The 115,343-nt window shown below is 70.3% G+C and carries 98 protein-coding genes, 1 tRNA gene, 1 other RNA gene and 1 pseudogene (2 of these 101 cut by a window edge); 44 read left to right on the top strand and 57 right to left on the bottom strand.

The annotated features are described in order from the left end of the window. From IDM46_RS07525 to IDM46_RS07450, 16 genes are all read right to left on the bottom strand, one after another. Positions 1–427 carry the 5' portion of an alpha/beta hydrolase gene (locus IDM46_RS07525; RefSeq protein ID WP_182820868.1) on the bottom strand. It extends 992 nt beyond the left edge of the window, so only the first 427 of its 1,419 coding nucleotides appear in the window; it begins with the start codon at positions 425–427; the stop codon falls past the left edge of the window. Further along, on the bottom strand, positions 403–1,230 hold the full coding sequence (locus IDM46_RS07520) for an NRDE family protein (protein WP_185115356.1): 828 nt from the start codon (positions 1,228–1,230) through the stop codon (positions 403–405). Before IDM46_RS07520 ends, IDM46_RS07525 begins: the two co-directional genes overlap by 25 nt. Before the next feature lie 54 nt (positions 1,231–1,284). Further along, positions 1,285–1,500 carry a hypothetical protein gene (locus IDM46_RS07515; RefSeq protein WP_182820872.1) on the bottom strand — a complete coding sequence of 72 codons (216 nt, stop codon included), beginning with the start codon at positions 1,498–1,500 and terminating at the stop codon, positions 1,285–1,287. Between the two features lie 195 nt (positions 1,501–1,695). Next, positions 1,696–1,782: transfer RNA gene (locus IDM46_RS07510), tRNA-Leu, on the bottom strand. A 57-nt stretch (positions 1,783–1,839) separates the two neighbouring features. Continuing rightward, positions 1,840–2,448, bottom strand: coding sequence for a cysteine dioxygenase family protein (locus IDM46_RS07505; RefSeq protein ID WP_182820899.1), 609 nt, complete (start codon positions 2,446–2,448; stop codon positions 1,840–1,842). A gap of 70 nt (positions 2,449–2,518) precedes the next feature. Further along, positions 2,519–3,634, bottom strand: a complete 1,116-nt coding sequence (locus IDM46_RS07500; protein ID WP_182820901.1) for a homoserine O-acetyltransferase — start codon at positions 3,632–3,634, stop codon at positions 2,519–2,521. Positions 3,635–3,685: 51 nt separating this feature from the next. Further along, on the bottom strand, positions 3,686–4,765 hold the full coding sequence (locus IDM46_RS07495) for a cytochrome C biogenesis protein (RefSeq protein ID WP_221441846.1): 1,080 nt from the start codon (positions 4,763–4,765) through the stop codon (positions 3,686–3,688). Continuing rightward, positions 4,765–5,223 (bottom strand): cytochrome c-type biogenesis protein, encoded by a 459-nt coding sequence (locus IDM46_RS07490; protein WP_185115354.1) that lies wholly within the window; start codon positions 5,221–5,223, stop codon positions 4,765–4,767. Before IDM46_RS07490 ends, IDM46_RS07495 begins: the two co-directional genes overlap by 1 nt. Next, entirely contained in the window at positions 5,223–5,798 is a 576-nt protein-coding gene (locus tag IDM46_RS07485; RefSeq protein ID WP_185115353.1) for a DsbE family thiol:disulfide interchange protein, read from the bottom strand. Before IDM46_RS07485 ends, IDM46_RS07490 begins: the two co-directional genes overlap by 1 nt. Beyond that, a complete protein-coding gene (locus tag IDM46_RS07480) occupies positions 5,795–7,717 on the bottom strand; it encodes a heme lyase CcmF/NrfE family subunit (protein WP_182820909.1) in 1,923 nt (640 codons plus the stop codon). Before IDM46_RS07480 ends, IDM46_RS07485 begins: the two co-directional genes overlap by 4 nt. Then, the gene (gene ccmE, locus IDM46_RS07475) at positions 7,718–8,206 is read right to left on the bottom strand and encodes a cytochrome c maturation protein CcmE (RefSeq protein ID WP_182820911.1); all 489 of its coding nucleotides are present in this window, start codon (positions 8,204–8,206) and stop codon (positions 7,718–7,720) included. After that, positions 8,203–8,373 carry a heme exporter protein CcmD gene (locus tag IDM46_RS07470; RefSeq protein ID WP_185115352.1) on the bottom strand — a complete coding sequence of 57 codons (171 nt, stop codon included), beginning with the start codon at positions 8,371–8,373 and terminating at the stop codon, positions 8,203–8,205. The genes ccmE and IDM46_RS07470 overlap by 4 nt, the downstream gene beginning before the upstream one ends. Continuing rightward, positions 8,370–9,119 carry a heme ABC transporter permease gene (locus tag IDM46_RS07465; protein ID WP_182823668.1) on the bottom strand — a complete coding sequence of 250 codons (750 nt, stop codon included), beginning with the start codon at positions 9,117–9,119 and terminating at the stop codon, positions 8,370–8,372. The genes IDM46_RS07470 and IDM46_RS07465 overlap by 4 nt, the downstream gene beginning before the upstream one ends. Before the next feature lie 141 nt (positions 9,120–9,260). Then, on the bottom strand, positions 9,261–9,929 hold the full coding sequence (ccmB, locus tag IDM46_RS07460; RefSeq protein ID WP_185115351.1) for a heme exporter protein CcmB: 669 nt from the start codon (positions 9,927–9,929) through the stop codon (positions 9,261–9,263). Beyond that, the gene (gene ccmA, locus IDM46_RS07455; RefSeq protein WP_185115350.1) at positions 9,929–10,576 is read right to left on the bottom strand and encodes a heme ABC exporter ATP-binding protein CcmA; all 648 of its coding nucleotides are present in this window, start codon (positions 10,574–10,576) and stop codon (positions 9,929–9,931) included. The genes ccmB and ccmA overlap by 1 nt, the downstream gene beginning before the upstream one ends. 36 nt (positions 10,577–10,612) lie before the next feature. After that, complete coding sequence (locus IDM46_RS07450; protein WP_182820920.1) at positions 10,613–11,095, bottom strand: DUF3293 domain-containing protein; 483 nt, start codon at positions 11,093–11,095, stop codon at positions 10,613–10,615. A gap of 78 nt (positions 11,096–11,173) precedes the next feature. Between IDM46_RS07450 and IDM46_RS07445 the strand changes: the two genes are divergently transcribed. Genes IDM46_RS07445 through IDM46_RS07435 form a run of 3 tightly spaced genes read left to right on the top strand, consistent with a single transcriptional unit; the run spans position 11,174 to position 13,516 of the window. Beyond that, entirely contained in the window at positions 11,174–12,319 is a 1,146-nt protein-coding gene (locus IDM46_RS07445) for a pyridoxal phosphate-dependent aminotransferase (RefSeq protein WP_182820922.1), read from the top strand. A gap of 52 nt (positions 12,320–12,371) precedes the next feature. Next, complete coding sequence (locus IDM46_RS07440; RefSeq protein WP_182820925.1) at positions 12,372–13,169, top strand: amidohydrolase; 798 nt, start codon at positions 12,372–12,374, stop codon at positions 13,167–13,169. A gap of 59 nt (positions 13,170–13,228) precedes the next feature. Then, positions 13,229–13,516, top strand: a complete 288-nt coding sequence (locus tag IDM46_RS07435) for a DUF3247 family protein (protein ID WP_182820927.1) — start codon at positions 13,229–13,231, stop codon at positions 13,514–13,516. 45 nt (positions 13,517–13,561) lie between these two features. Here IDM46_RS07435 and IDM46_RS07430 read toward each other — a convergent pair whose 3' ends face one another. The 3 genes and pseudogenes from IDM46_RS07430 to IDM46_RS07420 all read right to left on the bottom strand — a co-directional run bounded on the left by IDM46_RS07430 (position 13,562) and on the right by IDM46_RS07420 (position 16,933). Continuing rightward, entirely contained in the window at positions 13,562–15,178 is a 1,617-nt protein-coding gene (locus IDM46_RS07430; RefSeq protein WP_185115349.1) for a pseudouridine synthase, read from the bottom strand. A gap of 193 nt (positions 15,179–15,371) precedes the next feature. Further along, positions 15,372–15,953, bottom strand: a pseudogene (gene scpB, locus IDM46_RS07425) (SMC-Scp complex subunit ScpB); the annotation flags it as partial. A 26-nt stretch (positions 15,954–15,979) separates the two neighbouring features. After that, entirely contained in the window at positions 15,980–16,933 is a 954-nt protein-coding gene (locus tag IDM46_RS07420; RefSeq protein ID WP_182820935.1) for a ScpA family protein, read from the bottom strand. A 348-nt stretch (positions 16,934–17,281) separates the two neighbouring features. Between IDM46_RS07420 and IDM46_RS07415 the strand changes: the two genes are divergently transcribed. From IDM46_RS07415 to IDM46_RS07370, 10 genes are all read left to right on the top strand, one after another. Continuing rightward, the gene (locus tag IDM46_RS07415) at positions 17,282–17,581 is read left to right on the top strand and encodes a YciI family protein (protein WP_185115348.1); all 300 of its coding nucleotides are present in this window, start codon (positions 17,282–17,284) and stop codon (positions 17,579–17,581) included. A gap of 126 nt (positions 17,582–17,707) precedes the next feature. Beyond that, positions 17,708–18,718, top strand: coding sequence for a LacI family DNA-binding transcriptional regulator (locus tag IDM46_RS07410; RefSeq protein ID WP_185115347.1), 1,011 nt, complete (start codon positions 17,708–17,710; stop codon positions 18,716–18,718). Between the two features lie 184 nt (positions 18,719–18,902). Further along, on the top strand, positions 18,903–20,414 hold the full coding sequence (locus IDM46_RS07405; RefSeq protein WP_223878063.1) for a glucoamylase family protein: 1,512 nt from the start codon (positions 18,903–18,905) through the stop codon (positions 20,412–20,414). Between the two features lie 57 nt (positions 20,415–20,471). Next, entirely contained in the window at positions 20,472–21,719 is a 1,248-nt protein-coding gene (locus IDM46_RS07400) for a sugar ABC transporter substrate-binding protein (RefSeq protein ID WP_223877929.1), read from the top strand. Continuing rightward, positions 21,716–22,597: a sugar ABC transporter permease gene (locus IDM46_RS07395; protein ID WP_185115345.1), complete on the top strand. Its 882-nt coding sequence runs from the start codon at positions 21,716–21,718 to the stop codon at positions 22,595–22,597. Before IDM46_RS07400 ends, IDM46_RS07395 begins: the two co-directional genes overlap by 4 nt. Then, entirely contained in the window at positions 22,594–23,430 is an 837-nt protein-coding gene (locus IDM46_RS07390; protein WP_182820948.1) for a carbohydrate ABC transporter permease, read from the top strand. The genes IDM46_RS07395 and IDM46_RS07390 overlap by 4 nt, the downstream gene beginning before the upstream one ends. A 50-nt stretch (positions 23,431–23,480) precedes the next feature. Continuing rightward, positions 23,481–26,585 carry a discoidin domain-containing protein gene (locus tag IDM46_RS07385; RefSeq protein WP_185115576.1) on the top strand — a complete coding sequence of 1,035 codons (3,105 nt, stop codon included), beginning with the start codon at positions 23,481–23,483 and terminating at the stop codon, positions 26,583–26,585. A gap of 162 nt (positions 26,586–26,747) precedes the next feature. Further along, positions 26,748–27,491, top strand: coding sequence for an N-formylglutamate amidohydrolase (locus tag IDM46_RS07380; protein ID WP_221441845.1), 744 nt, complete (start codon positions 26,748–26,750; stop codon positions 27,489–27,491). Then, the gene (locus IDM46_RS07375) at positions 27,484–29,361 is read left to right on the top strand and encodes a flavohemoglobin expression-modulating QEGLA motif protein (RefSeq protein WP_185115344.1); all 1,878 of its coding nucleotides are present in this window, start codon (positions 27,484–27,486) and stop codon (positions 29,359–29,361) included. Before IDM46_RS07380 ends, IDM46_RS07375 begins: the two co-directional genes overlap by 8 nt. 4 nt (positions 29,362–29,365) lie before the next feature. After that, the gene (locus tag IDM46_RS07370; RefSeq protein ID WP_185115343.1) at positions 29,366–30,415 is read left to right on the top strand and encodes a glutathione synthetase; all 1,050 of its coding nucleotides are present in this window, start codon (positions 29,366–29,368) and stop codon (positions 30,413–30,415) included. A gap of 27 nt (positions 30,416–30,442) precedes the next feature. Here IDM46_RS07370 and pgl read toward each other — a convergent pair whose 3' ends face one another. Further along, positions 30,443–31,168 carry a 6-phosphogluconolactonase gene (pgl, locus tag IDM46_RS07365; protein ID WP_223877928.1) on the bottom strand — a complete coding sequence of 242 codons (726 nt, stop codon included), beginning with the start codon at positions 31,166–31,168 and terminating at the stop codon, positions 30,443–30,445. Between the two features lie 127 nt (positions 31,169–31,295). Next, complete coding sequence (locus IDM46_RS07360) at positions 31,296–32,675, bottom strand: GH1 family beta-glucosidase (protein ID WP_185115342.1); 1,380 nt, start codon at positions 32,673–32,675, stop codon at positions 31,296–31,298. A 136-nt stretch (positions 32,676–32,811) separates the two neighbouring features. Between IDM46_RS07360 and ugpC the strand changes: the two genes are divergently transcribed. After that, on the top strand, positions 32,812–33,924 hold the full coding sequence (ugpC, locus tag IDM46_RS07355; RefSeq protein WP_185115573.1) for a sn-glycerol-3-phosphate ABC transporter ATP-binding protein UgpC: 1,113 nt from the start codon (positions 32,812–32,814) through the stop codon (positions 33,922–33,924). 24 nt (positions 33,925–33,948) lie between these two features. Here the strand turns inward: ugpC and IDM46_RS07350 are convergent, their stop codons facing one another. Continuing rightward, positions 33,949–34,851 (bottom strand): DNA ligase, encoded by a 903-nt coding sequence (locus tag IDM46_RS07350; protein WP_185115341.1) that lies wholly within the window; start codon positions 34,849–34,851, stop codon positions 33,949–33,951. A 215-nt stretch (positions 34,852–35,066) separates the two neighbouring features. Here IDM46_RS07350 and smc point away from each other — a divergent pair, with 215 nt between their 5' ends. The 8 genes from smc to pbpC all read left to right on the top strand — a co-directional run bounded on the left by smc (position 35,067) and on the right by pbpC (position 54,116). Beyond that, positions 35,067–38,570: a chromosome segregation protein SMC gene (gene smc, locus IDM46_RS07345; RefSeq protein WP_185115340.1), complete on the top strand. Its 3,504-nt coding sequence runs from the start codon at positions 35,067–35,069 to the stop codon at positions 38,568–38,570. A 19-nt stretch (positions 38,571–38,589) separates the two neighbouring features. After that, complete coding sequence (zipA, locus tag IDM46_RS07340; protein WP_185115339.1) at positions 38,590–39,336, top strand: cell division protein ZipA; 747 nt, start codon at positions 38,590–38,592, stop codon at positions 39,334–39,336. Between the two features lie 43 nt (positions 39,337–39,379). Next, positions 39,380–41,734, top strand: a complete 2,355-nt coding sequence (ligA, locus tag IDM46_RS07335) for an NAD-dependent DNA ligase LigA (protein WP_185115338.1) — start codon at positions 39,380–39,382, stop codon at positions 41,732–41,734. Beyond that, positions 41,731–42,684 carry an EF-P lysine aminoacylase EpmA gene (gene epmA / locus IDM46_RS07330; protein WP_185115337.1) on the top strand — a complete coding sequence of 318 codons (954 nt, stop codon included), beginning with the start codon at positions 41,731–41,733 and terminating at the stop codon, positions 42,682–42,684. The genes ligA and epmA overlap by 4 nt, the downstream gene beginning before the upstream one ends. Positions 42,685–42,713: 29 nt before the next feature. Then, positions 42,714–43,772, top strand: coding sequence for an S-methyl-5-thioribose-1-phosphate isomerase (gene mtnA / locus IDM46_RS07325; RefSeq protein ID WP_185115336.1), 1,059 nt, complete (start codon positions 42,714–42,716; stop codon positions 43,770–43,772). A 149-nt stretch (positions 43,773–43,921) separates the two neighbouring features. After that, complete coding sequence (gyrA, locus tag IDM46_RS07320) at positions 43,922–46,645, top strand: DNA gyrase subunit A (protein ID WP_185115335.1); 2,724 nt, start codon at positions 43,922–43,924, stop codon at positions 46,643–46,645. Between the two features lie 174 nt (positions 46,646–46,819). Continuing rightward, positions 46,820–51,700 carry an alpha-2-macroglobulin gene (locus tag IDM46_RS07315; protein ID WP_223878062.1) on the top strand — a complete coding sequence of 1,627 codons (4,881 nt, stop codon included), beginning with the start codon at positions 46,820–46,822 and terminating at the stop codon, positions 51,698–51,700. A 55-nt stretch (positions 51,701–51,755) separates the two neighbouring features. Further along, the gene (gene pbpC, locus IDM46_RS07310; RefSeq protein WP_185115333.1) at positions 51,756–54,116 is read left to right on the top strand and encodes a penicillin-binding protein 1C; all 2,361 of its coding nucleotides are present in this window, start codon (positions 51,756–51,758) and stop codon (positions 54,114–54,116) included. Between the two features lie 3 nt (positions 54,117–54,119). On the opposite strand, the gene IDM46_RS07305 is transcribed toward pbpC, so the two are convergent. Beyond that, positions 54,120–54,599, bottom strand: a complete 480-nt coding sequence (locus IDM46_RS07305) for a peroxiredoxin (RefSeq protein WP_182820977.1) — start codon at positions 54,597–54,599, stop codon at positions 54,120–54,122. Positions 54,600–54,727: 128 nt separating this feature from the next. On the opposite strand from IDM46_RS07305, the gene IDM46_RS07300 reads away from it, so the two are divergent. After that, a complete protein-coding gene (locus IDM46_RS07300) occupies positions 54,728–55,612 on the top strand; it encodes a DnaJ C-terminal domain-containing protein (RefSeq protein WP_182820979.1) in 885 nt (294 codons plus the stop codon). Positions 55,613–55,646: 34 nt separating this feature from the next. On the opposite strand, the gene pilH is transcribed toward IDM46_RS07300, so the two are convergent. The 9 genes from pilH to purB all read right to left on the bottom strand — a co-directional run bounded on the left by pilH (position 55,647) and on the right by purB (position 67,079). Further along, positions 55,647–56,036: a twitching motility response regulator PilH gene (pilH, locus tag IDM46_RS07295; RefSeq protein ID WP_182820982.1), complete on the bottom strand. Its 390-nt coding sequence runs from the start codon at positions 56,034–56,036 to the stop codon at positions 55,647–55,649. 70 nt (positions 56,037–56,106) lie between these two features. Continuing rightward, complete coding sequence (locus IDM46_RS07290; RefSeq protein ID WP_185115332.1) at positions 56,107–57,099, bottom strand: YhdH/YhfP family quinone oxidoreductase; 993 nt, start codon at positions 57,097–57,099, stop codon at positions 56,107–56,109. A gap of 9 nt (positions 57,100–57,108) precedes the next feature. Continuing rightward, positions 57,109–57,702 carry a TIGR00730 family Rossman fold protein gene (locus tag IDM46_RS07285; protein WP_185115331.1) on the bottom strand — a complete coding sequence of 198 codons (594 nt, stop codon included), beginning with the start codon at positions 57,700–57,702 and terminating at the stop codon, positions 57,109–57,111. 102 nt (positions 57,703–57,804) lie between these two features. Next, positions 57,805–59,241: a dihydrolipoyl dehydrogenase gene (gene lpdA / locus IDM46_RS07280; RefSeq protein ID WP_185115330.1), complete on the bottom strand. Its 1,437-nt coding sequence runs from the start codon at positions 59,239–59,241 to the stop codon at positions 57,805–57,807. Between the two features lie 15 nt (positions 59,242–59,256). Beyond that, positions 59,257–60,495, bottom strand: coding sequence for a dihydrolipoyllysine-residue succinyltransferase (gene sucB, locus IDM46_RS07275; RefSeq protein ID WP_185115329.1), 1,239 nt, complete (start codon positions 60,493–60,495; stop codon positions 59,257–59,259). Positions 60,496–60,536: 41 nt separating this feature from the next. After that, entirely contained in the window at positions 60,537–63,404 is a 2,868-nt protein-coding gene (locus IDM46_RS07270) for a 2-oxoglutarate dehydrogenase E1 component (protein WP_185115328.1), read from the bottom strand. 132 nt (positions 63,405–63,536) lie between these two features. Next, entirely contained in the window at positions 63,537–64,448 is a 912-nt protein-coding gene (locus IDM46_RS07265) for a GNAT family N-acetyltransferase (RefSeq protein ID WP_223877927.1), read from the bottom strand. After that, complete coding sequence (locus IDM46_RS07260; protein ID WP_185115327.1) at positions 64,445–65,674, bottom strand: cupin domain-containing protein; 1,230 nt, start codon at positions 65,672–65,674, stop codon at positions 64,445–64,447. Before IDM46_RS07260 ends, IDM46_RS07265 begins: the two co-directional genes overlap by 4 nt. A 34-nt stretch (positions 65,675–65,708) precedes the next feature. After that, on the bottom strand, positions 65,709–67,079 hold the full coding sequence (gene purB / locus IDM46_RS07255; protein ID WP_185115326.1) for an adenylosuccinate lyase: 1,371 nt from the start codon (positions 67,077–67,079) through the stop codon (positions 65,709–65,711). A 147-nt stretch (positions 67,080–67,226) separates the two neighbouring features. On the opposite strand from purB, the gene IDM46_RS07250 reads away from it, so the two are divergent. Then, positions 67,227–68,621 carry a class II fumarate hydratase gene (locus tag IDM46_RS07250; protein ID WP_185115325.1) on the top strand — a complete coding sequence of 465 codons (1,395 nt, stop codon included), beginning with the start codon at positions 67,227–67,229 and terminating at the stop codon, positions 68,619–68,621. A 74-nt stretch (positions 68,622–68,695) separates the two neighbouring features. On the opposite strand, the gene IDM46_RS07245 is transcribed toward IDM46_RS07250, so the two are convergent. Genes IDM46_RS07245 through IDM46_RS07230 form a run of 4 tightly spaced genes read right to left on the bottom strand, consistent with a single transcriptional unit; the run spans position 68,696 to position 71,258 of the window. After that, the gene (locus IDM46_RS07245; protein ID WP_223877926.1) at positions 68,696–69,742 is read right to left on the bottom strand and encodes a hypothetical protein; all 1,047 of its coding nucleotides are present in this window, start codon (positions 69,740–69,742) and stop codon (positions 68,696–68,698) included. Continuing rightward, entirely contained in the window at positions 69,739–70,611 is an 873-nt protein-coding gene (locus IDM46_RS07240) for an ABC transporter ATP-binding protein (protein ID WP_182821001.1), read from the bottom strand. Before IDM46_RS07240 ends, IDM46_RS07245 begins: the two co-directional genes overlap by 4 nt. Then, a complete protein-coding gene (locus IDM46_RS07235; RefSeq protein WP_182821003.1) occupies positions 70,608–70,970 on the bottom strand; it encodes a GntR family transcriptional regulator in 363 nt (120 codons plus the stop codon). Before IDM46_RS07235 ends, IDM46_RS07240 begins: the two co-directional genes overlap by 4 nt. A gap of 3 nt (positions 70,971–70,973) precedes the next feature. After that, on the bottom strand, positions 70,974–71,258 hold the full coding sequence (locus IDM46_RS07230) for a hypothetical protein (protein WP_182821005.1): 285 nt from the start codon (positions 71,256–71,258) through the stop codon (positions 70,974–70,976). A gap of 206 nt (positions 71,259–71,464) precedes the next feature. Here IDM46_RS07230 and IDM46_RS07225 point away from each other — a divergent pair, with 206 nt between their 5' ends. From IDM46_RS07225 to IDM46_RS07205, 5 genes are read left to right on the top strand one after another with little or no spacing between them, the layout of a single operon-like run. After that, on the top strand, positions 71,465–72,406 hold the full coding sequence (locus IDM46_RS07225) for an FKBP-type peptidyl-prolyl cis-trans isomerase (RefSeq protein WP_182821007.1): 942 nt from the start codon (positions 71,465–71,467) through the stop codon (positions 72,404–72,406). A 56-nt stretch (positions 72,407–72,462) separates the two neighbouring features. Further along, positions 72,463–73,257, top strand: coding sequence for an FKBP-type peptidyl-prolyl cis-trans isomerase (locus tag IDM46_RS07220; RefSeq protein WP_185115324.1), 795 nt, complete (start codon positions 72,463–72,465; stop codon positions 73,255–73,257). A 6-nt stretch (positions 73,258–73,263) separates the two neighbouring features. Continuing rightward, complete coding sequence (locus IDM46_RS07215) at positions 73,264–74,607, top strand: UDP-glucose/GDP-mannose dehydrogenase family protein (protein ID WP_185115323.1); 1,344 nt, start codon at positions 73,264–73,266, stop codon at positions 74,605–74,607. Positions 74,608–74,610: 3 nt separating this feature from the next. After that, positions 74,611–74,826: a SlyX family protein gene (locus tag IDM46_RS07210; RefSeq protein WP_185115322.1), complete on the top strand. Its 216-nt coding sequence runs from the start codon at positions 74,611–74,613 to the stop codon at positions 74,824–74,826. 6 nt (positions 74,827–74,832) lie between these two features. Next, positions 74,833–75,552, top strand: coding sequence for a DUF2058 family protein (locus tag IDM46_RS07205; RefSeq protein WP_185115321.1), 720 nt, complete (start codon positions 74,833–74,835; stop codon positions 75,550–75,552). A gap of 30 nt (positions 75,553–75,582) precedes the next feature. Here IDM46_RS07205 and IDM46_RS07200 read toward each other — a convergent pair whose 3' ends face one another. From IDM46_RS07200 to IDM46_RS07185, 4 genes are read right to left on the bottom strand one after another with little or no spacing between them, the layout of a single operon-like run. Then, positions 75,583–76,740: an MFS transporter gene (locus IDM46_RS07200; protein WP_185115320.1), complete on the bottom strand. Its 1,158-nt coding sequence runs from the start codon at positions 76,738–76,740 to the stop codon at positions 75,583–75,585. Positions 76,741–76,750: 10 nt separating this feature from the next. After that, on the bottom strand, positions 76,751–79,438 hold the full coding sequence (gene metH / locus IDM46_RS07195) for a methionine synthase (RefSeq protein WP_185115319.1): 2,688 nt from the start codon (positions 79,436–79,438) through the stop codon (positions 76,751–76,753). After that, entirely contained in the window at positions 79,435–80,511 is a 1,077-nt protein-coding gene (locus IDM46_RS07190) for a homocysteine S-methyltransferase family protein (protein ID WP_185115318.1), read from the bottom strand. Before IDM46_RS07190 ends, metH begins: the two co-directional genes overlap by 4 nt. Next, a complete protein-coding gene (locus IDM46_RS07185; protein ID WP_182821025.1) occupies positions 80,508–81,437 on the bottom strand; it encodes a metalloregulator ArsR/SmtB family transcription factor in 930 nt (309 codons plus the stop codon). Before IDM46_RS07185 ends, IDM46_RS07190 begins: the two co-directional genes overlap by 4 nt. A gap of 206 nt (positions 81,438–81,643) precedes the next feature. Between IDM46_RS07185 and IDM46_RS07180 the strand changes: the two genes are divergently transcribed. From IDM46_RS07180 to IDM46_RS07165, 4 genes are all read left to right on the top strand, one after another. Beyond that, positions 81,644–82,792 (top strand): acyl-CoA dehydrogenase family protein, encoded by a 1,149-nt coding sequence (locus tag IDM46_RS07180; protein ID WP_182821027.1) that lies wholly within the window; start codon positions 81,644–81,646, stop codon positions 82,790–82,792. A gap of 66 nt (positions 82,793–82,858) precedes the next feature. Further along, positions 82,859–87,748, top strand: coding sequence for an NAD-glutamate dehydrogenase domain-containing protein (locus tag IDM46_RS07175; RefSeq protein ID WP_185115317.1), 4,890 nt, complete (start codon positions 82,859–82,861; stop codon positions 87,746–87,748). Positions 87,749–87,825: 77 nt separating this feature from the next. Next, a complete protein-coding gene (locus IDM46_RS07170) occupies positions 87,826–88,611 on the top strand; it encodes an NAD kinase (RefSeq protein ID WP_182821031.1) in 786 nt (261 codons plus the stop codon). A gap of 70 nt (positions 88,612–88,681) precedes the next feature. After that, complete coding sequence (locus tag IDM46_RS07165) at positions 88,682–89,587, top strand: 5'-nucleotidase (protein WP_182821032.1); 906 nt, start codon at positions 88,682–88,684, stop codon at positions 89,585–89,587. A 24-nt stretch (positions 89,588–89,611) separates the two neighbouring features. Here the strand turns inward: IDM46_RS07165 and IDM46_RS07160 are convergent, their stop codons facing one another. From IDM46_RS07160 to asnS, 14 genes are all read right to left on the bottom strand, one after another. Further along, positions 89,612–90,160: a DUF2939 domain-containing protein gene (locus IDM46_RS07160; RefSeq protein ID WP_223877925.1), complete on the bottom strand. Its 549-nt coding sequence runs from the start codon at positions 90,158–90,160 to the stop codon at positions 89,612–89,614. Beyond that, positions 90,160–90,846 (bottom strand): DUF2461 domain-containing protein, encoded by a 687-nt coding sequence (locus IDM46_RS07155; RefSeq protein ID WP_185115315.1) that lies wholly within the window; start codon positions 90,844–90,846, stop codon positions 90,160–90,162. The genes IDM46_RS07160 and IDM46_RS07155 overlap by 1 nt, the downstream gene beginning before the upstream one ends. A 9-nt stretch (positions 90,847–90,855) precedes the next feature. Then, the gene (gene sbcB, locus IDM46_RS07150; protein ID WP_185115314.1) at positions 90,856–92,304 is read right to left on the bottom strand and encodes an exodeoxyribonuclease I; all 1,449 of its coding nucleotides are present in this window, start codon (positions 92,302–92,304) and stop codon (positions 90,856–90,858) included. After that, positions 92,304–93,671 (bottom strand): NAD(P)/FAD-dependent oxidoreductase, encoded by a 1,368-nt coding sequence (locus IDM46_RS07145; RefSeq protein ID WP_255504964.1) that lies wholly within the window; start codon positions 93,669–93,671, stop codon positions 92,304–92,306. Before IDM46_RS07145 ends, sbcB begins: the two co-directional genes overlap by 1 nt. Beyond that, on the bottom strand, positions 93,668–94,960 hold the full coding sequence (kynU, locus tag IDM46_RS07140; protein ID WP_185115312.1) for a kynureninase: 1,293 nt from the start codon (positions 94,958–94,960) through the stop codon (positions 93,668–93,670). Before kynU ends, IDM46_RS07145 begins: the two co-directional genes overlap by 4 nt. Before the next feature lie 34 nt (positions 94,961–94,994). After that, positions 94,995–96,020 (bottom strand): amidohydrolase family protein, encoded by a 1,026-nt coding sequence (locus IDM46_RS07135; RefSeq protein ID WP_182821045.1) that lies wholly within the window; start codon positions 96,018–96,020, stop codon positions 94,995–94,997. Between the two features lie 10 nt (positions 96,021–96,030). Further along, positions 96,031–96,579, bottom strand: a complete 549-nt coding sequence (locus tag IDM46_RS07130) for a 3-hydroxyanthranilate 3,4-dioxygenase (protein ID WP_185115311.1) — start codon at positions 96,577–96,579, stop codon at positions 96,031–96,033. Further along, positions 96,576–97,013: a RidA family protein gene (locus IDM46_RS07125; protein ID WP_185115310.1), complete on the bottom strand. Its 438-nt coding sequence runs from the start codon at positions 97,011–97,013 to the stop codon at positions 96,576–96,578. The genes IDM46_RS07130 and IDM46_RS07125 overlap by 4 nt, the downstream gene beginning before the upstream one ends. A gap of 1 nt (position 97,014) precedes the next feature. Continuing rightward, the gene (gene can / locus IDM46_RS07120; RefSeq protein ID WP_182821052.1) at positions 97,015–97,677 is read right to left on the bottom strand and encodes a carbonate dehydratase; all 663 of its coding nucleotides are present in this window, start codon (positions 97,675–97,677) and stop codon (positions 97,015–97,017) included. A gap of 32 nt (positions 97,678–97,709) precedes the next feature. Beyond that, positions 97,710–99,134 carry an aldehyde dehydrogenase gene (locus IDM46_RS07115; protein ID WP_185115309.1) on the bottom strand — a complete coding sequence of 475 codons (1,425 nt, stop codon included), beginning with the start codon at positions 99,132–99,134 and terminating at the stop codon, positions 97,710–97,712. A 98-nt stretch (positions 99,135–99,232) separates the two neighbouring features. Continuing rightward, entirely contained in the window at positions 99,233–100,018 is a 786-nt protein-coding gene (locus tag IDM46_RS07110; protein ID WP_185115308.1) for an SDR family oxidoreductase, read from the bottom strand. Positions 100,019–100,055: 37 nt separating this feature from the next. Continuing rightward, on the bottom strand, positions 100,056–100,385 hold the full coding sequence (locus tag IDM46_RS07105; protein WP_182823685.1) for a hypothetical protein: 330 nt from the start codon (positions 100,383–100,385) through the stop codon (positions 100,056–100,058). An 11-nt stretch (positions 100,386–100,396) separates the two neighbouring features. Then, positions 100,397–100,702: a hypothetical protein gene (locus tag IDM46_RS07100; RefSeq protein ID WP_182821058.1), complete on the bottom strand. Its 306-nt coding sequence runs from the start codon at positions 100,700–100,702 to the stop codon at positions 100,397–100,399. Positions 100,703–100,705: 3 nt separating this feature from the next. Beyond that, positions 100,706–102,106, bottom strand: a complete 1,401-nt coding sequence (asnS, locus tag IDM46_RS07095; RefSeq protein ID WP_182821060.1) for an asparagine--tRNA ligase — start codon at positions 102,104–102,106, stop codon at positions 100,706–100,708. An 82-nt stretch (positions 102,107–102,188) separates the two neighbouring features. Here asnS and IDM46_RS07090 point away from each other — a divergent pair, with 82 nt between their 5' ends. The 10 genes from IDM46_RS07090 to IDM46_RS07045 all read left to right on the top strand — a co-directional run bounded on the left by IDM46_RS07090 (position 102,189) and on the right by IDM46_RS07045 (position 111,137). After that, positions 102,189–102,530 carry an iron-sulfur cluster assembly accessory protein gene (locus tag IDM46_RS07090; RefSeq protein WP_185115307.1) on the top strand — a complete coding sequence of 114 codons (342 nt, stop codon included), beginning with the start codon at positions 102,189–102,191 and terminating at the stop codon, positions 102,528–102,530. Positions 102,531–102,581: 51 nt separating this feature from the next. Further along, positions 102,582–104,384 carry a DUF885 domain-containing protein gene (locus IDM46_RS07085; protein ID WP_185115306.1) on the top strand — a complete coding sequence of 601 codons (1,803 nt, stop codon included), beginning with the start codon at positions 102,582–102,584 and terminating at the stop codon, positions 104,382–104,384. Between the two features lie 191 nt (positions 104,385–104,575). Continuing rightward, positions 104,576–105,031, top strand: coding sequence for a 30S ribosomal protein S6 (gene rpsF / locus IDM46_RS07080; RefSeq protein WP_182821066.1), 456 nt, complete (start codon positions 104,576–104,578; stop codon positions 105,029–105,031). A gap of 11 nt (positions 105,032–105,042) precedes the next feature. Then, positions 105,043–105,273, top strand: a complete 231-nt coding sequence (gene rpsR / locus IDM46_RS07075) for a 30S ribosomal protein S18 (protein WP_182821068.1) — start codon at positions 105,043–105,045, stop codon at positions 105,271–105,273. 103 nt (positions 105,274–105,376) lie between these two features. After that, complete coding sequence (gene rplI, locus IDM46_RS07070; RefSeq protein ID WP_182821070.1) at positions 105,377–105,829, top strand: 50S ribosomal protein L9; 453 nt, start codon at positions 105,377–105,379, stop codon at positions 105,827–105,829. Positions 105,830–106,023: 194 nt separating this feature from the next. Then, entirely contained in the window at positions 106,024–107,439 is a 1,416-nt protein-coding gene (locus IDM46_RS07065; protein WP_182821072.1) for a replicative DNA helicase, read from the top strand. Positions 107,440–107,443: 4 nt separating this feature from the next. Further along, positions 107,444–108,583 carry an alanine racemase gene (gene alr, locus IDM46_RS07060; protein WP_185115305.1) on the top strand — a complete coding sequence of 380 codons (1,140 nt, stop codon included), beginning with the start codon at positions 107,444–107,446 and terminating at the stop codon, positions 108,581–108,583. A 100-nt stretch (positions 108,584–108,683) separates the two neighbouring features. Continuing rightward, positions 108,684–109,361, top strand: a complete 678-nt coding sequence (locus tag IDM46_RS07055) for an OmpA family protein (protein WP_182821077.1) — start codon at positions 108,684–108,686, stop codon at positions 109,359–109,361. Positions 109,362–109,460: 99 nt separating this feature from the next. Beyond that, positions 109,461–110,297: a universal stress protein gene (locus IDM46_RS07050; RefSeq protein ID WP_185115304.1), complete on the top strand. Its 837-nt coding sequence runs from the start codon at positions 109,461–109,463 to the stop codon at positions 110,295–110,297. A 108-nt stretch (positions 110,298–110,405) separates the two neighbouring features. Further along, positions 110,406–111,137 (top strand): helix-turn-helix domain-containing protein, encoded by a 732-nt coding sequence (locus IDM46_RS07045; RefSeq protein WP_182821081.1) that lies wholly within the window; start codon positions 110,406–110,408, stop codon positions 111,135–111,137. Between the two features lie 27 nt (positions 111,138–111,164). Here the strand turns inward: IDM46_RS07045 and IDM46_RS07040 are convergent, their stop codons facing one another. From IDM46_RS07040 to ssrA, 3 genes are all read right to left on the bottom strand, one after another. Then, positions 111,165–113,153: an ATP-binding protein gene (locus tag IDM46_RS07040; protein ID WP_185115303.1), complete on the bottom strand. Its 1,989-nt coding sequence runs from the start codon at positions 113,151–113,153 to the stop codon at positions 111,165–111,167. Next, positions 113,150–113,902, bottom strand: coding sequence for a response regulator (locus IDM46_RS07035; RefSeq protein ID WP_185115302.1), 753 nt, complete (start codon positions 113,900–113,902; stop codon positions 113,150–113,152). The genes IDM46_RS07040 and IDM46_RS07035 overlap by 4 nt, the downstream gene beginning before the upstream one ends. A gap of 142 nt (positions 113,903–114,044) precedes the next feature. Continuing rightward, positions 114,045–114,398: a transfer-messenger RNA gene (gene ssrA / locus IDM46_RS07030) on the bottom strand. 155 nt (positions 114,399–114,553) lie between these two features. On the opposite strand from ssrA, the gene IDM46_RS07025 reads away from it, so the two are divergent. Next, on the top strand, positions 114,554–115,343 hold the beginning of the coding sequence (locus IDM46_RS07025) for a CHASE domain-containing protein (RefSeq protein ID WP_185115301.1). The gene runs 1,391 nt beyond the window's last position; 790 of the gene's 2,181 nt are visible here — the first part of the coding sequence; its start codon is at positions 114,554–114,556; its stop codon lies beyond the right edge, outside the window.

The raw sequence follows: 115,343 nt of genomic DNA, 5'->3' as shown, positions 1-115,343 counted from the left end.
CGATCCCGTTGCTGCGGAAGCGCACGTCGCGGATCTCCTGTGGCATGCGGGTCGCGGTGGACGGCGGCTCGGCGCCGAACGCGACCTGCATGCGGCCACGGCGGCATGCTCCGAACACCGCGGTGGCCGATGGCGGGCCGGCCTCGCGCCAGCCCTCGGTGGCCGCGATCGTGTCGCCGAGTGCGTGGCCCGTGGTCTCGAACCTGCCGGTGCGTCCGTCCAGCAGGCGATAGCGCAGGCCGTCGTCCACCGGCGACAGCACGAACGGCGCACCCGTGGCGGTGCGCCATGCACCAGCCTGGCAGGCGAAATCGGCAGGCAGGGGCGTGGCCGCGGGTGCGGCCTGTTGCGGTGCGCACGCGGCCAGCAGGCAGAGCGCGGTGGCGACGAGGGCCGCGCGGATCACGCGCATCGGGGCAGGGGGCATCGGTTTTCGTTGGCGGGTAGTGGAATCAGGGCAATGCTACTGCCGGCAGGCACGCCATCGGGTCCGTAGCGGCGCTCGGCGAACACGACCGCGGCGGCACCAAACAGCACCACGCTGCTGCAGCGCGTGCCGTAACGCGGCCCGCGTACGAACGGCGGCGACAGCGCGCGCTCCAGCTCGAGGCCCACGCCGGTGTCGGGCAGCGCACCGTCAGGCGCGTGTGTCTCGTCGGCAAGCGCACTGAACAGCGGATCGAGTGCCGTCGGCACGGCCATCGGATCGGCCAGCGCCAGCGGCGACTCCAGCCACGCGGCCAAGGCGCGCGTGGCGTGCGTGCTCTTGGGCCATGCGGCGTCGAATGCGCCGTTGGACATCGCATGCACGCCGGCGGCCACCGGCGCGGGCGGCTGGCGTGGCCGGTTGCTGGCGTGGACCAGGACGTCGCCGTCGCAGAACACGGCGTTGAACGGCCCGTAGTCGCTGCCGGGGACGCGCGCCGCGGCAAAGGCCACCGGGCCGTCGGAGCCACGGACGAAGTCACGCACCAGCCAGCCGCGCGAACGTGGCGCCGGCGTGGCATCGGCGCGGCCGTCGCGCACGTTGGTCACCGCGGCCAGGCGGCCCTGCGCGGACACCTGCAGCCAACCGCCACCCTGGACCAGGTCGCGGCCACCGTAGACCGCTGGCGCACCGGGATCCAGCGCCGCGGGCGCGGTCGGGCGGGCATGGAATTCGTCGCGGTTGGCGGCGATCGCCAGCAGGTGGCGCGGGTGATGGCGCCAGGCGAGGGCGATCAGGCACATGCCGCCATGATAGCCGTGCCGCGCCAACCACGGGCGGCGCCAGGCGGGATGCGGTCAGCCGTTGGCCTGGACGATCACGGCCTCGCCATCACCCAGCGCCAGCGCGACGCCGGTGGGCGTGCCGGTGACGACATAGCGGCGATAGGCATGTTCGGAGGCGGCGCGGACGGCATCGTCCGGCGAGGCGTGGTGGTCGAGCAGGAGGCGGTGAAAGCTGACGTCCCAGCCCGCATCGCCGGCTGGTTCCACGTTGAGCAGGATCCGCGTCATGGCGGTCACCCGAAGGCGGGGAGCGGTTGCCGGCCCAGCACCACGACCTGATCCTGGTCGTGGCCGATCGTCCTTGAATGGCGGCGTCCCCGTCCGTTGGGGCGCTGTGCTGCCGGAACGGACAGGTTCCCAGATCGGGTGCCGCCTGGGCATCGGCCCTTCACGGCAAACGCTGTCAGATTTTTCCTACAAGCCTGGTGCCGGAAGTGGGACTCGAACCCACACGCTTTTAAGGGCGGCGGATTTTGAGTCCGCTGCGTCTACCGATTCCGCCATTCCGGCGCGGCCGCGAAGTATATCGTCCGCCGCGCGCGCTGTGAGGGTCGCGATCGATCGCCGTCAGGCGGCGTCGGTCTGCAGCGTGTTGTCGACGCGCCGGTACCACTCGCCCGAATGCGGCTCGAAGCGCGAGCAGCATTCCAGCGGCGCTTCGTAGATGTGCAGTGACACCGCCACCACGTCCGGGCTGGCGTTGCGGATGGTGTGGTACTCGTGCGGCGGAATCAGGCTGCCGGCGCTGCCCGGGCCTGCCTGGATGCCACCCGCGGCGCGGAAGCGGACGCGATCGCCGTCGCGTTCGAGCAGTTCGTACTGGGTGATCTCGAGCTCGCCGTTCCACACGCCTTCCACGCACCAGCAGCCGGCATGGTCGTGGATCGGCGTGCCCTGTCCCGGCCCCCAGGTCATCGCGACCACGCTGTAGCCGTGCACCGCGCTGCGATACAGCTCGCGGCGCGCGTAGTGGCCGGAGATCGGGGCGTGCACGCAGTCCGGAAGCCTGACCTCGGGATCGCGGATCAGGATGCACAGCACGGTGCGCAGCGCCGCGGTGACCGCGTGGCAATCGCCGCTGGCGATGGCCGTGTCGATGGCGGTGAGCATGCGTTCGCGGCCCGGGAACGCGATGTCGGGTGCCGCGGTTGCGATGGTGTTGGCGGTTGCAGTCATGCTTCGAGTGTACGACGCCGCCCGCATCGCCGCCGGAGCGCCCGTGTTGCAGCGCACCAGCGCGGCGCGGTTACAGCGCGCCCAGGAACCCGCCAACCGCCGGCGTGAAACGTTCGAAATCGACCAGGAACGCGTCATGGCCCTGCGGCGAGGGCAATCCGAGGAAGTCGGCCTGCACGCCCCCGGCGCGCAGGCCGTCGGCGATCTGCTCCTGCTGCTGCAGCGGGAACAGGATGTCGGTGGCCACGCCGATCGCCAGCGCGCGCTCCACCTGGATGGCGGCCAGGCCCGCTTCGGTGGTGCCGGCGCAGCTCTCGCCCAGGTCGAACCAGTCCATCGAGCGGCTGAGGTAGAGGTAGCAATTGGGATCGAAATTGCGCACGAAGCGCCGCGCATGGGCCTCGAGATAGCTCTCGACCTCGAACTCCAGGCCGAACGGGTCCTCGCCGTCGCGGCGGTCGGAGTCCAGGCGCACGCGCCCGAAGCGCCCGTCCCATTCCAGCGCCGAGCGGTAGGTGATGACGCCGAGCTTGCGCGCCATGCGCATGCCGCTTTCCGGGTAGTGCGCCTCGTCGTACTCGCCGTTGTTCCAGTTGGGGTCAAGGCGGATGGCCTCGCGCTGCAGCGAGCGGATCGCAATCGAGAACGGCAGCGCGCGCGCCGCGCCGGAAATGTTGATGTGGCTGCGCGCGATGCCCGGGTGGCGCGCGAGCAGGGCCAGCGCCGACATGCCGCCCATCGAGTTGCCGATCACGCTCGCGAGCTTGTTGATTCCCAGCGCGCGCACCACGTGCGCGGCGGCGTCGGCGATGTCCTCGATCGACAGCTCCGGGAATGCCAGGCGCCAGGGCGCGCCGGTCGCGGGGTCGATCGATGCCGGACCGCTCGAGCCCTTGCAGCTGCCGAGCGAGTTCACGCAGACCACGAACCAGCGGTCGGTGTCGATCGCCTTGCCCGGTCCCACCATCGCCTCCCACCAGCCCGGCGACGGGTCGGCTTCGCTGGCAGCGGCGTGGGCGTCGGGCGACAGCCCGGTCAGGATGAGCACGGCGTTGCCGCATGCGGCATCAAGCCGGCCCCAGGTCTCATAGGCCACGCGGCCCGACAGCAGCGCGCCGCCGCGCTTGATGGCGAACGGCGAGGGCAGGTCGATCCAGCGCGTGCCGGGCGGAATGAATTCGGTCATGGCGGCAAGTCTAGACCGCGACGTCGCCGCGGCCGCGATGACAGCCACGCGTCAGTCGCGCCCGGCACCGATCACCAGCTCGATGGTGGCGTCGCTGGGCAGCGTGACCCGCACCGGCGCCGACTCGATGTCGTTGTCGCTGCGCTCCGCGGTGCCGCTGGCGGACAGGCGCGCGGTCACCACCACGTCGCGCAGATGCGAGAGCTTGCTGGTGGGCATGGGGCTGTCCGCATCGTCGAGCACGATGTCGAGCGGCAGGTCCTGGATGGCGTGGCGTTCGGCGGCCACTGGCATCGGCGGGCCATCCGGCGCGCGCGCCATCACGAACACCGTGGCGTCGCCGCGGAGGCGTACACGCGCGGCGAAATCCGGGTCCAAGCTGACCTTGACGCGCAGGCCGGCGGACGTCGAGACCGGTCCGGCAGGCGGCACCGCGCTGGCCGTGGCGGCGCCGGCCGCATCGCCCGGTGCAGCACCGGCGGCCTGGCGCGCGATGGCGATCTGCTCGCGCAGGCTCAGCGCCGTGGCGGCATCGACATCGGGCAGCAGGGCTTCCCAGGTGGCGGCGGCTTCGGCATCCAGGCCGCGCTGGCGCTGGGCGATGCCGATGAACCAGCGTGCGCGCTGGTCGCGCGGCTGGAGGGCCACCGCGCGCTCCAGCAGGGCGAACGCGCTGTCGTCGAACAGCTTGCGGGGATGCGTCTCGGCGCGGGCCTGGGCGGCTTCAACAAGCAGTGCCGGATCATCGGCAACCAGCTCCAGCGCCTTGGCGTAGGCGGCGTTCGCGCCTGCGGCATCACCTTGCGCCTTGAGGGAGCGGGCCAGCAGCTGCCAGCCTTCGGGCTGGTCGGGATTGCGCGCGAGCGCTTCGCGAAGTTCGCTGACGGCGGCCTGGAACGCAGCCGGGTCGACCTGCTCCGCGGCGCCTGACGGGGCAGCCGCGACGCTGCGCGCCGCGGCTTCAAGCGCCGCCGGGTTGCCGAGCATCTGGTACAGCGCGAGCGCCAGCACCGGCACCACGGCCACCACGCCCGCGTACGCGCGCGGTGATGCCTTGCGCAGCGGCAGCGCAACAAGGCCTGTGGCGACCAGCGCGACCAGCACCAGCGCGATCATGAACACGATCGCCATCACCACTCCTGCCTGTCGTCATCGGGGGTCAGGCGGTTCACGCCGGCGCGCTTGCGCACCACGTGCACCAGCGCCGCCGCGCCCAGCAGCAGGACGATGCCCGGGCCAAACCACAGCAGCCAGGTGCCGCCGCCGAGCTGCGGGCGATACAGCACGAATTCGCCGTAGCGCTCGACCAGGAACGTCTTGATCTCCGCATCGCTGCGGCCTTCGCGCATCAGGTCGAAGACCTCGCGGCGCAGGTCGTGGGCGATCGCCGCGTCGGAATCGGCCAGCGACTGGTTCTGGCACATCACGCAGCGCAACTCGGACACCAGCGCGTGGAAGCGGCGCTCCTCCGCGCGGTCCTGGAACTCCAGGGGCGCCACGTCGCGAACCACCTGCGCGATGACCGGCGCCGGTGGCAGCACCGCGAGCAACAGGCACGCGAGGAACGCCAGCAGTGCGGTACGCGTCATCATCCTTCCTTCGCCATGGCGTCCACCATCGGGGCCAGCACGTCGTCGACGATCTCGTCGGTCAGCGGCCCGATGTGCTTCCAGCGGATGATGCCTTGGGCGTCGACCAGGAACGTTTCCGGTGCGCCATAGATGCCCCACTGGATGGCGGTGCGGCCTTCGTAGTCGGTGATCACCACCCAGTACGGATTGCCGAACTGTTCAAGCCAGCGCAGCGCATCGGCCGGCTCGTCCTTCCAGTTGTAGCCGATGACGCGGATGCGCTTGGTCTCGGCATACTTCGCCAGCACCGGATGTTCGTCGCGGCAGGCCGGGCACCAGCTACCCCAGATGTTGAGCAGGTAGGGCTGGCCGCGCAGGTCGGCGCTGCCAACGCGGTAGCTGGCATCGTGCAGGACCGGCAGCGAGAACTCCGGGGCTGCGCGCCCGATCAGCGGTGAAGGCAGCGACTCGCGGTCGGGGCGGTCGGACTGGCGGACGCCGTAATAAAGCAGCGCAACCAGGACGATGAAACCACCTGCGATGGCAAGTGCAAGCAGCCGGCGGCTGCGGCTGGCGGGTGCGGGCGTGTTCATTGTGCGTCCCTCGGCGGCAACCTGAAGCGCCGGTCGGCTGCGGTCACGAATCCACCCAGGGCCATCAGCAGCGCGCCCGACCAGATCCAGCGCACGAACGGCTTGACGTGCAGGCGCACCGCCCAGCTTTCGCCGCCCAGCGGCTCGCCCAGCGCCACGAAGATGTCGGCGGTCACGCCGGCGTGGATGCCGGCATCGGTCATCACCTGGCCACCGCTCGCATACGCACGCTTCTCGGGATGCAGCAGCGTCAGCGGCTTGTCGTCGCGGAACACCTGTACCGTGCCACGGTCGGCCATGTAGTTGGGGCCTGGCACCCGCTCCACGCCGTCGAAGCGGAACGCGTAGCGGCCGATCTCGTGTGTCTGCCCCGGCGTCATCGGGAGCTCGCGCAGCACGTTCTGCGCCTCCACCAGCAGCGCGCCCATCACGAACACCGCCACGCCCAGGTGCGCCAGGGTCATGCCCAGCATCTCGGCGGTGAAGCGGCCGCCCTTCGCGCGGAAGCGCGTCCACACGAAGCGCAGCGTGCCGAACGCGACCCAGGCGGCGCCGCCCACGCCGGCCGCGGTCTTGGCCGCGCCCTGCGGCGCGGTGAACCAGGCGACGACCGCGAGCGCAAGCGCCAGCGCGAACCAGGGTGCCAGCATCGCCAGCGGCCGCGACGGCTGCTCCTGCTGCCAGCGGGTGAGCGGTCCGAACGGGATCAGCAGGACCAGCGGCGCCATCAGCACCAGGAACAGCGTGCCGAAGTAGGGCGGGCCGACCGAGATCTTGCCGAGGTCGAGCGCGTCGGCGATCAGCGGGTACAGCGTGCCCAGCAGCACCATCGCGCAGGCCGAGGCCAGCAGCAGGTTGTTGACCAGCAGCAGGGTCTCGCGCGAGCTGGCGGCGAACGGCTTGCCGTCCTGCATCTTCGGCGCGCGCAGCACGTATACCAGCAGCGCGCCGCCGATCACGATGCCGAGGAAGGCGAGGATGAAGAGCCCCCGCGACGGGTCGGCGGCAAACGAATGCACGCTGGTCAGCACGCCCGAACGCACCAGGAACGCGCCGAGCAGCGACAGCGAGAACGCCGCGATCGCGAGCAGAATGGTCCAGCTGTTGAAGCTGCCGCGCTTCTCGCTGACCGCCTGCGAATGCAGCAGCGCGGCGCCGACCAGCCACGGCATGAAGCTCGCGTTCTCCACCGGGTCCCAGAACCACCAGCCGCCCCAGCCGAGCTCGTAGTACGCCCACCAGCTGCCCAACGCGATGCCCAGCGTCAGGAAGCCCCAGGCGACGTTGGTCCACGGCCGCGTCCAGCGCAGCCAGCGCTTGTCGAGGTCGCCTTCGAGCAGCGCGGCGATCGAGAACGCGAACGGCACCACGAAACCGATGTAGCCGATGTAGAGCATCGGGGGATGGATGATCATCCCCGGGTCCTGCAGCAGCGGGTTGAGATCGTGGCCTTCCAGCGCCGCCGGCAGCAGGCGTTCGAACGGGTTGGAGGTGAACAGCATGAACGACAGGAAGCCCACCGCCACCAGGCCGATCACGCCGAGCGCGCGTGCGCTGAAATGCAGCGGCATGCGCCCGGACGTCAGCGCCACCGCGGCGTTCCAGGCGGCGAGCATCAGCGACCACAGCAACAGCGAACCCTCGTGCGAGCCCCACACCGCGGTGTAGCGGTAGACCATCGGCAGCAGCGAGTTGGAGTTGTCGGCCACGTAGCGCACCGAAAAATCCTGGCCGACGAAGGCCGCGGTCAGCGCCGCATAGGCCGCGGCCACCAGCACCAGCTGGGCGACCGCCGCGGGGCGCGCCACCGCCATCCAGCCAACGTGGCCGCGACTGGCGCCGGCCAGCGGCAACACGCCCTGCAGCAGTGCGAACAGCAGCGCGAGGACCAGCGCGGCTTGGCCGAGTTCGGGCAACACCTAGCGGTCGCCCGGGGCAGGCGCGGCGGGCAGGGTGACGTCGTGCTTCTGGTGCGCCAGACCCATCTTGTCGGCGACTTCCTTGGGCACGTAGGTCTCGTCGTGCTTGGCCAGCACCTGTTCGGCGACGAAGGTGCCGTCATCACGCATGCGGCCGGTGGCCACCACCGCCTGGTTCTCGCGGAACAGGTCCGGGAGGATGCCGGCGAACACCACCGGCATTTCCGCATCGCCGTCGGTGACGCGGAAATGCGCCTCCATCGAGCCCGCCTCGCGCCGGAACGAATCGCCCGCCACCATGCCGCCCAGCCGGAAGCGGCTTGCGCCCGAGGCGACCTCGGTGCCGGCGCGGCCGTCGAGGATTTCCGCGGGCGTGTACAGATAGGCCACGTTGCGCTGCAGCGCCGCGGCAACCAGCACGGCAACCAGGCTCGCGGCCACGACCAGCGCGACCACGAACCACAGGCGCCGGCGTCGGGTGGGATTCATCGCTTCAGTTCTCCAGTGGTGTCGGTGCGCCGCGGCGCCGGACGCGCGGCCTGTCGCCGCGCGATGCGTACCTGCCGCGCGATGCGCAGGCGCGGGGCGACGAAATCCCAGGCCAGCATGGCCGCGAACACGGCGTATGCGGCGATCACGTATTCGCGGTAGCTCACGCCGGCCCCTCCAGTTGCCGCCGCACCCAGTCCTTGCCGGCCTCGCGCTGCAGGTTGTCGGCGCGCGCGCGCGCCAGCAGCGAGCCGGCGAACCAGAGCTTGGTGCCGACCAGCATCCACACCAGCGGCGGCAGCATGCTCGCGTCCATCGACGATTCGCCGAACAGGCGGATGGTCTGGCCCTGGTGCAGCGAGTTCCACCACACCACGGAGTAGCGGATGACCGGCAGCATCACCACCCCGACCACCGCCAGCAGGCCGGCGGCGCGCGCCGCGGCACGGCGGTCGTCGATGGCGTGGTACAGCCCGATCACGCCCAGGTACAGGAACAGCAGCACCAGTTCCGTGGTCAGGCGCGGATCCCAGTCCCACCAGGTGCCCCACATCGGCTTGCCCCAGATCGACCCGGTCAGCAGCGTCACCAGGGTGAAGGCGGCGCCGACCGGCGCGCAGGCCATCGCCAGGATCTCGCACAACTTGATCCGCCAGACCAGCGCGATCGCGGCATACAGCGCCATCAGGCCGAACACGGCCAGGCTCATCCATGCCGCTGGTACATGGATGTAGAGGATCCGGAAGCTGTCGCCCTGCTGGTAGTCGGCCGGCACCTGGAACAGCGCGCCGTACGCGCCCACGGCCATCAGCAGCAGGCCCAGTCCGTACCCCCACGGCGCCCAGCGCGCGGCGAAGCGGTCGAAGTAGGGGGGTGACCCGAGCTGGTGGAACCAGCGGATCACCGGGTGCATCTGCGACATCAGGTTCTCGCCAGGCGGAGGGGGCAGGGCCCCACAGGGCAGGGGGAGCGTGTCGCATTGTCGGACATGTCCCGCTGACAGGCCATTTTTTCAGGTTTCCCGCGCCGGGCCAAGCACGATGGCCGGGACGGTTCAGCCCAGCGCGATGCGGATCGCCGCCGCCGCGGCCAGCGGCGCCAGCACCAGCGCCGCCACCAGGCCCGCGGCCAGCAGCAGCAGCCCGCCGACCGGGTCGAAGCCCTGCGCGGCCGCGGTCACCGCGCCCGCACCGAACACGAGCACCGGCACGTACAGCGGCAGCGCCAGCAGGGCGACCAGGATGCCGGAGCGGCGCATGCCCACGGTGAGCGCGGCCACCACCGCGCCGAGCAGCGCCAGCAGCGGGGTGCCGAGCGCCATCGACACCATCAACACCGGCAGGTGCTCCCGTGGCAGGCCCATCAGTTCCGCCAGCAGCGGCATCGCCACCAGCAGCGGCAGCGAGGTCGTCAGCCAGTGCGTGGCCACGCGCACCAGCACCAGCCAGGCGAGCGGTACCGGCGCCAGCAGCCATTGTTCCAGCGAGCCGTCATCGGCATCGCCGCGGAACAGTGTGTCCAGCGCCAGCAGCCCGGATAGCAGCACGGCGACCCACAGCGCCCCGGGCGCCACCCGCGCCAGCATCACCGGCTCGCTGCCCAGGGCGAGTGCGAACAGCACCAGCACCAGCAGCGCGAACAGCGCCGGCTGCAGGGCATCGCCGCGCCGCCGCCACAGCAGGCGAACGTCGCGCACGACCAGCGCGCGGGCCGCAGGCCACATCACGACGGCCGCTCCAGTGTCAGCAGGCGCGTGCGTACAGGAGGCGCCGCATAGGCGCCGTGGGTGGTGACCAGTGCCGCGCCGCCGTCGCGCAGGTGTGCCTGGACCATGCGGTTCACCAGTTCGATGCCGTCCAGGTCGAGGTTTGCGTAGGGCTCGTCGAGCAGCCACAGCGGCGCCGGCGACAGCCACAGGCGCGCCAGCGACAGGCGCTTGCGCTGTCCGGCCGACAGCTGGCGCGCCAGCGCGTCCTCATAGCCGGCGAGGCCGACGGTCGCCATCGCCTCCTCGAGCGACATGCCCGGGCGCTTGCCGTGCAGGCCGCACAGGAACTCCAGGTTCTCGAGCGCGCCCAGGTCGACCTTCTGCGCCGCGAGGTGGCCGAGGTAGGCCACCAGGCGTGCGCGCAGCGCAGGGACCGCTGGCCGCCCCTGCAGCCTGAGCTCACCGCCGTCGGCATGCAGCAGGCCGGCGAGCACGCGCAGCAGGGTGGTCTTGCCGGCGCCGTTGTCGCCCTGCACCAGCAATGCCTCGCCCGCGGCCACGTCGAAATCGACCGGGCCGAACACAGGCAGCTCGTTGCGCGCGAAGCGCAGGCCGCGCGCGGACAGCAGCGGCGTTGGTGGCGGATCAGGGGACTCGGGCATCGTGCGGCCGCGGCCGCGACGGCGACCAGGTGGCGGTCATTCTAGCCAGTCGACCAGGTCCTGGCGTTCGTATCCCGCAGGGCGTGCCGCGTACATGCGCAGTCGCACCACGCCGCCGCGCGGCCACCACAGCGTGCCGAGCTGCTCGAAACGCCGTGCGAGCGCATCGAAATCGTTGACGGCCATGTCCATCACCAGCCAGCCCGGCTCACGCCAGCTGCGGTTGACCGCGGAGGCGAAGGCCGGCAGGTGCGGCGCGCCGCGTTCCAGCAGCATGTCCTGCAGGGCGGCATCCTGGCGGCGATTGACCGCGTCCTCGCGCGGCACGGAATCCGGGTCCCACGCCGACAGGATCCCGAAGCTCGTGGCAGCCGGGTACGCGAGGTCGAGGGACGGCATCGGCAGCCCGATGCGGACGTCGTGCCAGTCGCCGTCCAGCCCCCAGCGGTACTCGGCATCGAGGTAGGCGTCCGCCAGCAGCGACAGCGTCCTGGCATCGGGGGGAAGTGGGGCGGGCATGCCGGCGATTTAACCTGCTGCCGCCGCCCCCGTAAACTCCATCGTTTCCCGGCACGGTGCCGGAATGGAGGAATCGCGATGCCCGGCACCAAACTGCCCAAGGTCGGCACCACCATCTTCAGCGTGATGTCGCAGCTGGCCGCCGAACACCGCGCGGTCAACCTGGGCCAGGGTTTTCCCGATTTCGACGTGCCCGCGCGGCTGGTCGATGCGCTCGACCGCGCGATGCGCGCGGGCCACAACCAGTACGCGCCGATGACCGGCATCGCCGCGCTGCGCGAGGCGATCGCCGACAAGACCGCCGCGCTGTACGGGCACCGCCCGGATCCCGATGCGGAGGTGACGGTGACCAGCGGCGCCACCGAAGCGATCTTCAACGCCATCCATGCCGTGGTGCGCGCCGGCGACGAGGTGGTGGTGCTGGATCCGGCCTACGACTGCTACGAGCCGGCGATCGACCTTGCGGGTGCACGCGCGGTGCACGTGCCGCTCGACCCGGCCACGTTCGCGCCGGACTGGCAGCGCGTGCGCGACACGATCGGCCCGCGCACCCGCATGCTGATCATCAATTCGCCGCACAACCCCTCCGGCGCGATGCTGTCGGCGGCGGACATGGAGGAGGTGGCCGCAATCGTCGCAGAGACCGGCGTCTGGCTGCTGTCGGACGAGGTCTACGAGCACATCGTCTTCGATGGCGCGCGCCATGAATCGGCGCTGCGCCATCCGGCGCTCCGCGAGCGCACGTTCGTGGTGTCGAGCTTCGGCAAGACCTACCACTGCACCGGCTGGAAGGTCGGCTACTGCATCGCACCGCCGGGGCTGTCGGCCGAATTCCGCAAGGTGCACCAGTACAACGTGTTCTGTACCTTCGCGCCGGCGCAGCACGCCTTCGCCGAGATGCTGCGCGAGGAGCCGGAGCACCATCTGGGCCTCGGTGCGTTCTACGAGGCCAAGCGCGACGCCTTCCGCGCCCGGCTGCTGGAAACGCGGCTGCGGCCGCTGCCGGTGCCCGGCGGCTATTTCCAGCTGGTCGACTATTCCGGCGTCAGCGACCTCGACGACGCGGCCTTCTGCCGCTGGCTCACGGTCGAGCACGGCGTCGCGGCGATCCCGCTGTCACCGTTCTACGATGCGCCGCCCGCCGGGCAGCGCCTTGCGCGGCTGTGCTTTGCCAAGAACCAGGCCACGCTGGACGCGGCGATCGAGCGGCTGCGGCGGCTCTAGCCCGGTCGCCGGGGCGGTGCGCAATGCCGCCCCGAGCGATTAAGATCGCGGCATGGACAATCTGCGCATCTCCCTTGTCCAGGGCGACACGCTCTGGCACGACCCCGCCGGCAACCGCGACTACTACGGTGAGCTGATCGCCCCGCTGCGCGGCACCACGGACCTGGTGCTGCTGCCGGAAACCTTTACCAGCGGCTTCAGCAACGCGGCCCTCGACCAGGCCGAAGGCATGGACGGGCCGACGGTCGCCTGGATGCGCCAGCACGCCACTGCGATCGGCGCCGTGGTGGCCGGCAGCGTGCAGCTGCGCGACGGCGACCAGGTGTTCAACCGCCTGCTCTGGGTGGACCCGAAGGGCGACGTGCTGCATTACGACAAGCGCCACCTGTTCCGCTACGCGGGCGAGCACGAACGCTATGCCGCGGGCAAGGCGCGCCTGGTGGTCGAGCTCAAGGGCTGGCGGATCAATCCGCTGGTCTGCTACGACCTGCGCTTCCCGGTGTTCGCGCGCAACCGCCAGGACGCGGACGGTCGCCCGGAGTTCGACCTGCAGTTCTACATCGCCAACTGGCCTGCGGCGCGCGCGCATGCCTGGAAGACGTTGCTGCGTGCGCGCGCCATCGAGAACCTGTGTTACGTGGCCGGCCTCAACCGCGTCGGCCGTGACGGCAACGGCCTGGCGTACGACGGCGACAGTGCGGTGATCGACTTCATGGGTACGGCGCTGAGCGAATGCACCGACGAAGAGGTGGTGGTCACCACGACCCTGCTGGCCGGCGAGCTCGCGGCCCACCGAGCGCGGTTCCCGGCGCTGCTCGACGGCGACGCCTTCAGCCTCGACGGGGTCTGATCGCGCGCCGTTGACGATCGCGGGGGCACGATGGCGCCATCACAGCGCAGGAGTCGGCCATGGGCCAGGTCGCCCCGAGGGTACTCACCCGCAACGAGGACATCCGTGCGATCGAGGCGCGCAGCGCCCTGCTGCCCGACGAGGCGATCGTTGCGGTGACCATGCGCGACGGCAGCCTGGTGCAGGGCACCGTCGCCATGCGGCCCATCGTGCAGGTGTTCCTGGACACGCACGGGCAGGAAGGATTGAACGCGGTCGTGCGCATCGACGACGCGCACGATCCGCCGCAGACCCATTACCTGTGGCTGGACGACATCAGCGGGATCCGCCAGCTCGGAACCGCCTAGGCACGGCCCCCGCAGCTGCGGGGAACCGTATCGCGCATCCTGGCGTCAGGCGCCGCGACGTCCGCCGCCACCACCGCCACCACCTGGACCTCGCGGGCCGCGGTTGCCACCCGCCGGGCGGCTGCCACCCGGACGACCGCCGCCGGGCTTGCCTGCGCCGGGGTTGCCACCAGGGCGCCCGCCGGGACGGCCGGGTCCGGCACTGGCACCCGGGCGTCCAGCACCCGGACGTGCGCCCGCCGGGCGCGCACCACGCGGACGTTCCTGCGCCGCATAGCCGCCGGCGTGGTCGGACGGGAACGAGGGCGCATTGCCGGGATGGCCGTACGGACGCGCCGCACGCTGCGGCTTGCCACCACCCGGGCCGCCGGCACCGCCGGGACGCCCCTGTCCGCCGCCACCGGGCCGGCCCTGGCCGCCACCCGGACCCGCCTTGCGCGCGCCATACGGCTTGGGCCCCGCAGGGCCTGCGTTGCGATGGCCACTCGGGCCGGTGTCGACGCCGTCCGGCACGTACCAGCTGCGGAACGCCGCCGGGTTGCCTTCGGGCAGCGCACGCTGGTCGCGGCGCGGCTTGAGCGGATTGTGCGACTGGCGCGCCGCCGCCTCGCCGGTGACGGTCAGGCCACCGGAGGGCCGGTGCTGGCCGCGACGGCCGCGGTCCTCGCGGACGTTGTCGAAGCGGCGCAGTTCACGGCCTTCGTCGGCGGTGCTGTGGCCGCCGACGTAGCCGGCCGAACGCGGGCGGTCGCCGACATGCAGGGTGGACTTGGACGCCCTGCGCTGGCCGATCACCGGCAGCAGGGTCAGCGCCGCGGGTGCGCCGTCATCGAGCTTGAGCTCGCGGCGCAGGGCCTCGACCTTGTCCGCGGCGAGCTCCTGCGACTGGCCGCGCAGCAGCGGCTGCGGCAGTTCCACCGAGCCGTAGCGGATGCGCTTTAGGCGGCTCACCTGGCAGCCCTGCGACTCCCACAGCCGGCGGACCTCGCGGTTGCGGCCTTCCTTCAGCAGCACCTGGAACCATTCGTTGGAATCGGTGCCGCCGATGCGCTTGACCTCGTCGAACTTCGCCGGGCCGTCCTCGAGCGCCACGCCACGACGCAGGCGGTCGACGATCTTCTCGTCCACCTTGTCCTCGCCCTCCGGCGCACGGACACGGCACACGTACTCGCGCGCGACCTCGAACGACGGATGCATCATCGCGTTGGCGATCTCGCCGTCGGTGGTCAGCAGCAACAGGCCGGTGGTGTTGATGTCGAGGCGGCCGATGGCGATCCAGCGGGCGCCCTTGAGCGTGGGCAGCGAGTCGAAGATGGTCGGCCGGCCTTCGGGATCCTCGCGCGTGGTGACCTCGCCCTCGGGCTTGTTGTAGATCAGCACGCGCGCGGGTTCGGTCAGCGCGCTGGCCACGAAGCTGCGGCCGTCGAGTTCGACACGGTCGCCGCCGCGGATGCTCATGCCGGTCTGCGCGACTTCGCCGTTCACCTTCACCAGGCCGTCGGCGATGCGCTGCTCGAGCGCGCGCCGCGAGCCGAGCCCGGCCTGCGCGAGCACCTTGTGCAGGCGTTCTTCCATGCGCGGGGTGGCGGCCTCGGGGACGCCGTTGGCGTCGGTGCCGCGCTTGAGCGACAGCTTGCGGCCGCCCTTCTTGTCTTCAGTCATTCTCTGCTCCGGTGCTGTCGCCTTCTACGGCGAGGGCATCTGTGTATGCCGCTTCCTGCGGCTGGGGTGTGTCGAGATCCGGCGCAGCGGCGTCCGCGGCGTCGGGGGGTGTGTGGTCTGGCGCCGTGTCAGCGGTGTCGTCCGTGTCGTCGTCGCCGATGTCATCGAGCCCATCGATCGCGAGGTCGCCGACCGGCATGGCGCCGTCGGCCGGCACGCGGTCGAACACCAGCTGTGGCTCGAGCTCGCCGAAGTCCTTCAGTTCGGACAGCGGCGGCAATTCGTCCAGGCGCTTCAGCCCGAAATAATCGAGGAAGCCTCTGGTGGTGCCCAGCAACTCCGGGCGGCCGGGAACGTCGCGGTGGCCGACGACGCGGATCCATTCGCGTTCCTCGAGCGCCTTGATGATGTTGCTGCTGGTGGCCACGCCGCGCACCTGCTCGATCTCGCCGCGGGTGATCGGCTGGCGGTAGGCGATCAGTGCCAGGGTCTCCAGCGTGGCGCGCGTGTACTTCGTCTGGCGCTCCGTCCACAGCCGCGCGACCCAGGCGTGTACGTCGGCCCTTACCTGGTAGCGCCAGCCCGAGGCCACTTCAACCAGCTCCACGCCGCGCTGCGCACTTTCGGCCTGCAGCGCCTCGAGGGCCTGGGCGACGGCGTCGTCGGGCGCGGGCTCGTCGAGCGGGAACAGCGCGTCGAGCTGGGCGACCGTCAGCGGCTGGCTGCTTGCGAGCAGCGCGGCTTCGACGATGCGTTTGGTCAGGTCTTGATCCATGGAGGTCCCGTGGCGGACGTGGCGCGTCAGCGCGCCATGTCGTTTGTGGCGGTGTCGTCGTTGGCGTCGATGTCGTCGTCGAATTCGCTGGCGAACTCCAGCGGCGCGTCCGCGTCGTGGCCGATGGCCAGCGACTTGACGTAGATCGGCGCCAGCGGCCCCTCCTGCACGATGTCGAGCAGGCGTTCCTTGGCAAGTTCGAGGATCGACAGGAACGTGACGATGATGCCCAGCCGGCCCTCGCGCGCTTCGAACAGCTGCTCGAAGCGGTGGAAGGCGCCATCTTCGAGGCGGGCCAGCAGCTCGCCCATGCGCTGGCGGACGCTGAGCGCGTCGCGGCGGATGGCGTGGCCGGTGAACAGTTCGGCGCGCTTGAGCACATCGTGCAGGGCCAGCAGCATTTCGCGCAGGTCCACCGGCGGCGGCAGGCGCACCGAGGCGCGCTCGGGTACGTGCGCGCTGGCCACGGTGGTGTCGCGGTCGAGGCGGGGCAGGGTGTCGATGTCCTCGGCGGCCTGCTTGAAACGCTCGTATTCCTGCAGGCGGCGCACCAGGTCGGCGCGCGGGTCGTCCTCCAGGCCTTCTTCGCTCGGCGGCCGCGGCAGCAGCATCCTCGACTTGATCTCGGCCAGGATCGCGGCCATCACCAGGTACTCGGCGGCCAGTTCGAAACGCAGGTCCTGCATGACCCCGATATACGTCACGTACTGGCGGGTGATCTCCGCGACCGGGATGTCGAGGATGTCGAGGTTCTGGCGGCGGATCAGGTACAGCAGCAGGTCGAGCGGTCCTTCGAACGCCTCGAGGATGACCTCGAGCGCGTCGGGCGGGATGTACAGGTCCTGTGGGATCTGCAGCACCGCCTGGCCGTGCACCACCGCCAGCGGCATCTCCTGCTGCCGTGGACGCTCGTCGCCCGCCCGTGGTGCGGGAACGGCGGCGTCTGGCGCTTCGGCGGCGTTGGTGGCAGCTGGGGTCATCGGTGTTGCGGCCCCTCCGGGCCACTGGAACAAGAGGGAAGCGCACGCGGCGCGCTGCCTGGTGCCTCGGGTAAAAGTCTTGCGGCGGGAGCCGCGGTCTTGCTTCCGGACTCACGGCAGCTGCGCGCTACAACGCTGGGGCGTCGGCGGCGGTGGCCGGGTCGTCATCGGCGGGCCGGGAGGGGACAGGACGGGCGCGCTTGACGCCTCCGCTGCGTTCCGGCCTCGGAACTGGGCTTCAGGGTACGGGTAGCCGCGGTGGCTTGTCCAGCGCACCGATGAACCGCGTGCCCGGGCGTCGCCGCGCTAGCATGCACGCCTCCCTTTCCAGCACCGGAGCCATGGACCATGTGGTACGCCATCGAAGGTCGCGACGGACCGGATGTCCTTGCCAAACGCAACGCCGCGCGCGCCGACCACCTGGCTCGCCTCGAGCAGCTGCGCGACGAAGGCCGGCTGCTGCTGGCCGGTCCTTGCCCGGCGATCGACGCCGAGGATCCCGGGCCGGCCGGCTTCAGCGGCAGCATCGTGGTGGCGCGCTTCGCATCGCTGGACGAGGCGCGTGCCTGGGCCGATGCCGATCCCTACGTCGCGGGGGGCGTCTATGCGAGCGTCGAGGTCAGGCCGTTCCGCAAGGTGTTGCCCTGAGTCCGCACGCCGCCGCCGTGATCCGGTGAACCCGCGGGTGGCTGTTGCGACGCAGCATCGAGAGTCTTTGCCGACGCCTATGTAAACGCTTACATTGGGCTGCAGTCCCATCCAGCACTGGATCCGATGGCTGTCACCATCAAGGATGTCGCCCGTGAGGCAGGGGTTTCGGTCGCCACGGTGTCACGCGCGCTGAACGGGCAACCCAACGTCACCGCCCCGGTGCGCGCGCGCGTGCTGCAGGTCGCCAGCGACCTCCGCTACAGCCCGCATCACGCGGCCCGCGCACTCAGCAGCCGGCGCAGCCACACCATCGGCGTGGTGTTGCCCGACCTGCACGGCGAATTCTTCTCCGAACTGATCCGCGGCATCGGCCAGGCGGCGCGCGCCCATGGCCTGCTCCTGCTGTTGTCCAGCGACCATGGCGACGCCGGCGAGCAGGGCGCCGCCCTGCTGGCCATGCGCGGCCGCGTCGACGGCGTGCTGGTGATGGCACCGACCGACGGTGGCACCCGGTTCCTGGCCGACTATCTGGCGCCGAACCTGCCCGCGGTGTTGATCAACACCCGTGACCCCGACGGGGTGCGCCCATGGGTCCGCGTCGACAACCATGGCGGCGCTCGCGCCATGGTGCGGCATCTGGTGGACGCCGGCCGCCGGCGCATCGCCTTCATTGCCGGGCCGACGCAGAACCATGACGCGCGGGAGCGCCTGCGCGGCTATCGCGAGCAGCTCGCGGCAAGCCTTCCCGATGCCATCCCGGTGGTGGTGGAGGGCGACTTCGACGAATCTTCCGGCGCGCGCGCGGCGCGAATCCTGCTGGCGCAAGATCCGCGACCCGATGCCGTGTTCGCGGCCAACGATGCGATGGCGATCGGCTGCCTGGGTGCCTTTGTCGACGCGGGTGTGCAGGTGCCGGGGGAGATCGCGCTGGCTGGTTTCGACGACATCCCGCTGGCCCGCCACATGCACCCGGCACTCACCACCATGCGGGTAGACATCGCCGAGCTTGGGGCGTGCGCACTGGGCGTGCTGCTGCAGGCACGGTCGGGGGGCGATGTTGGAGGTACCAACGTGGAGGATGATGTGGGGGCGATCGCGCCGCAGCTCGTGGTCCGCGGGAGCACGGTGCGATGACGCGATTTCGCCACGAGATCCAGAACGACGCGCATGTTCAATCTGTCGATTGGGTTCAACTGGTGAGCGGCGTGGGTAGCCGTGGTACTGCCTGCGCGGCGCGAAGGAGGTCTCCGGCTTGACGCGGATGCAGTGGCCGGCTTCGTTGCGGGGGTTCTGCCTGGCGGCATGCGGACTGCTGCTCATGGCCTGTGGCCGCGAACAGCAGCAGGTGGAACCGCCGCGCCCCGGCCCGATCGAGGAGGTCGTGGTCACCGCGCCGGCCGATCCGCGCGCGGTCGGACCGCCCGAGCTCACGCCGCTGTTCGCCGACATCGAGAAGCGCACCTTCCAGTTCTTCTGGGATACAACCAACGAGGCCAACGGCATGACGCCCGACCGGTTTCCGTCGCGCCCGTTCGCCAGCATCGCCGCTATCGGGTTCGCGCTGACGGCGTATCCGGTGGGGATCGAGAACGGCTGGATCAGCCGACGCCAAGCGGTGGACCGCACCCTGCTTACGCTGCGCTTCCTGCGCGACGCGCGGCACGGACCGGGTGCGCGCGGCACCATCGGCCACAAGGGGTTTTTCTACCACTTCCTCGACATGCAGAGTGGGCACCGCTACGAGCCCTGGGTGGAGCTGTCCAGCGTCGACACCGGGCTGATGATGATGGGCGTGCTGTTCGCGCAGAGCTATTACGACCGCGACGACGCGCGTGAACAGGAGGTCCGCGAGATTGCGGAAGCGCTGTACCTGCGCGTCGAGTGGCCGTGGCTGCAGCAGCGGCCACCGTTGATCTCGATGGGCTGGTATCCGGAAAACGGCTTCATCGAGCATGACTGGACCGGCTACGACGAGGCGATGCTGGTCTACATCCTGGCGCTGGCGTCGCCCACGCATCCCGTGGAGCCGGAGGCCTGGACACGCTGGACCGCGACCTACGACGACAGCTGGGGCATCTACCAGGGGCAGGAATACCTGAGCTTCGCGCCGCAGTTCGGCCACCAGTACAGCCACGTCTGGATCGATTTCCGCGGCATCCGCGACGCCTACATGCGTGGGCGCGGCATCGACTACTTCGAGAATTCGCGGCGTGCGACCTACGCGCAGCGCTCGTACGCCATCGAGAACCCGATGGGTTGGGCCGGCTACGGCGCCGACATCTGGGGCCTGACCGCCAGCGACGGCCCGCAGCGTACCGAGCAGGTCTACGACGGTACGCCGCGCGAGTTCCGCCACTATTCCGCGCGCGGCGCCGGCATCGCGGTGGCCTTCGATGACGGCACCATCGCGCCGACGGCCGCGATCGGCTCGCTGCCGTTCGCACCGGAACTGGTGATCCCGGCCACCGAAGCGCTGCATGCCAGCCATGGCGAGTACCTGTATTCCAGCTACGGGTTCCTGGACGCGTTCAATCCCAGCTTCAATTACGACGTGCCGCTCAAGACCGGACGCATCGTGCCCGGCAAGGGCTGGGTGGCGAGCGACTACATCGGCATCGACCAGGGGCCGATCCTGTTGATGATCGCCAACTACCGGAACGGCTTTGTCTGGGAGGTCATGAAGCGCAATGCGCACATCCGCCGCGGCCTGGAACGCGCGGGCTTCAGGGGCGGCTGGCTGGGCGAGGCGCAGGTGCAGGGCGCCATGCCAGCGGCCGAGACTGAACGCGAAACCGAAGACGACGCCGTGCTCGAACCGGCGACGCCCTGATCCGCAATGACCGCATGGCTCCGGTGTTTCCGCGTTCTGGCACCCCTGAGGGTGGTGATGCTGCTGGCCGTCGTGCTCGTCGCGGGCTGCGCGCGCCAGGACGACGACGTGCTGCGCTTCTGGGCCATGGGCCGCGAGGCCGAGGTGGTCACGGAGCTGATAGCCGACTTCGAGCGTGAGCACCCGGGCATCCGCGTCGAGGTGCAGCACATCCCGTGGTCGGCGGCGCACGAGAAGCTGCTGACTGCCTTCGCCGGCGACGGGCTCCCCGACATCTGCCAGCTCGGCAACACCTGGATGCCGGAGTTTGCGGCCCTCGGCGTGCTCGAGCCGCTGCAGGACCGCGTGGACGCGTCGCCGGTGGTGCGCGAGGACGATTATTTCCCCGGCATCTGGGGCACCAATGTCATCGACGGCACGCTGCTCGGCGTGCCCTGGTACGTGGACACGCGCCTGCTGTACTACCGCAAGGACATCCTGCGCGCGGCCGGCGTCGAACGGCTGCCGGTGACGTGGGAGGAATGGCGCGTGGCCATGGCCGCCGTCCAGCGTGAGGTCGGGCCCGGGCGGCACGCGATCCTCATGCCGCTCAACGAGTTCGAGCCGCAGGTGTCGCTGGCCCTGCAGCAGGACGCCCCGATGCTGCGCGACGACAACGGACGCGGCAATTTCAGCTCGCCGGGCATCGGTCGTGCACTCGCGTTCTATGTCGACATGTTCGAACAGGGCTGGGCGCCGGCGGTGTCGGAAACCCAGATATCCAACGTCTGGGACGAGTTCTTCAAAGGCAGCTTCGCGTTCTACCTGTCCGGTCCCTGGAACATCCGCGAGTTCCGCCGCCGCGAGCCGCCGGCGCTCGCCGGCGAGTGGGGCACGATGGCCCTGCCGGGGCCCGACGGCCCCGGTGCCGGCATCGCCGGCGGCACCAGCCTGGTGCTGTTCCGCGATTCGCCGCGCAAGGAGGCGGCATGGAAGCTGGTCGAGTATCTTTCCCGCCCCGATGTCCAGAAGCGCTTCCACGCGATGATCGGCAATCTGCCGCCGCGACGCAGTACCTGGGAGGATCCGGCGCTGGCCAACGATGAACGCTCGCGCGCCTTCCGCGACCAGCTCGAGCGCGTCGAGCCGACGCCGCAGGTGCTGGAATGGGAGCGCATCGCGCAGGAGCTGCGTCTTGCCACCGAGCGCGTCGTGCGCGGCCGCGAATCGCAATCCGAGGCCATGCGCCGGCTCGACGCCAAGGTCGACGACATCCTCGCCAAACGGCGCTGGGTACGCGCGCGCAAGACGGAGGCAGCGCCTTGAACCGCGCCGCGCTGGCCGGGTGGCTGTTCGCGGCGCCGGCGCTGCTGGTGCTCGGCGTGTTTTTCGCGCTGCCCGTCCTGTCGGCGCTGCTGATCAGCCTCACCGACTTCGATCTCTATGCGCTGGCCGAGCCTGGCAACCTGCGCTTCGTGGCGCTGGGCAACTACATCGACCTGCTGCAGACGCCGCTGTTCTGGAAGGCGCTGTGGAACACCAGTTACTTCGTGGTGGTGGGCGTGCCGCTGTCGGTGGCGGTGTCCCTGGGCGCGGCGCTGCTGCTGAACTCGGGGCTGGCGCGCGCCAGGGCGTTCTTCCGCACCGCGCTGTTCGCGCCGGTGGTCACAACCCTCGTGGCGGTGGCTGTGATCTGGCGCTACCTGTTCCATTCCAGTTACGGGCTGGTGAACTGGGCGCTGGGGCACGTCGGCATCGGCCCGGTCGACTGGCTCGGCGATCCGGCCTGGGCCATGCCAACCATCATCCTGTTCGCCGTGTGGAAGAACTTCGGCTACAACATGGTGATCTTCATCGCCGGGCTGCAGGCGATCCCGGTCGACCTGTACGAAGCCGCGCGCATCGACGGCGCCTCGCGCTGGCGCCAGTTCCTGCACATCACCCTGCCGATGCTCGGGCCGGTGCTGCTGGTGGTCGGGGTGATCACCGTCTCCGGCTACTTCCAGCTGTTTGCCGAGCCTTACGTCATGACCCGCGGCGACCCGCTGCAGTCGACGGTCAGCGTGCTGTATTTCATGTTCGAGGAAGGCTTCAAGTGGTGGAACCTCGGGCGCGCCTCGGCGGTGGCGTTCATGCTGTTCCTGGTGATCCTGGCCGTGACGACACTGCTGCTGCGCATCGGGCGACGTCGGGGGCTGGTATGAGCCGCGGCGTGGGCGAAGCGCGTAGCGCGGTGCTGCTGGTCAACGGCGCGCTCGCCGTGCTGGCGCTGCTCAGCCTGGCGCCGCTGGCGTGGATGGCGTCCGTGTCGTTCATGCCGGCCGGCGAGGCCAGCGGGTTCCCGCCGCCGCTGGTGCCTTCGCAGGCCACGCTGGCGAACTACCACGCGCTGTTCGCGCGCACCGGCATGGCACGCAATTTCGCCAACAGCCTGCTGGTGTCCGTGGCGATCACCGCGGGTTCGCTGCTGGTCAACACCATGGCCGGTTACGCCTTTGCCAAGCTGCGCTTCCGCGGCCGCGAGCGCGTGTTCCAGATGCTGCTGGCGGCGCTGGTGGTGCCCGCGCAGGTGGCGATGCTGCCGCTGTTCCTGCTGATGAAGGAACTCGGCCTGGTCAACAGCTTCGGCGGCGTGATTTTCCCGGCGCTGGCCTCGGTGTTCGGCATCTTCCTGGTCAGGCAATACGCGCGTTCGATCCCGGACGAACTGCTGGAAGCCGCGCGCATCGACGGCGCCGGCGAGCCGCGCATCTTCTTCCAGGTGGTGCTGCCGATGCTCAAGCCGGTGCTGGTGACGCTCGCCATCTTCACCTTCATGGGCTCCTGGAACGACTTCATGTGGCCGTTGATCGTGCTCACCGAGCAGGCGAACTACACGCTCCCTGTGGCGCTGGCGTCGCTGTCGCGCGAGCACATCATGGACGTGGAGATGATGATGGCCGGCGCGGTGGTGACCGTGCTGCCGGTGCTGCTGCTGTTCCTGGCGCTGCAGCGCTACTACATCCAGGGCCTGCTGCTGGGCAGCGTAAAGGGGTGATTGCGGTGCCGAAGAACGTGCTGTTGCGTGCGGTGCTGGCCGTGGCCGGCATGGCCGCGTTTCCGGCGGTGGCGCAGGAGGTGCTGTCCACGCGCGTGCTGGATGATTTCTCCGATCCCGCGGCATGGCGCGTGGTCACCTCCAACCAGGTCAGCGGCACGATCCGCCAGGTCGACGGCGCCGATGGCGCGGCACTGTGCCTCGACTACGACTTCAACGGCGTCTCCGGCCATGCAGGCATCCAGCGCGATCTGGCCATCACCTATCCCGGCAACTACCGCTTCGATCTGCAGCTGCGCGGCAACGCGCCGGCCAACGACCTGCAGTTCAAGCTGGTGGATGCCAGCGGCGACAACGTGTGGTGGGTGAACCAGCCGAAGTACGAGCTTCCCAGGCGCTGGACCCCGGTGCGCCACAAGGCGCGCCACGTGGTGCGCGCCTGGGGGCCGGATGCGGCTCCTGCGCTGCGCGCCAGCAGCCGGATCGAGTTCACGGTGTACAACAACGTCGGCGGGCGCGGATCGGTGTGTTTCGATGCGCTGACCTTCAGCGAACTGGCGCCGGTCGATGCCAGCCCGTTGTCGGCCGCGGCATCGGCCACGGCGGGCGATGCCGCGGCGGCGGTCGACGGGAATACCGCGACTGCATGGCGCGCCGCGAACGTCGCGCCGGCCGGGCAGCGGCTGGTGCTCGATCTCGGCAGCATCCGCGAATTCGGCGGGCTGGTGCTCGACTGGCTGCCCGGCGCACAGGCCGCGCGCTACGACGTGCAGTTGTCCGACGACGGCCTGGTTTGGCGCGATGTGCGCAACGTGGCGGGCGGCAACGGTGGGCGCGACTGGATCGCGCTGCCGGAGGCCGAGGCGCGCTACCTGGCGCTGGACCTGCGCGCGGGACCAGGCGACCGCTTCGCGCTGGCCGCGGCGCGCGTGCAGCCATTGGCCTTCTCGGCGCACGCAAATGATTTCGTGAAAGCGGTGGCCGCCGACGCACCGCGCGGCTGGTTCCCGCGCGGCTTCAGCGGCGAGCAGCCGTACTGGACGATCGTCGGCCTTGACGGCGGCCTGCAGCAGGGCCTGATCGGCGAGGACGGCGCGATCGAGGTGGGCAAGGGCGGTTTCAGCCTCGAGCCGTTCGTGACCGTGGACGGCAAGCTCGTGACCTGGGCGGATGCGGCGCCTCGCCAGTCCTTGCAGGACGGCTATCTGCCGGTGCCGAGCGTCGACTGGCGGCATGGGGACATGGCGCTGCGCATCACCGCCTTCGCGCAGGGCACGCCGGCCGCCTCGCAGCTGGTGGCGCGCTACAGGCTGGCCAATACCGGTGCCCGCGCCCGCGAGTTCACGCTCGCGCTGGCCGCGCGGCCGCTGCAGGTCAATCCGCCCGCGCAGTTCCTCAACACGCTGGGCGGCGTGAGCCGCATCCAGTCGATCGCGGTGGATGGCGGCACCATCAGCGTCGCCGGTGTGCCGCGCGTGTTCGCCAAGCAGGTGCCGACCGCCGCGTTCGCGACCTCGTTCGATGCCGGCATGGCCGTGTCCCATCTCGCGGGCGGCAAGCTGCCAGCGGCCACGCGCATCGATCGCGATCCCACGGGGCTTGCATCGGCGGCACTGGTCTATCGCATGCGCCTGGCGCCCGGCGAGGTGCGAAGCATCGAGGTGATGGTGCCGATGACCGGCGGCAGCGGACCGGCGCGGCGCTGGTGGGATGCCGATTCGCTGCAGCAGGAGGTCGCCGCTGGCTGGCGCGGCAAGCTCGACCAGGTGCGGCTGGACCTGCCGCCGCAGGGCCAGGTGCTGGCGGATACCCTGCGCACGGCGCTGGCGCACATGCTGATCAGCCGTGTGGGACCGCGCCTGCAGCCCGGCACGCGCGCCTATGCGCGCAGCTGGATCCGCGACGGCGCGATGATCGCCGAGGGACTGCTGCGGCTGGGGCGTGATGACGCGGTGCGCGAATACCTGGAGTGGTACGCACCGCACCAGTTCGACGACGGCATGGTGCCGTGCTGCGTCGACGACCGTGGCAGCGACCCGGTACCGGAGAACGACAGCCACGGCGAGCTGGTGTTCACCATCGCCGAATACTGGCGCTACAGCGGCGACCGCGCGTTCCTGGAGCGCATGTGGCCGCACGTGCGCGGTGCGTTCGACTACATGGAACGCCTGCGCGCGAGCGAGCGCACACAGGCCAACCGCGCGCGCAACCCGGCCTTCTACGGAATGATGCCGGCGTCGATCAGCCACGAAGGCTATTCGGCCAAGCCGATGCATTCCTACTGGGACAACTTCTGGGCGCTGCGCGGCTACAAGGACGCGGTGGTGGTGGCGGAGGCCCTCGGCCACCTGGATGACGCCGCGCGCATGGCCGCCGCGCGCGACCAGTTCCGCGAAGACCTGGATGCGTCCCTGCGCGCCGCCGCGCGGCTGCACGGCATCGACTACCTGCCCGGTGCCGCGGAACTCGGCGACTTCGATGCCACATCGACCACCATTGCGCTTGCGCCGGGTGGCGAGCAGGGGCGGCTGCCCACCGACCTGCTGCACAACACGTTCGAGCGCTACTGGCGGGAATTCAGCGCGCGCCGCGACGGCACGCGCGAGTGGACCGCCTACACGCCGTACGAGTGGCGCAATGTCGGCGCCTTCGTGCGCCTGGGCTGGCGCGAGCGCGCGCAGGAAGCGGCGCAATGGTTCTTCGCCGACCGCGCGCCGCCGGCCTGGAACCAGTGGGCCGAGGTGGTCACGCCCACGCCGCGCACGCCGTTCTTCCTCGGCGACCTGCCGCACGCCTGGGTGGCGTCGGACTTCGTGCGCTCGGCGCTGGACATGTTCGCCTACGTGCGCGAGGTCGACGACAGCATCGTGCTTGCGGCCGGGGTGCCCGAGGACTGGCTGGCGCATGGCGTTGCCATCCACGGCCTGCGGACGCCGCAGGGCACGCTCGGCTACGCGCTGCGCCGCGAAGGCGGGGCGCTGGTGCTCGAGGTCGCGGACGGCCTGCAGCCGCCGGCGGGCGGTCTTGTCCTGCCCTGGCCCTGTCGCGGGTCCACGCCCGGTGCCACGACGATCAACGGCGTGCCGGCTGCGTGGCAGGACGGCGAGCTGCGCATTCGCGAGCTGCCCGCACGCGTGGAGGTGGCGCTGCGCTGAGTCCCGCGGCCACATCCCGATCACGTCGCGGCGGATAGAACAGGCGGTGCCGCGCCATCGCGGCGCGAAAACCTGGAGCCCGCCCTGGCCACCGTCGATCCGTCCGCGCCCCTGTCGCCGCATGCCACCGCCTGGTGGACGCTGCAGCGCGCCGATGACCCGGTGTTCGCCACCGCCATCCACGACGGGCACGCACTGCGCCCGGAGGTCGCGGCCGCGATGCGCCTGCCAGACGACGAGCGCCTGCGCGAAGAGGACCCGTTCACCGGGCAGGCGATCGCCGGCGTGCCGGGCCGTGTGGTGGTGCACCGCTCGCGGTTCGAGGTCGACCTCAACCGCGGGGTGGAGCAGGCCGTGTACCGCGTGCCGGAACAGTGCTGGGGCCTTCGCCTGTGGGACGCGCCGCCGGACGAGGCCTTCGTGCAGCAGTCGCTGCGCCTGCACCACGCCTTCTATCGCACCCTCGCCACCGTGTTCGACGACCTCGTGCGCCATCACGGCCGGTTCGTGGTGTTCGACGTGCACAGCTACAACCATCGACGCGATGGCCCGGCCGCCGCGGCGACGCCGGCGGAGGATGCGCCCGAGGTCAACATCGGCAGCTGGTCGATGCCGCGCGGGCGCTGGGCGGGCCTGCTCGACCCGCTCATGGACACCATGCGCGCGGTCGACTTCAACGGCCGCCAGGCCGACGTGCGCGAGAACATCGCCTTCCAGGGACGAGGCGAGCTCGCGCGCTTCGTGCATGCGCGCTATCCGGAAACCGGCTGCGCGATCGCGCTGGAGTTCAAGAAGACCTTCATGGACGAATGGACCGGCGTTCCGGATCCTGCGGAGCTTGCGGGCATGCGCCGCCTGGTCGATGCCGCGGCGGCCCATGCCCGCGAGTGGCTGGCGGATGCCTGAGCCCGCGCACCCCGCGCCGCGCGTGCAGAAGCCGCCGGCACCCGACTTCGGCCAGGGCGCCTGGCGCCGCGAGCTCGACGCCGGCGGGCGCGTGCACATCGACCGGCCGTTGCCGTTCCTGGTGCTGAACCGCCATGCCGACGCCGCCGCGAGCATCGCGCGCCGGCTGGCCACCATCAGCGCGGCGCACCTGGTGTGGCCGGAGGGTGGCGACGCCGATGCCGGCGCGGTCACGCGCCTCGATGCGGTGCTGGCGCACCAGGTCCGTGACTTCCCGAACTACCTGCTGCTGTGGCTGCACGACCTGCCACGCGATGCTTCGATCGCCGAGGACAGCACACGCCTGGAGCCGTTCCGCTTCACCGTGTCGGCAAGCGGCGGGGCTGCGGCCCACGCCGCCGCACGCCGCCTGCGGGTCGCGCTGGCCGGGGCCTGCATCGAGCTTCGTGAAGCCGTGATCGAAGAGTCCGGCGTGCCCGACCTGCCTGCGGCGCTCGCCGCCCTGGTGGAACGCAGCGACGGCATCGGCGTGCTGTCGCTGGGTCTGCCGCGGATCTACCTCGCCCCGGGCAGCGATGCGGTCTATCCGCAGGTGTTCCAGGAGCTGGAAACGCTCGCCTTCGATGCCGTGTTGCAGGCCCTGGCGGCATTCGTCGAGGCCGCCACGCCAGGCATCCGCGTTCCGCACCGCACCCTGGGGCGCAGCCGCTTCATCAAGGCCGCGGTGGCCGTCGACCGCGAACTGGCGGCCATCAGCGCGTCGTTCGATTTCCTGCTCTCGGTCTCGCCGATCAACACCGTCGAGGCCATGGAGCGCTACCACGCTGCCGGACGCGAGCATGCGCCGGAGTTCCGCTACCGGCCGTTGACGGTCAGTCCCGAACTCTCCAAGCGCGCGCTGTACTCGATCGACGTCCGCGCAGTGGAAGATCCCGTGCTTGAACAGCTGTTCCTGCAGAAACAACGCGAGCTCGACCTGCAGCTGACCATGCTCCAGGGCCGCAACACGCCGGCGTTCAAATACGCCTCGATCATCCAGTACGGCGCCATCGAGGCACCACTGCTGGAGGAGGCGCGCGGGATCCTCGCGCGCGTCGACGCCACCGACGATCGCGAAGACACCGCCTGTGTCGATTGCCACGCGGTGCGCGAAGCCGCGGAAGCCGTGATTGCCGGCTACCGGCACAAGGCGCCGCTGTTCAAGGCCGAGGTCTGCCTGCGCGACGACATCGCCCCCGGGCTGATGGTGTCGGGGCGCTCGGTGCTGGTGTCCACCGCCACGCGCATGCGCCGCTGGCGGCTGGATGCGCTGCTGCAGCACGAAATCGGCGTGCACGTGCTCACCTGCGTCAACGGCGGCGCGCAGGGCCTGTCGATCTTCGGCAGCGGCCTTGCCGGCTACGAGGGTATCCAGGAAGGCCTTGGCGTGTTCGCGGAGTTCCTTGTCGGCGGCCTGGGTCGGTCGCGCCTGCGGCTGCTCGCGGCGCGGGTGGTGGTGGTCGATGCGATGCTCGACGGCGCGGGGTTCGTCGACTGCGATCGCATGCTGCGCCGCGATCACGGCTTCGGTGCGCGTGCCGCGTTCACCGTCGTCGCCCGTGTGTTCCGCTCCGGTGGCCTCGCCAAGGACGCGATCTACCTGCGCGGGCTGAACGAGGTCTTTGCCTGGGTCGCCGGTGGAAAGCCGCTGGACGCGTTCTGGACCGGCAAGATCGCCGCCTCCCATGTCCCGGTGGTCGATGAGTTGCGCGCGCGCGGAATCCTGCGCGAGCCGGCCGTGCTACCCGAATTCCTCTCGCGGCCGGAGGCGCGTGCCCGGCTGGCGCGCGTGCGCGGCGGCGAACCCTTCCTCGAACTTGTGCAGGGCTGAAACCATGCTGATCGCCTTCTATGTCAACGACCTCGAAACCGAGTACGCCGGCTACACCACCACCGTGCTCGCCCACGAGGCATCTCGCCGTGGCCACGACGTCTGCTACATGACGCCGGGCGATTTCGTGCTCGGCAACGACGACCGCATGCGCGCACACGTGCACCTCGTGCCGGCGCAGAAAACCGGCAAGCGCACGCAGGAGAAGTTCTTCGCCGACCTGCAGGCCGTCACCCGCAAGAAGCTGGTCGACATCACCGACATCGACGTGCTGATGCTGCGCAGCGACCCGTCGAACGACGCGGCGACGCGGCCTTGGGCGGAATCGGTGGGCGTCCAGTTCGGCCGACTGGCGGCCATGCGTGGCTGCCTGGTACTCAACGACCCCGACGCGCTGGCGAAGGCAGCCAACAAGCTGTACTTCCAGTCGTTCCCGCGCGCGGTGCGGGCCGAGACCCTGATCAGCCGCCAGGCGTCAGACATCAAGGCCTTCGCCAAGCGGCATGCCGGCAACATCGTGCTCAAGCCGCTGCAGGGCTCGGGCGGGCAGGGTGTGTTCCTGGTGGACCAGAAGTCCGGCGGCAACCTCAACCAGATGATCGAGGCGATCGGCCGCGACGGCTACATCATCGCCCAGGCGTGGGTGCCCGAAGCGGAGAAGGGCGACATCCGCCTGTTCCTGATGAATGGCGTGCCGCTCGAAGTCGACGGCAAGTACGCGGCGATGCGCCGCGTCGGCGCCAAGGAGGACATCCGCAGCAACATCCACGCCGGTGGCAAGGCCAAGCCGGTGCGCATCACCGAGCGCGAACTGCGCGTCGCCGAACTGATCCGGCCGAAGCTGGTGCGAGATGGCATGTTCCTGGTCGGCATCGACATCATCGGCGACACCATCCTCGAGGTGAACGTGTTCTCGCCCGGAAACCTCGGCTCGTGCAGCGCGCTGGCCGGGGTCAACTTCGCGGAGCGGATCGTGGCGTCGATCGAACGCAAGCTGGAAGTGGCCGCGGGCTTCCCGGGGCATTTCGACAACCGCGCGCTTGCGGTGCTGTGAGTCGCCACGAGGGAGCGCCGCGCGCGGTCAGGGACACCACAGGATGCGCAGCGGTGCGCCCGGGGTCAGGAACGCGATGCGCACGGGGAACTCCGCGGGGTCGTCGCCGTCCAGCACTCGCTCGAGCAGGGCGCGCTTGTGCAGGCCGCGGATCAGCAGGAAGCGGCTGTGCGCTGGCGCCATGCCGGCCGGCGTCATGCTGATGCGGCGCGGCCATTCGCCGGCAGCCGCGCAACCGCGGGCGTCCACCGCGACGTAGGCGCGCGTCGATGCGAGCGCGTCGTCCAGCCCGCGCATGCCCGGGAACAGCGACGCCGTATGCCCGTCCTCGCCCATGCCCAGCACGACCACGCCCGCGGCCTGCCGCGCGTGCATGTTGGCGGTGGTCACCGCCTCCTCGATGCTGCGCCCGGCGCGGGTGATCGCTTCGAAGCGCGCGCGCGCGGCGTGATTGCGCAGCAGCGTGTCGCGCACGAGGCGGGCATTGCTGTCAGCGTCTTCGGGCAGCAGCCAGCGTTCGTCCACCAGCGCCACATCGACGCGATCCCATTCGATCGGTGCCCGCGACAGCGCGTCATAGGCCGGGCCCGGGGTGTGGCCGCCCGACAGCAGCAGGCGGGCGCGCGGTTGCTGCTCCAGGTCGCGCTTGAGCGCCGCGGAGATCGACACCGCGGCCGCCCAGGCCCATTGCGTGGCGTCCTGGAACGCCTGGAACTGCACGCGGCCCTCGAGCAGGGTGTCACCGGCGTGCACGGCGCCGCGTCCGCTCACACGGCGCGCCGACGCGGCGTGGCGAGTGCCGGCAGCGGTGCAGGGTGGGCGTGGGCGCCGGACAGCGGGTGCATGTCGTACATGTCGTGCATGTCGGCGCCTCCGTGGGTCAGTAGGGCAGCGGGTCGGCGAGTGCACGCCCGTTGCTGGCGATGACCCCCGAGTACCAGCGCGCACTGTCCTTCGGCGTGCGCTGCTGGGTGGCGTAGTCGACGTGCACGATGCCGAAGCGCTTGGAGTAGCCCAACGACCATTCCAGGTTGTCGAGCAGCGACCAGGCCATGTAGCCACGCACGTCGACGCCCGCGGCGATGGCGTCGTGCACCGCGCTGATGTGCTTGCGCAGGTAATCGATGCGCAACGGGTCGCGCACGCGGCCGCCCTCCGCCACCGGCGGGTCGAAGAACGCCGCGCCGTTCTCGGTGATGTACAGGGGCAGGTCGCCGTAGGTGTCCTTGAACCAGAGCAGCAGTTCGGTGAGCGCCTTGGGGAACACTTCCCAGCCGGTTTCGGTGTAGGTGGCACCCGGCTGGCGCACGGCGCCGGCGCGCAGCGGGTAGCTGGCGTCGGCGCGGGTCACGCTGCGCGTGTAGTAGTTGATGCCGACGAAATCCAGCGGCTGGCGGATCAGTTCGAAGTCGGCGGCATCGATCTCGGGCCAGGCGTCGCCGAACACCTCGGCAAGCTCGGGTGGGTAGCAGCCGAGCAGGGCGGGGTGCAGGTACTGCTCGTTCATGTAGGCGTGCGCGCGCATGACCGCGGCGGCGTCTTCAGTCGAGTCGCTGGCCGGATGCTTGGGCTCGATGTTGACCACCAGCCCGATCTCGTGCCGGCCCTCCGCGCGGTACGCCTGCACCGCGGCGCCATGCGCGCGCATCAGGTTGTGCGAGGCGATGGGTGCCTCGTAGCGGCTGCGGTGGCCGGGTGCCAGCGCGCCGTGCAGGTAGCCTCCATCGGTGATCACCCACGGCTCGTTGAGCGTCACCCACTTCTTCACCCGCCCGTCGAGCGCGCGGTACAGGGTGGTGCCGTATTCGGCGAACCAGTCGGCGCAGTCGCGGTTGAGCCAGCCGCCCCTGTCGTCCAGGGCCGCGGGCAGGTCCCAGTGGAACAACGTGAGCAAGGGCTCGATGTCGTTGGCCAGCAGTTCGTCGACCAGCCGCGAGTAGAAATCCACGCCGGCCTGGTTGACGCGGCCGATGCCCTCGGGATGGATCCGCGACCACGACACGCTGAAGCGGTAGGCCTTCAGGCCGAGCTCGCGCATCAGCGCCACGTCTTCCTTCCAGCGGTTGTAGTGGTCGCAGGCGACATCGCCGGTGTCGCCGTTCAAGGTCATGCCCGGGGTATGCGCGAAGCGCGTCCAGATGCTCGGGCCGGCGCCGTCGGCCATGGGCGATCCCTCGATCTGGTGCGCGGCGGTGGCGGCGCCCCAGAGGAAGCCCTCCGGGAAGCGCAGGTCGCGGGTCGGGGGAGCATCGGTCGGCATCGTTGGCAGGTCCGGAGTCGTGCGGGCTGGAAGCGGTTACATGCCAGAATAGCGGAAGCCGTCCGGTGCGTTGTCAAGGCCGGGCGCGACGCGCGACGCTGCTTCGCGCGCCTGTTTCCACGCATGGGAGATGGCATTGGCGCAGGTGCGGCTCGACCACGTCCGCAAGGTCTACCCCGACGGCTTCGTCGCGGTGTCCGATGCCGCGTTCGAAGTCGCCGATGGCGAACTGCTGGTGCTGGTGGGCCCTTCGGGCTGCGGCAAGTCGACCCTGCTGCGCATGATCGCCGGGCTGGAGGCGGTGAGCGGCGGCACCATCGCCATCGGCGACCGCATAGTCAACGATATCGCGCCGCGCGACCGCGACATCGCCATGGTGTTCCAGAGCTACGCGCTGTATCCGCACATGAGCGTTGCCGGCAACCTGGGCTTCGGCCTCAAGCTGCGCGGGCATGACAAGGCCACGGTCGCCGCGCGGGTCGGCGAGGCGGCGCGCATGCTGGGCATCGAGGACCTTCTCGACCGCAAACCGGCGGCGTTGTCGGGTGGCCAGCGGCAACGCGTTGCGCTGGGGCGCGCGCTCGTGCGCCAGCCGCAGGTGTTCCTGCTCGACGAGCCGCTCTCCAACCTCGATGCACGGCTGCGCGCGGCGATGCGGGTGGAGATCGCGCGCCTGCATCGCAGCCTCGGCGCGACCATGGTCTACGTGACCCACGATCAGGTCGAGGCCATGACCCTCGGCCAGCGCATCGTGGTGCTCGACGGTGGCCGCATCCGCCAGGTGGACACGCCGATGGCGCTCTACGAGCGGCCGGCCGACGTGTTCGTGGCCACGTTCCTGGGCAGTCCTGCGATGAACGTGATCGCAGGCCACCTGGATGCCGATGGTGCAGGCTTCATCGCCGACGACGGCGCGCATGTCCCGCTGCCGGGGTTCCGGGTGCCGCAGGACTGGCCTGGTCGGCGCCTGTTGCTTGGCGTGCGTCCGGAGCACCTGCTGCGCGCGGAGCCGGGCGATATGGATGCCGGTGCGTTCGACGCGCTGGTGGAAGTGGTGGAGCCGGCGGGCAACGAGGTCTTCGTCAACCTCCGGCTGGGCGACCACGCGCTGGTCGCGCGGCTGCCGCCGGGCGTGCTGCCGCGCCCGGGCGAGGCGCTGTCGCTGCGCGTGGCGGTCGAGCATGCGCATGTCTTCGATGGTGCCGACGGCGCCGATGGCGTCCGGCTGGAGGCGGCTGCGGGAGGCTGACGCGGTGCGCGCGGCGTATTCGGGTCAACGCTGCCCGGGCGCTTCCGCGGGCGTGCGGATGCGCAGGAAGCGCGCGAACCGAGGTAGTCCGTTGCCGGTGTAGCCGTTGTAGCGATAGGTGACGAGGCTGCCCACGGGCGGCGGCGTGGCGCGTTCGGCATCGCTCAAGCCGCTGCCCAACCGGAAACGCGCCCCGTCGGCCCGCTCCACCAGCAGCGCTCCAAGCATGCCGGCGTATTTGCCGTTGCCGGGCAGGTGGGCCAGCACACGCGCCTCGGCATCGTCATGCGGCTTGAGTTTGCGGAGGCCTTCGCTGCGTCCGGCGGTGTACAGGGCGGCCCCGTGGTGCAGCATCAGTCCTTCGCCTCCGGCGGCCAGCACCGCCGCCAGCCGCGCCTGCAGGCCCGCTGCATCGGCCACCTGGGATTGCGCCACTGCGCGCAGCCAGGGCGGCGCGCCGGCGCCCGGCAGCGTGCGCATGGCCTCGACCCGCGCGGCGAACGGTCCACCGTGTCCGGGGAGATCGAACACCAGGAAGCGGACCGCGCGCCAGGCGTCGTCGTTGCTGCTGCGGCGCAGCAGGGCGGCGACCTCGTCGAAGCGTCCGCGGCCCAGCCAGAGTTCGCCGTCCATGGCCTTTTGCGGCCAGCCGGCCGTGAACCAGTCGGGCGGATCGATGGCATGCCCCGCGCGCGTCCACAGCCGGCGGCCATCCCAGCGACCGCGAACGCCGTCGAGCTTCTCGCTGATCCAGTAGCCGGCGATGTCACCCGGAGGGGCGTCCGCGGGCGCATCGTTGACGGCCGCGGCCTGCATCAGGCCGGGCTGCGCGGCTGGCACCGGTGCGGCGGCCGAGGCACAGGCACAGGCCCAGGCCAGCACGGCCACGCGCAGGGTGTCGGGGCGGCGTGTAGGGCGACGTATCATGGCGCGGTTCTCCGTTCGGGCGCCGTGCCAGCCTGCGTCGTCCCCGGTCAGGGCGCGTATCGGCTGCAGGCGCGGCCGGCGGTCGGGGAGTGCCGCACCTGCAGGCCGGCCGCCGGGGCCGGCAAGGGCCGCGGGGGGGCGGACTCGCGCCGCGGAGGTGCCGCTATACTCGAGATTGTTGCGGCCTGCCGCCGCCGAGGCCCCCAGACCGTCGCATGCGCCTGTCCACGATCAAGCTTTCCGGCTTCAAATCCTTCGTCGATCCCACCACGCTGCACCTGCCGACCAACATGACCGGCGTGGTCGGTCCGAACGGCTGCGGCAAGTCGAACATCATCGACGCCGTGCGCTGGGTGATGGGCGAGAGCTCGGCCAGCCGCCTGCGCGGCGACTCGCTGACCGACGTGATCTTCTCCGGATCGACCGCCCGCAAGCCGGTTTCGCAGGCCACCGTAGAGCTGGTCTTCGACAACAGCGACCACACCATCACCGGCGAGTTCGCCGCCTTCAACGAAATTTCGGTCAAGCGCCTGGTGTCGCGCGACGGCCAGAGCAGCTATTACCTGAACGGGGCGAAGTGCCGGCGCCGCGACATCACCGATCTGTTCCTGGGCACCGGCCTGGGGCCGCGCAGCTATTCGATCATCGAGCAGGGGATGATCAGCCAGATCATCGAGGCCAAGCCCGAGGACCTGCGCGTGTACCTGGAGGAGGCCGCCGGCATCTCCAAGTACAAGGAGCGGCGCAAGGAGACCGAGACGCGCATCCGCCACACCCGCGAGAACCTGGATCGCCTCGGCGACCTGCGCGAGGAGGTCGGCAAGCAGCTCGGCCACCTGGCGCGCCAGGCGCGCCAGGCCGAGCAGTACACCGCCATCCAGGCCGAGCGCCGGATCCGCGATGCCGAGTGGAAGGCGCTGGAATTCCGCGCGCTGGACGCGAAGCTGTCCAGCCTGCGCGAAGGGCTGTCGCAGGAAGAGACCCGCCTGCAGCAGCTGATCGCCGAGCAGCGCGAAGCCGAGCGCGAGATCGAGAGCGGGCGCGTGCGGCGCGAGGAGGCCATGGAGGCGCTCAACGCGGCGCAGGCCGCCGGCTACGAGGTCGGCGGCATGCTGGCGCGCGTCGAGCAGCAGATCGCGCACCAGCGCGAGCTGTCGCAGCGCCTGCTGCGCGCCCGCGAAGAGGCCGAGGACGCGCTGGCGGAGATCGGCCAGCACATCAGCGGCGACGAGGAGCGACTCGCGATCCTGGCGGAATCCGTGGCCGAGGCCGAACCCGCGCTGGAGATGCTGCGCGAGGACGACAGCGCCCGCCAGGACGCGCTGCGCGACGCCGAAGCCGCGCTGGCCGGCTGGCAGGAGCGTTGGGATGCGCACAGCCGCGGCCAGTCCGAGGCCGCGCGTGCCGGCGACGTCGAGCGCACCCGCGTCGATTATCTCGACCGCCAGTCGCTCGAAGCCGATCGCCGTCGCGGGCAGCTGTCCGCCGAGCGTGCCGCGCTCGACCTCGATGCGCTTGCCGAAGCCTTTGAAGCCGCGGCCGCCCAGCACGAAACACAGACCATCGCCATCGAGGCCCTGGGTGAAGGCCTGGAGGCGCGCAAGCAGGCCGCGCTCGAACTCCAGGACCAGCAGCGCGCCGGTCAGCAGGCGCTGTCGGACGTGCGCAAGGAGGCGCAGGAAGCGCGCGGCCGGCTGTCCTCGCTGGAAACCCTGCAGCACGCCGCGCTCGGCCAGGAGCAGGGCGCGGCCATGGCCTGGCTTCGCCAGCACGGCCTGGATTCCGGCACCCGCGTCGGCGAGGCACTGCAGGTCGAGGCCGGCTGGGAGAACGCGGTCGAGGGCGCGCTCGGGCAGATGATCGAAGGCGTGCTGGTCGACAGCCCGGAGTCGCTGGTGGAAGCGCTGGCCGATCTCGGCGACGGGCGCATCGCGCTGGTGTCGTCGGCGGCCGGCGATGTGGATTTCGCGCCGACCTCGCTCGCCGCCCGCGTGCGCGGCCCGCTGGCGATCCGTCGCCTGCTATCGCGCCTGCACGTGGCCGAGTCGCTCGACGAAGCGCGAGCACTCCAGGCGCGACTGGATCCCGCCGACTCGGTGATCACCCGCGACGGCGAGCGCTTCGGCGCCGGCTGGCTGCGCGTGCTGCGCTCGGGCGCCGCGCGCCAGGGCGCGCTGCTGCGCGAGCGCGAGATCCAGGGCCTGCGCGAGCGCATCGAAGAATTGCAGGCCCGCGAGGCGGAGCTCGAGGAAGCCCAGGGCAGCGGCCGCGAGCGCCTGCTCGCGGCCGAACAGGCGCGCGAGGACGTGCAGCGCCAGGTCTACCAGGCGCATCGCACGGTCTCGGAGCTCGCCGGCCAGATGCAGGGCCAGCAGGGCCGCCTGGACGCCGCGCGCAACCGCATCGGGAACATCGACGTCGAGCTGGCGCAACTCGCCGAAACGCTCGCGACCAGCGGCGAACAGGCGCGCGAGGCCCGTGGCCGCCTGGAAGACGCGGTCACGCGCATGGGCGACCTGGAAGCCACGCGGCGCGAGCTCGACGCCGAGCGCGCGCGCCTCAGCGAGGCCCGCGATGCCGCGCGCAGTGCGGCCCGCGAGTCACGCGAGCAGGCCCACGCGCTGGCCCTGCAGCTGGAATCGCAGCGCACCCAGGTGACCGCGCTGCGCCAGGCGCTGTTGCGCATGGGGGGGCAGCGCGGCCAGCTCGATACCCGCCTGGGCGAGATCGCCGCGCAGCTCGCCGAAGGCGACACCCCGGTCGAAACGCTCGAGCAGCAGCGCCAGCTGGCCCTCGCCGAGCGCGTCCGCGCCGAACAGACGCTGGCCCAGGCGCGCAGCGCGCTGGAAGGCGTCGATGCCGGCCTGCGCGAGTACGAACAGGTCCGCCACCAGCGCGACGAGCAGGCCATTACCCAGCGTGAAGCCATCGCCCAGCGCCGGCTCGACCAGCAGGCGCTGGTGATCCACGCCGAGCAGCTGGCCGCCGCGGTCGTCGAGGCCGGCTTCGTGCTCGAGGACGTGGTCGCAGGCCTCGCCGAAGATGCCGAGGTCGAGGCCGCCGGCAAGCAGGTGCAGGACTTCGACAACCGCCTGCGCCGCCTGGAACCGGTCAACCTGGCCGCGATCCAGGAGCATGCCGAAGCCGCGCAGCGCAAGGAATACCTCGACAGCCAGGACGCCGACCTCACCTCGGCGCTCGACACCCTCGAGGACGCGATCCGCAAGATCGACCGCGAGACGCGCGGCCGTTTCAAGGACACCTTCGACCGCGTCAATTCCGGCGTGCAGGAGATCTATCCGCGCCTCTTCGGCGGCGGGCACGCCTACCTGGAGCTCACCGGCGAGGACCTGCTGGACACCGGCGTGGCGATCATGGCGCGGCCCCCGGGCAAGCGCGTGTCGAACATCTCCCTGCTGTCCGGCGGCGAGAAGGCGATGACCGCGGTGGCGCTGGTGTTCGCGATCTTCCAGCTCAATCCGGCGCCCTTCTGCCTGCTGGACGAAGTGGACGCACCGCTCGACGAAGCCAACGTCGGCCGCTTCACGGCGATGGTGTCCGAGATGAGCCAGAAGGTGCAGTTCCTGTTCGTCACCCACAACAAGGCGACCATGGAGGCCGCGACGCAGCTGTCGGGCGTTACCATGCGTGAGCCCGGCGTGAGCAGGCTGGTCTCGGTCGACCTCGCCGAGGCGGCCCGCCTGGCCGGCGCCGCCTGAACCTGTACCGGAGAGCACGATGAGCGATGTATGGCTGTTGCGTTTGGGGATCCTGGTGGCAGGCATCCTGCTGTTCGCGGCCATGTGGTACATCGGCACGCGTCCGCGCACCGGCCAGGGCCGGCGCGTCGAGGGCCGCACGCCACGTGACGCGCGCATGGAGCCCACGCTGGGCGCGCAGCTCGAGCGCGAGCTCGGCGATGGCGGGCAGGCGCCCGGCGACGCCACCGTGCAGAGCGAGATGGAGCTGCTCGACGGCGCGGTCGGCGGCACCGCCGGCGCCACCGTCAGCGAATACGGTCGCCGCGTCAGCGACGAGTTCGACAAGATCGTGACGCTGTACATCGCGGCGCGCGCCGGCCAGGTACTGCGCGGCCCGGACATCGTGGTGGCCGCCGAGAAGGCCGGGCTGACCTACGGGCACATGAACGTGTTCCACCGCCTGGTCGACGGCCACCCCGAGCGCGGGCCGGTCTTCAGCGTCGCCAACATCCGCAAGCCGGGCAGCTTCGAGATGGCCGAGATCCAGGCCCTGGAGACCCCGGCGATCGCGTTCTTCCTGACGCTCCCCGCGCCGCTGCGCGCGCTGGACGCCTGGGACGCGATGCTGCCCACCGCCGAACGCATGGCCGAACTGCTTGACGGCGTGCTTCTGGACGAGCAGCGCAACGCCTTGGGCCGCCAGCGCATCGCGCACCTGCGCGAGGAACTGCGCGGCTACGACCGCGAGCAGGAAGTACCGATCACCCGCAGCCCGGGCTGGTGATCCCGGCGGGTCCGGCCCGCGCGGCAAGCCTTACAATCCGCCGATGCCCGACACCGCCCCGCAGCGCGCCGCCGAACTGCGCCGACTGATCGACGACGCCAACCACCGTTATCACGTGCTCGACGATCCCGCGATCGCCGACGCCGATTACGACCGCCTGCTGCGCGAGCTGGTCGCGCTTGAAGAGGCCGACCCGAGCCTGGCCACGCCCGACTCGCCGACGCGGCGCGTGGGCAACATGCCCTCGGCGAAATTCGCCGAGGTCCGCCACGCGGTGCCGATGCTGTCGCTGGCCAACGCGTTCAGCGACGACGAGGTGGCGGACTTCGTCGCCCGCATCGTGCGCGAGACCGGAGACCCCCAGCCGGTGTTCTCGGTCGAACCCAAGTTCGATGGCCTGGCGATCAGCCTGCGCTACGAGGCGGGGCTGTTCGTGCGCGGCGCCACGCGCGGCGACGGTGCGAGCGGCGAGGACGTCACCGCCAACCTGCGCACGGTCAAGGCCGTGCCGCTGCGCCTGCGCCAGCCCGGCGCGCAGGCGCCCGGCGTGCCGGACGTGCTCGAGGTGCGCGGCGAGGTCTACATGCCGCGCGCCGGCTTCGACGCCTACAACCAGTGGGCGCTGGCCAACGGCGCCAGGCCGCTCGCCAACCCGCGCAACGGCGCGGCCGGATCACTGCGCCAGCTCGATCCCGCAGTCAGCGCGCGGCGTCCGCTGGCGTTCTTCGCCTATTCGCTGGGCGTGGTGGAAGGCGTCGAGTTGCCCGATACGCATTCGCAGGTGCTGGCCTGGCTGCGCACGCTCGGTTTCCCGGTGTCGCCGCTGGTGGACGTGGCGCGTGGCCTCGACGGCGTGCTGGCCTACTACCGCCGCATCGGCGAGGCGCGCGACACGCTGCCCTACGACATCGACGGCGTGGTCTACAAGCTCGACCGCAGCGACCAGCAGGAGGCGATGGGTTTCGTGTCGCGCGCGCCGCGCTGGGCGATCGCGCACAAGTTCGCGGCGCAGGAGGAGTCCACGGTGGTCGAGGCCATCGAGGTCAATGTCGGCCGCACGGGTGCGGTGACGCCATGGGTGCTGATGCGCCCGGTGCACGTAGGCGGCGTGACCGTGACCCGCGCCACCCTGCACAACGCCGACCAGGTCGCGCGCCTGGACGTGCGCGTCGGCGACACGGTGATCGTGCGCCGCGCCGGCGACGTGATCCCCGAGGTACTGCGCGTGGTCGCCGATCAGCGGCCGCCGGGCACCACGCCGTGGCGCATGCCCACCGCGTGCCCGGCCTGCGGTTCGGAGATCGTGCGCGAGGAGGGCGAGGTGGTGGCGCGCTGCAGCGGCGAGCTGGTGTGCCCGTCGCAGCGCGTGCAGGGCCTGTTCCACTTCGCCTCGCGCCGGGCGATGGACATCGACGGCCTCGGCGAGCGCCTGATCCAGGCGCTGGTCGACTTCGGCTACGGCGACAGCGTCGCCGACCTGTACCGGCTCACCGTTGACGACTTCGTGGAGATGAAGCGCCGCGCCGACGAGCGCGACGGCACCACGCCGGAGACCGTGCGCGCCGGCAAGGTCGCCACGCGCTGGGCGGAGAACTTGGTGGCGGCGATCGACCACAGCCGCGAGACCACGCTGGAGCGTTTCCTGTTCGCGCTCGGCATCGAGCATGTCGGCGAGAGCACGGCCAAGGCGCTGGCCGCCTGGTTCGGCGACCTCGAGCGCATCCGCCGCGCGCCGTGGCCGCTGTTCAAGCGCGTGCCCGACGTCGGTGACGAGGTCGCGCGCGCGCTCGGGCACTTCCTCGACCAGCCGGGCAACCAGCAGGTGATCGATGCGCTGCTGGCGCGCGGCGTGCGCATGACCGATACCCGCCCGCCGTCGCCGAAGCTGCGCGACAGCCTTGACCTGGCGACCCTGCTCGCCGACCTCGGCATCCCGCGGCTGACGCCGCTGCGTGCGCGCCAGCTGGCGGATGCCTTCCCCGATGTGCGCAGGCTGCTGGCTGCGGACCGCTACAACATGGTGATCGCCGGCCTGCCCGAAGAAGCCGCGGCTGCGTTTGCAGCCTGGCGTGCCGATCCTGCGAACGCGCGGCTGCTGGAGGCCGCGGCGGCGATGCAGGGCGAGCTGCTGGCGGCGATGCCGGCGGACGCGGCCGCCGCGGGTCCGCTGGAGGGCGTGACCGCGGTGATCACCGGCACCCTGGAGTCGATGGGCCGCGACGAAGCCAAGTCACGCCTGGAAGCGCTGGGCGCGAAGGTCGCCGGCAGCGTGTCGAAGAAGACCGCGTTCGTGGTCGCCGGCGCCGAGGCCGGCTCCAAGCTGGCGAAGGCCGAAGAGCTGGGTGTCGAGGTCTGGGACGAGGCGCGGCTGCTGGCCTTCCTGGCGGCACACGCGTGAGCCGGCTGGACGCGCTGCGCCTGCGCGCGCGCCTCAACGCCCTCCTGCGCGATTTCTTCGCGGCGCGCGGCGTGCTCGAGGTCGAGACGCCGATGATGTCGCGCGCGGGCAACACCGATCCCAACATCGCGTCGTTCGCGCTGGAGTTCGGCGGCCGCACCGATGGCGCTCCGCGCACGCGCTGGCTGCGCACGTCGGCCGAGTACCCGATGAAGCGCCTGCTCGCCGCCGGCGTCGGCGACTGCTACGAACTCGGACGCGTGTTCCGCGATGGCGAAGCCGGCGGGCGCCACAATCCCGAGTTCACCATGCTCGAGTGGTACCGGGTCGGCTGGACGCTCGAGCCGCTCATCGACGAGACCGCGGCGCTGGTGCAGGCGGCGCTGGCGCTGGTGGGGCGCGAAGCGACGCTGCGCAAGGTGTCGTACCGCGACCTGTATCGCGAGGCGCTCGGCCTCGACCCGATGACCGCGTCGATGGCCGAACTGCAGGCGGCGTTCGCCGGCCACGTCGCTCCCGAAGGCCTGACCCGCGACGACTGGCTCGACCTGCTGATGACGCACCACATCCAGCCGGCGTTCGCGCCCGGCCAGCTGCTGGCGATGCACGACTATCCGGCATCGCAGTGCGCGCTGGCGAAGGTGGCGCGTCGCGACGATGTCGACGTCGCCGAACGCTTCGAGCTCTACCTCGGGCCGCTGGAGCTGGCCAACGGCTACCACGAGCTGACCGATGCCGACGAGCAGCGCGCGCGCTTCGGGCGCGACCATGTCGTGCGCGACACCCGTGGCGCCGTGCTGCCGCCGCTGGACGAGGCCCTGCTCGGCGCGCTGGCCGACGGCCTGCCGGACTGCTCGGGCGTGGCGCTCGGCGTCGACCGCCTGCTGATGGCGATGCTCGGCAGCAATGCCATCGCCGACGTGCTGGCCTTCGATTTCGCCCACGCCTAGGGTCGCGCCGCAGCCGGTAAACTGGCCGCATGGACACCACGATCGATTACGCCCGCTACGACCGCATCCGCCCGATCCGCTGGACCGGCAGCGCGCTGGAACTCCTCGACCAGCGCAAGCTGCCGCTCGTGGTCGAATACCTGTCCTGCGGCGACAGCGACGCGGTCGCCGCCGCGATCCACGCATTGGCCGTGCGTGGGGCGCCCGCGATCGGCATCGCCGCGGCCTGGGGCGTGGTGCTCGCCGGGCAGCAGGTCGCGGCGGGCGACGGTGTCGCCGCCGCCGCCGCGCTGGCGCCGGCGATGCAGCGCCTCAATGCCGCGCGTCCGACAGCGGTCAACCTGGCCTGGGCGTTGGCGCGCATGCGCGGCGCGCTCGTGGTCGCGGGATCCGACTGGCGCGAGGTGCTGGAGCATGAGGCGCGCGCCATCGAAACCGAGGACCTCGCCGCCAACCGCCGCATGGGCGCGCTCGGCGCGGCGCTGATCGCGCCCGGCAGTGGCGTGCTGACCCACTGCAATACCGGCTCGCTGGCAACCGCCGGCTTCGGCACCGCGCTCGGCGTGATCCGCGCCGGTGTGGCGCAGGGGCGCATCGAGCGCGTGTTCGCCGACGAGACACGGCCGTGGATGCAGGGCTCGCGTCTCACCGCCTGGGAGCTGCAGGAGGATGGCATCGATGCCACGCTCATTGCAGACGCGGCGGCCTCGCATCTGCTCAAGGGGGGCGAGGTCGACTGGGTGGTGGTCGGTGCCGACCGCATCTGCGCCAACGGCGATGTCGCCAACAAGATCGGCACCTACCAGCTGGCGATTTCGGCGCGCTTCCATGGCCGCAGGTTCATGGTGGTGGCGCCGGCGTCGACGGTGGACATGGCCACGCCTTCGGGCGACTTCATCGAAATCGAGGAGCGCGATCCGGGCGAACTGCTCGGCGTCGCCGGCCAGCGCGTCGCGGCCGACGGCATCAAGGCGTGGAACCCGGTGTTCGATGTGACCCCCGCCGCGCTGATCGACGCCATCGTGACCGAGAAGGGTGTTGTCGAGCGTCCGGACGAGGCGTCCATGCGGGCACTGTTCGGCGGCTGATGGTCGGCGGCAAGTTGTTGTTTCAGCGGGAGAAAAGCGGGCAGGGGAGCGCCCGTTCGTGATACAATCCCGAGGTTCCGCGAACCGCTCGCGGAAGGCGTCGCGCGCCGTGCGCGGGGCTGGTCGGACATGCAGGGAACAACCGCCTGATGGCAGAGCTCGCGAAGGAAATCATCCCCGTCAACCTCGAGGACGAGATGCGCCGCAGTTACCTCGATTACGCCATGAGCGTGATCGTGGGGCGCGCACTCCCCGATGTCCGCGACGGCCTCAAGCCGGTGCACCGCCGCGTGCTGTTCGCGATGACCGAGCTCGGCGCGCACAGCAACAAGCCGTACTTCAAGTCCGCGCGCATCGTCGGTGACGTGATCGGTAAGTACCATCCGCACGGCGACCAGTCGGTGTACGACACCCTGGTGCGCATGGCGCAGCCGTTCTCGCTGCGCTACATGCTGGTCGACGGGCAGGGCAACTTCGGCTCCGTCGACGGCGACCCGGCCGCGGCGATGCGTTACACCGAGGCGCGCATGTCGCGCCTGGCGCACGAGCTGATGGCCGACATCGACAAGGACACCGTCGATTTCCAGCCCAACTACGACGAGAAGGAACACGAGCCGACGGTCATGCCGACCCGGTTCCCGAACCTCCTGGTCAACGGGTCCACCGGCATCGCGGTGGGCATGGCCACCAACATCCCGCCGCACAACCTCAATGAGGTGATCAACGCGCTGATCGCGCTGATCGACGATCCGTCGATCGATATCGACGGGCTGATGGAGCACATCCCGGGGCCGGACTTCCCCACCGGCGGCATCATCAACGGCGTGAGCGGCATCCACCTGGGCTACCGCACCGGCCGCGGCCGCGTGCGCATGCGCGCCAAGGCCGATATCGAGGTCGCCGACAACGGCCGCGAGGCGATCGCGGTCAGCGAGCTCCCGTATCAGGTCAACAAGGCGCGGCTGATCGAGAAGATCGCCGAGCTGGTCAAGGAAAAGAAGCTCGAGGGCATCAGCGAGCTGCGCGACGAGTCCGACAAGGACGGCATGCGCATCTACATCGAGATCAAGCGCGGCGAGTCGGCCGAAGTGGTGCTCAACAACCTCTACCAGCAGACCCAGCTGGAGTCGGTGTTCGGCATCAACATGGTGGCGCTGGTCGACGGCCGGCCACGGGTGCTGAACCTCAAGGATTTCCTCGAAGCCTTCGTGCGCCACCGCCGCGAGGTGGTCACCCGCCGCACCATCTTCGAGCTGCGCAAGGCGCGCGCGCGCGCCCACGTGCTCGAGGGCCTGACGGTCGCGCTCGCCAACATCGACGAGATGATCGAGCTGATCAAGACCTCCGACAACCCGCAGGTCGCCAAGGAACGCATGCTGGCGCGCGTCTGGCAGCCGGGGCTGGTGGGCACGCTGCTCGCCGCGGCCGGTGCCGAGGCGTCGCGCCCGGATGACCTGCCCAAGGGGGTGGGCCTGCTTGCCGACGGCTACCAGCTCACCGATGTCCAGGCGCAGCAGATCCTCGAGATGCGCCTGCACCGCCTGACCGGGCTGGAGCAGGAAAAGCTGACCGATGAATACCGCGTGCTGCTGGAGGCCATCCGTGGCCTGATCGAGATCCTCGAGAACCCCGACGTGCTGCTCGATGTCATCCGCACCGAGCTGCGCAACATCCAGGAAGAGTACGGCGACGCGCGCCGCAGCGAGATCCGCGCCAGCGAGGAAGACCTCGACATCCTCGACCTGATCGCCCCCGAAGAAGTGGTGGTGACGCTGTCGCGCGCCGGCTACGCCAAGCGCCAGCCGGTCAGCGCCTACCGCGCGCAGAAGCGCGGGGGTCGCGGCCGCAACGCCGCGGCCACCAAGGACGAGGATTCGATCGACCAGCTGTGGCTGGTCAACACCCACGACACGCTGCTGACATTCACCAGCGCGGGGCGCGTGTTCTGGCTGTCGGTCTACCAGCTGCCTGAGGCCGGTTCCAACGCCCGCGGCCGCCCGATCATCAACTGGATCCCGCTGGAGCCTGGCGAGCGCGTGCAGGCGGTGCTGCCGGTGCGCGAATACCGCGACGACCAGTACGTCTTCTTCGCGACCCGCAACGGCACCGTCAAGAAGACCCCGCTGACCGAGTTCGCCTATCGCCTGCAGCGCGGCAAGATCGCGATCAACCTCGACGACGGCGACGCGCTGATCGGCGCCGAGCTCACCGACGGCCAGCGCGACATCATGCTGTTCGCGTCCAACGGCAAGACGGTGCGCTTCGACGAGGCCGCCGTGCGTTCGATGGGCCGCACCGCCACCGGCGTGCGCGGCATCCGCCTGGCCGGCGGCGAGTCGGTGGTCAGCCTGATCGTGACCGAGAGCGCGGGTGACGCGATTGAACATGAGGGCGACGACGTCGCCATCGACAGCGCGGAGACCGTCGAGAACGCGATCGTGCTCGACGACGAAGCCGATGCCTACATCCTGACCGCCACCGAGAACGGCTACGGCAAGCGCACGCGCCTGGCCGAGTACCCGCGCAAGGGCCGCGGCACGCAGGGCGTGATCGGCATCCAGACCACCGACCGCAACGGCCGGCTGGTGGCCGCGGTGCTGCTGTCGCGCGGAGACGAAGTGCTGCTGATTTCCGACGGCGGCACGCTTGTGCGCACGCGCGCGGCGGAGATCTCGGTGGTCAGCCGCAACACCCAGGGCGTGACCTTGATCCGCCTGGCCGAGGACGAGCGCCTGCAGGCGATCGAGCGCGTCGACGCCACGATCGGCGACGACGACGACCTCGGCGACGTGGCCGATGGCGGGTTGCCGGCCATTGCCGCGCCTGTCGATGACAGCGCGTCCAGCGAGGCCGCGCCGGGCGGCGACGCCTGACCGCAGGCCGTGTCGCGCGACACGCGGCACGGCCCTGTCGACCCTCTTCCGGGCCCCCGCGCGTTGGCCTGCGGTACGCCGGCGCTGTCTATACTGCCGGCAACTCCGGGAGGTGACATGCGCAACGGGAAGGACACCCTGCGGACGGGCCGCGCCGTGCTGCACGTGGTGGCCATGGTCGCCGCATTGGCGCTACTGGCCCTCGGCGGCTGCAAGCGCGACGAGGGCGGGCAACTGCCGGCTGCCGGTGGCGAAGCCATCCAGGCCGAACGCGCCGAAGTCGAAGGTTTCGGTCTGGTGCGCGCCTGGCCCGACCAGTCCGAAGGCTCGCTGTCGCTGGCGGTGGAGTTTTCCCGGCCGCTGGTTGGCACCCAGGATTTCGATCGCCTGCTGACCTTCGCCGAGCCGGTCGCCGGCGACAGCAGCTGGAGCCTGGACGATGACGGCCGCGTGCTGCGCTTTCCGTTCGCCGAAGCGAACCGCGAATACACCTTGCGCATCTCCGGCGCATTGACGGCTGCCGACGGCAGCACGCTGGGCCAGGACATCCAGCGCACGGTCTCCACGGGCGAACTCGCGCCGGTCGTCGGCTTCGCCTCGCAGGGCAGCGTGCTGCCGGCGCGCGAATCGCGCGGGCTGCCGGTGGTATCGGTGAACGTCGAGGAGGTCGACGTCGAATTCCTGCGCGTGCCCGAGGCGTCGCTGCCGCGCTTCTATGCCGAGTACCAGCGTGGCGGCCGCCGCAGCGGCTGGGAGCTCGACAACGACTACCGCCAGGGCAAGTCCGTCGCCAGGCTCGCCGAGCCGGTGTACGTCAACCGCTTCGTGCTGGGCGGCGAGCGCAACGAGCGCGTGCTGACCTACCTGCCGATCCAGTCGATCCCCGAACTGCAGGAGCCGGGCTTGTACTTCGCGGTCATGAAGAAGGCCGGCCGTTTCGGCGACATGTTCGAGACCGCGTTCTTCACCGTCAGCGACATCGGCCTGCACCTGCGCGCCTACAGGGACCAGCTGTTCGTGCACACCGCATCGCTGCAGACAGGTGCCGCGCTTGGCGGGGTGGAGCTGCGCGTGCTCGGCGCGAACGGCGAGGCGGTCTTCAAGTCCGAGACCGACGGCAACGGCAATGCCGTGCTCGACCACAAGCTCGTCGCGGCGCAGGTGCTGGTCGCCACCCGTGGCAAGGATGTGTCGCTGCTGCCGTTCAACCAGCCGGCGCTGGACCTGTCGGAGTTTGCGGTCGCGGGCCGCGGCAACGCCTGGTTCGACGTCTTCGCCTGGTCCGGCCGCGACCTGTACCGCCCGGGTGAGACCGTGCGCGTCTCCGCGCTGTTGCGCGATGCCGACGGCAGGCCGGTGCCGGCTGCGAAGGACGGCAAGGCCCAGCCGCTGTTCGCACGCCTCAAGCAGCCGGACGGCAAGACGTTCATCGAGTCCCGGCTCGAGGCCGGTGCCCAGGGCTACTACCGTTTCGAACGCGAGATCCCGGTGGAGGCTGCCACCGGGCGCTGGCAGCTCGAATTCCGCACCGATCCCGCCAGCCGCGAAGCGGTGCAGGGCATGGCGCTGCGCATCGAGGAATTCCTGCCCGAGCGCATGAAGCTCGAGCTCGACAGCGCGCAGGCGCTGCTGAAACCGGGCGAGCCGCTGCGACTTCGCGCCAGCGGCGCCTACCTGTACGGCGCGCCGGCGGCCGGCAACCGCCTCACCGCCAAGATGTCCGTCGCCGTGGAGCAGCATCCACTGGATGGCCTGCCGGGTTACTTCTTCGGCGACCCCACGGTGCAGCTGCCGCGCGACGCGCGCGACGTCATCGACGCCAGCCTTGATGCCAAGGGCGCGCTGGCGCACGACATCGCGCTGCCCGCGGAGGTGGCCGCGACGACGCCGGTGGCGGTGGTGGTTGCCGCCAGCCTGTACGAGAGCGGCGGACGCAGCGTCAACCGCAGCCTCAAGCGCGTGCTGTGGCCAGCCGATGCGCTGGTCGGTGTGCGCCCGCTGTTCGACGACAAGGAAGGCAGCGACGCCAACGCCAGTGCCCGCTTCGAGCTGGTGCGCGTGGCTGCCGACGGCACGCCGCGCCCGGTGAAGGGACTCGAGCTGAGCCTGGTGCGCGAGCACCGCGACTACCACTGGAATTTCAACGACGACGGCGGCTGGAACTACGACTTCACGCGCCGCTTCGAGGTGGTGGAGAAGCGCGGCATCGACGCCGGCACGACCGCCGCGCGTTTCGATTTTCCGGTGGAGTGGGGCGAATACCGCATCGAGGTGCGCGACCCGGCCACGGGCCTGGTCATGCGCTATCCGTTCCGCGCCGGCTGGAGCTGGGGCGACGAGAACCGCGGCCCCGACGCGCGTCCCGACAAGGTCAAGCTGTCGCTCGACAAGACCGGCTACCGCGCCGGTGACACGCTCGAGGTCACGGTCACGCCCCCGCACGCCGGCAAGGGCCTGCTGCTGGTGGAGAGCGACAGGCTGCTGTACGTGCAGGCGATCGACGCCAAGGCCGGCAGCACGTTCCGGATCCCGGTGGGCGAAGACTGGGAGCGCCACGACGTGTACGTGACCGCGCTCGTGTTCCGCGGCGGCAGCGCGACCAGCAAGGTCACCCCGGCGCGCGCGGTGGGCGTGGCGCATGTACCGATGGCGCGCGGCGACCGTCGCGCCGCGGTCGGCATGTCGTTGCCGACCAGGGCCGTGCCGGGCGAACTGCTCAAGGTCACCGTGAGCGCGCCGGCGCTGGCCGGACAGCTGGCCCACGCCACGGTGTCGGCGGTGGACGTCGGCATCCTCAACATCACCCGCTATCCGGTGCCGGACGCGAATCGCCACTTCTTCGCGCAGCGCCGGCTGGGCACCGATGCCTACGACATCTACGGCCGCGTGATCGAGAGCTTCGACGGCGGCAGCGCGCGCCTGCGTTTTGGCGGCGACGTGGGGCTGGCGGCGCTGCCGCAGGCGCGGCGGCCGACCGCGCGGGTGCAGACCGTGGACCTGTTCTCCGGCCCGGTGCGGCTGGATGCCAAGGGCAACGCACGCGTCGAATTCACCATGCCGGACTTCAACGGCACGCTGCGGGTCTCGGCGCTGGTCTATGGCGACACCCGCTATGGCAACCGCGATGCCGAACTGCTGGTGCGTGCGCCGCTGGTCGCCGAGGCCGGCATGCCCCGGGTGATGGCGCCGGGCGACAGCGCCACGGTGACGCTCGACCTTGCCAACTTCACCGGCAAGCCGGGCACGTTCCGCGTGCGCGTGGAGGGCGAAGGCCCACTCGACGTCGGCGAGGGCACGCGCGATGTCGCGCTTGCCGCGGAAGGCAAGACGACGCTGTCGTTCCCGCTGCTCGCGCGCGACGGCCATGCCGTCGCCAGGGTGCGCGTGCGCGTCGACGGCCCGGGGGTGAAGGTCGACCGCCGCCATGACCTGCCGATCCGCGCGCCGTGGCCGCAGGTGGTGCGGACGCGTGCCATGACCCTCGATCCGCTGGCGCCGGTGGTGCTGGGCACCGACCTTGCCGAAGGCCTGCTGCCCGGCTCGGTGCAGGCGCGCCTCGGCGTCGGCGCGCTGCCGCCGATTCCGTTCGCCAGCGCCCTGCAGGGCGCCCTCGACTATCCCTACGGCTGCGCCGAGCAGACGACCAGCAAGGGCTACGCGGCCCTCGTGCTCGATGCCTCGACCGCCGCGACCTACGGCATGACTCCGCTGCCCGCCAACGACCGCACCAGGCGCATGGAAGGCGCGCTCGGCAGGCTTGCGGCGCTGCAGGCGTCGTCCGGCCACTTTTCGATGTGGGGTGGTGCCGACGGCACCGATGCCATGCTCACCCCGTACGCGGCGGAGTTCATGCTCGATGCGCGCGAGGCCGGCTTCGACGTGCCCGAGGCGATGCTGCAGAAGGCGCTGTCGCGCCTGTCCGAGGACCTGCTGTCCGACGGCCAGCAGTTCTACGGGCAGGACAACCGCGAGCACCTGCGCTTCGCCTACAAGGCGCACGCTGGCTACGTGCTGGCGCGCGTCGGCCGCGCGCCGCTGGGCACGTTGCGCGCGATGTACGACAACGAGCGCAAGGTGCTGCGCGGACCGATGCCGCTGGCACACCTCGGCCTGGCGCTGTCGCTGCAGGGCGACAAGGCGCGCGGGCAGAAGGCGCTCGACGAAGCCTTCGTCGCATCCGGCCAGCGGCCGGGTTACCTGGGCGACTACGGCACGCCGTTGCGCGATGCCGCGCTGATGCTCGCGCTCGCGCGCAGGCACGAGCTGGTGCCGAAGTCCTGGGACGCGCGGCTGGTGGCGCTGGGGCGCGAGCTGGAGGCGCGGCGCAAGGCGCGCTGGTTCCACCTCAGCACGCAGGAACAGGCCGCGATTGCACGCCTGGGCAAGACGCTCGCCGCCGGGCCGGGCCGCGAGGTGTCGGGCACCCTGACCGAGGGTGGCGTGGACGAGGCGATTGCGCCGGTGCGGTACGTCTCGCGCAGCTACGGCCATGACGCACTGGCCAAGGGCGTGCGTTTCGTGCCGCAGGGCACATCGCCGCTGTACGCCAGCATCGAAGTCGCCGGCATTCCGCGCAGCGCACCCGCGCCCGACGCGAGCGCGATCCGGGTGGAGCGCGCCTGGTTCGCGACCGACGGCAAGCCGTGGACACCGCGTCCGCTGAAGGAAGGCGAGGCGCTGGTGGCGCGGGTGTCGGTCACCGCCGACCGCGACATGCCCGATGCGCTGCTTACCGACCTGCTGCCGGCGGGGCTGGAGGTCGAGAACATGAACCTCGGGGACGCCGGGCAGTGGGCCGAGGTCGTGATCGGCGGCATCGCATTGTCGGAGCGCGCCAGCGCCGCAGAGCTGCGCCACGAGGAATTCCGCGACGACCGCTACGTCGCCGCGCTGTCGCTCGATGCCGGCAACGCGGCGCATGTGTTCTACCTGGTGCGCGCGGTTACCCCCGGTCGCTACACCGTGCCGCCGCCGCTGGTCGAGGACATGTACAGGCCGGAGCTGCGCGGCGTGGGCCATGCGCAACCGGCGCAGATGACGGTGGTGCAGCCGTGAGCGGGCCGCGTGGACGCGCGCCCGCTCGCTGACGTACGCGCACTGGTGCACGGGAATGGCTGAAGCACGCGGGCGCGGCTGGCGACGCGTGCTGCCCTGGCTGCGGTGGGGCACCGTGGCCGTGCTGCTCATGCTGCTGGTGCTCGACCAGCTGTTCCCGCCGCCGCTGCCGCGCGCCCGCGACACCAGCACGCTGGTGACCGCGCGCGACGGCACGCCACTGCGTGCATTCGCCGACGCCGACGGCATCTGGCGACACCCGGCCACGCCGGAGTCGGTCTCTCCGCTGTACCTGGAAGCGCTGCTCGCCTACGAGGACCGCTGGTTCTGGCGGCATCCCGGCGTAAACCCGGTGGCGCTGCTGCGCGCCGGCTGGCAGATGGCGGGTAATCGCCGCATCGTCTCCGGCGGCTCCACCCTGACCATGCAGGTGGCGCGCATCCTCGACCCGCATCCGCGCACGCTGCCCGGCAAGCTGCGGCAGCTGCTGCGCGCGCTGCAGCTCGAAGCGCATCTGTCCAAGCGCGCGATCCTCGCCCTGTACCTGGAACGCGCACCGTTCGGCGGCACCATCGAAGGCGTGGAGGCCGCGAGCTGGGCGTACCTGGGCAAGCCGGCGGCGCGCCTGTCGCACGCCGAAGCGGCGTTGCTCGCCGTGCTCCCGCAGGCGCCGACGCGGCTGCGCCCGGACCGCGAGCCGGAGGCCGCTCGCCGCGCGCGCGACAAGGTGCTGGCGCGGATGGTGGCGTTGGGCCGCTGGGACCAGGCGCTGGTCGACGACGCCATGGTGGAGCCGGTGGTCGCGCGCGCGCTGCGCCCGCCGCTGCTCGCCGCGCTGCTCGCGCAGCGCCTGAGGAGCGCGCAGCCGGGCAAGGAGCGCATCACCTCCACCATCGACGCCGCCCTGCAGCGCACCCTCGAGGAACGCGTCACCGCGTACTTCGCCAGCCTGCCCGAGCGCACGTCGGCGGCGCTGCTGGTGGTCGACAACGCCAGCATGGAAGCGCAGGCCTACGTGGGCTCGGCGGCGTTCGGCGACGCCCCGCGGCTGGGCCATGTCGACATGGTGCAGGCCTGGCGTTCGCCCGGATCGACCCTGAAGCCATTCCTGTACGGCATGGCGCTCGACGACGGCATCGTGCATTCGGAAAGCCTGCTGCTCGACGCGCCGCAGTCGTTCGGCGGCTACCGTCCCGGCAACTTCGATGCCGCCTTCAACGGCCCGGTCGGGCTGGCCACCGCGCTGCGCCTGTCGCTCAACGTGCCGGCGGTGGACCTGCTCGACCGTGTCGGCGCCACGCGCTTCGCGGCGCGGCTCGACCACGCCGGGATCGCGCTGCGGTTCCCGCGCGGGGTGCAGCCCAACCTGTCGCTGATCCTGGGTGGCACCGGTGCGCGGCTCGAGGACCTGGTCGGGGCGCACGCGTCGCTCGCGCGTGGCGGCGTCGCCGGCCGCGTGCGCTACATGCCGGATGCGCCGCAGGTCGAGCGGCGACTGCTGTCACCCGGTGCGGCGTGGATCGTCAACGAGATCCTCGCCGCCAATCCGCGTCCCGGCGAGCGCATCGACACGTTCGATACCGGACAGCGGCCGCGGGTGGCGTGGAAGACCGGCACGAGCTACGGGTTTCGCGACGCCTGGGCGCTGGGTGCAACGCGCCGGCACACGGTCGGCGTGTGGGTCGGACGGCCCGACGGCACGCCGCTGCCGGGCCAGTACGGCGCGGTGACCGCGCTGCCGCTGATGTTCGAGGTGATCGACAGCCTGCCGCGTCGCCCGGGCGACGGCGCGCGCCAAGCCGCCCCGGCAAGCGTGGGCCGCGAGACCGTCTGCTGGCCGCTGGGAACGTCGGCGAGCGCGCAGCCAGCGGCTGCCTGCCAGCGGTCGATGCAGGCCTGGGTGCTGGATGGCGCGGTGCCGCCGACGCTGCCCGAACGCGAGGCCCGCGCGTGGGCCGGCGGGCTGGAACGTTTCGAGATCGATGCCGCAAGCGGCCAGCGCCTGTCGGCCGAGTGCACGCAGGCGCACCGGCGCGAGGCGCGGGTGCTGGCGCGCTGGCCCGCGCTGGCCACGCCCTGGCTCACGGCAGCCGAACGTGCGCGTTCGGAACTGCCACCGTTGGCAGCGGATTGCCGTGACGACGGCCGTGAAGCCGTGGCGTCGTTGCGCATCGAGGGCGTCAATGACGGCGCGCTCCTGGTGCGCCCGCCCGGGGCCGCGCGCCCGCCGCGCCTGGCCCTTCGCGCGGTCGGCGCAGCGGGCCGCGTGCAGTGGCTGCTCAACGGCCGCTGGATCGGCGAGACGCGCGCCGGCCAGGTGCTGCAGCGCGAGTTCGCTGTGCCCGGACGCCAGCAGCTGACCGCGCTCGCCGACAGTGGCGCGTGGTCGAGCCTCGCGTTCGACGTCGGCCGCTGAAGCTCAGCCGATCGCGTCGAGCACGTGCTCCGCGGCCGACACCTTGAACTCGCCCGGGGCCTCGACGAACAGCGCCTTGACCACGCGGTCCTCGGCATAGAGCGCGAAGCGCTTGCTGCGCGTGCCCATGCCGAACGCACTGGCGTCCATTTCCAGGCCGAGCGCGCGCGCGAAATCACCGTTGCCGTCGGACAGCATGCGCAGCCCGTCCGGCACGTGCTGGCTCGTGCCCCAGGCCTGCATCACGAAGGGATCGTTGACCGCCATGCAGGCGACTTCGATGCCGCGCTGGCGGAACCTGTCGAAGTTCTGCACGAAGCCCGGGAGGTGGTGGTCGGAGCAGGTCGGCGTGAACGCGCCGGGGACGGCGAACAGCACCACCTTCTTGTTGGCGAACAGGGTCGGGGTGTCGATGGTCTGCACGCCGTCGTTGATGTGCTTGAGCGTGACCTCGGGAATGGTGTCACCGGGCTGGATGGACATGCGCGTGCTCCTGTGGGGATGGCGGCGGCGTTGCCGCAGGCGCACAGGATGCCACGACGGCGCGTACCGATCTTGGTAACCTGCCGCAGGCCGTGACCCCCTTTACGGCGGGCGTTCCCGGAGCAGCGATGCAGTTCAAGGACTACTACGACACCCTCGGCGTCGAGCCCACGGCGGGCGAGGCCGAGCTCAAGACCGCCTACCGGCGGCTGGCCCGCAAGTACCACCCGGACGTGAGCAAGGAGCGCGACGCGGAAGCGCGTTTCAAGGCCGTCAACGAGGCCTACGAAGCGCTGCGCGATCCCGAGCGGCGCAAGTCCTACGACCAGCTGCGCGCGCGTGGCTACCGCCCGGGTGACGAGGTGCAGGCGCCCCCGGGCGGCTTCGGTGGTGGCGGCGGACAGGGCTTCGACTACGAGGAGGTATTCGGCGGCGGCGGCAACGGCGGCTTCAGCGACTTCTTCGAAAGCATGTTCAGGCGCCAGGGCCAACGCGGTGGGCCGGGCTATTCCGCGCCGCCGCGCGGCGACATCCGCGCACGCCTGGCGGTGCCGCTGGACGTCGTGCACCGCGGCGATGCGATGCGCATCTCGGTCGGCGGGCGCACGCTGCAGGTCAGGGTGCCGCGTGGCATCCGCCCGGGGCAGGTGATCCGCCTGGCCGGGCAGGGCGAACGCGGCGGAAACCTGCTGCTCGAGGTCGAATACGCCACCGACCCGCGCTTCGAGGTCGATGGCCGCAACATCATCTATGCCCTGCAGGTGGCGCCCTGGGATGCCGCGCTGGGCGCCAGTGTCAGCGTGCCGACGCTCGGTGGCACGGTGGAACTGAAGGTGCCTGCGGGCTCCGAGGCGGGGCGTCGACTGCGGCTGCGTGGCCGTGGACTGCCGGGCAGCGGCGGCCAGGCCGATGGGGACCAGATCGTCGAGATCGAGATCCAGGCGCCGGCGCCGCGCGATGACGCCCAGCGCGCGGCCTACGCGGCCCTGCGCGACGCGTTCGCGGGCGGGTGACTGTGTCGGGCGCGGCCAGCGCCGCGCGCGGTGCTCAGGCCGCGGTCGGCGGCGCGGGTTCCGGTGCGATCACGCGGACGATCGCGTCGGCCAGTTCGGCCTCGGAAAACGGCTTGGTCAGGTAGGCGCGCGCGCCCTGGCGCATGCCCCAGACCTTGTCGGTTTCCTGGTCCTTGGTGGTCACCAGGATCACCGGGATGTGGCGCGTGGTCGGCTCGCGGGTGATCGAGCGCGTGGCCTGGAAGCCGTTGAGGTTCGGCATCACCACGTCCATCAGCACAAGGTCGGGAAGTTCGCGCTTGGCGGCCTCGAAACCGGCCGCGCCGTCTTCGGCGGTCAAGGCCTCGTGCCCAAGCTTCTCGACGATGCGACGGATGCCCATCAGTTGCGACGGCGAATCGTCGACGATCAGGATGCGCGCCATGTTGTCCCCCGGTGTGTGCCCGCGATTGTAGCCGTCGCGGTGGGACCTGCAAGCCACCGTGCGCGGCTGCTCAGATCGCGACCAGCGTGCGCCCGTGCGAACCGCCCGCGAGCATGCCGTCGAACACCTCGGCCAGCTGCTCCATGCGCACCTCGCGGGTGCAGATGCGGTCCAGGTGGCGCGGCTTCCAGTCCGAGGCGAGGCGGCGCCAGACTTCTTCGCGGATGTCGCGCGCGGGACTGGTCGAGGCCACGCCGAGCAGCGAGACGCCGCGCAGGATGAAGGGCATCACGGTAGTCGTCAGTTCGTGGCTTGCGGCAAGCCCGGTGCTGGCGACGTTGCCGTAGGCGACGGTCTGCGCCAGCAGGCTGGCGAGCATGCCGCCGCCGACCGTGTCGAGGCCGCCACCGAAGCGCTCGGACTCCAGCGGACGCGTGGTGGCCAGCGCGTCGCGGCCCAGCACCTTGCTGGCGCCGATCGCCGCGAGGTACTCCGCCTGTCCGGGCTTGCCGCTGACCGCGTGCACCTCGTAACCGGCCGACGAGAAGATGTCGACCGCGAGCGAACCGACGCCGCCGCTGGCCCCGGTGACCGCGATCGGGCCGAGGCCCGGATGCTGGCGGTTTTCGGTCATGCGCAGCAGCGCCAGCGCCGCGGTGAACCCGGCCGTGCCGAGCACCATCGCGTCACGCAGCGACAGCTCCGCCGGCAGCGCGATGGCCGTCGCCGACTGGATGCGCGCGTACTCGCTGTAGCCGCCGTCGCGGGTCTCGCCCAGGCCGCCGCCGGTGACCAGCACCGCGTCGCCTTCCTTGAACGCTGCGTCACTGGACGCCACCACGTGGCCGGCGACGTCGATGCCGCCGACCAGGGGGAACCGCCGCAGGATCTTGCCCTTGCCGGTGCCGGCCAGCGCGTCCTTGAAGTTGACCGAGGAGTACGCCGCGCGGATGACGATCTCGCCGGCGGCGAGGTCGTCGACCCCGACCTGCTCGATGCCGCTGCGATAGCCCGCGTCGTCGTTGTGGATGCGGAAGGCGTTGAAGCGGCCGGGAATGGTCATGGTGTCTCCTCAGCGCAGCTCGCGGCTGCGTTTCTCGTCCAGCCACTTCGACGCCTGCGCCGGCCGGTAGTTGCGCATCCACGCCAGCATGGCGTCGATGTCGCCGCCGGTCCACAGGTCCTCGCGCTGGCCGGGGTGCAGGAACCGCTCGGCCACCATCGTGTCCATCATCGCGATCAGCGGCTGGTAGTAGCCTTCGACGTCGAGGATCGCGCACGGCTTGTCGCTGATGCCGAGCTGCCGCCAGGTGAGCATCTCGACGATCTCCTCCAGCGTGCCGAAACCGCCGGGCAGGGCGACGAAGGCGTCGGCAAGGTCGAACATCCGCGACTTGCGCTCGTGCATCGATGCCACGACTTCCAGCTCGGTAAGCCCGAGGTGCGCCACTTCCATGTCGACCAGCTGCTTCGGGATCACGCCCACCACCTCGCCGCCCGCGGCGAGCACCGCGTCGGCCACCGCGCCCATCAGGCCGATGTTGCCGCCGCCATAGACCAGGCGGATGCCGTCCTGCGCCATGCGCGTCCCCAGGGCGATCGCATGCCGGAGGTAGGCGGGGTGCGCGCCGGTATTGGAGCCGCAGTACACGCAAAGGCTTTTCATCTGTGTTGATTCCGTATGGGCCGGAAAGGACGACGCCGGGCAATGCCCGGCGCGTGTTCCAGCTGTGTGCGGCGCGGTGGCATCGGCCACCTGCCGCTGTTCTCAGTTCGCCTTGTGGATGGCGCGCTTGTCGACCGCCATCGCGGCGTCGTGGATCGCTTCCGAGAGACTCGGATGCGCGTGGCAGATGCGCGCCAGGTCGTCGGCCGAGCCCTTGAACTCCATGGTCAGCACGCCCTCGTGCACCAGCTCCGACACGTTCGCGCCGACCAGGTGCATGCCGAGCACGCGGTCGGTCTCGGCGTGCGCCAGCACCTTCACGAAGCCGGCCGGCTCGACCATCGCCACGGCGCGGCCGTTGGCGGCGAACGGGAAGCTGCCGGACTTGTACGGAATGCCTTCTTCCTTGAGCTGCTGCTCGGTCTTGCCGACCCAGGCGAGCTCCGGCTCGGTGTAGATGACCCAGGGAATGGTGTCGAAGTTGACGTGGCCGGGCAGGCCGGCGATAAGCTCCGCCACCGCGATGCCCTCCTCGAAGCCCTTGTGCGCCAGCATCGGCCCGCGTACGCAGTCGCCGACCGCCCAGACGCCGTCGACGCCGGTATGGCAATGCTCGTCGACCTCGATCTGCCCACGCTCGGTGAGCTTCACGCCGGAACCCTCGGCCAGCAGCCCCTTCGACGCGGCACGGCGGCCCACGGCCACCAGCAGCTTGTCGACGGTGATGGTCTGCTCGCCGTTCTTGTCGGCGTAGGTGACCTGGACTTCCCTGGTCTTGCCCTTGGTGGTCACTTCGGCCTTCGACACCTTGGCGCCGAGCTTGATGTCCAGGCCCTGCTTCTTGAACTCGCGCGCCGCGAGCTTCGACACTTCGGCATCGGCCGCGGCCAGGAAGTCGGGAAGGGCTTCCAGGATCACGACCTCGGCACCGAGGCGCTTCCATACGCTGCCGAGCTCCAGGCCGATCACGCCCGCGCCGATCACCGCCAGGCGCTTGGGCAACTCCGTGAAGTCCAGGCCGCCGACGTTGTCGACGATCGTGTCGCCGTCGAACTTCGCGAACGGCAGCTCGATGGAATCGGAGCCTGCGGCGATGATGACGTTGGTGCCGGTGAGCTCGACCTCGCTGCCGTCGTGCTGCTTCACCAACACCCGCCGATCGGCATGCAGGGTGGCGAAGCCGTAGAACGGCGCGACCTTGTTGGCCTTGAACAGCTGCGCGATGCCGCCGGTGAACTGCTTCACGATGGCGTCCTTGCGGCCGACCATGGTGCCGACGTCGATCTTCGGGTCGGTCGCGGTGATGCCGTGCTGGCTGAAGATGTGCTGCAGGTTGTGGAACTGGCGCGATGAATCCAGCAGCGCCTTCGACGGGATGCAGCCCACGCGCAGGCAGGTGCCGCCGAGCGCGGGCTTGCCGTCCTTGCCCAGCCCGGCGTCGATGCAGGCGACCTTCATGCCGAGCTGCGCGGCGCGGATCGCGGCGTGGTAGCCGGCGGGGCCCGCACCGATGACAACAACATCAAACTGTTCAGCCATGTCCGTTCCTTTTCGTTACATGCCCAACAGCATGCGATGCGGGTTTTCCAGCTGGTCCTTGATGTCGACCAGGAACAGCACCGCGTCCTTGCCGTCGATGATGCGGTGGTCGTAGCTGAGTGCGATGTACATCATCGGCGCGGCGACCACGGCGCCGTTCTCGACGATCGGACGCTCCTTGATGGTGTGCATGCCCAGGATCGCCGACTGCGGCGGGTTGACGATCGGCGTCGACATCAGCGAGCCGAAGGTGCCGCCGTTGGTGATCGTGAACGTGCCGCCCTGCAGGTCTTCCAGCGACAGCTTGCCGTCGCGCGCCTTCTTCGCGTAGTCGCCGATCTGCAGCTCGATGTCGGCGAAGCCCATGCGCTCGACGTTGCGCAGCACCGGCGTCACCAGCCCCTTTTCGGTGGACACCGCGATCGAGATGTCGGAATAGCCGTGGTAGATGATGTCGTCGCCGTCGACCGACGCGTTGACCACCGGGTACTTCTGCAGCGCGTTGGCCGCGGCCTTGGCGAAGAAGCTCATGAAGCCGAGCTTCACGCCGTACTGCTTCTGGAACGCCTCGCCCAGCTCCTTGCGCATCGCCATCACCTTGCCCAGGTTGACCTCGTTGAACGAGGTCAGCATGGCGGTGGAATTCTTGGACTGCATCAGGCGCTCGGCGATGCGCTTGCGGATGCGCGTCATCGGCACGCGTTCCTCGGGGCGCGCACCACCGGAGACGCCGGCGCTCTTGCCGGAGGCGTAGTTGACCAGGTCTTCCTTGGTCACCGCGCCACGGCGGCCGGTGCCTTCGACCTGCGACGGATCGATGCCGTCCTTGACCGCGGTGAAGCGCGCGCCCGGGGGCAGGGCGTCGGTGCCACCGACGGGCGCGGGACGCGTGGAGGCGGGCGCCTTGGCTTCGAGCTTGGCGGCTTCGGCCTTGGGCATCACTTCCTGCGCGCCGGCGGCGGGCTCGCCCTTGGCGGCACCGGCAGCCGGGGCGGCGTCGGCCTTCGCGGCGGCGGCGCCTTCCTCGATGATCGCGATCACCTGCTGGCTGTTGACCGTGGCGCCCTCTTCGAACTTGAGCTCCTTGATCACGCCCTCGACGGGGGAGGGCACTTCGAGGACGACCTTGTCGGTCTCCAGGTCGACGATGTTCTCGTCGCGCGCGACGGCGTCGCCCACCTTCTTGTGCCAGGTGGCGATGGTCGCGTCGGAAACGGATTCGGGGAGTACCGGTACCTTGATTTCGGTGGCCATGGTCTGGGTGCGTCCTGGTCTTGGCTTTTGGCGTGTAGGGGTCAGTCGGCTGCGAAAACGCTGCCGGCAGGTTCGATGAGGGCGTCGGCGACCAGCTTCTGCTGCTCGACCACGTGGTCGGCGAAGTGCCCGGCAGCCGGCGACGGCGAACGCGGGCGTCCGGCGTAGTGCAGCTCCTGGCCGGACGCCAGGCAGGCCTGCAGGTGGTGGCGGATCTGGTACCACGCGCCCTGGTTCTGCGGCTCTTCCTGGCACCAGACCACGGTGGCGGCCTTGCCGTACTTTTCCAGCTCGGCGCCGAGCGCGACGCGCGGGAAGGGATAGAGCTGCTCGACGCGGACAATGGCCACATCGTCCTGGCCGCGCTTGGCCTGGTCCTCGATGAGGTCGTAGTAGACCTTGCCCGAGCACAGAACCACGCGCCTGGTCTTCGCCGGCTTGGCGTTGGCATCGCCGATGAGGGGCTGGAACTCGCCACCGGCCATCTCGTCAAGTGTCGACACCGCGAGCTTGTGGCGCAGCAGCGACTTCGGCGACATCACCACCAGCGGCTTGCGCGTGGTCATGAGCATCTGCCGGCGCAGCATGTGGAATGCCTGCGCAGGCGTGGACGGCACGCAGACCAGCATGTTGTCGAGCGCGCATAGCTGCAGGAAGCGCTCCAGGCGCGCCGAGCTGTGCTCGGGGCCCTGGCCTTCGTAGCCGTGCGGCAGGAGCAGGGTCAGGCCGGTGATGCGGCCCCACTTGGCTTCGCCGGAGGCGATGAACTGGTCGATCACCACCTGCGCGCCGTTGGCGAAGTCGCCGAACTGGCCCTCCCAGATGCACAGGGTGTTGGGGTCGGTGGTGGAGAAACCGTACTCGTAGGCCATCACCGCTTCCTCGCTGAGCAGCGAGTCGATGATCCTGGCGCGTTCCGGCGACGTGGCCAGCTTGGCCAGCGGCAGGTAGTACGCGTCGGTCTTCTGGTCGTGGAGGATCGCGTGGCGGTGGGTGAACGTGCCACGGCCGACGTCCTGGCCCACCAGGCGCAGCCCGTAGCCCTCGTCGAGGATGGTGGCGTAGGCGAGGTTCTCGGCGAAGCCCCAGTCCGCGGGCACCTCGCCGGCGGCCATCCTGCGGCGCTCCTCGTAGACCTTGGCGACGCGCGAATGCAGCTCCACATCGTCCGGGATCGTGGTGATGGACGTAGCCAGCGCGCGCAGGCGCGCGCCGTCGATCGCGGTGCTGATCTCGTCCGACAGCGCGCCGGCCAGGTACTTGCCCCAGTCGACGAACATCGCGCTGCCCGGCGGGGTCTTCTCGACCGGTGCCAGTTCGGTGGTCACTTCGCCGGCATCGAGCCGGTCGCGGAAACTGTCGACCAGCGCCTTGCCGCCATCGGCGGGCAGCACGCCCTCGGCCTCGAGGCGCGCGGCATACAGCTCGCGGGTGGTCTTGTGCTTGCGGATCACCTGGTACATCACCGGCTGGGTGATGGCGGGCTCGTCGGCCTCGTTGTGGCCCCAGCGGCGGTAGCAGACCAGGTCGATGACCACGTCCTTGCTGAACTGCTGGCGGAAGTCGTAGGCCAGGCGCGCGGCGAACGCGACCGCTTCGGGATCGTCGGCGTTCACGTGCAGCACCGGCGCGCCGATCATCTTGGCGACGTCGGTGCAGTACAGCGTGGAGCGCGCGTCCTCGCGGTGGCTGGTGGTGAAGCCGACCTGGTTGTTGATGACGATGTGCAGCGTGCCGCCGACCGCGAATCCGCGCGCCTGCGACATCTGGAACAGCTCCATCACCACGCCCTGGCCGGCAAACGCCGCGTCGCCGTGGATGAGGATCGGCATCACCTGCTTGCGGGCGGTGTCGCCGCGGCGCTCCTGGCGCGAACGCACGGAGCCCGCGACCACCGGGTCGACGATCTCGAGATGCGAGGGGTTGAAGGCCAGCGCGAGGTGCACCGGGCCGCCCGGCGTGACCACGTCGGCCGAGAAGCCCATGTGGTACTTCACGTCGCCGGCGTGGGCGCGGTCGTGGTGCTCGAACTTGCCCTCGAACTCGTCGAACAGCTTGCGCGGGCTCTTGCCGAGGGTATTGACCAGTACATTGAGGCGGCCGCGGTGGGCCATGCCGATCACCACGTCCTTGACGCCGTCCGAACCCGCGTTCTGGATCACGGTGTCGAGCAGCGGGATGAGCGAGTCGCCACCTTCCAGCGAGAAGCGCTTCTGGCCGACGTACTTGGTGTGCAGGTAGCGTTCCAGGCCTTCGGCCGCGGTCAGGCGCTCGAGGATCCGGCGCTGCTCGTCGGCGGCGTGGTTGAAGCGGCCGCTGGCGGTCTCCATGCGCTCGTACATCCAGCGCCGCTGGTCGGCTTCGGGGATGTGCATGAACTCGGCGCCGATCGGGCCGGTATAGGTTGCGCGCAGCATGCCAAGCAGGTCGCGCAGGCGCATCCGCGCCGCGCCGCCGAAGGTGCTGGTGGCATTGACGCCCGGCCCGGTGGCGAACTCGGTGTCGAGGTCGGCATCGGACAGGCCATGGAACGGCAGCTCGAGATCCGGTGCCTCCGGCTTGGTGGCCATCGCCAGCGGGTCGGTCTCGGCGCGCAGGTGGCCACGCGAGCGGTACGCGGTGATCAGCTTGAGCACCGAGCCCTGCTTGCGCTGCGCCTCCATGTCGACCGGGCTGGCGGCGCTGTACGTGCCGGCGGCGGCGTCGCGGCCGGCGCGGGCGACCGCGTCGATCACCACCGAGTGGGGAATGTCACCGGCCTCGCGCCCCTTGAAGGCGTCGAACCAGGCCTTCCATGTGTCGCCGACGACGTCGGGGTCCACGAGATACTGCTCGTACAGGTCCTCGATATAGGCGGCATTGGCGCCAAGCTGGGAGGACTGCGCAAACTGCTTCAGTAGACTGTCCACGTCTGGTCTTGTCGGGCTCGTTTCGGGGGATTGGCCGCGCCTGGCACGCACCATGTGGGGCGGCAGTGGCGCAGTGCGGATGCAGAACGGCAATTATAGCCGCAGCGGCTGCCGCGGCGCATCACGCCTGCTTCAGAGCCCAAGTGCGCGCAGTTCGCTGCAGGGGCGCGAGCGTTCCCAGACCGGGTCGAAGCCTTCGGCCAGCTGGCGGGCGCGCCCCGCGCCTTCGCGTTGCGCCTCGCCGTCGAACCGGTGGCCCAGGCCGCGGTGGTAATAGCCGCCGGCATCGTTGACGACGAACGCGTCGGCACGGGCACGGTCAACGGGGTCGTCGACCTCGCGGAAGGCGAATACGCTCGGCAGGCGCTGGGCCAGCGCCACCAGCGGCGAATGGGCGCGCTGCGCGGCCCCGGCGTCGAACAGCAGCACCTGGATGTCGACGCCGCTGGTGCCGGTGGCGAGGCTGCGCAGGGCGGCCAGCACGCGCGGGTCGTCGTACAGCCCGGGATCGAGCGCGCGGCTGAAGATGCGCAGGCGCCGGCGTGCCGAGGCCACCAGCACCGTGGTGATTGCCACGGCGCCCTCGCGGTCGCTGATCGACTGCGCGCGATCGAATGCCAGGCGCATGGTCTGGTGGGTGATGCCGGCTTCGTGGAAACGCGGGCCTTCGGCGGTGAAACCGTTGCGCTGGTAGAAGGGCACCGCATCGACCTGGGCATGCAGGAACACGTCACCGCGCCCGGCACTCCGCGCCTGCCGCAGCAGCGCCTGCAGCATGGCGTTGCCCACGCCGCGGTCGCGCCACCCGGGGAGCACGGCCATGCGCCCGATCCGGCCATCCGGGTCCAGCCGGCCCGCGCCGATGGTGTGCCCGTCCTGGTCGCGCGCCTGCACGTGCCAGCAGCGGGTGTCCTGGCCGTCGTCCTCGAGGCTGGCGTCGATGCCCATCTCGTCGACGAACACGGCGTTGCGCACCGCCGAGAGCGCGCGGCCGGCGTCATCCCAGCCGACGATGTCGACGCGGAACACCGATGTCGGGTTCACGGCGCGTCCCCGTCGCCATCCATGTCCAGGCGGTAGTGGCCTTCCGCCACCAGCGCCATGACGCAGTCGCGACCTGGTGCGGACAAGGCGTCCCAGGTAGCGGCGTCGAGCACTGCGGCCGCGCACAGGCGCTGCGCATCGCGCACGGGCAGGGCGTGGCAGTGGCCGGCGACATACAGGCGCGCGCCACGCGCGGCGCGGCGCCACGCCACGCGTGTCCACGGGTGGCGGACCAGCGTGGCCCCATGCTGCAGGTCCCATTCGATCTCGATCCGCGAGCGCGGCGGCTGTACCGCAAGCCCGGGGCCCGCGGCGCTGCGATAGGTGGTGATGAAGCGCCCGAACCAGTCGCCAAGCGCATCGCCATCGGCCATGCGGATCGCGTTCAGCGCCTCGACCACCCGACCCATCGCAGTCGCATCGATCTCGTTGGCATCGCGCGGCGGTGCCAGGTCGGGATCGGTGTAGCGCAGCGACTCGTCGGCTTCGGCGGCCAAGGTGTCGATGTAGTCGCCCATCAGTTCGGCGGTGGCCGGCGCGCGCATGCCGAGCGAGAACGTCAGGCAGGGATCCTCGGCGACGCCGTTGTGCGGCACGTTGGGCGGCAAATAGAGCATGTCGCCCGGCGCCAGCACCCAGTCGTGGGTCGGCACGAACTCGCGCAGCAGCTTCAGTTCGACATCGTCGCGGAATGCCAGGCTGGGCACGCCCCGGCCCAGCGCGTCGCCGGCGTCGATCTGCCAGCGTCGGTGGCCCTGCGCCTGCAGCAGGAACACGTCGTACTGGTCGACGTGCGCGCCGACCGACCCGCCGGTGGCGGCGAAGCTCACCATCACGTCGTCGATGCGCCAGCGCGGCAGGAAATCGAAGGCATCGACCAGCGCGGCGATGTCCGGATCCCACTTGTCCATGTCCTGCACAAGCAGGGTCCAGTCGCGCTCGCCGAGGCCGGCGAACACCTCTTCCGGGAAGGGCCCGCTGCTGACCTGCCAGCCGTCGCTCGCGCGGTCGTGCTGGATCAGGCGCGCCAGCACGCCGTCCTCGCAGGCCAGCCCGGCCAGGTCGTCGGGTTCGACCGGCGAGGTGTAGCCCGGGAAGGCGCCGCGCACCAGCAGCGGGCGCTTCTGCCAGTAGTCGCGCAGGAACGCGCGCGGCGTCATGCCCAGCAGGCGTCCGGGCTTGCCCTGGACTTCGAAGGGGAGGGGCTTGGCGCGGGATGCAGCCATCTGTGCAGGTTCCGTGGAGAGGGGCGGGCGCGCGCTAGATCGCGCGCGCCTGGTCGGCGGCGAGGCCGGTGTAGCTGCCCGGTGTCATCTCGAGCAGGCGCTGGCGGTCGCCTTCGGGCAGGTCGAGGGTGGCGACGAACGCGCGCATCGACACGGCATTCATGCCCTGGCCGCGGGTCAGCGCCTTGAGTTGTTCGTAGGGGCTGGGCAGGCCGTGACGGCGCATCACCGTCTGCACGGCTTCGGCCAGGACTTCCCAGGCGCCGTCGAGGTCGGCTTCCAGGCGTTCGGGATTCGCGCTGAGCTTGCCCAGGCCGCGGCCGAGGGCGTCGAAACCGACCAGCGCGTGGCCGAACGCGGTGCCCAATGCGCGCAGCACCGTGGAATCGGTGAGGTCGCGCTGCCAGCGGCTGACCGGCAGCTTGGCGGCGAAGTGCTCGAGCAGCGCCACCGCGATGCCGAAGTTGCCCTCGGCATTCTCGAAATCGATCGGATTGACCTTGTGCGGCATGGTCGAACTGCCGACTTCGCCGGCCTTGACCGCCTGCCTGAAGTAGCCGAGCGAGATGTAGCCCCACGTGTCGCGGCACAGGTCGATGCAGATGGTGGCGATGCGCTTCTGCGCGTCGGCGATCTCGGCGATGCAGTCGTGCGGCTCGATCTGGGTGGTATACGGATTGAAGTCGAGCCCCAGCGATTCGACGAAGCGGCGCGAGAACGCCGGCCAGTCGACGCCCGGGTAGGCCGCCACGTGCGCGTTGTAGTTGCCGACCGCGCCGTTGGCCTTGCCGGTCAGCGACACCGCCGCCAGCTGCGCCGCCTGGCGCTCGAGGCGCGCGACGACGTTCGCCAGCTCCTTGCCCACCGTGGTCGGCGACGCGGTCTGGCCGTGCGTGCGCGACAGCATCGGCAGCCCGGCGTGGGCGTGGGCCATGTCGCGCAGGGCGGCAACCACGGCGGCAAGCGCCGGCAGCAGCACCTCGCTGCGTGCCTGGCGCAGCATCAGCGCGTAGGACAGGTTGTTGATGTCCTCGCTGGTGCAGGCGAAATGCACGAACTCGAGCGCAGGGCCCAGCGTGGCGTCGTCGCCGAGACGCTCCTTGATGAAGTACTCGACCGCCTTGACGTCGTGGTTGGTGGTGCGCTCGATGTCCTTGACGCGGGCGGCGTCGGCGACCGAGAACCCTTCGACCAGTGCGCGCAGGCGGGCGGTCGCGGCGGCGTCGAACGCGGGCAGCTCGATGATGCCGGGCTCGGCGGCGAGCGCCAGCAGCCACTCCACCTCGACCCGCACGCGGGCGTGGATCAGCCCGTACTCGGAGAAGATCGGGCGCAGCGCGTCGACCTTTCCGGCGTAACGGCCATCGAGCGGGGACAGGGCGAGCAGGGGGTCGAGGGCAGGCATGGCGGCAGCAGGCAGGCGTGGCCGCACATTCTACCCGCCGCGCCTGCGGACGGCCCCGCGAGGCGCCGGCGCGCGGCCCGTGCCCGACGCGGGCCTCGCGATGCGCGGCGTATGCTCGCGGCATCCCCACCGCAACGGGCCGACACGATGGCGCGACAGAAATTCCGCACCGAACACGACAGCATGGGCGAGCTGCAGGTGCCCGCCGACGCGCTGTGGGGCGCACAGACGCAGCGCGCGGTCGACAACTTCCCGATCAGCGGCAGGCCGATGCCGCGCGGCTTCATCCGCGCGCTCGGCCTGGTGAAGGGCGCCGCGGCCGAGGTCAATGCCGGCTTCGGCCTGCTGCCGAAGGGCGTGGCCCGCGGCATCGCACGCGCCGCGAAGGAGGTCGCGGCCGGCACCCACGACGCCCATTTTCCGGTCGACATCTACCAGACCGGCTCCGGGACCTCGTCCAACATGAACGCCAACGAGGTGATCGCCACGCTGGCCGGCCGCGCCCTGACGCGCGTCGTGCATCCCAACGACCACGTGAACCTCGGCCAGAGCTCCAACGACGTCATCCCCACCGCGCTCCGGGTGAGCGCGCAGCTGGCGGTGGTCGAGGACCTGCTGCCGGCGGTCGCCCACCTGCGCCGCACCATCGACCGTCGCGGCCGCGCGCTCGGCAAGGTCGCCAAGACCGGCCGCACGCATCTGATGGATGCCATGCCGCTGACCTTCGCCCAGGAGTTCGGCGCCTGGTCGTCGCAGCTGGCCTCGGCCGAGGCGCGGCTTGGCGACGCGCTCAAGCGCCTGCGCCGGCTGCCGATCGGCGGCACCGCGATCGGCACCGGCATCAACGCCGACCCGCGTTTCGGCCGCGAGATGGCCAAGGCCCTGTCGCAGGCCACGAAGACGAAGTTCGAGTCCGCCGCCGACAAGTTCGAGGGCATTGCCTGCCAGGACGACGCGGTGGAGCTGTCCGGCCAGCTCAACGCGCTGGCGGTGGCGCTGATGAAGATCGCCAACGACCTGCGCTGGATGAACGCCGGGCCGCTGGCCGGGCTTGGCGAGATCGAGTTGCCGGCCCTGCAGCCAGGCAGCTCGATCATGCCCGGCAAGGTCAATCCGGTGCTCCCCGAAGCGACGGTCATGGTCTGCGCGCAGGTGATGGGCCACCACGTGGCGATCACGATCGCCGGCCAGACCGGCAACTTCCAGTTGAACGTCACCCTGCCGCTGGTGGCGAGCAACCTGCTGGAGTCGATCGGCCTGCTGGCCAACGTGTCGCTGCTGCTGGCGGACGGCAGCATCGCCGGGCTCAAGGTCCGTCGCGACGTGGTCGATGCCGCGCTGGGCCGCAATCCGATCCTGGTGACCGCGCTCAACCCGGTGATCGGCTACGAAAAGGCTGCGGCGATCGCAAAGCAGGCCTACCGCGAGGGCAGGCCGGTGCTGGAGGTGGCGATGGAAGCAACCGGGATGCCCGAAGCGCGCCTGCGCGCGCTGCTTGATCCGCTGGCCCTCACCCGTGGCGGGATCCACGGCGCCGACTGACGCCACGGCAGCGCCGCAACGCCAAAGGCCGCGCGTGACAGGACACGCGCGGCCTCGATCTGCACGCGATGGCGTCAGCCGTCGTCGCGCCAGCGGCGCAGGCGGGTGGCGGCGTAGAGCATCGCGATGCCGGCCGCGGCGCCGATCCACATCGATGGCGACTGCAGGTTGGAATACACCTGGGGCACGCCGAGCAGCAGCGACATGCCGCCGGGACCGTCCAGGGCCGCGCCGTCCAGCCGGGCGATGTCCATCGGCGTGATCGGCACCACGCCCAGCAGCATGCGCGCCACCACGTGTCCCCAGAACCAGCTGGCGTCGGCGTTGAACAGGCGCATCACGCCGAACATGCTGACGAAGGTGCCCGCCAGTACCGGGACCATCAGCGCCCACAGGAACGGCTTGCTGCGCGACCACACCGAGCACAGCATCAGCCAGCCGATGGTCGGCAGCGCCCAGACCGCATACACCGGGATCGCCGCCAGCAACTGGACCGCCATCAGCGCGGGACTGCCCGGGCCCCAGATCAGCTCCCAGGCGTTGCCGCCGTGGAACATCACCACCGCGCTCAGCAGGGTGAGGAATACAAGCATGGTGGCGATCGCGGCCAGGGTGGCCAGCAGCGGCGCCACCAGCGCCACGCTGACGACCTTGGACAGCACCGTTTCGCCATCCGAGACCGGCAGCGACTTCCAGAACAGCACGCTGCGGTCCTTGCGCTCGTCGTACAGCGCGCCCAGGCAATAGAAGAACATCACGAACGCCAGCACGATGAACGGCCAGCTCGACGACAGCAGCATGGTCACGTCGATGCCGTTGGCCAGTTCCAGCTTGTCCTGCGCGCTCATCTGCGAGGTCAGCGCGCCAAGGTCGAGGCCGTTGATCGACATCGAAGACCCGTCGTCGAGCATGATCTGGGCATCGGACGAGACCCTGCCCGCGGCGACGTGGGCGATGACAATGAACACCAGCGTCAGCAACACCGAGATGGCACCGGCGATGAACGGCGCCCACAGGAACCCGCCCTTGTGCTCCCAGAACTCGCGGCGCAGCAGCAGGGCGAAGCGGTGCGTGCGGTGGGCCGGGGTGCGCACCACGGGGGTGTCGGCGTGGGCGTTCATGCGTAGGTTCCTTTCATGGTGGCCACGAACAGGTCGGCGAGGCCGGGGGTACGGGTTTCGCCGAAGGCGGCGAGCGAGGCGCGCGCGACGCCGTCGAACAGCATCACGGTCTTTCCGAAGGGAAGGGCGCGCTCTTCGATGGGTGCAAGTGCGCGGGCCGCATCAAGCTGTCCGGTATCCACGAGCACTTCGGTGAACCGCTCGGCGAGCGTATCCATCGGCGCGTCGACGACGATCTTCCCGTCGCGGATGAACAGCACGTCGGTGAGGATGTGCTCGATTTCCTCCACCTGGTGGGTGGTGACGATGATGGTCTTCTCCTCGTCGAAGTAGTCCTCCAGCAGTCGCTGGTAGAACTCCTTGCGGTAGAGGATGTCGAGGCCGAGCGTGGGTTCGTCGAGCACCAGCAGGCGCGCGTCGATCGCCATCACCAGCGCCAGGTGCAGCTGCACGATCATGCCCTTGGACATTTCGCGCACGCGCATCTTCGGGTCGAGCTTGGTGTTGGCCAGGAAGCGTTCGCAGCGGGCGCGGTCGAAACGCGGGTGCACGCCCTCGACGAAGGCGATCGCCTCGCGGACGCGCATCCAGCGCGGCAGCACGGCGACGTCGGCGATGAAGCAGACGTCGTTCATGAGCGCGTCGCGCTCGCGGCGCGGGTCACGCCCGAGCACCTCGAGGTCGCCGTCGAAGCCGACCAGCCCCAGGATCGCCTTCAGCGCGGTGGTCTTGCCGGCGCCGTTGGGGCCGATCAGGCCGACGATGCGGCCCGGGGCGATGCTGAAGCTGGTGCCGTCGAGCGCCGGCTTGCCGCGGTAGGACTTGCGCAGGCCGCGGGCCTGGATGACGGGTGTGTCGACGGCATTCATGCCTTGTCTCCCTGGGGCAGCAGGTCTTTGGCGGCCAGGCCGAGGCGCTGGATCCGTTCCAGGACCAGCGGCCACTCTTCGGTGAGGAACCGTTCGCGTTCGTTCTTCAGCAGCTTCTTCGACGCTTCTTCAGTGACGTACATGCCAAGTCCCCTGCGTTTTTCGACGAGCGCTTCGTCGGCGAGCTCCTGGTAGGCGCGCGAGACGGTGATCGGGTTGAGCTGGTATTCGGCGGCCACCTGGCGCACCGAGGGCAGCGCGTCGCCGGGCTTGAGCAGGCCGTCGAGCATCATGGCGATGACCTTTTCCTTCAGCTGGCGGTAGATGGGAGCGCCGTCGCTCCATTGGATGGCGGTCATGGTTCAGCTCCTGCCGCGGCGCGTGTCCCGCGCGAACGAGAAATAGGGCAGCGCGAACTTGCGATGACCGGAGGTGCGCCGGCCCGGCGCTTCGTGGCGCAGCACCCGGGGCAGGGCCTGCCCGGCGCCGGCTTCGGCGCCCTCGCCCCGGTCGGCGGCCGACGCCAGCGTGGCCGGCGCGGGGCCGGCGGAGTCGATGGTTTGCGGATTGCCGGCCAACAGCCCGACGACCAGCAGCAGGCCGGAGGTGGACAGGGCGATCAGGGTGTCGCGGAGCTTGCGGTTCATGGCGAACGTCCTGCTCTGGATAGTCGGTGTTGTATGTAACTATAACACCAGATCACGTCGCGTCAAGCACCGCCGCGATCGCGCCGACCCAACTGAAGGCAGGGGTGCCGGCGGGGCATGGGGGAGATTGCCCGGGCGGGCCCAGCCCGCGACAATGGGGGCTTCGTGTCGCGCGATGCGCGCCCAAGCCCCAGGAGTTTCCCCGGATGAATTCCATGCTGCGCGGCCTGGCTGCGCTGTCCATTGCTGCGGCCCTGTCCCACGCCCCCGCACACGCCCAGGAGAAGACCGTGCCGTCCACCGAGCGCGAGAAGAACAGCTATCTGATCGGCATGGATGTCGGCCGCTCGATCGAGCAGGTCGGCCCCGACCTCGACCGCGCCGCGTTCCGCCGCGCCATCGACAATGCCTTCGCCGGCGGCAAGCCGCTGGTGACCGAAGCCGAGGCCGCCGAGATCGGCCCGGCGCTGATGCAGCGCGTCGCGGTGCGCAGCGGGCAGCCGCTGCAGGGCGTGGCCCCGGGCACCGAACCGCCGAAGGTGGCGAAGGACAAGGTCGGCCTGCTGGTCGGCGCCGACGTCGGCCGTTCCCTGGCGCCGATCAAGGACGAGGTCGACATGGCCATGTTCGAGCAGGGCCTGGCGGTGACCCTGGACCGCGGCACGCCGGTCATCCCGGACGCCGAGCAGGCCGTGCTGCGCGAAGCCTTCGGCAAGCGCATGCAGGAGCGCATGCGCCTGGAGACCGAGGCCGCCGCGCAGAAGGGCGCCGCCGAGGGCGTGGCGTTCCTGGCCACCAACAAGGCCGCCAAGGGCGTGGTGAGTACCGCATCCGGGCTGCAGTACATGGTGCTGCGCCAAGGCGCCGGCCAGCGGCCGATGGCCGACTCGCGCGTGCGCGTGCATTACCAGGGCACGCTGCTCGACGGCACCGTGTTCGACAGCTCCTACGAGCGCAACGATCCGGCCACCTTCGGCCTGAACCAGGTCATCGCCGGCTGGACCGAGGGCCTGCAGCTGATGCCGGTGGGCGCCAAATACCGCTTCTGGATCCCGGCCGAGCTCGCCTACGGCCGCAACGGCTCGCCCGGCTCGATCCCGCCGAACTCCGCGCTGGTGTTCGACGTCGAGCTGCTGCAGGTACTCTGAGCGCCGGTTTGCCGCACGCCTTCCCGCATCCCACGTATTCCCCGAGGAAACACCGAATGAACCATGTCGTACGCGTCGCCGCGACCAGCCTGCTGGCCGCTTCGCTCCTGGTCGCACTGGGCGCCTGCAAGAAGATCGACAAGGATGCCGCCACTGCCGACGGCACCACCGCCGCCACCGCCGCCACCGATGCCGCGCCCGCGCTGGACATCAAGGGGCTGAAGACCGAGAAGCAGCAGGCCGGCTATGCGATCGGCCTGCAGGTCGGTTCGTCGCTGGAGGAGATCAAGGACGAGATCGATTTCGATTCCATGGTCAAGGCGATGCGCAGCAAGGTCGACGGCACCGACCCGCTGATGACCGAGGAACAGGCGCGCACGGTGTTCGAGGCCTTTGGCCAGCGCATGCAGGCCAAGATGGCGGCCGAAGCCGGCAAGAAGGCCACCGCCAACCTCGCCGAGGGCGCGGCGTTCCTGGAAGGCAATGCCAAGGTCGAGGGCGTGCAGGTCACGGCGTCCGGCCTGCAGTACCAGGTGCTGCAGCCGGGCACCGGCGCCAAGCCCGGTCCGGATGATCGCGTGAGCGTGCACTACAAGGGCGCGCTGCTCGACGGCACCACGTTCGACAGCTCCTACGATCGCGGCGAGCCGGCGACGTTCCAACTCTCACAGGTCGTCCCCGGCTGGAACGAAGGCCTGCAGCTGATGCCGGTGGGCAGCAAGTACAAGCTGTGGATCCCGGCGTCGCTGGGTTACGGCGAAGCCGGCACGCCGGGTGGCCCGATCGCGCCGAACAGCACGCTTGTGTTCGAGGTCGAGCTGCTCGAGATCCTCGGCGCCCCGGCGGAGTAATCAGGCATGCGCGTCAGCATCTTCGGCACGGGCTACGTGGGTCTCGTCACGGGTGCCTGCCTTGCCGAGGTGGGCCACGATGTGATCTGCGTCGATGTCGACGCCGGCAAGGTCGAGCGCCTGGAGCGGGGCATCATCCCGATCTACGAGCCCGGACTCGAGCCGCTGGTGCGCTCCAACCACGCGTCGGGCCGGCTGCGCTTCACCACCGAGGCGGGGCCCGCGGTCGAGCACGGCGAGGTGGTGCTGATCGCGGTCGGCACGCCGCCGGACGAGGACGGCAGCGCCGACCTGCAATACGTGCTGGCCGTGGCGCGCACGATCGGCCAGTACCTCACGCGTCCGGCCGTGGTGGTCGGCAAGTCGACGGTGCCGGTGGGCACCGCCGACCGCGTGCGTGAAAGCATCGCCGCGGCGCTGGCAGCGCGCGGGGTGGAGGTCGCGTTCGACGTGGTCTCCAATCCCGAGTTCCTGAAGGAAGGCGCGGCCGTTGACGACTGCATGCGTCCCGACCGCATCGTCCTCGGCGTCGACAACCCGGCCGCCGCCGGGACGCTCAAGCGCCTGTATGCCCCGTTCAACCGCAACCGCGACCGCTTCGTGGTCATGGACGTGCGATCCGCCGAACTGACCAAGTACGCCGCCAACGCGATGCTGGCGACCAAGATCAGCTTCATGAACGAGATCGCCAACATCGCCGAGCGGGTCGGCGCCGACGTGGAGATGGTGCGCAAGGGCATCGGCTCGGATCCGCGCATCGGCTGGCACTTCATCTATCCGGGCGCCGGTTACGGCGGTTCGTGCTTCCCCAAGGACGTGCAGGCCCTGGCGCGCACCGCACAGCAGCATGGCCATGCGCCGCTGCTGCTCGAGGCCGTGGAGGCGGTCAACGAGCGCCAGAAGGGCCACCTGCACGAACTCGTGCTGCGCCACTACGGTGCCGGCGGCATCGCCGGCAAGACGTTCGCGGTGTGGGGGCTGGCGTTCAAGCCCGACACAGACGACATGCGCGAAGCTTCGAGCCGGCGCCTGCTGGCGCAGCTCTGGGAATCGGGTGCGCGCGTGCGCGCCTATGACCCCGAGGCCAGCGACGAGGCGCGGCGCATCTTCGGCGAGCGCGACGACCTGGTGCTGTGCGGATCGGCCGGTGATGCGCTCGACGGTGCCGATGCGCTGATCGTGGTCACCGAGTGGAAGCAGTTCCGCGGCGCCGACTTCGACACCCTGCACGCGCAGCTCGCCGATCGCGTGCTGTTCGACGGCCGCAACCTGTACCAGCCGGAAGCCGTCGAGGACGCCGGCATCGCCTACTACGGCATCGGTCGCGGCCGTTCGCTGCGCGCGGGCTGAGCCGTGCCGCACGATCTTGAGGCACGCGTGGTTGAGCTGGAGACGCGCCTGGCGTTCCAGGAGCACGCCTTGAACGAACTCAACGATGCGCTCGCCGCCGCGCGCATCGAACTGTCACGTACCAGCGAAACGCTGCGCGGGGCGCTGGAGGAACTGCGGGCTTCGCGCCCCGGCTCCGGCGGCGACCCCGGCCTCGAGCCGCCTCCACCGCATTACTGAGCCAGCATGACCGACTCCCTGCGAGACCAGCTGCTTGGCCTGGGCTTCAAGCCGGCGCCGGAACCCGACCGTCCGAAGCCCGCCGCCGCGCGCAACGTGCGCCCCGGCGCGGGTGGGCCGCCGCGTGGCGGCAAGCCCGCCGCCGGCGGCCGTACGGGTGATGCCGGCCGCGGCGCGCAGCGTGGCCAGCCCGGCGCGCGGAACGACGCCCGGCCGGGCCAGCAGACCCGACCGGGTCGCCCGCCGGGTGCCCGGACCGGCCAGGACGATGCCGCGAAACCACGCGGCAACCGCTCCCAGGGCGACATCGACCTGGCGAAGGCGTATGCCATCCGCGCGCAGCGCGAGAAGGACGAGCGCATCGAGGCCGAGCGCCAGAAGCAGGAAGCCGCGCGCCTGCGCCGCGAGGCGCTGGTCAAGCTCGCCGCCATGCTCGAGGGCAAGGCACTGAATGCCGCCGACGCCGACCATGTCCGGCACTTCGACTACGGCGGCAAGATCAAGCGCGTGCACGTCACCGCGGAGCAGCTGCGGGCGCTGAATGCCGGCGAGCTCGGCGTGCTGCAGCTCAACGGCCGCTATGTGCTGGTGGATATCGCGGTCATGGCGGAAGCGGAAGCGATCTATCCGGCCGCCGTCGCGCTCAAGGTCGATCCGGCGGCGCCCGCGGGCGACGATCCCTATGCCGACCCGCGCTTCCAGGTGCCCGACGACCTGGTCTGGTAACCGGCGCGCCGCGCAGCGCCGCCCACGCGCTCAGCGCCTCGCATCGCTGCGCGGCACCAGCCACCACCAGGCGATGAGCGTGCCCGCCAGCGCGAACCCGCCGGCCGCGAGGAACGCGACGCGGCCATCGCCGAAACGCCACAGCTGGCCGGCGATGAGCGCGCCGAGCACGCCGCCCAGCCCCGACGAGAAGCCGTAGAACAGTCCCTGCGCGTGGCCATTGAGCTTGCCGGGGAAGTAGCGCGCCAACAGCTGCATCGACGCGGCGAAGAACGCCGCGAAGCTCAGCGCATGCGTGGCCTGCGCGACCAGCATGACCGCCATGTCGCCCGGCCAGAGCGCGGTGGCCCACCAGCGCAGCACGGCGCTGGCCATCGACAGCAGCAGCAGCCAGCTCGCGTCCCAGCGCCGGAAGAACCCGGCGATGGAGAAGAACACCGCGACCTCGAACACCACGCCGACCGTCCACAGCAGCCCCAGCGTCGAGGTCGCGTAGCCGTGCGCGTCCATGTAGACCGAGAAGAACGTGTAGTAGGGGCCGAACGACAGCTGTTCCAGGAAGGCCGCCGCGAAGAACGCCAGCACCGGTGGCTGGCGCACGATCGGCCAGAAGCCGCTCGCGGCCTCGCTGCGCACTTCGACCAGGTGCGGCTGGCGGTTGGCGAAGGCGCTGGCGGCCATCAGCGCGAACAGCGGAAGCATCAGCCACGGCAGCTTCCCGGCCCCGTGGCGCTCGATCAGCCAGCCGAAGCTCGCCGTCACCAGGATGAAGCCGATGGAGCCCCAGACCCGGATGGTGCCGTAGCGATGGCTGTCATCGCCAAGGTGTCCGAGGGTGATCGCCTCGAACTGCGGCATGACCGCGTTGTAGAAGAAGCAGAACGCCACCATCACCACGAACATCGCCCAGGCGGGCTGCGCCGGCAGGAAACAGGCGAATGCCAGCACCGTCAGCACGCTGCCCGCGCGCAGCCAGCGGATGGGGCGCGGCGAGGCGGCCGCGAGCGTGGCCCAGGTGCTCGGCGCCACCACGCGGGTGGCGTACCACAGGCTCATCATCACGCTGATCGCGGTGATGCCCATGCCGCGCGACTGCAGGTACAGGCTCCAGTACGGCGTGAAGGCGCCTAGCGCGGCGTAATAGAAGAAGTAGAAGCTCGACAGTCTCGCGATCGGCAATGCGTTCAAGCGCGCGGCTTCACTCGGGGTCGTAGTCGAGGTTCGACGCCAGCCAGCGTTCCGCCTGCGCCAGCGGCACGCCCTTGCGCCGCGCGTAGTCCGCCACCTGCTCCTTGGACAGACGGCCGACCACGAAATACTGGCTGCCGGGATGGCTGAAGTAGTAGCCGGACACCGCCGCGGTGGGCAGCATGGCGAAGCCGTCGGTCAGCTCCATGCCGGCATTGGCCTCGGCATCGAGCACCCGGAACAGCGCCACCTTCTCGCTGTGGTCGGGGCAGGCCGGATAGCCCGGCGCGGGACGGATGCCGCGGTAGCGTTCGGAGATCAGCGCGTCGTTGTCGAGCGCCTCGTCCGCGGCGTAGCCCCAGTATTCGGTGCGCACGCGGCGGTGCAGGTGCTCGGCCAGTGCTTCGGCCAGGCGGTCGGCCAGCGACTTCAGCAGGATACTGCGGTAGTCGTCGTGTGCGGCGGCGAAGCGCTCCAGGTGCGGCTCGATGCCGATGCCGGCGGTGACCGCGAACATGCCCATCCAGTCCTGCACGCCGCCGTGCTTTGGCGCAATGAAGTCGGCGAGGCAGAAGTCCGGGCGCTCCACCGGCTTGTCGACCTGCTGGCGGACGAAATGCAGCAGCGTGGTCTCGCCGGGCGCGACCTGCAGCTCGACGTCGTCGCCGACGCTGTTGGCCGGCCACAGGCCGAACACCGCCTTCGCCGTCAGCCACTTCTCGCGGATGATCGTGTCCAGCATCTCGCGCGCATCGCGGTACAGCTCGCTGGCGGCCTCGCCCACGACCTCGTCGGTGAGGATGGCAGGGTAGCGGCCGGCCAGCTCCCACGCCTGGAAGAACGGCGTCCAGTCGATGATCTCGACCAGGTCGGCGAGCGGATAGTCGTCGAACACGGTCAGGCCGGGCTTGGCGGGCACGGGCGGCTCGTAGCCGTCCCAGCCGCCGTCGAAGCGCTGCGCGCGCGCCTTGTCGAGCGACACGAGGCGCTTGGCGTCGCCCCGGTTGCGGTGGCGTTCTCGGATCTCGGCGTAGTCGGCCTCGTTGGCGGCGACGAAGGCCTGGCGCAGCTCGCCGGAGATCAGCGACTGGGCCACGCCCACGGCGCGCGAGGCGTCCTTCACCCAGATCGTCGGCGACTTGTAGAACGGATCGATCTTCAGCGCGGTGTGTGCGCGCGACGTGGTGGCGCCGCCGATCATCAGCGGGATGGTCATGCCCTGGCGCTGCATCTCGCGCGCCACGTGGCCCATCTCTTCCAGCGACGGCGTGATCAGGCCGGACACGCCGATCAGGTCGGCGTTCTCCGCGATCGCGGTATCGAGGATCTTCTGTGCCGGCACCATCACGCCGAGGTCGATGACCTCGAAGTTGTTGCAGGCCAGCACCACGCCGACGATGTTCTTGCCGATGTCGTGCACGTCGCCCTTGACCGTGGCCATGACGATCTTGCCGTTGTTCTTGCCGGTGTCGCCGGTGCGCAGCTTCTCGGCCTCGATGAACGGCAGCAGGTAGGCCACCGCCTTCTTCATCACCCGCGCCGACTTGACCACCTGCGGCAGGAACATCTTGCCGGCACCGAACAGGTCGCCGACCACGTTCATGCCGTCCATCAGCGGGCCTTCGATGACGTCCAGCGGGCGCGTGGACAGCTGGCGCGCCTCCTCGGTGTCGGTCTCGACGTACTGGTCGATGCCGTGCACCAGCGCGTGGCTGAGGCGCGCGCGCACGTCCTTGTCGCGCCACGCCAGGTCCTGCGCCTTGCTCTGGCCCTTGCTGCCCTTGTAGCGCTCGGCCAGCGCCAGCAGGCGCTCGGTCGAATCCGGGCGGCGGTTGAGGATCACGTCCTCGACGTGTTCGCGCAGTTCCGGATCGAGGTCGTCGTAGATCGGCAGGGCGCCGGCGTTGACGATGCCCATGTCCATGCCGGCGGCGATCGCGTGGTACAGGAACGCGCTGTGGATGGCCTGGCGCACGGTTTCGTTGCCGCGGAACGAGAACGACACGTTGGACACGCCACCCGACACGTGGCAGTGCGGCAGCGTCGCCCTGATGATGCGCGTCGCCTCGATGAAGTCCACCGCGTAGTTGTCGTGCTCCTCGAGGCCCGTGGCGATGGCGAAGATGTTGGGGTCGAAGATGATGTCTTCGGGCGGAAACCCGACCTCGTCCACCAGGATCCGGTAGGCGCGCGTGCAGATCGCGACCTTGCGCGCGCAGGTGTCGGCCTGGCCGTCCTCGTCGAAGGCCATGACGACGGCGGCCGCGCCGTAGCGCAGCACCTTGCGGGCCTGCGCGACGAACGCCTCCTCGCCCTCCTTGAGCGAAATCGAGTTCACCACGCCCTTGCCCTGCAGGCACTTCAGGCCGGCCTCGATCACCTCCCATTTGGAAGAGTCGACCATCACCGGGATGCGCGCGATGTCGGGCTCGGACGCGATCAGGGTCAGGAACCGCGTCATCGCCTTGGCCGAGTCGATCAGCCCCTCGTCCATGTTCACATCGAGGATCTGCGCCCCGCTGGCGACCTGCTGGCGGGCGACTTCGACCGCTTCCTCGAAGCGGTCGTCCTTGATGAGCTTCTTGAACTGCGCGCTGCCGGTGACGTTGGTGCGCTCGCCGACGTTGACGAACAGCAGCTCGGGCGTGATCACCAGCGGCTCAAGGCCCGACAGTCGCGTGTAGCGGGGGGTGTTCATGCAGCGGCCTCCAGCCCTGCCGGCAGCCGGCGCGGGGGTATGTCGCGCACGGCGTCGGCGATCGCGCGGATGTGGTCGGGCGTGGTGCCGCAGCAGCCGCCGACCAGGTTCAGCAGGCCGGCGCCGGCGAACTCGGCCAGCATCGCCGCGGTTTCCTCGGGCGTTTCGTCGTACTCGGCAAACGCATTCGGCAGGCCGGCGTTGGGGTGCGCGCTGACCAGGCAGTCGGCGACCGTGGCCAGGGTTTCGATGTGTGGGCGCAGGTCCTTCGCGCCGAGCGCGCAGTTGAGCCCGATCGACAGCGGCCGCGCATGCGCGACCGAGATGTGGAAGGCCTCGGCGGTCTGCCCGGACAGCGTGCGCCCGGAGGCGTCGGTGATGGTGCCGGAGATCATCACCGGCAGGCGTCTGCCGCGGGCATCGAAGGCTTCCTCGATCGCGTACAGCGCGGCCTTGGCATTGAGCGTGTCGAAGATGGTCTCGACCATCAGCGTGTCGGCGCCGCCGTCGATCAGGCCGTCGATCGCGTCGCGATAGGTTTCGCGCAGGCCGTCGAAGCTGGTATTGCGGAATCCGGGATCGTTGACGTCGGGGCTGATGGACGCGGTGCGACTGGTCGGGCCCAGCACGCCGATCACGAAACGGGGCTTGCCGGGCGTGGCGGCTTCGGCCGCGTCGCAGCAGGCGCGTGCCAGTCGCGCGCCCTCGCGGTTGAGTTCGTGCACGAGGTGCTGCAGGTGGTAGTCGGCCTGGCTGACGGCGGTGGCGTTGAAGGTGTTGGTCTCGACAAGATCCGCCCCGGCATCCAGGTATGCCTGGTGCACGCCCGCGACAATGTCGGGGCGGGTCAGCGTCAGCAGGTCGTTGTTGCCCTTCAGGTCGTGGCTGCTGCCGTCGCCCGGATGCAGGCGGTCGAAGCCGTCGGCGAAGCGCTCGCCGCGGTAGTCGGCTTCCTCCAGCCGGTGGCGCTGGATCATGGTGCCCATCGCGCCGTCGATGACCAGGATGCGCTCGGCGAGGGCGGCTTCGAGCAGGGCGACGCGCGCCGGGTGGAGCCAGGGGAGGGTGTTCATGGCTTGCCTGCGATGAGCGAGATGACTTCGAAGTGGGGCGGGCGCTTTTCGCGGGTGACCGTCTCGCACGACTGCAGCGACAGGCCGGCCTTGTCGACGAAGCGCTTCAGTTCCTTGTCGGTGAACCCCAGGTTCACGTGGCCGAAGGCATCGACCGCACCGCGGTGTTCGTGTCGCGCAAGGCTGGTCAACAGCAGTCGCCCGCCCGGGCGCAGCACCCGCGCGGATTCGGCCACCGCCGCCGCGGGCTTGCTGGCGTAGGTCAGGGCATGCATCAGCACCACCAGGTCGAAGCTTGCGTCGTCGAACGGGAGCGCGTGCATGTCCGCCTCGCTGACCTCCACGTTGCGGTAGCGGCGCAGGCGTTCGCGCGCGGCGGCGACCACGCGCGGGCTCGCGTCGATGCACACGTAGCGCTTGGCGTGCGGCGCCAGCAGTTCGGCCAGCACGCCATCGCCGGAGGCGATGTCGAGCACGTCGCCGGTTTCGAGCAGGGGCAGCGCCGAGCGCGCCATCGCCTCCCAGGTCCGGCCGGGCGAGTAATGGCGCTCCATGTCGCCGGCCACCGAATCCGCCCAGTTCTGGTCGGCGGCGCGCATCGCCAGCACCCCGGCCACGCGTTCGGCATCCTGGCGCAGCAGCGGGTCGTCACTCCCGTCGCGCAGCGTGCCCCAGAGCGCGCGTTGCGCGGGGTCCAGACGCTCCTCGTCGAAGCGATAGTAGGCGGACACACCGGCGCGCCGGTCGCGCACCAGTCCGGCTTCCTTGAGGCGGGCGAGGTGGGTGGACACGCGTGGCTGCGCCAGCTGGGTGATCGCGGACAGCTCGGCCACGGTCATCTCGTCGCCATCCAGCAGGGCCAGCAGCCGCACGCGGGTGGGATCGGCGAGCACTTTCAGGTGGCTCGACCAGGCTTCAAGATCCACGGTATCTCCCCATCGCGATATAGCGATGCATTGTCTGCGGCGTCGCGCACAGGGTCAAGTTGCGACGCCCCGGCGCCCGCGCGGGGCATGCGATGCCAATGCGCGACGGCCGCGCGTGCGTGTTCGATGGCCGCGGCCCGGCGGGCTGGCTAGAATGCGCTCCGGAGCGGCCGCCGCATTCGCGCGGCGCACAGCAGGAGCGAAGCGTGGATTTCAGCCTTACCGAAGAGCAGTTGATGATCCAGGACGTGGCCCGGCGCATCGCGAAGGAGAAGATCGCGCCCAGCGCCGAGGGCTTCGACCGCAGCGGCGAGTTCCCGCTGGAGAACATGCGCCTGCTCGGCGAGAACGGCCTGATGGGCATCGAAGTGCCGACCGAATACGGCGGCGCGGGCATGGACCCGGTGGCCTACGTGCTGGCGATGATCGAGATCGCCGCGGCCGATGCCGCGCACTCCACCATCATGTCGGTCAACAACTCGCTGTTCTGCAACGGCATCCTGACCCACGGCACCGAGGCGCAGAAGCAGCAGTACGTGCGCGCGATCGCCGAGGGCCGCGAGATCGGCGCCTTCGCCCTGACCGAGCCGCAGTCCGGCTCCGACGCCACCGCCATGCGCTGCCGCGCCGCGAAGCAGGCCGACGGCAGCTACGTGATCAACGGCAAGAAGAGCTGGATCACCTCCGGCCCGGTGGCGAAGTACTTCGTGCTGTTCGCCATGACCGACCCGGAAAAGGGCGCGCGCGGCATCACCGCGTTCATGGTCGACGGCGACCGCGCCGGTTTCCACCGCGGCAAGACCGAGCCCAAGCTCGGCATCCGCGCCTCGGCCACCTGCGAGATCGAATTCCAGGACTACGTGGCCAGCGCCGACGACGTGCTCGGCGAGGAAGGCCAGGGGTTCAAGATCGCCATGGGCGTGCTCGACGCCGGCCGCATCGGCATCGCCTCGCAGGCGATCGGCATTGGCCGCGCCGCCTACGAGGCGACGCTGGAATACGTGAAGGAGCGCAAGGCGTTCGGCCAGCCCATCGGCGCGTTCCAGATGACCCAGGCCAAGATCGCGGACATGAAGTGCAAGCTCGATGCGTCGCTGCTGCTCACGCTGCGCGCGGCATGGCTGAAGGGGCAGGGCAAGCGCTTCACCACGGAGGCTGCCGTGGCCAAGCTCACCGCCTCCGAGGCCGCGATGTGGATCGCCCATCAGGCCGTGCAGATCCACGGTGGCATGGGCTACTCCAAGGAAATGCCCATCGAGCGCTATTTCCGCGACGCCAAGATCACCGAAATCTACGAAGGCACCAGCGAGATCCAGCGGCTGGTCATCGCCAGGCAGGAAACCGGGCTGCGCTGACGCACCCCTGCAGGCACAACTCCCTGGCCCGCGCCTGCGCGGGCCTCATTGCATCCGGATGACGACATGAGTAACGCACGCAAGAAGGCTCCCGCCCCCGACACCAACGCGAAGCAGGACGCGCCGCGCGCACCCGCCAGCGGCGAACGCCGCGCCGGCGCACGCGACGCAAGGCTCCTTGACCCGGTGCTGGCCGCGCTGCGCAAGCGCGTGGGCAAGGCCGCCGGCGATGACGCCAGCGCGTTCGCGGCGGCGTTCTACCAGCGCATGGGCGAGGACGAGATCGCCATGCATGAGGCCGATGGCTGGGCGGCGCTGGCCGCCGACTTCCTCGGCTTCCTCGGCAAGCGCAAGCCGGGCGTCGCGAGCGTCCGCCTGTTCAACCCGACCCTGGCCAGCCACGGCTGGGAAACGCAGCACACCGTGCTGCAGATCGCCAATGACGACATGCCGTTCCTGGTCGATTCGGTGACCATGGCGCTGGCCGAACTCGGCGTCGGCGTGCACGTGCTCGGACACCCCGTGGTGAAGCTCGGGCGCGACCGCGCCGGCAAGCTGCAGGGCGTGGGCGAGGGCGCGCCGGAGTCCCTGATCCACATGGAGATCGACCGCCAGGCACCGGACGGCTGCGCGCGTATCGAGGCGGCCCTGCGCGGCGTGCTCGAGGATGTCCGCAGCATCGTCGACGACTGGGCCGCGATGCGCACGCGCATGGAACTGGTGGCCGACGGCCTTGCCGACGCGCCGCTGCCGGTGTCCGACGAGGAACGCGCCGAGATCCGCGCCTTCCTGCGTTGGGCAGCGGACAACCACTTCACATTCTTCGGCTACCGCGAGTACGAAGTCGTGCGCAAGGGCCGCGACGACGTGCTGCAGGCGATCGACGGCACCGGCCTGGGCCTGCTGCGCGGACGTGACGTCGGCAAGCCGCGCCTGCTGAGCACGGTCGGCGCGCAGCGCTCGGAGCGCACCGTCGAGCCGCTGATCCTCACCAAGACCAATGCCCGCTCCACGATCCACCGCCCCGGCTACATGGATTACATCGGCGTGCTCGGCTTCGACGGCAAGAGCGGCAAGGCCACGACCGAGAAGCGCTTCCTCGGCCTGTACACCTCCAGCGCCTACAACCGCCGCCCCTGGGACATCCCGATCGTGCGCCAGCGCCACGAGCAGGTGATGGGTGCCTCGGGCCTGGCCGATACCGGCCACAGCGGCAAGGCGCTCAAGCACATCCTCGAGAGCCTGCCGCGCGACGAGCTGTTCCAGGCTTCGAGCGGCGAACTGCAGCGGGTCGCCAGCGGCATCCTCGGCCTGCAGGAGCGCGTGCGCAGCCGCCTGTTCCTGCGCCGCGACCACTACGGCCGTTTCTATTCCGTGCTCGCCTACGTGCCGCGCGACCGCTACAACACCGAGGTGCGCCTGCGCGTGGAGGCGTTGCTGAAGGACGCGCTGGGCGCCGACCATGTCGACGCCAACGTGACCCTCGGCGAGTCGCCGCTGGCGCAGCTGCACATGCTGGTGCGCCCGCGCACCGGCGAGGCGGTCGACGTGGACGAGGCCGCGCTGCAGGACGGGCTGGCCGCGATCGTGCGCAACTGGCAGGACGACCTGCGCGAGACGCTGATCGGCGCAAAGGGCGAGGCGCGTGGCCTCGCGCTGGCGTCCGGCTGGGGGCGCGCGCTTCCGGTGCAGTACATCGAACGTGCGACGCCCGAGGGCGCCGCTGCCGATGTCGTGCATCTCGACGCGCTGGCCGGCCCGGACGACCTGCGCCTGAGCCTGCAGCGCGCCATGCGCGCGCAGCCAGGCGAGGGCCCGCTGCGCCTCAAGCTCTACCGTGCCGACCATGACGTGCCGCTGTCGGACGTGCTGCCGATGATGGAGAACATGGGGCTGCGCGTGATTGCCGAGCATCCGCACCGCCTCGAAGGGCGGCCGGTTGGCGCGGACGCGCCGCGCGTGGCCTGGATCCAGGACTTCGAGGTCGAGGTCGTCGGTGGCGCCGAGCCCGATGCGGCGAAGTTCGAGGAGGCGTTCGTCAGCATCTGGCGCGGCGATGCCGAGAACGACGGCTTCAACCGCCTGGTCGCGGTGGCCGGGCTGGAGTGGCGCCAAGTGGCCGTGCTGCGCGGTTACTGCAAATACCTGCTGCAGGTCGGCGTGCCGTTCTCGCAGAGCTACGTCGAGGCGACGCTGGTGCGTTACCCGGCGCTGGCACGCCTGCTGGTGGCGCTGTTCGAGGCGCGCTTCGACCCCGCCGCCGACAAGGGCAGGGCGGCCGCGATGGACGCCGCGCGCGCCTCGATCCGCGACATGCTCGAGGACGTGGCCAGCCTCGACGAGGACCGCATCCTGCGCAGCTACGTCGGCGTGATCGACGCCACCCTGCGCACCAGCTACTACCAGCTGGGCGCCGACGGCGCGGCGAAGGACTACATGGCCTTCAAGTTCGACTCCGCCGCCGTGCCGGACCTGCCCAAGCCGCGCCCCTACCGCGAGATCTTCGTCTACGGCCCGCACGTCGAGGGCACCCACCTGCGCTTTGGCCCGGTGGCGCGCGGCGGCCTGCGCTGGTCCGACCGCCGCGAGGATTTCCGTACCGAGGTGCTGGGCCTGGTGAAGGCGCAGATGGTGAAGAACACGGTGATCGTGCCGGTCGGTTCCAAGGGCGGCTTCATCGTCAAGCGCCCGCCCGTGGGCGGCGACCGCGACGCGATGCAGGCGGAAGGCATCGCCTGCTACCGCCGCTTCATCAGCGGCCTGCTCGACGTCACCGACAACCTCACCGTGGACGGCAAGGTGATCCCGCCGGCGAACGTGGTGCGCCACGACGATCCCGATCCCTACATGGTGGTGGCCGCCGACAAGGGCACCGCGACCTTCTCCGACATCGCCAACGGCATCTCCCGCGACTACGGCTACTGGCTCGACGACGCGTTCGCGTCCGGCGGCTCGGTGGGCTATGACCACAAGGGCATGGGCATCACGGCGCGCGGTGCATGGGAGTCGGTCAAGCGCCACTTCCGCGCGCTCGGGCATGACAGCCAGAAGCAGGACTTCACCGTGGCCGGCATCGGCGACATGTCCGGCGACGTGTTCGGCAACGGCATGCTGCTGTCGAAGCACATCCGCCTGGTCGCGGCGATGGACCACCGCCACATCTTCATCGACCCGAACCCGGATTCGGCAAGCTCGTTCAAGGAGCGCCAGCGCCTGTTCAAGGTGCCGCGCTCGAGCTGGGACGATTACGACAAGGGCCTCATCAGCCAGGGCGGCGGCGTGTTCGCGCGCAGCCTGAAGTCGATCCCGGTCTCGCCGGAAATGCGCGCCGCGCTGGGCCTGGACGCGGCCGTCACCGCGATGACCCCGAACGAGCTGATGGCGGCGGTGCTGAAGGCGCCGGTCGACCTGCTCTGGAACGGCGGCATCGGCACCTACGTCAAGGGCGCCGCGGAGACCCACGCCGACGTCGGCGACCGTGCCAACAACGCCATCCGCGTCAATGGCGGCGAGCTGCGCTGCCGCGTGGTGGGCGAGGGCGGCAACCTGGGCATGACCCAGCGCGGCCGCATCGAGGCCGCGCTGGCCGGCGTGCTGCTCAACACCGACTTCATCGACAACTCCGCCGGCGTGGACACCTCCGACCACGAGGTGAACATCAAGATCCTGCTCAACGCGCAGGTGCAGGCCGGCAAGCTCAAGCTCGCCGACCGCAACAGCCTGCTCAAGGCGATGACCGATGAGGTCGCCGGCCTCGTGCTGCACGACAACTACCGCCAGAACCAGGCGCTGAGCCTGATGGAGCGGATGAGCGTGCCGCGCCTGGGCTCCAAGCAGCACTTCATCCGCACCCTGGAATCGCAGGGCCTGCTCGATCGCCAGATCGAGTTCCTGCCCAGCGATGCGGAGATCGCCGAGCGCAAGGCGCGCAACCAGGGCTTCACCCGCCCGGAGCTCGCCATCCTGCTCTCGTACTCCAAGCTGGTGGCCTTCGAGCAGTTGCTCAATTCCGACATCCCCGAAGACCCGTACCTCTCGCGTGAGCTGCAGCGCTACTTCCCGCAGCCCTTGCAGGCCAAGTACGCCAAGGCGATGGAGCAGCACCGCCTGAAGCGCGAGATCATCGCCACCGCGGTCACCAACTCCACCATCAACCGCATGGGCGCGACCTTCCTGCTGCGCATGCAGGAGGACAGCGGGCGCACGCCGGCCGAGGTCGCCAAGGCGTTCACCGTGACGCGCGAGACGCTGGAAGCCCGCACGCTGTGGGCGCAGATCGACGCGCTCGACGGCAAGGTCGCCGAATCGGTGCAGATCGACGCCCTGCAGGTGATCTGGTCGCTGCAGCGCTCGTTCACGCGTTGGCTGCTGGCACGGCCGGGCGCGCTGCCCACCATCACCAGCGCGGTCGAGCGCTACCACGACGGCTTCCAGGCCATCCGCGCCGGCGAGGACATCCTCACCGCCGCGCAGCGCCCGGCCTACGAGCAGTCGCTGGCTGACTGGCGCGCCAAGGGCGTGCCGGCCGAGCTCGGCGGCCAGCTGGCGGCGCTGCCGTACCTGGAGGCGAGCCCGGACATCATCGAGCTTTCGCGCGAGCGCAAGCGCAAGCCGGCCGAGGTCGCACGCGTGCACTTCCGCCTCGCCGATGCGCTCAACCTGCCGTGGCTGGTCGCGCAGATCGATGCGCTGGCCGTGGATGGGCGCTGGCATGCGGTCGCGCACGGCGCCCTGCGCGACGAACTCGCCGCGCAGCACCGCGCGCTGGTGGGCCAGGTGCTGTCGATGCCGGCCCGTGATGCCGATGCCAAGGTCGCGCATTGGCTCGCGCGCGACGACGCGGCGTTGAAGTTCACCCTCGCCATGCTCGCCGAGCTGGCGGCGCAGAAGACGCTGGACTATCCGACGGCGTCGGTGGCGGTGCGCCGGCTCGCGCAGCTGGCCAGCGCCGGCTGAGGGCCGGGCGTTTCCCCCTCCCCCGCGATGCGGGGGAGGGCCGCGTTGCAGGGCGGGCCTGCGGGTATGCTGGCGACATGACCGGATCGCCCCGCATCGCCTTCCTCGCCAGCCAGACGGCCGACGCCCAGCAGGCACTGGCGCAGCTCACCTCCCGCCATGGCCAGCAGCGACCCGAGGACGCGGACATCATCTGTGCGCTCGGCGGCGATGGATTCATGCTGCAGACGCTGCATCGCCACGGCGCGCTGGGCAAGCCGGTGTACGGGCTGAAGCTTGGCAGCGTCGGCTTCTTGATGAACCACCATCATGGCAACGAGGGGGTCGTGCCCGACCTGATGGTGCGGCTGCAGGCCGCGGAGCCGGCCGTGCTGCGCCCGCTGGAAATGGTGGCGTCCACCGAATCCGGGGTGAGCGTCGGTTCGCTCGCCTACAACGAGGTGTCGCTGCTGCGCCAGACGCGCCAGGCGGCGCACGTGGCCATCGAGCTCAACGGCCAGGTGCGCCTGGACGAGCTGGTCTGCGACGGCGTGATGGTCGCCACGCCCGCCGGCAGCACCGCCTACAACTATTCCGCGCACGGGCCGATCCTGCCGCTGGGCTCGAGCGTGGTGGCGCTCACGCCGATCGCGCCGTTCCGGCCGCGGCGCTGGCGCGGCGCGTTGCTGAAGGCCGACACCCTGGTGCGCTTCCGCGTACTTGATCCCTACAAGCGCCCGGTCAGCGCCACGGCGGACTCGCACGAGGTGCGCGACGTGGTCGAGGTGACCATCCAGGAGTCGCACGAGCGCACGGTGACCCTGCTGTTCGATCCGGAGCACAACCTCGAAGAACGCATCCTCAGCGAGCAGTTCGAGGCCTGATCGCGCCAACGCGTGCAGGCCGCGGCGCGTGGTCTCGCGTCCTGCGACGGCGCTCGCGCATACTGGCGGCATGCCATCCACCGTGCTCCCGCCGCTCACCGTCGCCATTTCCTCCCGCGCCCTGTTCGACCTCGAGGACAGCCATGCGCTGTTCGAGCGTGACGGCATCGAGGCCTACGCCGAGCACCAGCGCGCCAACGAGGACGACATCCTCGAGCCGGGCATCGCGTTCCCGCTGGTGCGCAAGCTGCTGGGGCTCAACGAGGGCGCCGCGCCCGATGCCCCGCGGGTCGAGGTGATCCTGCTGTCGCGCAACTCCGCCGACACCGGGCTGCGCATCTTCAACGCCATCCAGCACCACGGCCTGGCCATCTCGCGCGCCACGTTCACCTCCGGCGAGCCGACCTGGCCCTACATCCGTCCGTTCGGCGCGCAGCTGTTCCTGTCGGCCAATCCCGATTCGGTGCGCGCGGCGCTGGAAAACGGCGTGGCCGCGGCCACCATCCTGCCGGCCAAGGCGCCGGCGCACCGCCACGACCAGTTGCGCATCGCGTTCGACGGCGACGCGGTGATCTTCGGCGACGAAGGCGAGCGGGTGTCGCGCGAAGGCGGCATCGAGGCCTTCCACAAGCACGAGCGCGAGCGCGCCCGCGAGGCGCTGTCGGGCGGTCCGTTCCGCGGCTTCCTCGATGCGCTGCACCACCTGCAGGCGGCCTATCCGCCGGGCGAGGCCTCGCCGATCCGTACGGCGCTGGTCACAGCGCGTTCTGCGCCCGCGCACGAGCGCGTGATCCGCACGCTGCGCGAGTGGGGCGTGCGCCTGGACGAGGCGCTGTTCCTGGGCGGCCGCGCCAAGGGTCCGTTCCTGGATGTGTTCGGCGCGGACATCTTCTTCGACGATTCGCAGCACAACATCGAGTCGGCGCGCCAGCACGTCACCACCGGGCACGTGCCGCACGGCGTCTCCAACGCCTGACGCTTCACCCATTTCCGGCGCAGCTCACTCCGCGAGGCGGATATCCGACAGCTTCCACTGCAGCCCCTGCCGGGTCAGCACGAACACGACCTCGTCGCCGCCGGCGTGGGCCACGGTGGCGGTGAAGCGCGACGGCGACTCGAAGCGGTGGCGCGGATCGGGCAGCGGCTCCGACTGCCCCGTGGTGTCGCGGCGCGACGGCGGCGCGATGCCGCTGGCACGGTTCCAGCTCTTGCGGCCTTCCATCAGCGCGCCCAGTCCGGCCGGCGTGACCATGGCATCGACCAGTCCGCCGGCGAGTCCGGTGGCGATGCGCAGCCCGAACGCACCGAACGGATCGGCCTGCACGCCTGCGCCGGCCTCGCGGACGATGCGGTCCTGCAGCTGCAGCTTCAGGCTGGCGCGCAGCGCGGGGAAATCGACCTGGCGCGCCAGCGCGCCTGCGTCTTCGGTCTTCACCGCGTCGCGGATCGCGGCCAGCGTGCGGTATGGCCCGCTGGCCACCCAGGCCAGCAACGCCGCAAGCAGCAGGCAGGCGAGGATGATCCATCGGCTGTTGGTCTTTGCCATCATCAGAACTCCAGGTCCAGGGCTGCGCACAGGTAGTCGACGAACGGGGCCAGCGCCTGCACGTCCCTGGCCAGCACCGAGCGCAGGCGGGGGCCGGTCATGGTGGCGTCGTCGATCGCGCGCGAGGCCACGAAGTTCCTGTGGCGCAGGTCGTCGAGGAACGGGAAATCCTCGGGAAACCCGCGTGGCGGGCGCACCAGCATGTCGTCCTCCTCCAGCGCGAAGCGGCGCTTGAACGCCGGTGCGTGCGCGGCCGTCTTCCAGCTGCCCGGGTTGTCGACGATGAACTGGCGGATGCGTCGCAGGGTCGGGGTTTCCGGATGCCACAGGCCGGCACCGATGAAACTGTTGCCCGGCTGCAGGTGCAGGTAGAACGAGGGTGCCGCGGTCTCGCGGCTGCGCGCGTGGAACAGGCGCGCGCCCTGCCAGCCCTTGTACGGTGACTTGTCGTTGGCGAAGCGCGTGTCGCGCTGGATGCGGAACAGCGAGCCGCCGACCGCGCGCGGCTCGGCCCGGTAGTGCGGGCTGACGGCCAGCAGGTCGGGCTGCAGGTCCACCAGCAGGCGGCGGAACGGTTCGCGCACCTCGGCCTCGTAGACATGCTTGTTGGCGTGGAACCAGGTGCGCTCGTTGTGGCGCGCCAGGTTGCGCAGGAAGCGCAGGCTCTTGTCGCTGAAATAGGTGGCCATCGTCGGTCCTCAGGCGGTGGGCAGGGTGGCGACGATCCCGCGGCCCCACGCCTCGAGCTGGTCGAGCAGGCCCAGGTCGCGGGCGTTGCCGGCGCGCTCGGCGCGCAGGCGCGCGATCTCGGCTTCGAACTGCGCCAGGTTGACCTCGCCGAGCCCGGCGTCGTCGAACAGGCGACGGCGCCGGTAGTCGTCCCAGCGCGCGCGCTCGCCGTCGTCCAGCATCTCCGGCCAGTTGCGGGCGCGGTAGCGGAACAGTAGTTCCGCCAGGCGCGGGTCCTGGAAGCCGAAATCGCGGGTGCCGAGGGCTGCCGGAGGCGTGGCGCGCACGTCGCCGCAGCGGCGCCTGTCGCCATCGCCCATGAACCCGTCGTAGATCGCGGCGTCGACGTCGGACGGCGCGCGCGCCTGGTCGCGGGCATAGACCTGGCGGACCTTCTCGGAAATCGCCGGGCCGTGGGCGCGGATGCGCGCCGCGCGCGCCTCGACCGTCGCCGGGTCGATGGCCAGGCGCGCGAAGTCGGCGGAGCGCAGGTGGTCCCACTGCACCAGCGCCGGGCAGCGGTTGAGGTGCACCTCTTTCAGCGGCACGCGCGTGGTGCCTTCGGGCAGGTCGGCGGCGCGCACATACAGGCGCTCGGCGATGGTGTCGGCGTCGAGGTCGAGCAGGGCGTCCGGTTCGGCGTCCAGGTCGAACACGATCACCCGGCTGTCGATCCGCGGGTGGCGCGCGAGTGGCAGCACCGCCGCGGCGCACAGCCGCGTTGCCGGATAGCGCTGCGACACGTGCAGCACAGGCGTCATCGCAACGGTGTCCAGGAGCGTCGCCGCGTGGCGCTTGTCGCGCAGGCGCAGCGCGTAGTCCCACAAGCGTGGCTGCGCGGCGCGGAACAGGCGTGCGATGCCGATCAGCGCGCGCACGTCCGACAGCGCCTCATGGGCGTCGCCGACGCGCACGTCGTTGGCGGCCGCCAGATGCTCGAGGCGGAAGGACGTGGCGCCGTCCTCGCGCGCCGGCCAGTGCAGGCCGTCAGGGCGCAGTGCATGCCACAGGCGCATGACGTCCAGCAGGTCCCAGCGCGAATTGCCGCCACGCCACTCGCGTTCATAGGGATCGTGGAAGTTGCGGTAGAGGCCGCAGCGGATGAACTCGTCGTCGAAGCGCAGCGAGTTGTAGCCCAGCGTGCAGGTGCCCGGCCGCGCCATCTCGTCCATGATCCGCGAGAAGGCTTCGGCTTCGGGCAGCCCTGTGCGCAGCGCGTGCTGCGGCGTGATGCCGGTGACGAGCGTCGCCCCGGGTGACGGCAACAGGTCGTCGGCCGGGCGCACCATGATGTCGATCGGCTCGTCGATCTGCTCCAGCGCCTGGTCGGTGCGGATGGCGGCGAATTGCGCGATGCGCGTGCGCCCGGGATCGGTGCCGAAGGTCTCCAGGTCGTAGAACAGGAAGCTGGCCGCCATCAGGCCGCATCCTCCAGCGGCTCCAGCTGCCCGAGCACGGCGGCATCCGCCGCGGCCCAGTCGATGCCGTCGAGCGAGGCATGTCCGCGCGTGGCGCTCTCGAGGATGCCGCGCTGGATCTCGCTGCGCGCCAGCGCCAGCGAGTACGGGATGCGCATGAACGTCACCATGGCGTAGTGCGGGATGAAGCGCTGCGGATGGCGCGCCTGCAGCGCCAGTTCCAGCTGGCGCTGCAGCAGGAAGCCGGGATCGTCGACCAGGTCCCGCATCTCGATGTAGTTGTCCAGCGCCATGCGCTGGATCGCCGTGGCATCCGGCTTGCGGCCAGCCTCGAACGTGGCGTACGCCGTGGCGAGGTCGCTCTCGGCATCGAGCGCCTGCGCCAGCGCCACGCAGTCCTCGAACGCGCAGTTCATGCCCTGGCCGTGGAACGGCACCATGGCGTGCGCGGCGTCGCCGATCAGCACCGCGTCGCCGCCGAGGTGCCAGCGGTCGAGATAGAGCGTGCCCAGCGTGCCGACCGGGTTCGCCTCGAAGTCGTGTTCCAGCGCCGGGATCAGTGGCAGCGTGTCGGCGAAGTCACGCGCGAACAGCGCGCGCGCATCCGCGGCCGTGTTCACGCTGTCGAAGTCAGGGTCGCCGCTGCCGTCGGCGTGCAGGGCCATGAACAGTGTCACCGTGAACGTGCGTTCGTCATTGGGCAGGGCGATGCACATGTAGCGACCGCGCGGCCAGATGTGCAGGGCGTTGGGCTCGATGCGGAAACCGCCGTCGGCGGCCGGCGGGATTTCCAGCTCCTTGTAGCCGTGCCCGAGCCAGTCGGTGCGCTCGCCCAGCGGCTTGCGTGCGTCCATCAGGCCGCGCAGGGTGGAGCCGGCGCCGTCGCAGCCGATGAGCGTGTGGAACGTGTGCCGGTGCCCGGCCAGGTCGCCGCGATACGTGGCCACGCGCGCGTCGAAATCCACGCTGTCCAGGCGGCGGTCGAAGTGAAGCACGGCACCGGCGGCTTCGGCGGCATCGATCAGCGTGATATTCAGCTCGCCGCGGCTCACCGACCAGATCACCTCGCTGTCGTCGCGGCCATACCGCTGCAGCTGCGGTTCACCCTCGAGCGGGTGGACCATGCGCCCGCGCATCATCACCGCCTGGCGCAGCACCGCGCCATCCGCGTCGGCGGCGCGCAGCGCGTGCAGGCCGCGTTCGGCCAGCGCCAGGTTGATCGAGCGCCCACCCGCGAAGCCGTGCACGCGCGGGTCGCCGCGGCGCTCGAACACGTCCACCTGCCAGCCGCGCTGGGCGAGCAGGGTGGCCATCAGCGCGCCGGCAAGGCCGGCGCCGATGATCGTGGCGTGCCTGGCCTCGCTCACGCCGTCGCCTCCCGCCATTCCACCACCTCGCGCACGAAGCGCAGCACGTCGGCGTGGGTGTTGTACATCGGCGCCGGGGAGACGCGGATCACGTCCGGCTCGCGCCAGTCGCCCACCACGCCGTTCGCCGACAGGTGCCCGAACAGCGACCGGCCCGCGTCGCGCCCCTGCATGCCGCGACCCTGCAGGACACGCAGCGACAGCTGCGCCCCACGGCGCTCGGGTTCGCGCGGGGTGGCGATGCACAGCGTATCGGCGAGCTGCGCGTCGATCAGCGCTTCCAGGTAGCCGGTAAGCGCTTCCGACTTCGCGCGCAGCGCCTCCATGCCCGCGCGGTCGAACAGCTCGAGCGAGCCGCGCAGCGGCGCCAGGCCGAGGATCGGCGGGTTGCTGAGTTGCCAGCCGTCGGCCCCGGGCGTGGGCTTGAACTCGGGCGCCATGCGGAAGCGCGAGGCTTCCTCGTGGCCCCACCAGCCGGCGAATCGCGGGCGGTCGGTGTTCGCGTGGCGCGCATGCACGAAGCAACCGGCGACCGCGCCAGGGCCGGCGTTGAGGTATTTGTAGTGGCACCAGACCGCGAAGTCGGCGCCGCTGTCGTGCAGCTGCAGCGGCAGGTTGCCTGCGGCATGCGCGAGGTCGAAGCCAACCACCGCGCCGGCGGCGTGGCCGAGGCGCGTGATCGCGGCAAGGTCGAAGGCCTGGCCACTGCGGTACTGCACGCCCGGCCACAGGACGAGTGCGAGTCGCGGGCCGTGTTCGGCGATGGCGCGCTCGATCGCGGCCATCGAGAAGCGGCCTTCGGGCTCGTCCGGCGCCAGTTCGATCAGGTCGCGCGCCGGGTCGAAGCCATGGAAGCGCAGTTGCGATTCGAGCGCGTAACGATCCGATGGAAACGCCCCGGCCTCCATCAGGATCGCCGCACGTTCGCGCGTGGGCCGGTAGAAGCTCACCAGCATCAGGTGCAGGTTGGCGGTCAGCGAGTTCATCGCCACCACCTCGCCGGACTCGGCGCCGACCACGCGCGCCAGGCCGTCGCGCACCAGCGCGTGGTACGGCATCCACTGCGTGGTGCCGGTGAAATGCGCCTCCACCGCCTCGGCGGCCCACTTGTCGAGCACGTCCAGCACGTGGCCCCGCGCCGCCTTCGGCTGCAGGCCCAGTGAATTTCCGCAGAAGTACGCCTGCTCGCGTCCTTCGTGGCGCGGAATCATGAACTCGTCGCGCAGCGCCCGCAGCGGGTCGGCATCGTCCAGCGCGAGGGCGTGGTCGTCGGTGTACAGGTCCGTCATGGATAAAGAGCCTTTCTTGTGGCCAAGATGCGTTTCACGCAAACCTGGACGCGGGCAAGCCGAGCCATTCGAGCGCGGTGCCGCTGAAGAGGCGCGCCTTGCCGGCGGCGTCCAGGTCGAGGGCGTCGATGCCCGCGCCCGGCACCTGCTCGCCGAGCGGGAAGGGATAGTCGGTGCCCAGCATCACGCGGTCCACGCCGCAGGTGTCGAGCAGGTACTGCAGCGCGCGGCTGTCGGCGACCCAGGAATCGAAGTACAGGCGCGACAGGTACTCGCGCGGGTTGCGCGGATTGTCGGTGGCGACGAGATCGGGACGCATGTTGAAGCCATGCTCGATGCGGCCGATGGTGTACGGGAAGCTGCCGCCGCCGTGCGCCATGCAGATCTTCAGCTTGGGCAGCCGCTCCAGCACGCCGCCGAACACCAGCGAGCAGGCCGCACGCGACTGTTCGGCCGGCATGCCCACCAGCCACGGCAGCCAGTACTTCGGCATGGTGTCGGTGCCCATCATGTCCCAGGGGTGCACGAGGATCGCCGCGCCCAGGTCGGCCGCGGCCTCGAAGAACGGGAACAGTTCCGGCGCGTCCAGGTTCCAGTGGGTACCGTCGGCGAGCTGGATGTGCGAGCCGATCTGCACGCCCTGCAGGCCGAGCTGGTCCATGCAGCGCTCGAGCTCCTGCACCGCCAGCCGCGGCGACTGCAGCGGCACCGTGCCGATGCCGGCGTAGTGGCGCGGGTGTGCGCGGCAGGTCGCGGCCATGTGGTCGTTGAGCGCCATGTGCAGTTCCAGCGCCTGGTTGGGCTTCGCCCAGTAGCTGAACATCATCGGCACGGTGCTGATGACCTGCACCTGCACGCCGAAGCGCGCGTAGTCGTCGATGCGCTCCTGCGCGTCCCAGGTCTTCGACCAGATCTCGCGGAAGAAGCGCCCGTCCTTGTAGATGCGGTGGCGGCCGTCATCGGTGTGGTGCAGCACGGGGAAGCGCTCGTCGCCGTACTTGCGCGCGAGGTCCGGCCAGTCGCGCGGCAGATAGTGGGCGTGGATGTCGATCTTCAGCATCGCGGCCGCCTCACGTGATGTCGGCCTGCGAATCCGCCTGCATCTCGTAGCGCGTGGGCCGCGGGTTGAGGTGCCCGCAGGCCTTGCAGGTGCGCAGCGCCTCGCTGCGGTAGAAGGTCTCGAACACGCGGAAGAAGTCCTGCTCGATGTCCTGGAGGTGGAAGTACTCCTCGTACACCTTCTCGTTGCAGGCGTCGCAGAACCACATCAGCGCGTCGTCCTCGTGCGCCAGGCGCCGGCGTTCGATCACCAGGCCGATCGAGCCTTCCGCCCGCTGCGGCGAGTGCGGCACGCGCGGCGGCAGGAGGAACGTCTCGCCGGCGCGGATCGGGATGTCGCGGACGTTCCCGTCCTCCTGGATGCGCAGCACCATCTCGCCTTCCAGCTGGTGGAACCACTCCGGGCCTTCCTCGAAGTGGTAGTCGGTGCGCGCGTTCGGCCCGCCGACCACCATCACGATGAAGTCGCCGTCGTAGATGCACTTGTTGCCCACCGGGGGCTTGAGCAGGTGGCGGTGGTCCTCGATCCACTGCTGGAAGTTGAGCGGGGCGGGAATCATGACGAGCCTCCCTGGATGACGGCGATGCACTTGAGTTCGATCGCGATCGGCGTCGGCAGCGCGGTGATGCCGAGCGTGGTGCGGCAGGGCGCGGTGGCCGGGTCCGGGAAGTGTTCGGCCCAGACCGCGTTGTAGGCCTTGAAGTCGCGCGCCATGTCGGTGAGGTAGACGGTCACGTCCGCCAGGTCTTCCCAACGGGCGCCGCTTGCTTCCAGCACGGCGCGCACGTTGGCGAACACCGCGCGCGCCTGTTCCGCGATGTCGTAGCCGCGCACGCGGCCGTCGGCAAAATAGTCGTTGCCGGGGATGTCGTCGCTGGCCGGGTCGCGCGGACCGATGCCGGACAGGAACAGCAGCCCGCCGACACGCCGCGCATGCGGGTAGGCGCCAACCGGCTTCGGCGCGGCGTCGGTACGGACGACATGGCCGTCCACGTCAGCGGTCCTCGCGGTCGTCGCGAATGCGTTCGACCGCCGGTTCGTACTGTTCCGGCAGCGCCGCAGGCGAGTTGATCGACAGCCCCAGGTCGTGCACGCGGCCGTTGCGCAGCGAGTAGACCCAGGCGTGCAGCGCGAGCTTCTGGCCGCGTGCCCAAGCCTCGCGGACCACGGTTGTTTCGGCAACATTGATCATCTGCTCGAGTGCGTTGAGTTCGCACAGGCGGTCGTGGCGGATGGCGTGGTCGTCGAGGTCCTCGATGATGGCGCGGTGCTTGTGCTTGACGTCCTTGACGTGGCGGATCCAGTTGTCGGCCAGCCCCACCCGCTGGCCGTCGAGCGCCGCGCCGACGCCGGCGCAGCCGTAGTGGCCGACCACCAGGATGTGCTCCACCTCGAGCACGTCGATGGCGTACTGGATGACCGACAGGCAGTTGAGGTCCGTGTGCACCACCACGTTGGCCACGTTTCGGTGCACGAACACTTCGCCCGGCGCCATGTCGATGATCTGGTTGGCCGGCACGCGCGAGTCCGAGCAGCCGATCCACAGGTACCTGGGCTTCTGGATCTTCGACAGGCGGGTGAAGAAACCGGGGTCTTCGGCTTCGACGCGTTCGGCCCAGATGCGGTTGCGTTCAAGGAGGTCGTGCATTCGGTGCATGGTGATTCCGTGGTGCTGTGTCGTATGTCGGGTCAGCGCGCGATGCAGACGTTGCGCGCCTCGGTGAAGAAACGCATGGCGTCGTCGCCGCCCTCGCGGCCCAGGCCGGACTGGCCCATGCCGCCGAACGGCGTGCGCAGGTCGCGCATCAGCCAGGTGTTGATCCAGACGATGCCGCAGCGGAGCTCGGCGCCGAAGCGGTGCGCGCGCGGGAGGTCGCGCGTCCAGACCGAGGCAGCAAGTCCGTAGTCGCCGGCATTGGCCAGCGACAGGGCTTCGTCGTCGCTGTCAAACGGTTGCAGCGTCGCGACGGGGCCGAAGATCTCCTCGCGGTTGCTGGCGCAGTCGGGGCCGAGGCCCTCGATCAGCGTCGGTGCCACGAACCAGCCGGGCCGGTCGAGCGCGCCGCCGCCGCAGAGCACGTGGCCGCCTTCGTCGCGGGCGCGGCCGATCGCCGCCACCACCTTGTCGAAGTGCGCCTGCGAGACCAGCGGGCCGAACCGCGCATCACTGTCCATCGGGTCGCCGACGCGCAGCGCGAGCGCATGTCCGACCAACGCATCGCGAAACGCCGCGTAGATCGGGCGCTCCACCAGAATGCGCGAACCGCACAGGCAGATCTGCCCGCTGTTCTGGAACACCGAACGCAGGATGGTGTCGAGCTGGTCCTGCCAGTCGCTGTCGGCGAACACCAGCGTCGGGTTCTTGCCGCCGAGCTCCAGCGAGACCTTCTTCAGCAGCGGCGCGGCGATCCCGGCGATGCGCCGGCCGACCGCGGTGCTGCCGGTGAACGACACCGCCTTGACGTCCGGGTGGCCGACGATGGCTTCGCCGACGTCCGGCCCCAGCCCGTGCACGACGTTGAGCACGCCGGCCGGGAAGCCGATCTCCGCCGCCAGTTCGCCGAGCATGGTCGCCGTGGCGGGCGTGACCTCGGAGGGCTTGGCGACCACGGTGTTGCCCGCGGCCAGCGCCGGCGCGATCTTCCAGGTGAAGAGGTACAGCGGCAGGTTCCACGGCGAGATCGTTCCGACCACGCCGAGCGGCTGGCGCAGCGTGTAGTTGAGCCCGGCTTCGCCGTGGTGCGATTGGCTGCCGAACTGCGTGGCGGCGTGGGCGAAGAAGCGCAGGTTGGACACCGCGCGCGGGATCTCGGCATCGCGGGCCAGCGCATACGGCTTGCCGCCGTCCCGCGCTTCTGCGTGGGCGAAATCGTCCAGCCGCGCCTCCAGCGCGTCGGCCAGGCGCTCGAGCCAGCGCGAGCGCTCGCTGTTGCGCAGTGCCGACCAGGCCGGGAACGCGGCGCTGGCCGCGGTTACGGCGGCCGCGACATCAGCCGCGCCGCCATCCGCGACCTCGGCGTAGGCCTGGGCGGTCGCCGGATCGAAGACCTCGCGCCAACCGCCGTTGCCGGCCTCGCGCGTGGCGCCGTTGATGACGTGTCCGAAGCGTCGCATCCGCCAAGCTTACCCGGCGACAGGTCGATCGTCAGTGTTGGCCGTGCCGACGCGCTTGCGCTGCGGCACGGCGGATCTCCGCAGCTTTCGGCATGGTCTCAGATGGAGGCCATGCGCCCGCCATCCACGGCCAGGCTGACGCCGTTGACGTAGGCCGCGGCCGGCGAGCACAGGAATGCGATCACGCCGCCGGTCTCGTCCGCTGTGGCGAAGCGGCGGGCCGGGATGGCGCCCTCCATGTCGCGGCGGATGTCGTCCTCGCTGCGGTTTTCGTTCCTGGCGCGGTCGCTGATGATCTGGCGGATGCGCCCCGTCTCGGTGAAGCCGGGCAGCACGTTGTTGACGGTGATGCCCTCGGGTGCAAGTTCGCGCGACAGGGTCTTGGCCCAGGAGGCGACGGCGCCGCGCGTGGTGTTGGACACGCCCAGGCCTGCGATCGGCTCGCGTACCGAGGTCGAGACCACGTTGACGATGCGGCCCCAGCGCGCTTCGCGCATGCCCGGCAGCACCGCCTGCATCAGCACCTGGTTGGCAAGCACGTGGCGGCGGAATGCGTCCTCGAACGCCGCCAGCTGCGCGTCGGCCAGCGCGCCGCCCGGCGGGCCGCCGGTGTTGTTGACGAGGATGTGCACGGGGCGCCTGGCGACCACCGAGGCCACGGCGACGCGCAGGCCTTCAGTGTCGGCGCTGTCGGCCACCACCAGGTCGTGCTGGCGGCCGTCGCCGCTGGCCAGGCCGGCCATCACTTCGCGCAGCACGTCCTCGCGGCGGGACAGCACGGTGACGCTGGCGCCAAGCGCGGCGAGTTCAACCGCGGTGGCGCGGCCGATCCCTTCAGACGCGCCGCAGACCAGTGCGTGGCGGCCGTTGAGGTTCAGGTCCATGGCGGTGGCTCCTCGTGAGTGGGGGTGGGGCGGTGGCTCAGGCGCGGCCGCCGCCGAGCTTCTGCACCATGCGCGGATGCAGCGACTCGTCGCTGTCGCCCTGCGGCGGCTCGAGGGCGTCCAGCATGAAGCCGCGTTCGGCGGCATCGTCGGCATCCAGGCCATCGAAGGCGACGAACTCGGCGTCCATCAGCATCGCGCGCGCGGTGTCCTCGCTGTCGTAGACGAGCGTGTTGCCGTCGCTGTCGAAGACTTCCGCGGTGCCGGCGGCGCGCACGCGCAGGCGCGCCCAGACCACGGTGTGGCCGAGCGTCGCCAGCCACCATTCCTGGTGGGTGTAGCCGTGGCCGCCGGCGTCGTGTTCCATGCTGTCCTCGCTCATGACAGCGCCACCGACCACAGCCACAACAGGGCTGCCGCAACGAGGCTGCCGATCAGGGTCATCAGCGATACCCGCGCCGGGGTGGCCAGGCCGCTGAAGCGGTGGTCGCCGGCTTCGCGGTAGCCGCCGTTCAGCAGCCACCACAGCACCTTCGGATTCAGGAACGCGCCTTCGCCGAGGCGCTCGCGCAGCCCCGGGTGGCGGTCGCGCAGGTGCACCAGCGACAGCGGCCAGAAGATGATGAACGCGGACACCGCGGCGATCGCCACGCCCACGCTGCACAGGGCCAGGAACAGGAGCATGCCTCAGTACTCCGCGTGGCCGGGCGCGCGCGGGTAGGGGATCGCGTCGCGGATGTTGGACAGGCCGCAGACGTAGACGATCAGGCGCTCGAAGCCGAGCCCGAAGCCGGCATGCGGCACCGTGCCGTAGCGGCGGAAATCGCGGTACCAGTCGTAGTGGTCGCGGTCGAGTCCAAACTGGTCCATGCGCGCGTCCAGCACGTCCAGGCGCTCCTCGCGCTGCGAGCCGCCGATGATCTCGCCGATGCCGGGCGCCAGCACGTCCATGGCGGCCACGGTCTTGCCGTCGTCGTTGAGGCGCATGTAGAACGCCTTGATGTGCTCCGGGTAGTTGGTCACCACGACCGGGCGGCCGACGTGCTGCTCGGTCAGCCAGCGCTCGTGCTCGGTCTGCAGGTCCAGGCCCCATTCGACCGGGAAGTCGAACTTGTGTCCCGACGCCTGCAGCAGCTTGATGGCATCGCCGTACTCGATGCGCTCGAACGGCGCGTTGATGAAGCCCTCAAGCCGCGTGATGGCGTCCTTCTGCACGCGCTCGGCGATGAAGGCCATGTCGTCGCTGCGCTCGTCGAGCACCGCGCGGAACAGGTACTTCAGGAACTCCTCGGCGATGCGCGCGGTTTCAGAGAGGTCGGCGAACGCGATCTCCGGCTCGATCATCCAGAACTCGGCCAGGTGCCGCGTGGTGTTGGAGTTCTCGGCACGGAATGTCGGGCCGAAGGTGTACACCTTGCTCAGCGCCAGGCAGAAGGCCTCGACGTTGAGCTGGCCGGACACGGTGAGGAAGGTCTCCTTGCCGAAGAAGTCGCGGCCGAAGTCGACCGCGCCGCCCGCATCACGCGGCAGGTTGGCCATGTCGAGCGTGGACACGCGGAACATCTGCCCCGCGCCCTCGGCATCCGACGTGGTCACGATCGGGGTGTTGACCCAGAAGTAGCCCTGCTCGTGGAAATAGCGGTGCACCGCCTGCGCCAGGCAGTGGCGGATGCGGGTGACCGCGCCGAACAGGTTGGTGCGCGGGCGCAGGTGCGCGACCTCGCGCAGGAACTCCAGCGAGTGCGCCTTGGGCTGGATCGGATAGGTCTCGGGATCTTCCACCCAGCCGACCACTTCAATGTCCTTCGCCTGGATTTCGAAGCTCTGGCCCTGGCCCTGGGATGCGACCAGCGTGCCGCGGGCGATGACCGAGCAACCCGCGGACAGGCGCTTCACCTCATCCTCGTAGTTGGGCAGCGTGCTGGGCGCCACCACCTGGATCGGCGCGAAGCACGAGCCGTCGCTGACGTTGACGAAGGACAGCCCGGCCTTGGAGTCGCGGCGGGTGCGTACCCAGCCGCGGACCGTGACTTCACCACCGGCGGGAATGCCGCCTGCGAGCGCGTGCTCGACGCTGACCACCGTCATGCCTTGAATCCTTGGGGGATGGACCGAGATAGGACGGGCAGTTTACCGGACCCGCGCCACGCAACGGAGTAGAATCAACATCATGGCCATCATCCTCGCTCCCGCCGCCCTGGAAAGGGTGAAAGAATTCCTCGCCAGCGCGCCAGATGCGCTCGGCGTGCGATTCGGCGTGCACCGCACCGGCTGTTCCGGCTGGGGTTACGCCGTTGACCTTGCCCGCGACGCGCGCGAGGGCGACACCGTGTTCGAGCAGGACGGCGTGCGCATCTACGTCACCGCCGACAGCCTCGAGCTCGTGGACGGCACCGAGATGGACTTCACCAAGAACGGCTTGAACGAGCAGTTCGTGTTCCGCAACCCGAACGTCGCCGCCGAGTGCGGCTGCGGTGAGAGTTTCACCACCGACGCCGACAAGGCCGCCTGACGCCGTCACGCGGTTAGACTCCGGGGCCATTCCCGCTTCTCCGGACCCGCCATGTCGCGCGTGCTGATGCTGTTGCTGCTGTCCGTCGCATTGACCACCGTGGCGGTCGCGGCCGACGCCCCGGCTTCCCCATCGGCGAAAGCCGGCACTGCATCCGCCGAGCTCCACCGCTTCTTCGACGAAGAGTGGGAGCGCGGCCTGCGCGAATCCCCGGAAACGGCCAGCTATCGCGGCGATGCCCGCTACAACGACCGCTGGAGCGACATCTCGCTGGCGGCGATCGCAGCGCACCAGGCGGCCGACCGCGATGCGCTGGCGCGCCTGCGCGCCATCGACCGTGCAGCACTGCCGGCGCAGGACCAGCTCAGCTACGACGTCATGGCCTGGCAGCTGGAGAAGGCCGTCGAGCGCCAGCAGTACCGCGAGTACCAGCGCGCCGTCAGCCAGCGCGGCGGCGTGCAGACCGCCGAAGGCATCGCCGAGGTGCTGCCGTTCGCGACCGTCAAGGACTACCGCGACTGGCTGGCGCGCATGCGCGGCATCCCGGCGCAGGTCGACGCCACCATCGTGCTGCTGCGCGAAGGCATGGCCGCGGGCAACGTGCCGCCGCGCGTGCTGATGGAGCGCATCCCCGGGCAGATCGCCGCGCAGGTGGTGGCCGATCCGGGGCGGAGCCCCTTCTACCGCCCGTTCACCCGTTTCCGCGACGGTGTGCCGCAGGCGGAGCGGGCCGGCCTGGAGGCCGAGGCGCGCACGGTGGTGGCCAGCGACATCGTCCCCGCATACCGGCGCTTCGCCGAGTTCTTCGAAACCGAATACCTGCCCGCGACGCGCGAGACCATCGCCGCCGCCGACCTGCCCGGCGGCAGTGCCTACTACGACTTCCTGGCCCGCCAGTTCACCACCACCGAGCTCGGCGCCGAGGAGATCCACGCCATCGGCCTGCGCGAAGTGGCGCGCATCCGCGGCGAGATGGAGCGGGTCAAGGGCGAGGTCGGCTTCAAGGGTGACCTCGCGGCGTTCTTCGAGCACCTGCGCACCGACCCGGCGTACTTCCACGAAACCCCCGAGGCCCTGCTCGAGGCCTACCAGGCGATCTCCAAGCGCATCGACCCGGAGCTGGTGAAGATCGCGCGCACCATTCCGCGGCTCCCGTACGGCGTGCGCCCGATCCCCGACAACATCGCACCCGACACCACCACCGCCTATTACCAGCCCGGCGCCACCGACGGCAGCCGCGCCGGCTACTACTACGTCAACCTGTACCGGCCCGAGGTGCGCCCGACCTGGGAAATGATGGCCCTGTCGCTGCACGAAGCGGTGCCCGGCCACCACTTCCAGTTCGCGCGCGGGCTGGAACTGCCCGGCGTGCCCACCTTCCGCCGCGTCGGCTACTTCACCGCCTACGGCGAAGGCTGGGGCCTGTACGCCGAGCGCCTCGGCTACGACATGGGCCTCTACGACGATCCGCTCGACCGCATGGGCCAGCTGGCCTACGACATGTGGCGCGCGGTTCGGCTCGTGGTCGACACCGGCATGCACGCCAAGGGCTGGAGCCGGCAGCAGGCGATCGACTACTTCATGGACAATTCGCCCAAGACGCTGCAGGACGTCACCAACGAGATCGACCGCTACATCGGCTGGCCCGGCCAGGCGCTGGCCTACAAGATCGGCCAGCTGAAGATCTCCGAGCTGCGCGCCCGCGCCGAGGCCGCGCTGGGCCCCGCGTTCGACCTGCGCGACTTCAACGACGCCGTGCTGGTCACCGGCTCCGTGCCGCTGGAGACGCTGGAGCAGCACATCGACGCCTGGATCGCCGGGCAGCAGACTGCCAAGGGCGCAGTCGGGGGCTGAAATTCCCGCCACGGTCGCGCAGGCCCGCCTGAAGGCGCGGCAGGCCACGATTTGCGCCCGCGGCCGCCGGGCTGCCATACTTGCCGGCTCCCGTTCGCCGGGAGACCTTGCCCCACGGCCGCTCGTTCCACTGCCGGGGGCTATCCGGGCCTGCGACTCGCGTCGCGGCCGATATCCACAAGGAAATACACATGCGTCACTATGAGATCGTGTTCCTGGTCCATCCGGACCAGAGCGAGCAGGTGCCTGCCATGGTCGAGCGTTACAAGACGCTGATCGAAGGCAGCGAGGGCAAGATCCACCGTCTCGAAGACTGGGGCCGGCGCCAGCTGGCGTATCCCATCGACAACCTGGTCAAGGCCCACTACGTGCTGCTCAACATCGAAGTCGGCCAGGCCGTCCTCGACGAGCTGGCGGAAGGCTTCCGCTTCAACGACGCCATCCTGCGCCACCTGGTGATCCGCCGCGAAGAGGCCGACACCGAACAGTCCCTGATCATGAAGAACAAGGACGAGAAGCCGGAGAAGACCGACCGTCCCGACCGCGGCGACCGTCCCGAGCGCGGCGAACGCCGCCCGCGTGACGACCAGGGTGAAGGCGAGGGCGACAAGCCCGAGTCCGACACCGACACCACCGAAGCCGCCTGAGGAGCACGCACATGTCCAAGTTCTTCCGCCGCCGCAAGTTCTGCAAGTTCACCGCCGAGGGTGTCAAGGAGATCGACTACAAGGATCTCAACACCCTGCGCCAGAACGTGACCGAGAACGGCAAGATCGTCCCGAGCCGCATCACCGGCACCAAGGCGAAGTACCAGCGCCAGCTGGCCACGGCCGTCAAGCGCGCCCGTTTCCTGGCCCTGATCCCGTACACCGACAACCACACCATGTGATCGCGCGCGCCTCCCGGTACGGGAGGCGCGTCCGCCTCACACCGTCCGTTCGGACAGCCATAGTTGCGGCGCCATGCGCCGCTAACGAATACGGAGCTCCACCATGCAACTGATCCTCCTGCAGAAGGTCGTGAACCTCGGCAACCTCGGCGACAAGGTCGACGTGAAGCCGGGCTACGGCCGCAATTTCCTGGTGCCGCAGGGCAAGGCCGTTCCCGCCACCGCCTCCAACCTCGCCGACTTCGAGGCGCGCCGCGCCGAGTACGAAGCCAAGGCCGTGGCGTCGCACGACGAAGCCAACACGCGCCTGGCGTCGCTCGAGGGCGTGAGTGTCACGATCTACGCCAACGCCTCCACCGAAGGCAAGCTGTACGGCTCGGTCGGCCCGCGCGATATCGCCGAGGCGCTGACCAAGGCCGGCCATCCGGTCGAGAAGTCGGAAGTGGTGCTGGGCGAGGGCGCGTTCCGCGCCACCGGCCAGTACGAGGTCGTGCTGCACCTGCACGCCGACATCGACACCACGGTCACCGTGGTGGTGGCGCCCGAAGCCGCCTGATCGGGTTCCAAGCGTTTCCGTCGACGGGCGCCGAGAGGCGCCCGTCTTCGTTTTCCGTCGTCTCACGCCGTGCGATGCCCACCGGTTATCCACAGTGTTATCTGCAGCGCTTTCCGGCAGCGGGGGCTACGATGACAATCCGACAACGAAGAAAGGGCCGCGGCGACGGTCCCACAAGGGGAGTCCTGATACCGATGAGTGCACGACCGGGCTTCCAGCACGAAGGCCCCGCCTTCCAGGGGCGTGGCGATGCCCGGGTCGAACAGCTGCGCATACCGCCGCAGTCGGTCGAGGCCGAGCAGGCCGTGCTGGGCGGGCTGATGCTCTCGCCGGAGGCCTACGACCGCGTTGGCGACCAGCTCGACCAGTCCGACTTCTACCGTCGCGACCACCAGCTGATCTTTCGCGCCATCAAGGAACTCGCCGAGCGCAACCGTCCCTACGATGCGGTGACCCTGGGCGAGTGGTTCGAGTCGCAGGGGCAGTCGGAGATGGTGGCGGGCGGCGCGTACCTGGTTGAACTGGCCAGCACCACGCCGTCGGCGGCCAATATCGTCGCCTACGCCGAGATCGTGCGCGACAAGGCCGTGCTGCGGCAGCTGATCGAAGTCGGCACCACCATCGTCAACGACGGCTTCCAGCCAGGTGGCCGCGAGAGTTCCGAGTTGCTCGCAAAGGCCGAGCAGGACGTGTTCGCGATCGCCGAGGCCGGCAACCGTGGCCGCACCGACTTCACCCCGGTCAACAAGGCGATGGCCGAAGCCTTCGACGTGCTGCAGACGCGCTACGCCAACGGCGGCGGCATCACCGGACTGCCCACCGGCTACGTCGAATTCGACGAGATGACCGCCGGCCTGCAGCCCACCGACCTGCTGATCCTGGCCGCGCGCCCGGCGATGGGCAAGACCACGCTGGCGCTCAACATGGCCGAGTACGCCGCCATGAAGACCAAGAAGGCCGTGGCCGTGTTCTCCATGGAAATGTCGGCCAGCCAGCTCGCGCTGCGACTGATCTCGTCCGTGGGCCGCGTCAATGCCACCCGCCTGCGCACCGGCCTGCTCGAGGACGAGGACTGGAGCCGCGTGTCCAGCGCGATCCGCCTGCTCAAGGAAACCAAGATCTTCATCGACGACACCCCGGCGCTGTCGCCCGATTCGCTGCGCGCCAAGGCGCGACGTCTGAAGCGCGAACACGACCTCGGCCTGATCGTCATCGACTACCTGCAGCTCATGGCGGTACCGGGCAACAGCGAGAACCGCGCCACCGAGATCTCCGAGATCTCGCGCTCGCTGAAAAGCCTGGCCAAGGAACTCAACGTGCCGGTGCTGGCGCTGTCGCAGCTCAACCGCTCGCTGGAAACACGCGCCGACAAGCGCCCGGTGATGGCCGACCTGCGCGAGTCGGGCGCGATCGAGCAGGACGCCGACGTGATCGTCTTCATCTACCGCGACGACTACTACAACAAGGAAAACTCGCCCGACAAGGGCCTGGCCGAGGTGATCATCGGCAAGCAGCGAAACGGGCCCACGGGTTCGGTGAAACTGAAGTTCTTCGGCGAGTACACGCGCTTCGACAACCTCGCCCACGACTCGGTGGGCAGCTTCGAGTAGCGGCATGGGCCTGCATGCCGCCGAGCGCCCGACGCGGATCCTGGTCGACCTCGACCGCATCGCCGGCAACCTGCGTGCCATCCGTGCCCACGCCGGCGTGCCGGTGATGGCCATCGTCAAGGCCAACGCCTATGGCCACGGCCTGGTGCAGGTGGCACGCCACCTGCAGGTGCATGGCGTCGAGCACCTGGGCGTGGCCTTCCCCGAGGAGGGCATCGCGCTGCGCCGTGCCGGCATCAGCGTGCCGATCCTGGTGCTGGGCGGCATCTACGGGCCGCAGGTGGCGCAGTACCTGGTCCACGACCTCGAAATCACCGTGTCGTCGCTGGAGAAGCTGCGCCACGTCGAGGCCGCGGCCGCGTCGATGGGTCGCCACGCCACGGTGCACCTGAAGATCGACACCGGCATGGAGCGCATCGGCGTGCATGCTTGGAGCGCCGGGCCCTTCATCGAGGCCGCGGTGGCGTCGCGCTGGATCAGGCTGGCCGGGATCTATTCGCACCTCGCCTGCGCGGACGAACCCGACTCGCCCACGACGGCGCTGCAACTGGCGCGGTTCGAAGACGCCTGCGCGCACTTCGGCCGCATCGGCGCGCCAGTGCCGCCCCGGCACATCGCCAACTCCGGCGGCGTGCTGCATTGCCCGGACACGCGACTCGACATGGTGCGTCCCGGCATCCTGCTGTACGGCGTGCTGCCGGGTGCCGGGGCGCGTGCCACGGTGGCGGTGCAGCCGGCGCTTTCGCTGGTTTCGCGCGTGGTCTATTTCAAGGTGGTGCAGGCCGGGCATGCGGTCAGCTACGGCGGCACCTGGGCACCGGCCACGGACACCCGCGTGGTGACGGTGCCCATCGGTTACGGCGACGGCTATCCGCGTGCGCTGTCCTCGCGCGGCACCGTGCTGCTGCGCGGTCGCGGGTATCCGATCGTCGGGCGGGTGTGCATGGACCAGTTCATGGTCGACATCGGCCGCGACAGCGCATGGAACGAAGACGAGGTCGTGCTGATCGGCCGCCAGGGCGATGCCGAGCTGCGGGCGGAACAGGTGGCGGCCGCGGCCGGCATGATTCCGTACGAAGTGCTGGTGGGTTTGAACGACCGCATTCCACGCGTCTACAGCGGTGGCTTTCTGTCAGCTGAATAGCCGCTGGGCCGTCACCCCGCGCGGACGCCATCGCGGTTAGCGTGAGCCCGGTCATTCATCACCCACCCCCGGGCGCATGCCGCCCGACCAGGAGTTCCCCATGCGTACAGCCCCCCGTATCTTCTTCGCCACCGCGGCAGCGAGCGCCGTCCTCATTTCCGGCTGCGCCACCTATACCGGCCAGACCAGCGATCCGAACGATCCCAACCGGACCCAGCGCGGCGCGCTGATCGGTGCGGGGATCGGCGCCGTCGCCGGCCTGCTGAGCGGTTCCGACGCCACCGAGCGCCGCCAGCGCGCGCTGGTGGGTGCGGGCGTGGGTGGACTGGCCGGTGGCGCCGTCGGCGTCTACCAGGACCGCCAGGAAGCCGAACTGCGCCGCCAGACCGCGGGCACCGGCATCATCGTCGACCGCGAGGGCGACACCATCAAGCTCAACCTGCCGGATGGCGTGACCTTCGACTTCAACAAGACCGCGCTCAAGCCGCAGTTCTACCCGGCGCTCAACAACGTGGCGCGCACCCTGGCCGAGTACAACCAGACCATCGTGGAAGTGGCCGGGCACACCGACAACATCGGCGGCGACGCCGTCAACCAGCGCATCTCCGAGCAGCGCGCGTCGGCGGTGGGCAACTACCTCATCGGCCAGGGCCTGCAGCGCGAACGCTTCGAGATCGTCGGCTTCGGCAAGAACATGCCCATCGCCGACAACTCCACCGAGCAGGGTCGCGCGGCCAATCGTCGCGTCGAGATCCGCGTGGTCCCGCTGCGCGGCTGATCCGCCGTCGGTTGCGCCAGGAGAAGGGCCGCTCGCGCGGCCCTTTTCCGTTTGACGGAATACACCCGGCGTTCCCACCTTGCGATCGCGGAGCCGCGCATGCCCAGGAGCCTGTATGTCCCCGTCACCGCCACCCCGGGCGACGAGGCCGCGATCACCGCCGCGCTCGCGCTGGCCAGGCGGTTCGACGCGCAACTGACGATCCTGGAGATCGTCAACCTGCCCATGCCGACAGCCAACCCCTGGGGACTGATGCCGGATATCGCGATCGGCGATGTGCACGACCGTTGGCGCGCCCAAGGCCAGGCCAACGCCGCGTCCCGGCGCGCCGCGCTCGCGGGCCACGGTGTCCAGGTCGAGGTGCGCGTGGTCGAGGCGCTTTTTTCCGATCCACCGCGCGTGTCGGTCGACATGGCCCACAACGCCGATCTCGCGGTGGTCGCGGGGCCGGCGAACGATGGTGCGGAGGGCAGCGTGGCGCACGACTTCGTGGCGTCCCTGCTGCTCGGTTCGGGACGCCCGGTGCTGGTCGTGCCACCTGGCGCGGCCGCACCGGAGGCGGGTGGGGCGGTGCTGCTCGCCTGGCGCCCTGGCGCGGAGGCCGCGCGCGCACTGCACGACGCACTGCCGCTGCTGCGCGATGCGTCGCGCGTGGACGTGGTCGTGGTCGACCCTTCGCCGGGCGCCGAAGGCGAGCAGGCGCTCGTCGATGTCGCCGCCCACCTGGCGCGACACGCGGTGCGCGCCGACATGGTGGTGCAGGCCGCTCGCGGCCGCGCGGTGAGCGCCATCGTGCTTGAGCATGCGCGAGAGATGCCGGCGCAGCTGATCGTGGCCGGTGGCTATGGCCACTCGCGGCTGCGCGAGTGGGTGATGGGTGGCGTGACCCGCGAGCTGCTGCTGGGCTCGCCGGTGCCGTTGCTGCTGTCGCACTGAACGCGCGCGGCCACGGTTACATTCCGTTACCAACGGTTACCGACCGCTGCCCGTGGGACGCGCCACGCCCATTAGATTGCATCGCAACGCAATCCAGTGGACGTCCCGATGCTCCAGCCAGTTCCTCCCGCGAGCCTGTTCGACCCTCACCTCCGCGGCCCCGCCGCCGCATGGTCGGCCGATCGCCAGGCACCCGTGGTGCCGGCACTCGAGGCGTTGCTGCTGCGCTGGCCACCGCGCGTGCATCGCCTGGCGGCACGCCAGGTGCTGTTCCACGCCGGCCAGCCGCGGCAGTCGCTGTACTACGTGCGCTCGGGCTGCTTCCGCACCAGCGTGCTCAGCGAGGATGGCCGCGAGAAGATCACCGGGTTCCGCATGCGCGGCGACCTGCTCGGGCTGGATGCGGTCGACATGCCGGCGCAGGCCTGCGATGCGGTGGCCCTCGACGCCGCCGAGGTCTGGGAACTGCCGTGCGCGCGCCCCGACGACCTGATGCCCGAGGTACGCGAGCGCCTGACCTCGCTGCTGGCTTCCGAGATCCGCCGCGACTGGCGCTGGATGCTGGCCATCGGCACGCTGGGCGCCGACCAGCGCGTGGTGGCGTTCCTGCTCGACCTGTCGGCGCGGTTCGCCGCCATGGGTCTTGACCCGCAGCTGCTGCAGTTGCGCATGACGCGCGCCGAACTCGGCAATTTCCTGGCGATCACCCTGGAAACCGTGACCCGGGCGCTGTCGCGCCTGCAGGCGCACGGCATGATCGACGTCGACGGCCGGCGGATCGGCATCGTCGACGAAGCCGGCCTGCGTGCGGTGCTGGCGGGTGAGGCGCGTTGCCACTAGGCGCGTACACGGCGCCGCGCCTTCGCCTCAACCCGCCTGCAGTTCCCGGCGCACCGCGTCGGCGAGCTGCTCGCGCCGCCAGGGCTTGCGCAGCAGGCGCAGGCCCTGGCCGCCACCGGCGTCGGCGGCGTGTTCCTCGTCGCCAGAGGTCAACAGCACGGCAAGGCCCGGGCGCAACGCGAGCGCTTCACGGGCCAGCGCCTTGCCGTCGATCCCCGGGCCGAGCATGACGTCACTGAAGAGCAGGGCGATCGCCGGCTCTTCGCGCAGCACGCGCAGCGCGGTCTCGCCGTCGGCCACCGCCAGCACCCGGTAGCCGGCGCCGCGCAGGAACGCCACCGCGATCGCGCGCACCGCGGCGTCGTCCTCGACCACCAGTACGCCTTCGCCCCGGCCGCTGCCGGCGGCGGGGCGGGCCAGTGGCTCGACTCCGGCAGCTGCGTCGCGCGCCACAGGCACATACAGCCGGACCGCGGTGCCGTGCCCGGGCACGCTGTCGATCACGAGGCCTCCGCCACTCTGGCGCGCGAAGCCGTACACCATGCTCAAGCCGAGGCCGCTGCCGCGTTCGCGGCCCTTGGTGGTGAAAAACGGCTCCATCGCGTGCGCCAGGATGTCGGGCGGCATCCCGCTGCCATCGTCGCTGACGCCGAGGCACAGGTAGTCGCCGGCCGGGAGTTCCGCGCTGGCCTGGTCCGCGCCGACCTCGTCCGGGGCCGCCGTGAACACGATCTCGCCACCGCGGCCCAGCGCGTCGCGCGCGTTGAGCGCCAGGTTGAGCAATGCGGCCTCGAGCTGGCCGGCATCGACGTACGCGGGAGGCAGCCCGGGTGCCACCCCGACGCGCAGGCGCACGCTGTCGCCGAGCGTGCGCCGCAGCACCTGTTCCAGGTCGTGCAGCAGCCGTGGCACGTCGACGGCGCTCGGTTGCAGGCGCTGCCGGCGCGCGAACGCCAGCAGCTTGGCGGTGAGTTCGGCGCCGCGGCTGACTGAACGCAGCGCGCTGGCCAGCAGCGCCTGGCCATCGGTGCTGGCGATTTCCGGCTCCAGCAGTTGCAGGCTGCCGGACATCACCGTGAGCAGGTTGTTGAAGTCGTGGGCCACGCCGCCGGTGAGCTGGCCGATCGCGTCCAGCCGCTGCGCGTGGGCGAGGTGCTCTTCGGCGCGCCGCTGCTGCACGTAGGTCGACAGCGTGGTGGCCGCCGTCTGCAGCAGGTGGCAGGCATCGTGGTCGAAGCGGCGCGTCTCGCGCGATGCCGCCAGCAGCGCGCCCGTCACCCGGCGATGTTCGAACACCGGCACCAGCACCGCGCTGCCGTAAGGCGGCAGCGGCAACGGGAACAGCGCGGCGGCAGATGGATCCGCGGCGATGTCGCCGATGATCCAGGCGTCCCGGTGCTCGCCGGCGAAGGGCCGCGGCACGGTGCTCCCGGCCTGCCAGCCGGTGCCCGCGGCACCGCGCACGGCGGCCGCCTGCTGGCCGGATGCGGCGGCGACGATCGCCACCGCCTGCACGCCCAGCGCCTCCACCAGCAGCGGCGGCAGCTCCTCGAGCAGGCTCGATTCCGCCGCCGCCTCCAGCGCCAGCTGGCCGATGCGCGCCGCGATCGCGTCGTAGCGGGCCCGCGCCAACGCCTGCTGCACGCGCTGGCTGCCGGAAATGTCGCGCACCGAGGCGAGGAAGCGCTTGCCGTCCGCGCTGTCCAGAGGACTCAACGCGATCTCGATCTGGAACTTCGTGCCGTCGCTGCGCAGGCCCACCAGGGTCTGGCCGGTGGCGCCCATCGGTCGCACGTGCGGGGCCGACATGTAGCGGTCGCGATACACGCGGTGGCGCGCACGCGCGCTTTCCGGCACGAGGTCCTCGATCTCCAGGCCCACCATCGCGCCGCGTGCGTGTCCGAACAGGACTTCCGCGTGCGCGTTCGCGCGCACTACGCGACCTTCGCCGTCGACCACCAGCAAGGCGTCGGGCACGGCCTCGAACAGTCCCGGGATGGCGCCCGCGTCGCTCATGCCGGGCAGACGTCGGCAGCGAGCAGGTAGCCGGCACCGCGTACCGACCGGATCAGCTCGGGCGTTGCCGGATCGCGCTCGATCTTGCGCCGCAGCCGCGCGATGCCGACGTCGATCGCGCGATCGAACGGCCCGGCCTCGCGCCCGTGCAGCGTGTTCATCAGCCGGTCGCGGCTCAGCACTTCGTTGGGGTGCTGCAGCAAGGCGCGCAGCAGGTCGAACTCGCCCGTGGTCAGCGGGATATCGCGGCCGCCCGCGTCGGCCAGCCTGCGCGCGGCAAGGTCGAGCACCATGCCTTCGAACGCGAGGCGCCGGATCGGCGTCGGGGCCGGCGCGGGGACGTCCGCGGCCACCGCCGGCGCGCGCCGCAGCACCGAGCGCACGCGCGCCAGCAGCTCGCGGAAATCGAAGGGCTTGGCGATGTAGTCGTCGGCACCCAGCTCCAGCCCGACCACGCGTTCCACCGCTTCGCCACGTCCGCTGACCACGATCACCGGAAGCCGCCACTGCTGGCGCAGGTGCTGCAGCAGCGACAGGCCGTCCTCGTCGGGAAGACCCAGGTCGAGCAGCACCAGGTCGGGCAGCGCACCGGCCAGGGCCTCGCGCAGGTCGGCGCCACTGGCGGCGCTCGAGACCACGAATCCGTTGCTGCCCAGATAGCGCGCCAGCAGAGCGACGATGTCGGCGTCGTCGTCGACGACGAGCACGCGCGGGCGTGCGTCGCCGGCGGCAAACGGGTCGCTGCTCATGTGGCCAGGCAACGCTGGGAAGGGGGCGCGTCCATGGTGCATAGGATCGCACAGGCCCCCGCGACGGCGCCCGGCGGGGGCGTGGGTTCACGTGGACCAGAACGAAAAAACCCGACCGTGTGGGGTCGGGTTCGTTCGTGGATGGTGGAGGTGGGGGGAATCGAACCCCCGTCCGAAGGCACTCCATCCCCGGCACTACATGCTTAGCTCACCGTTGGGTCTCGTCCTGTGGCAGCACAGTGGGCGAAGCGCACCCCAGGACCAGCCTGTTTTTGTTAAGCCGCGGTTGACAGGCAACCACCGCAGCCGGTTCCGTGATAATGACCCTACATCCACGAGCACGGGCACAAGTGGGTTCGGGGCTTACGCCTTAAGCGGCGAGAGCGTAGTTGTCGTCGTTGGCAACTAGAGTTTTGCAGCTGGATTTACGAGGAAAGCTACCCCCTCGGCATGCGCCAGGCGATTTCGCGACCCCCGTCGAAGCCAGTGCACCCCCATGATCGGGAAAGCTGGCATCTGCCGGAAAGGCAGTGAAACTGCGAGACAGGTGAAGTATAGGGTCGCGTGCGCCGCGTGCAAGGCCGGTGCCTGCAGCCGCGCCGGGCAACGTTCATCCGGAAGGGTCGCCGCGCAGCCGGTATGCTCCTGCCGATGACCGCCGACGAGGCCCTGCTGTCACCCGACGCCCTGCCATCGCGGCACGGCTACCTCCTGGCCGCGCTGGTGCTGGTGGCTTCGCTCGCGCTGGTGGCCATCTACGCCACCGGTGCCGGCACGCGCGAGCGCGAGCTTGCACAGGCGCGGCTGGCGGGCGAGGCCGAACAGGTAGTCGCGCGCCTGCGCCAGCAACTGCTCACCTACGAACTGATCACCCGTGGCGGCGTGTCGCTGTTCGCCACCGTGCAGGCACCCAGCCCGCAACAGTGGCGGCATTACACCGACGGCCTGGAACTCGACCGCAGGTTTCCGGCGATGCTCGGGCTCTGTTACGCCGAGGCGCTGTCGCCGGCCGCCCTGCAGGAACTGCAGCTCAGGCGCCGCGCGGCCGGGATGGGGCTGTTCAACGTGGATCCGCCGGGTGCGCGTGCGCAGTACGGGCCGGTGGTCCTGCTGGAACCGCGCACGATCGCCAACATCAACACCATCGGTTTCGACATGCTGCAGGAGCCCACCCGCGCGGCGGCGATGCTGGCCGCGCGCGACAGCGGGGCCGCGCGCATTACCGCGCCGCTGCAACTCGCGCAGGTGGGAGCGGGGCGCGGCCTGGTGATCTTCGCGCCGGTGTACCGGGCGGGCATCGTGCCGTCCGACCCGTCCGCACGCGCCGCGGCCCTGGCCGGCTGGGTCTGCGCGCCATTCCGCCTCGACGGTTTCGTCGAGCAGGCAGTGGCGGACGCGCCCGGCACGCCGGGGCTGCGCATCGTCGACATCGGCGACGGTG

The sequence above is a fragment of the Luteimonas sp. MC1825 genome, from assembly GCF_014764385.1.
Lineage (GTDB): Bacteria > Pseudomonadota > Gammaproteobacteria > Xanthomonadales > Xanthomonadaceae > Luteimonas.
This window is presented reverse-complemented; position numbering and strand designations above follow the sequence as displayed.

Coding starts and splice junctions, on each gene's coding strand:
- IDM46_RS07520 (WP_185115356.1), bottom strand. CDS start 1,230: ATGTGCCTGATCGCCCTCGCCTGGCGCCATCACCCGCGCCACCTGCTG.
- IDM46_RS07515 (WP_182820872.1), bottom strand. CDS start 1,500: ATGACGCGGATCCTGCTCAACGTGGAACCAGCCGGCGATGCGGGCTGG.
- IDM46_RS07505 (WP_182820899.1), bottom strand. CDS start 2,448: ATGACTGCAACCGCCAACACCATCGCAACCGCGGCACCCGACATCGCG.
- IDM46_RS07500 (WP_182820901.1), bottom strand. CDS start 3,634: ATGACCGAATTCATTCCGCCCGGCACGCGCTGGATCGACCTGCCCTCG.
- IDM46_RS07495 (WP_221441846.1), bottom strand. CDS start 4,765: ATGGCGATCGTGTTCATGATCGCGCTGGTGCTGGTCGCGCTGGTCGCC.
- IDM46_RS07490 (WP_185115354.1), bottom strand. CDS start 5,223: ATGACGCGTACCGCACTGCTGGCGTTCCTCGCGTGCCTGTTGCTCGCG.
- IDM46_RS07485 (WP_185115353.1), bottom strand. CDS start 5,798: ATGAACACGCCCGCACCCGCCAGCCGCAGCCGCCGGCTGCTTGCACTT.
- ccmE (WP_182820911.1), bottom strand. CDS start 8,206: ATGAATCCCACCCGACGCCGGCGCCTGTGGTTCGTGGTCGCGCTGGTC.
- IDM46_RS07465 (WP_182823668.1), bottom strand. CDS start 9,119: ATGCACCCGGTGATCCGCTGGTTCCACCAGCTCGGGTCACCCCCCTAC.
- ccmB (WP_185115351.1), bottom strand. CDS start 9,929: ATGTGGCCTGCGGCCCGCGCGCTGGTCGTGCGCGACGTTCGCCTGCTG.
- ccmA (WP_185115350.1), bottom strand. CDS start 10,576: ATGCCCGAGTCCCCTGATCCGCCACCAACGCCGCTGCTGTCCGCGCGC.
- IDM46_RS07450 (WP_182820920.1), bottom strand. CDS start 11,095: ATGCCCGCCCCACTTCCCCCCGATGCCAGGACGCTGTCGCTGCTGGCG.
- IDM46_RS07445 (WP_182820922.1), top strand. CDS start 11,174: ATGCCCGGCACCAAACTGCCCAAGGTCGGCACCACCATCTTCAGCGTG.
- IDM46_RS07440 (WP_182820925.1), top strand. CDS start 12,372: ATGGACAATCTGCGCATCTCCCTTGTCCAGGGCGACACGCTCTGGCAC.
- IDM46_RS07435 (WP_182820927.1), top strand. CDS start 13,229: ATGGGCCAGGTCGCCCCGAGGGTACTCACCCGCAACGAGGACATCCGT.
- IDM46_RS07430 (WP_185115349.1), bottom strand. CDS start 15,178: ATGACTGAAGACAAGAAGGGCGGCCGCAAGCTGTCGCTCAAGCGCGGC.
- IDM46_RS07420 (WP_182820935.1), bottom strand. CDS start 16,933: ATGACCCCAGCTGCCACCAACGCCGCCGAAGCGCCAGACGCCGCCGTT.
- IDM46_RS07415 (WP_185115348.1), top strand. CDS start 17,282: ATGTGGTACGCCATCGAAGGTCGCGACGGACCGGATGTCCTTGCCAAA.
- IDM46_RS07410 (WP_185115347.1), top strand. CDS start 17,708: ATGGCTGTCACCATCAAGGATGTCGCCCGTGAGGCAGGGGTTTCGGTC.
- IDM46_RS07405 (WP_223878063.1), top strand. CDS start 18,903: ATGGCCTGTGGCCGCGAACAGCAGCAGGTGGAACCGCCGCGCCCCGGC.
- IDM46_RS07400 (WP_223877929.1), top strand. CDS start 20,472: ATGCTGCTGGCCGTCGTGCTCGTCGCGGGCTGCGCGCGCCAGGACGAC.
- IDM46_RS07390 (WP_182820948.1), top strand. CDS start 22,594: ATGAGCCGCGGCGTGGGCGAAGCGCGTAGCGCGGTGCTGCTGGTCAAC.
- IDM46_RS07385 (WP_185115576.1), top strand. CDS start 23,481: ATGGCCGCGTTTCCGGCGGTGGCGCAGGAGGTGCTGTCCACGCGCGTG.
- IDM46_RS07375 (WP_185115344.1), top strand. CDS start 27,484: ATGCCTGAGCCCGCGCACCCCGCGCCGCGCGTGCAGAAGCCGCCGGCA.
- IDM46_RS07370 (WP_185115343.1), top strand. CDS start 29,366: ATGCTGATCGCCTTCTATGTCAACGACCTCGAAACCGAGTACGCCGGC.
- IDM46_RS07360 (WP_185115342.1), bottom strand. CDS start 32,675: ATGCCGACCGATGCTCCCCCGACCCGCGACCTGCGCTTCCCGGAGGGC.
- IDM46_RS07350 (WP_185115341.1), bottom strand. CDS start 34,851: ATGATACGTCGCCCTACACGCCGCCCCGACACCCTGCGCGTGGCCGTG.
- smc (WP_185115340.1), top strand. CDS start 35,067: ATGCGCCTGTCCACGATCAAGCTTTCCGGCTTCAAATCCTTCGTCGAT.
- zipA (WP_185115339.1), top strand. CDS start 38,590: ATGAGCGATGTATGGCTGTTGCGTTTGGGGATCCTGGTGGCAGGCATC.
- ligA (WP_185115338.1), top strand. CDS start 39,380: ATGCCCGACACCGCCCCGCAGCGCGCCGCCGAACTGCGCCGACTGATC.
- mtnA (WP_185115336.1), top strand. CDS start 42,714: ATGGACACCACGATCGATTACGCCCGCTACGACCGCATCCGCCCGATC.
- gyrA (WP_185115335.1), top strand. CDS start 43,922: ATGGCAGAGCTCGCGAAGGAAATCATCCCCGTCAACCTCGAGGACGAG.
- IDM46_RS07315 (WP_223878062.1), top strand. CDS start 46,820: ATGGTCGCCGCATTGGCGCTACTGGCCCTCGGCGGCTGCAAGCGCGAC.
- pbpC (WP_185115333.1), top strand. CDS start 51,756: ATGGCTGAAGCACGCGGGCGCGGCTGGCGACGCGTGCTGCCCTGGCTG.
- IDM46_RS07305 (WP_182820977.1), bottom strand. CDS start 54,599: ATGTCCATCCAGCCCGGTGACACCATTCCCGAGGTCACGCTCAAGCAC.
- IDM46_RS07300 (WP_182820979.1), top strand. CDS start 54,728: ATGCAGTTCAAGGACTACTACGACACCCTCGGCGTCGAGCCCACGGCG.
- pilH (WP_182820982.1), bottom strand. CDS start 56,036: ATGGCGCGCATCCTGATCGTCGACGATTCGCCGTCGCAACTGATGGGC.
- IDM46_RS07290 (WP_185115332.1), bottom strand. CDS start 57,099: ATGACCATTCCCGGCCGCTTCAACGCCTTCCGCATCCACAACGACGAC.
- IDM46_RS07285 (WP_185115331.1), bottom strand. CDS start 57,702: ATGAAAAGCCTTTGCGTGTACTGCGGCTCCAATACCGGCGCGCACCCC.
- lpdA (WP_185115330.1), bottom strand. CDS start 59,241: ATGGCTGAACAGTTTGATGTTGTTGTCATCGGTGCGGGCCCCGCCGGC.
- sucB (WP_185115329.1), bottom strand. CDS start 60,495: ATGGCCACCGAAATCAAGGTACCGGTACTCCCCGAATCCGTTTCCGAC.
- IDM46_RS07260 (WP_185115327.1), bottom strand. CDS start 65,674: ATGGCTGCATCCCGCGCCAAGCCCCTCCCCTTCGAAGTCCAGGGCAAG.
- purB (WP_185115326.1), bottom strand. CDS start 67,079: ATGCCTGCCCTCGACCCCCTGCTCGCCCTGTCCCCGCTCGATGGCCGT.
- IDM46_RS07250 (WP_185115325.1), top strand. CDS start 67,227: ATGGCGCGACAGAAATTCCGCACCGAACACGACAGCATGGGCGAGCTG.
- IDM46_RS07245 (WP_223877926.1), bottom strand. CDS start 69,742: ATGAACGCCCACGCCGACACCCCCGTGGTGCGCACCCCGGCCCACCGC.
- IDM46_RS07240 (WP_182821001.1), bottom strand. CDS start 70,611: ATGAATGCCGTCGACACACCCGTCATCCAGGCCCGCGGCCTGCGCAAG.
- IDM46_RS07235 (WP_182821003.1), bottom strand. CDS start 70,970: ATGACCGCCATCCAATGGAGCGACGGCGCTCCCATCTACCGCCAGCTG.
- IDM46_RS07230 (WP_182821005.1), bottom strand. CDS start 71,258: ATGAACCGCAAGCTCCGCGACACCCTGATCGCCCTGTCCACCTCCGGC.
- IDM46_RS07225 (WP_182821007.1), top strand. CDS start 71,465: ATGAATTCCATGCTGCGCGGCCTGGCTGCGCTGTCCATTGCTGCGGCC.
- IDM46_RS07220 (WP_185115324.1), top strand. CDS start 72,463: ATGAACCATGTCGTACGCGTCGCCGCGACCAGCCTGCTGGCCGCTTCG.
- IDM46_RS07215 (WP_185115323.1), top strand. CDS start 73,264: ATGCGCGTCAGCATCTTCGGCACGGGCTACGTGGGTCTCGTCACGGGT.
- IDM46_RS07205 (WP_185115321.1), top strand. CDS start 74,833: ATGACCGACTCCCTGCGAGACCAGCTGCTTGGCCTGGGCTTCAAGCCG.
- metH (WP_185115319.1), bottom strand. CDS start 79,438: ATGAACACCCCCCGCTACACGCGACTGTCGGGCCTTGAGCCGCTGGTG.
- IDM46_RS07190 (WP_185115318.1), bottom strand. CDS start 80,511: ATGAACACCCTCCCCTGGCTCCACCCGGCGCGCGTCGCCCTGCTCGAA.
- IDM46_RS07175 (WP_185115317.1), top strand. CDS start 82,859: ATGAGTAACGCACGCAAGAAGGCTCCCGCCCCCGACACCAACGCGAAG.
- IDM46_RS07170 (WP_182821031.1), top strand. CDS start 87,826: ATGACCGGATCGCCCCGCATCGCCTTCCTCGCCAGCCAGACGGCCGAC.
- IDM46_RS07165 (WP_182821032.1), top strand. CDS start 88,682: ATGCCATCCACCGTGCTCCCGCCGCTCACCGTCGCCATTTCCTCCCGC.
- IDM46_RS07160 (WP_223877925.1), bottom strand. CDS start 90,160: ATGATGGCAAAGACCAACAGCCGATGGATCATCCTCGCCTGCCTGCTG.
- IDM46_RS07155 (WP_185115315.1), bottom strand. CDS start 90,846: ATGGCCACCTATTTCAGCGACAAGAGCCTGCGCTTCCTGCGCAACCTG.
- sbcB (WP_185115314.1), bottom strand. CDS start 92,304: ATGGCGGCCAGCTTCCTGTTCTACGACCTGGAGACCTTCGGCACCGAT.
- kynU (WP_185115312.1), bottom strand. CDS start 94,960: ATGACGGACCTGTACACCGACGACCACGCCCTCGCGCTGGACGATGCC.
- IDM46_RS07135 (WP_182821045.1), bottom strand. CDS start 96,020: ATGCTGAAGATCGACATCCACGCCCACTATCTGCCGCGCGACTGGCCG.
- IDM46_RS07130 (WP_185115311.1), bottom strand. CDS start 96,579: ATGATTCCCGCCCCGCTCAACTTCCAGCAGTGGATCGAGGACCACCGC.
- can (WP_182821052.1), bottom strand. CDS start 97,677: ATGCACCGAATGCACGACCTCCTTGAACGCAACCGCATCTGGGCCGAA.
- IDM46_RS07115 (WP_185115309.1), bottom strand. CDS start 99,134: ATGCGACGCTTCGGACACGTCATCAACGGCGCCACGCGCGAGGCCGGC.
- IDM46_RS07110 (WP_185115308.1), bottom strand. CDS start 100,018: ATGGACCTGAACCTCAACGGCCGCCACGCACTGGTCTGCGGCGCGTCT.
- IDM46_RS07105 (WP_182823685.1), bottom strand. CDS start 100,385: ATGGAACACGACGCCGGCGGCCACGGCTACACCCACCAGGAATGGTGG.
- IDM46_RS07100 (WP_182821058.1), bottom strand. CDS start 100,702: ATGCTCCTGTTCCTGGCCCTGTGCAGCGTGGGCGTGGCGATCGCCGCG.
- asnS (WP_182821060.1), bottom strand. CDS start 102,106: ATGACGGTGGTCAGCGTCGAGCACGCGCTCGCAGGCGGCATTCCCGCC.
- IDM46_RS07090 (WP_185115307.1), top strand. CDS start 102,189: ATGGCCATCATCCTCGCTCCCGCCGCCCTGGAAAGGGTGAAAGAATTC.
- IDM46_RS07085 (WP_185115306.1), top strand. CDS start 102,582: ATGTCGCGCGTGCTGATGCTGTTGCTGCTGTCCGTCGCATTGACCACC.
- rpsF (WP_182821066.1), top strand. CDS start 104,576: ATGCGTCACTATGAGATCGTGTTCCTGGTCCATCCGGACCAGAGCGAG.
- rpsR (WP_182821068.1), top strand. CDS start 105,043: ATGTCCAAGTTCTTCCGCCGCCGCAAGTTCTGCAAGTTCACCGCCGAG.
- rplI (WP_182821070.1), top strand. CDS start 105,377: ATGCAACTGATCCTCCTGCAGAAGGTCGTGAACCTCGGCAACCTCGGC.
- IDM46_RS07065 (WP_182821072.1), top strand. CDS start 106,024: ATGAGTGCACGACCGGGCTTCCAGCACGAAGGCCCCGCCTTCCAGGGG.
- alr (WP_185115305.1), top strand. CDS start 107,444: ATGGGCCTGCATGCCGCCGAGCGCCCGACGCGGATCCTGGTCGACCTC.
- IDM46_RS07055 (WP_182821077.1), top strand. CDS start 108,684: ATGCGTACAGCCCCCCGTATCTTCTTCGCCACCGCGGCAGCGAGCGCC.
- IDM46_RS07050 (WP_185115304.1), top strand. CDS start 109,461: ATGCCCAGGAGCCTGTATGTCCCCGTCACCGCCACCCCGGGCGACGAG.
- IDM46_RS07045 (WP_182821081.1), top strand. CDS start 110,406: ATGCTCCAGCCAGTTCCTCCCGCGAGCCTGTTCGACCCTCACCTCCGC.
- IDM46_RS07040 (WP_185115303.1), bottom strand. CDS start 113,153: ATGAGCGACGCGGGCGCCATCCCGGGACTGTTCGAGGCCGTGCCCGAC.
- IDM46_RS07035 (WP_185115302.1), bottom strand. CDS start 113,902: ATGAGCAGCGACCCGTTTGCCGCCGGCGACGCACGCCCGCGCGTGCTC.